General features: G+C 65.4%; 106 protein-coding genes, 1 pseudogene and 1 riboswitch (2 of these 108 running past the window's edge). Of the genes and pseudogenes, 62 read left to right on the plus strand and 45 right to left on the minus strand.

Annotation, left to right across the window (positions count from 1 at the left end):
• Positions 1-997: the 5' portion of a UPF0104 family protein gene (locus D4Q52_RS05410; RefSeq protein WP_119855528.1), read on the minus strand. The gene continues 77 nt to the left of window position 1, outside the view; the window shows 997 of its 1,074 coding nt (coding positions 1-997); its start codon is at positions 995-997; the stop codon falls past the left edge of the window.
• 397 nt (positions 998-1,394) lie between these two features.
• On the opposite strand from D4Q52_RS05410, the gene D4Q52_RS05415 reads away from it, so the two are divergent.
• The gene (locus tag D4Q52_RS05415; RefSeq protein WP_119855529.1) at positions 1,395-1,901 is read left to right on the plus strand and encodes a ferritin-like domain-containing protein; all 507 of its coding nucleotides are present in this window, start codon (positions 1,395-1,397) and stop codon (positions 1,899-1,901) included.
• A 115-nt stretch (positions 1,902-2,016) separates the two neighbouring features.
• Here D4Q52_RS05415 and D4Q52_RS05420 read toward each other — a convergent pair whose 3' ends face one another.
• Positions 2,017-2,457: a hypothetical protein gene (locus D4Q52_RS05420; protein WP_119855530.1), complete on the minus strand. Its 441-nt coding sequence runs from the start codon at positions 2,455-2,457 to the stop codon at positions 2,017-2,019.
• A gap of 293 nt (positions 2,458-2,750) precedes the next feature.
• Between D4Q52_RS05420 and D4Q52_RS05425 the strand changes: the two genes are divergently transcribed.
• The 5 genes from D4Q52_RS05425 (at position 2,751) to D4Q52_RS05450 (ending at position 7,315) form a co-directional block, all read left to right on the plus strand.
• Positions 2,751-3,320, plus strand: coding sequence for a hypothetical protein (locus D4Q52_RS05425; RefSeq protein ID WP_119855663.1), 570 nt, complete (start codon positions 2,751-2,753; stop codon positions 3,318-3,320).
• A gap of 699 nt (positions 3,321-4,019) precedes the next feature.
• On the plus strand, positions 4,020-4,571 hold the full coding sequence (locus D4Q52_RS05435) for an iron transporter (RefSeq protein WP_119855532.1): 552 nt from the start codon (positions 4,020-4,022) through the stop codon (positions 4,569-4,571).
• A 101-nt stretch (positions 4,572-4,672) separates the two neighbouring features.
• Complete coding sequence (locus tag D4Q52_RS05440) at positions 4,673-5,050, plus strand: cupredoxin domain-containing protein (protein WP_234831085.1); 378 nt, start codon at positions 4,673-4,675, stop codon at positions 5,048-5,050.
• Between the two features lie 13 nt (positions 5,051-5,063).
• Positions 5,064-5,903, plus strand: coding sequence for an FTR1 family iron permease (locus tag D4Q52_RS05445; RefSeq protein WP_119855534.1), 840 nt, complete (start codon positions 5,064-5,066; stop codon positions 5,901-5,903).
• Positions 5,900-7,315 (plus strand): 4Fe-4S binding protein, encoded by a 1,416-nt coding sequence (locus D4Q52_RS05450; RefSeq protein ID WP_119855535.1) that lies wholly within the window; start codon positions 5,900-5,902, stop codon positions 7,313-7,315. The genes D4Q52_RS05445 and D4Q52_RS05450 overlap by 4 nt, the downstream gene beginning before the upstream one ends.
• 51 nt (positions 7,316-7,366) lie before the next feature.
• On the opposite strand, the gene D4Q52_RS05455 is transcribed toward D4Q52_RS05450, so the two are convergent.
• The gene (locus D4Q52_RS05455) at positions 7,367-7,798 is read right to left on the minus strand and encodes a universal stress protein (protein WP_119855536.1); all 432 of its coding nucleotides are present in this window, start codon (positions 7,796-7,798) and stop codon (positions 7,367-7,369) included.
• A 201-nt stretch (positions 7,799-7,999) separates the two neighbouring features.
• On the minus strand, positions 8,000-8,527 hold the full coding sequence (locus D4Q52_RS05460) for a SixA phosphatase family protein (RefSeq protein ID WP_119855537.1): 528 nt from the start codon (positions 8,525-8,527) through the stop codon (positions 8,000-8,002).
• Between the two features lie 94 nt (positions 8,528-8,621).
• Here D4Q52_RS05460 and D4Q52_RS05465 point away from each other — a divergent pair, with 94 nt between their 5' ends.
• The 3 genes from D4Q52_RS05465 (at position 8,622) to D4Q52_RS05475 (ending at position 12,534) form a co-directional block, all read left to right on the plus strand.
• Positions 8,622-10,070 (plus strand): NAD(P)/FAD-dependent oxidoreductase, encoded by a 1,449-nt coding sequence (locus D4Q52_RS05465; protein WP_119855538.1) that lies wholly within the window; start codon positions 8,622-8,624, stop codon positions 10,068-10,070.
• A 293-nt stretch (positions 10,071-10,363) separates the two neighbouring features.
• Positions 10,364-10,861, plus strand: coding sequence for a peptide-methionine (R)-S-oxide reductase MsrB (msrB, locus tag D4Q52_RS05470; protein ID WP_119855539.1), 498 nt, complete (start codon positions 10,364-10,366; stop codon positions 10,859-10,861).
• Between the two features lie 179 nt (positions 10,862-11,040).
• The gene (locus D4Q52_RS05475) at positions 11,041-12,534 is read left to right on the plus strand and encodes a glycosyltransferase family 39 protein (protein ID WP_119855540.1); all 1,494 of its coding nucleotides are present in this window, start codon (positions 11,041-11,043) and stop codon (positions 12,532-12,534) included.
• A gap of 12 nt (positions 12,535-12,546) precedes the next feature.
• Here D4Q52_RS05475 and D4Q52_RS05480 read toward each other — a convergent pair whose 3' ends face one another.
• Together D4Q52_RS05480 and D4Q52_RS05485 are read right to left on the minus strand one after the other, a co-directional pair.
• Positions 12,547-12,819 (minus strand): hypothetical protein, encoded by a 273-nt coding sequence (locus tag D4Q52_RS05480; RefSeq protein WP_119855541.1) that lies wholly within the window; start codon positions 12,817-12,819, stop codon positions 12,547-12,549.
• Positions 12,820-12,912: 93 nt separating this feature from the next.
• On the minus strand, positions 12,913-17,190 hold the full coding sequence (locus D4Q52_RS05485) for an ATP-binding protein (protein ID WP_119855542.1): 4,278 nt from the start codon (positions 17,188-17,190) through the stop codon (positions 12,913-12,915).
• Between the two features lie 285 nt (positions 17,191-17,475).
• On the opposite strand from D4Q52_RS05485, the gene D4Q52_RS05490 reads away from it, so the two are divergent.
• Genes D4Q52_RS05490 through D4Q52_RS05500 form a run of 3 tightly spaced genes read left to right on the plus strand, consistent with a single transcriptional unit; the run spans position 17,476 to position 22,834 of the window.
• Positions 17,476-19,308, plus strand: a complete 1,833-nt coding sequence (locus tag D4Q52_RS05490; RefSeq protein WP_119855543.1) for a flagellar hook-basal body complex protein — start codon at positions 17,476-17,478, stop codon at positions 19,306-19,308.
• A 45-nt stretch (positions 19,309-19,353) separates the two neighbouring features.
• Positions 19,354-21,219, plus strand: a complete 1,866-nt coding sequence (gene flgK, locus D4Q52_RS05495; protein WP_119855544.1) for a flagellar hook-associated protein FlgK — start codon at positions 19,354-19,356, stop codon at positions 21,217-21,219.
• A gap of 7 nt (positions 21,220-21,226) precedes the next feature.
• The gene (locus D4Q52_RS05500) at positions 21,227-22,834 is read left to right on the plus strand and encodes a flagellar biosynthesis protein FlgL (protein WP_119855545.1); all 1,608 of its coding nucleotides are present in this window, start codon (positions 21,227-21,229) and stop codon (positions 22,832-22,834) included.
• A 66-nt stretch (positions 22,835-22,900) separates the two neighbouring features.
• On the opposite strand, the gene D4Q52_RS05505 is transcribed toward D4Q52_RS05500, so the two are convergent.
• On the minus strand, positions 22,901-23,818 hold the full coding sequence (locus D4Q52_RS05505) for a LysR substrate-binding domain-containing protein (protein ID WP_119855546.1): 918 nt from the start codon (positions 23,816-23,818) through the stop codon (positions 22,901-22,903).
• A 155-nt stretch (positions 23,819-23,973) separates the two neighbouring features.
• Here D4Q52_RS05505 and D4Q52_RS05510 point away from each other — a divergent pair, with 155 nt between their 5' ends.
• A complete protein-coding gene (locus D4Q52_RS05510; protein WP_182915237.1) occupies positions 23,974-25,173 on the plus strand; it encodes an MFS transporter in 1,200 nt (399 codons plus the stop codon).
• 38 nt (positions 25,174-25,211) lie between these two features.
• Here D4Q52_RS05510 and D4Q52_RS05515 read toward each other — a convergent pair whose 3' ends face one another.
• The gene (locus D4Q52_RS05515; protein WP_234831087.1) at positions 25,212-26,186 is read right to left on the minus strand and encodes a helix-turn-helix domain-containing protein; all 975 of its coding nucleotides are present in this window, start codon (positions 26,184-26,186) and stop codon (positions 25,212-25,214) included.
• Positions 26,187-26,385: 199 nt separating this feature from the next.
• On the opposite strand from D4Q52_RS05515, the gene D4Q52_RS26170 reads away from it, so the two are divergent.
• Positions 26,386-26,772, plus strand: coding sequence for a hypothetical protein (locus D4Q52_RS26170; RefSeq protein ID WP_147407755.1), 387 nt, complete (start codon positions 26,386-26,388; stop codon positions 26,770-26,772).
• Positions 26,773-26,798: 26 nt separating this feature from the next.
• On the plus strand, positions 26,799-29,024 hold the full coding sequence (locus D4Q52_RS05520; RefSeq protein ID WP_119855548.1) for a sensor domain-containing phosphodiesterase: 2,226 nt from the start codon (positions 26,799-26,801) through the stop codon (positions 29,022-29,024).
• A gap of 101 nt (positions 29,025-29,125) precedes the next feature.
• Here D4Q52_RS05520 and D4Q52_RS26175 read toward each other — a convergent pair whose 3' ends face one another.
• Complete coding sequence (locus D4Q52_RS26175; protein WP_147407757.1) at positions 29,126-29,323, minus strand: hypothetical protein; 198 nt, start codon at positions 29,321-29,323, stop codon at positions 29,126-29,128.
• 105 nt (positions 29,324-29,428) lie between these two features.
• Between D4Q52_RS26175 and D4Q52_RS05525 the strand changes: the two genes are divergently transcribed.
• The 4 genes from D4Q52_RS05525 to flaF all read left to right on the plus strand — a co-directional run bounded on the left by D4Q52_RS05525 (position 29,429) and on the right by flaF (position 35,702).
• Positions 29,429-31,675 (plus strand): DUF1522 domain-containing protein, encoded by a 2,247-nt coding sequence (locus D4Q52_RS05525; protein ID WP_119855549.1) that lies wholly within the window; start codon positions 29,429-29,431, stop codon positions 31,673-31,675.
• Between the two features lie 403 nt (positions 31,676-32,078).
• Positions 32,079-34,745, plus strand: coding sequence for a DUF1522 domain-containing protein (locus D4Q52_RS05530; protein WP_119855550.1), 2,667 nt, complete (start codon positions 32,079-32,081; stop codon positions 34,743-34,745).
• 205 nt (positions 34,746-34,950) lie between these two features.
• Positions 34,951-35,331 carry a flagellar biosynthesis repressor FlbT gene (flbT, locus tag D4Q52_RS05535; protein WP_119855551.1) on the plus strand — a complete coding sequence of 127 codons (381 nt, stop codon included), beginning with the start codon at positions 34,951-34,953 and terminating at the stop codon, positions 35,329-35,331.
• A 2-nt stretch (positions 35,332-35,333) separates the two neighbouring features.
• Complete coding sequence (gene flaF / locus D4Q52_RS05540; RefSeq protein ID WP_119855552.1) at positions 35,334-35,702, plus strand: flagellar biosynthesis regulator FlaF; 369 nt, start codon at positions 35,334-35,336, stop codon at positions 35,700-35,702.
• A gap of 89 nt (positions 35,703-35,791) precedes the next feature.
• On the opposite strand, the gene D4Q52_RS05545 is transcribed toward flaF, so the two are convergent.
• From D4Q52_RS05545 to D4Q52_RS05560, 4 genes are all read right to left on the minus strand, one after another.
• A complete protein-coding gene (locus D4Q52_RS05545) occupies positions 35,792-36,172 on the minus strand; it encodes a hypothetical protein (RefSeq protein ID WP_119855553.1) in 381 nt (126 codons plus the stop codon).
• Between the two features lie 290 nt (positions 36,173-36,462).
• The gene (locus D4Q52_RS05550) at positions 36,463-36,948 is read right to left on the minus strand and encodes a hypothetical protein (protein ID WP_119855554.1); all 486 of its coding nucleotides are present in this window, start codon (positions 36,946-36,948) and stop codon (positions 36,463-36,465) included.
• 32 nt (positions 36,949-36,980) lie between these two features.
• Positions 36,981-37,322 (minus strand): flagellar assembly peptidoglycan hydrolase FlgJ, encoded by a 342-nt coding sequence (flgJ, locus tag D4Q52_RS05555; protein ID WP_119855555.1) that lies wholly within the window; start codon positions 37,320-37,322, stop codon positions 36,981-36,983.
• Complete coding sequence (locus D4Q52_RS05560; protein ID WP_119855556.1) at positions 37,322-38,443, minus strand: flagellar basal body P-ring protein FlgI; 1,122 nt, start codon at positions 38,441-38,443, stop codon at positions 37,322-37,324. The genes flgJ and D4Q52_RS05560 overlap by 1 nt, the downstream gene beginning before the upstream one ends.
• Before the next feature lie 298 nt (positions 38,444-38,741).
• On the opposite strand from D4Q52_RS05560, the gene D4Q52_RS05565 reads away from it, so the two are divergent.
• From D4Q52_RS05565 to D4Q52_RS05575, 3 genes are all read left to right on the plus strand, one after another.
• The gene (locus D4Q52_RS05565; RefSeq protein WP_119855557.1) at positions 38,742-39,158 is read left to right on the plus strand and encodes a flagellar assembly protein FliX; all 417 of its coding nucleotides are present in this window, start codon (positions 38,742-38,744) and stop codon (positions 39,156-39,158) included.
• 194 nt (positions 39,159-39,352) lie between these two features.
• A complete protein-coding gene (gene dksA, locus D4Q52_RS05570) occupies positions 39,353-39,718 on the plus strand; it encodes an RNA polymerase-binding protein DksA (RefSeq protein ID WP_234831092.1) in 366 nt (121 codons plus the stop codon).
• 249 nt (positions 39,719-39,967) lie between these two features.
• Entirely contained in the window at positions 39,968-40,228 is a 261-nt protein-coding gene (locus tag D4Q52_RS05575; protein WP_119855559.1) for a hypothetical protein, read from the plus strand.
• 452 nt (positions 40,229-40,680) lie between these two features.
• Here D4Q52_RS05575 and D4Q52_RS05585 read toward each other — a convergent pair whose 3' ends face one another.
• The 5 genes from D4Q52_RS05585 to flgF all read right to left on the minus strand — a co-directional run bounded on the left by D4Q52_RS05585 (position 40,681) and on the right by flgF (position 44,708).
• On the minus strand, positions 40,681-40,950 hold the full coding sequence (locus D4Q52_RS05585) for a DUF3551 domain-containing protein (protein WP_119855561.1): 270 nt from the start codon (positions 40,948-40,950) through the stop codon (positions 40,681-40,683).
• A gap of 352 nt (positions 40,951-41,302) precedes the next feature.
• Positions 41,303-42,061 (minus strand): flagellar basal body L-ring protein FlgH, encoded by a 759-nt coding sequence (gene flgH / locus D4Q52_RS05590; RefSeq protein WP_119855562.1) that lies wholly within the window; start codon positions 42,059-42,061, stop codon positions 41,303-41,305.
• A gap of 5 nt (positions 42,062-42,066) precedes the next feature.
• A complete protein-coding gene (gene flgA / locus D4Q52_RS05595; protein WP_119855563.1) occupies positions 42,067-43,134 on the minus strand; it encodes a flagellar basal body P-ring formation chaperone FlgA in 1,068 nt (355 codons plus the stop codon).
• Between the two features lie 12 nt (positions 43,135-43,146).
• The gene (flgG, locus tag D4Q52_RS05600) at positions 43,147-43,935 is read right to left on the minus strand and encodes a flagellar basal-body rod protein FlgG (RefSeq protein ID WP_119855564.1); all 789 of its coding nucleotides are present in this window, start codon (positions 43,933-43,935) and stop codon (positions 43,147-43,149) included.
• An 11-nt stretch (positions 43,936-43,946) separates the two neighbouring features.
• Complete coding sequence (flgF, locus tag D4Q52_RS05605; RefSeq protein ID WP_119855565.1) at positions 43,947-44,708, minus strand: flagellar basal-body rod protein FlgF; 762 nt, start codon at positions 44,706-44,708, stop codon at positions 43,947-43,949.
• Positions 44,709-45,063: 355 nt separating this feature from the next.
• Here flgF and fliL point away from each other — a divergent pair, with 355 nt between their 5' ends.
• From fliL to D4Q52_RS05625, 4 genes are read left to right on the plus strand one after another with little or no spacing between them, the layout of a single operon-like run.
• Entirely contained in the window at positions 45,064-45,564 is a 501-nt protein-coding gene (gene fliL / locus D4Q52_RS05610; RefSeq protein ID WP_119855665.1) for a flagellar basal body-associated protein FliL, read from the plus strand.
• A 6-nt stretch (positions 45,565-45,570) separates the two neighbouring features.
• A complete protein-coding gene (fliM, locus tag D4Q52_RS05615; protein ID WP_119855566.1) occupies positions 45,571-46,773 on the plus strand; it encodes a flagellar motor switch protein FliM in 1,203 nt (400 codons plus the stop codon).
• Positions 46,770-47,204, plus strand: coding sequence for a DUF6468 domain-containing protein (locus D4Q52_RS05620; RefSeq protein WP_119855567.1), 435 nt, complete (start codon positions 46,770-46,772; stop codon positions 47,202-47,204). Before fliM ends, D4Q52_RS05620 begins: the two co-directional genes overlap by 4 nt.
• Complete coding sequence (locus tag D4Q52_RS05625; RefSeq protein WP_119855568.1) at positions 47,201-47,977, plus strand: MotE family protein; 777 nt, start codon at positions 47,201-47,203, stop codon at positions 47,975-47,977. Before D4Q52_RS05620 ends, D4Q52_RS05625 begins: the two co-directional genes overlap by 4 nt.
• 42 nt (positions 47,978-48,019) lie before the next feature.
• Here the strand turns inward: D4Q52_RS05625 and D4Q52_RS05630 are convergent, their stop codons facing one another.
• A complete protein-coding gene (locus D4Q52_RS05630) occupies positions 48,020-48,349 on the minus strand; it encodes a GrlR family regulatory protein (RefSeq protein ID WP_119855569.1) in 330 nt (109 codons plus the stop codon).
• Between the two features lie 348 nt (positions 48,350-48,697).
• On the opposite strand from D4Q52_RS05630, the gene D4Q52_RS26885 reads away from it, so the two are divergent.
• The 8 genes from D4Q52_RS26885 (at position 48,698) to D4Q52_RS05670 (ending at position 60,511) form a co-directional block, all read left to right on the plus strand.
• Positions 48,698-52,378 (plus strand): tetratricopeptide repeat protein, encoded by a 3,681-nt coding sequence (locus D4Q52_RS26885; RefSeq protein ID WP_119855570.1) that lies wholly within the window; start codon positions 48,698-48,700, stop codon positions 52,376-52,378.
• A 412-nt stretch (positions 52,379-52,790) separates the two neighbouring features.
• The gene (locus tag D4Q52_RS05640) at positions 52,791-53,267 is read left to right on the plus strand and encodes a MarR family winged helix-turn-helix transcriptional regulator (RefSeq protein ID WP_182915238.1); all 477 of its coding nucleotides are present in this window, start codon (positions 52,791-52,793) and stop codon (positions 53,265-53,267) included.
• A 141-nt stretch (positions 53,268-53,408) separates the two neighbouring features.
• Positions 53,409-54,806, plus strand: coding sequence for a UbiD family decarboxylase (locus tag D4Q52_RS05645; protein ID WP_147407762.1), 1,398 nt, complete (start codon positions 53,409-53,411; stop codon positions 54,804-54,806).
• A gap of 54 nt (positions 54,807-54,860) precedes the next feature.
• Complete coding sequence (locus D4Q52_RS05650; RefSeq protein ID WP_119855573.1) at positions 54,861-55,856, plus strand: TAXI family TRAP transporter solute-binding subunit; 996 nt, start codon at positions 54,861-54,863, stop codon at positions 55,854-55,856.
• A 45-nt stretch (positions 55,857-55,901) separates the two neighbouring features.
• Complete coding sequence (locus D4Q52_RS05655; protein WP_119855574.1) at positions 55,902-57,821, plus strand: TRAP transporter permease; 1,920 nt, start codon at positions 55,902-55,904, stop codon at positions 57,819-57,821.
• Positions 57,821-59,323 carry a chlorohydrolase family protein gene (locus tag D4Q52_RS05660; protein WP_119855575.1) on the plus strand — a complete coding sequence of 501 codons (1,503 nt, stop codon included), beginning with the start codon at positions 57,821-57,823 and terminating at the stop codon, positions 59,321-59,323. Before D4Q52_RS05655 ends, D4Q52_RS05660 begins: the two co-directional genes overlap by 1 nt.
• A 7-nt stretch (positions 59,324-59,330) precedes the next feature.
• Complete coding sequence (locus D4Q52_RS05665) at positions 59,331-59,942, plus strand: UbiX family flavin prenyltransferase (RefSeq protein WP_234831093.1); 612 nt, start codon at positions 59,331-59,333, stop codon at positions 59,940-59,942.
• A gap of 17 nt (positions 59,943-59,959) precedes the next feature.
• On the plus strand, positions 59,960-60,511 hold the full coding sequence (locus D4Q52_RS05670) for a TIGR02444 family protein (protein ID WP_182915239.1): 552 nt from the start codon (positions 59,960-59,962) through the stop codon (positions 60,509-60,511).
• On the opposite strand, the gene fliP is transcribed toward D4Q52_RS05670, so the two are convergent.
• Positions 60,493-61,260: a flagellar type III secretion system pore protein FliP gene (gene fliP / locus D4Q52_RS05675; protein WP_119855578.1), complete on the minus strand. Its 768-nt coding sequence runs from the start codon at positions 61,258-61,260 to the stop codon at positions 60,493-60,495. The genes D4Q52_RS05670 and fliP overlap by 19 nt on opposite strands.
• Positions 61,257-62,285, minus strand: coding sequence for a flagellar biosynthetic protein FliO (locus D4Q52_RS05680; RefSeq protein ID WP_119855579.1), 1,029 nt, complete (start codon positions 62,283-62,285; stop codon positions 61,257-61,259). The genes fliP and D4Q52_RS05680 overlap by 4 nt, the downstream gene beginning before the upstream one ends.
• Before the next feature lie 328 nt (positions 62,286-62,613).
• Here D4Q52_RS05680 and flgB point away from each other — a divergent pair, with 328 nt between their 5' ends.
• The 7 genes from flgB (at position 62,614) to cckA (ending at position 68,981) form a co-directional block, all read left to right on the plus strand.
• Complete coding sequence (flgB, locus tag D4Q52_RS05685; protein ID WP_119855580.1) at positions 62,614-63,024, plus strand: flagellar basal body rod protein FlgB; 411 nt, start codon at positions 62,614-62,616, stop codon at positions 63,022-63,024.
• 21 nt (positions 63,025-63,045) lie between these two features.
• Positions 63,046-63,471: a flagellar basal body rod protein FlgC gene (gene flgC / locus D4Q52_RS05690; RefSeq protein WP_119855581.1), complete on the plus strand. Its 426-nt coding sequence runs from the start codon at positions 63,046-63,048 to the stop codon at positions 63,469-63,471.
• Between the two features lie 34 nt (positions 63,472-63,505).
• The gene (gene fliE, locus D4Q52_RS05695; RefSeq protein ID WP_119855582.1) at positions 63,506-63,811 is read left to right on the plus strand and encodes a flagellar hook-basal body complex protein FliE; all 306 of its coding nucleotides are present in this window, start codon (positions 63,506-63,508) and stop codon (positions 63,809-63,811) included.
• A gap of 172 nt (positions 63,812-63,983) precedes the next feature.
• Positions 63,984-64,247: a flagellar biosynthesis protein FliQ gene (fliQ, locus tag D4Q52_RS05700; protein ID WP_119855583.1), complete on the plus strand. Its 264-nt coding sequence runs from the start codon at positions 63,984-63,986 to the stop codon at positions 64,245-64,247.
• Positions 64,248-64,356: 109 nt separating this feature from the next.
• Positions 64,357-65,124, plus strand: coding sequence for a flagellar biosynthetic protein FliR (gene fliR, locus D4Q52_RS05705; protein ID WP_119855584.1), 768 nt, complete (start codon positions 64,357-64,359; stop codon positions 65,122-65,124).
• 26 nt (positions 65,125-65,150) lie between these two features.
• Complete coding sequence (gene flhB, locus D4Q52_RS05710) at positions 65,151-66,227, plus strand: flagellar biosynthesis protein FlhB (protein ID WP_119855585.1); 1,077 nt, start codon at positions 65,151-65,153, stop codon at positions 66,225-66,227.
• Between the two features lie 204 nt (positions 66,228-66,431).
• Positions 66,432-68,981 (plus strand): cell cycle histidine kinase CckA, encoded by a 2,550-nt coding sequence (gene cckA, locus D4Q52_RS05715; protein ID WP_234831094.1) that lies wholly within the window; start codon positions 66,432-66,434, stop codon positions 68,979-68,981.
• A 203-nt stretch (positions 68,982-69,184) separates the two neighbouring features.
• Here cckA and D4Q52_RS05720 read toward each other — a convergent pair.
• Positions 69,185-70,080, minus strand: a pseudogene (locus D4Q52_RS05720) (LysR family transcriptional regulator).
• Between the two features lie 127 nt (positions 70,081-70,207).
• Between D4Q52_RS05720 and D4Q52_RS05725 the strand changes: the two are divergent.
• The 3 genes from D4Q52_RS05725 (at position 70,208) to D4Q52_RS05735 (ending at position 73,333) form a co-directional block, all read left to right on the plus strand.
• Entirely contained in the window at positions 70,208-71,191 is a 984-nt protein-coding gene (locus tag D4Q52_RS05725; protein WP_119855587.1) for an MBL fold metallo-hydrolase, read from the plus strand.
• Positions 71,192-71,434: 243 nt separating this feature from the next.
• Positions 71,435-72,439 carry a Tim44 domain-containing protein gene (locus tag D4Q52_RS05730; protein WP_119855588.1) on the plus strand — a complete coding sequence of 335 codons (1,005 nt, stop codon included), beginning with the start codon at positions 71,435-71,437 and terminating at the stop codon, positions 72,437-72,439.
• 177 nt (positions 72,440-72,616) lie between these two features.
• Positions 72,617-73,333, plus strand: coding sequence for a glutathione S-transferase family protein (locus tag D4Q52_RS05735; RefSeq protein ID WP_119855666.1), 717 nt, complete (start codon positions 72,617-72,619; stop codon positions 73,331-73,333).
• Between the two features lie 139 nt (positions 73,334-73,472).
• Here D4Q52_RS05735 and D4Q52_RS05740 read toward each other — a convergent pair whose 3' ends face one another.
• From D4Q52_RS05740 to D4Q52_RS05745, 3 genes are all read right to left on the minus strand, one after another.
• On the minus strand, positions 73,473-73,832 hold the full coding sequence (locus tag D4Q52_RS05740) for a GFA family protein (RefSeq protein WP_119855589.1): 360 nt from the start codon (positions 73,830-73,832) through the stop codon (positions 73,473-73,475).
• A gap of 143 nt (positions 73,833-73,975) precedes the next feature.
• Entirely contained in the window at positions 73,976-74,143 is a 168-nt protein-coding gene (locus D4Q52_RS26415) for a hypothetical protein (protein WP_182915240.1), read from the minus strand.
• Positions 74,144-74,323: 180 nt separating this feature from the next.
• Positions 74,324-74,818 (minus strand): hypothetical protein, encoded by a 495-nt coding sequence (locus D4Q52_RS05745; protein WP_119855590.1) that lies wholly within the window; start codon positions 74,816-74,818, stop codon positions 74,324-74,326.
• A gap of 166 nt (positions 74,819-74,984) precedes the next feature.
• Here D4Q52_RS05745 and D4Q52_RS05750 point away from each other — a divergent pair, with 166 nt between their 5' ends.
• From D4Q52_RS05750 to D4Q52_RS05765, 4 genes are all read left to right on the plus strand, one after another.
• On the plus strand, positions 74,985-75,200 hold the full coding sequence (locus D4Q52_RS05750) for a hypothetical protein (RefSeq protein ID WP_234831088.1): 216 nt from the start codon (positions 74,985-74,987) through the stop codon (positions 75,198-75,200).
• Positions 75,197-75,481, plus strand: a complete 285-nt coding sequence (locus tag D4Q52_RS05755; RefSeq protein ID WP_119855592.1) for a type II toxin-antitoxin system RelE/ParE family toxin — start codon at positions 75,197-75,199, stop codon at positions 75,479-75,481. Before D4Q52_RS05750 ends, D4Q52_RS05755 begins: the two co-directional genes overlap by 4 nt.
• Positions 75,481-75,726, plus strand: coding sequence for a hypothetical protein (locus D4Q52_RS05760; protein WP_119855593.1), 246 nt, complete (start codon positions 75,481-75,483; stop codon positions 75,724-75,726). The genes D4Q52_RS05755 and D4Q52_RS05760 overlap by 1 nt, the downstream gene beginning before the upstream one ends.
• A 101-nt stretch (positions 75,727-75,827) precedes the next feature.
• Positions 75,828-77,483: a fumarate hydratase gene (locus tag D4Q52_RS05765; protein WP_119855594.1), complete on the plus strand. Its 1,656-nt coding sequence runs from the start codon at positions 75,828-75,830 to the stop codon at positions 77,481-77,483.
• A gap of 494 nt (positions 77,484-77,977) precedes the next feature.
• Here the strand turns inward: D4Q52_RS05765 and D4Q52_RS05770 are convergent, their stop codons facing one another.
• Positions 77,978-79,024 (minus strand): DUF3616 domain-containing protein, encoded by a 1,047-nt coding sequence (locus D4Q52_RS05770; protein WP_182915241.1) that lies wholly within the window; start codon positions 79,022-79,024, stop codon positions 77,978-77,980.
• A gap of 129 nt (positions 79,025-79,153) precedes the next feature.
• Positions 79,154-79,450, minus strand: a complete 297-nt coding sequence (locus D4Q52_RS05775; RefSeq protein ID WP_119855596.1) for a hypothetical protein — start codon at positions 79,448-79,450, stop codon at positions 79,154-79,156.
• 338 nt (positions 79,451-79,788) lie between these two features.
• Between D4Q52_RS05775 and D4Q52_RS05780 the strand changes: the two genes are divergently transcribed.
• Positions 79,789-80,457, plus strand: coding sequence for an Ig-like domain-containing protein (locus D4Q52_RS05780; RefSeq protein ID WP_234831089.1), 669 nt, complete (start codon positions 79,789-79,791; stop codon positions 80,455-80,457).
• Between the two features lie 10 nt (positions 80,458-80,467).
• Here D4Q52_RS05780 and D4Q52_RS05785 read toward each other — a convergent pair whose 3' ends face one another.
• Positions 80,468-81,040, minus strand: a complete 573-nt coding sequence (locus tag D4Q52_RS05785; protein WP_119855598.1) for an inner membrane-spanning protein YciB — start codon at positions 81,038-81,040, stop codon at positions 80,468-80,470.
• Positions 81,041-81,191: 151 nt separating this feature from the next.
• Here D4Q52_RS05785 and D4Q52_RS05790 point away from each other — a divergent pair, with 151 nt between their 5' ends.
• Both D4Q52_RS05790 and D4Q52_RS05795 read left to right on the plus strand, forming a co-directional pair.
• The gene (locus tag D4Q52_RS05790; RefSeq protein WP_119855599.1) at positions 81,192-82,004 is read left to right on the plus strand and encodes a DUF6321 domain-containing protein; all 813 of its coding nucleotides are present in this window, start codon (positions 81,192-81,194) and stop codon (positions 82,002-82,004) included.
• Between the two features lie 138 nt (positions 82,005-82,142).
• Positions 82,143-82,808, plus strand: coding sequence for an SET domain-containing protein (locus D4Q52_RS05795; RefSeq protein WP_119855600.1), 666 nt, complete (start codon positions 82,143-82,145; stop codon positions 82,806-82,808).
• 202 nt (positions 82,809-83,010) lie between these two features.
• On the opposite strand, the gene D4Q52_RS05800 is transcribed toward D4Q52_RS05795, so the two are convergent.
• Positions 83,011-83,409 carry a hypothetical protein gene (locus tag D4Q52_RS05800; RefSeq protein WP_119855601.1) on the minus strand — a complete coding sequence of 133 codons (399 nt, stop codon included), beginning with the start codon at positions 83,407-83,409 and terminating at the stop codon, positions 83,011-83,013.
• A 113-nt stretch (positions 83,410-83,522) separates the two neighbouring features.
• On the opposite strand from D4Q52_RS05800, the gene D4Q52_RS05805 reads away from it, so the two are divergent.
• Both D4Q52_RS05805 and D4Q52_RS05810 read left to right on the plus strand, forming a co-directional pair.
• Positions 83,523-84,344, plus strand: coding sequence for a helix-turn-helix domain-containing protein (locus tag D4Q52_RS05805; RefSeq protein WP_119855602.1), 822 nt, complete (start codon positions 83,523-83,525; stop codon positions 84,342-84,344).
• A 72-nt stretch (positions 84,345-84,416) separates the two neighbouring features.
• On the plus strand, positions 84,417-85,082 hold the full coding sequence (locus D4Q52_RS05810) for a DsbA family oxidoreductase (RefSeq protein WP_119855603.1): 666 nt from the start codon (positions 84,417-84,419) through the stop codon (positions 85,080-85,082).
• A 3-nt stretch (positions 85,083-85,085) separates the two neighbouring features.
• Here the strand turns inward: D4Q52_RS05810 and D4Q52_RS05815 are convergent, their stop codons facing one another.
• Complete coding sequence (locus tag D4Q52_RS05815; protein ID WP_425328453.1) at positions 85,086-86,231, minus strand: GNAT family N-acetyltransferase; 1,146 nt, start codon at positions 86,229-86,231, stop codon at positions 85,086-85,088.
• 246 nt (positions 86,232-86,477) lie between these two features.
• On the opposite strand from D4Q52_RS05815, the gene D4Q52_RS05820 reads away from it, so the two are divergent.
• Positions 86,478-87,956: a caspase family protein gene (locus D4Q52_RS05820; RefSeq protein WP_425328451.1), complete on the plus strand. Its 1,479-nt coding sequence runs from the start codon at positions 86,478-86,480 to the stop codon at positions 87,954-87,956.
• 35 nt (positions 87,957-87,991) lie between these two features.
• On the opposite strand, the gene D4Q52_RS05825 is transcribed toward D4Q52_RS05820, so the two are convergent.
• Positions 87,992-88,231 carry a PilZ domain-containing protein gene (locus D4Q52_RS05825; protein WP_119855605.1) on the minus strand — a complete coding sequence of 80 codons (240 nt, stop codon included), beginning with the start codon at positions 88,229-88,231 and terminating at the stop codon, positions 87,992-87,994.
• Between the two features lie 196 nt (positions 88,232-88,427).
• Between D4Q52_RS05825 and D4Q52_RS05830 the strand changes: the two genes are divergently transcribed.
• Positions 88,428-88,721, plus strand: coding sequence for an HdeA/HdeB family chaperone (locus D4Q52_RS05830; RefSeq protein ID WP_119855606.1), 294 nt, complete (start codon positions 88,428-88,430; stop codon positions 88,719-88,721).
• A gap of 6 nt (positions 88,722-88,727) precedes the next feature.
• On the opposite strand, the gene D4Q52_RS05835 is transcribed toward D4Q52_RS05830, so the two are convergent.
• Positions 88,728-89,192, minus strand: a complete 465-nt coding sequence (locus tag D4Q52_RS05835; RefSeq protein ID WP_119855607.1) for a PaaI family thioesterase — start codon at positions 89,190-89,192, stop codon at positions 88,728-88,730.
• Positions 89,193-89,505: 313 nt separating this feature from the next.
• On the opposite strand from D4Q52_RS05835, the gene D4Q52_RS05845 reads away from it, so the two are divergent.
• Together D4Q52_RS05845 and D4Q52_RS05850 are read left to right on the plus strand one after the other, a co-directional pair.
• Positions 89,506-89,784 carry a hypothetical protein gene (locus D4Q52_RS05845; protein ID WP_119855609.1) on the plus strand — a complete coding sequence of 93 codons (279 nt, stop codon included), beginning with the start codon at positions 89,506-89,508 and terminating at the stop codon, positions 89,782-89,784.
• Between the two features lie 157 nt (positions 89,785-89,941).
• Positions 89,942-90,628 (plus strand): Crp/Fnr family transcriptional regulator, encoded by a 687-nt coding sequence (locus tag D4Q52_RS05850; RefSeq protein WP_119855610.1) that lies wholly within the window; start codon positions 89,942-89,944, stop codon positions 90,626-90,628.
• Positions 90,629-90,990: 362 nt separating this feature from the next.
• On the opposite strand, the gene D4Q52_RS26420 is transcribed toward D4Q52_RS05850, so the two are convergent.
• The 4 genes from D4Q52_RS26420 to D4Q52_RS05865 all read right to left on the minus strand — a co-directional run bounded on the left by D4Q52_RS26420 (position 90,991) and on the right by D4Q52_RS05865 (position 93,249).
• Positions 90,991-91,128 carry a hypothetical protein gene (locus tag D4Q52_RS26420; protein ID WP_182915247.1) on the minus strand — a complete coding sequence of 46 codons (138 nt, stop codon included), beginning with the start codon at positions 91,126-91,128 and terminating at the stop codon, positions 90,991-90,993.
• 250 nt (positions 91,129-91,378) lie between these two features.
• A complete protein-coding gene (locus tag D4Q52_RS05860) occupies positions 91,379-91,738 on the minus strand; it encodes a hypothetical protein (RefSeq protein WP_119855612.1) in 360 nt (119 codons plus the stop codon).
• Positions 91,739-92,520: 782 nt separating this feature from the next.
• Complete coding sequence (locus D4Q52_RS26425; RefSeq protein WP_182915242.1) at positions 92,521-92,664, minus strand: hypothetical protein; 144 nt, start codon at positions 92,662-92,664, stop codon at positions 92,521-92,523.
• A gap of 189 nt (positions 92,665-92,853) precedes the next feature.
• The gene (locus tag D4Q52_RS05865; protein ID WP_119855613.1) at positions 92,854-93,249 is read right to left on the minus strand and encodes a response regulator; all 396 of its coding nucleotides are present in this window, start codon (positions 93,247-93,249) and stop codon (positions 92,854-92,856) included.
• Between the two features lie 164 nt (positions 93,250-93,413).
• Between D4Q52_RS05865 and D4Q52_RS05870 the strand changes: the two genes are divergently transcribed.
• Positions 93,414-93,596 (plus strand): hypothetical protein, encoded by a 183-nt coding sequence (locus D4Q52_RS05870; protein WP_119855614.1) that lies wholly within the window; start codon positions 93,414-93,416, stop codon positions 93,594-93,596.
• Between the two features lie 25 nt (positions 93,597-93,621).
• Here the strand turns inward: D4Q52_RS05870 and D4Q52_RS05875 are convergent, their stop codons facing one another.
• Both D4Q52_RS05875 and D4Q52_RS05880 read right to left on the minus strand, forming a co-directional pair.
• A complete protein-coding gene (locus D4Q52_RS05875) occupies positions 93,622-93,879 on the minus strand; it encodes a hypothetical protein (RefSeq protein WP_119855668.1) in 258 nt (85 codons plus the stop codon).
• A 147-nt stretch (positions 93,880-94,026) separates the two neighbouring features.
• Positions 94,027-94,317 (minus strand): hypothetical protein, encoded by a 291-nt coding sequence (locus D4Q52_RS05880; protein ID WP_119855615.1) that lies wholly within the window; start codon positions 94,315-94,317, stop codon positions 94,027-94,029.
• Positions 94,318-94,534: 217 nt separating this feature from the next.
• On the opposite strand from D4Q52_RS05880, the gene recA reads away from it, so the two are divergent.
• Positions 94,535-95,629, plus strand: coding sequence for a recombinase RecA (gene recA / locus D4Q52_RS05885; RefSeq protein WP_119855616.1), 1,095 nt, complete (start codon positions 94,535-94,537; stop codon positions 95,627-95,629).
• Positions 95,630-95,911: 282 nt separating this feature from the next.
• Here recA and gcvP read toward each other — a convergent pair whose 3' ends face one another.
• From gcvP to gcvT, 3 genes are all read right to left on the minus strand, one after another.
• Positions 95,912-98,806, minus strand: coding sequence for an aminomethyl-transferring glycine dehydrogenase (gcvP, locus tag D4Q52_RS05890; RefSeq protein WP_119855617.1), 2,895 nt, complete (start codon positions 98,804-98,806; stop codon positions 95,912-95,914).
• Positions 98,807-98,942: 136 nt separating this feature from the next.
• Positions 98,943-99,308, minus strand: coding sequence for a glycine cleavage system protein GcvH (gcvH, locus tag D4Q52_RS05895; protein ID WP_119855618.1), 366 nt, complete (start codon positions 99,306-99,308; stop codon positions 98,943-98,945).
• Positions 99,309-99,317: 9 nt separating this feature from the next.
• A complete protein-coding gene (gcvT, locus tag D4Q52_RS05900) occupies positions 99,318-100,466 on the minus strand; it encodes a glycine cleavage system aminomethyltransferase GcvT (protein ID WP_119855619.1) in 1,149 nt (382 codons plus the stop codon).
• A gap of 132 nt (positions 100,467-100,598) precedes the next feature.
• Positions 100,599-100,703: riboswitch (glycine riboswitch) on the minus strand.
• A gap of 217 nt (positions 100,704-100,920) precedes the next feature.
• On the opposite strand from gcvT, the gene alaS reads away from it, so the two are divergent.
• Positions 100,921-103,584 (plus strand): alanine--tRNA ligase, encoded by a 2,664-nt coding sequence (gene alaS / locus D4Q52_RS05905; RefSeq protein WP_119855620.1) that lies wholly within the window; start codon positions 100,921-100,923, stop codon positions 103,582-103,584.
• 1 nt (position 103,585) lies between these two features.
• Positions 103,586-104,419, plus strand: a complete 834-nt coding sequence (locus tag D4Q52_RS05910; RefSeq protein WP_119855621.1) for a GNAT family N-acetyltransferase — start codon at positions 103,586-103,588, stop codon at positions 104,417-104,419.
• Between the two features lie 241 nt (positions 104,420-104,660).
• Here the strand turns inward: D4Q52_RS05910 and D4Q52_RS05915 are convergent, their stop codons facing one another.
• The 4 genes from D4Q52_RS05915 to D4Q52_RS05930 form a co-directional block, all read right to left on the minus strand.
• Positions 104,661-106,619 (minus strand): AI-2E family transporter, encoded by a 1,959-nt coding sequence (locus D4Q52_RS05915; RefSeq protein ID WP_119855622.1) that lies wholly within the window; start codon positions 106,617-106,619, stop codon positions 104,661-104,663.
• A 342-nt stretch (positions 106,620-106,961) separates the two neighbouring features.
• On the minus strand, positions 106,962-108,740 hold the full coding sequence (locus D4Q52_RS05920) for a cation:proton antiporter (protein WP_119855623.1): 1,779 nt from the start codon (positions 108,738-108,740) through the stop codon (positions 106,962-106,964).
• 111 nt (positions 108,741-108,851) lie between these two features.
• Positions 108,852-109,184, minus strand: coding sequence for a YnfA family protein (locus D4Q52_RS05925; protein WP_119855624.1), 333 nt, complete (start codon positions 109,182-109,184; stop codon positions 108,852-108,854).
• 361 nt (positions 109,185-109,545) lie between these two features.
• Positions 109,546-110,769: an NADP-dependent isocitrate dehydrogenase gene (locus tag D4Q52_RS05930; protein WP_119855625.1), complete on the minus strand. Its 1,224-nt coding sequence runs from the start codon at positions 110,767-110,769 to the stop codon at positions 109,546-109,548.
• 409 nt (positions 110,770-111,178) lie between these two features.
• Here D4Q52_RS05930 and D4Q52_RS05935 point away from each other — a divergent pair, with 409 nt between their 5' ends.
• On the plus strand, positions 111,179-111,941 hold the 5' portion of the coding sequence (locus D4Q52_RS05935) for a TrmJ/YjtD family RNA methyltransferase (protein WP_119855626.1). It continues 437 nt past the right edge of the window; 763 of the gene's 1,200 nt are visible here — the first part of the coding sequence; it begins with the start codon at positions 111,179-111,181; its stop codon lies off the right edge, out of view.

The raw sequence follows: 111,941 nt of genomic DNA on the forward strand, positions 1-111,941 counted from the left end.
CGGCGGCGCGCTTTTCCTGCCACGGCTTGACCACGCTGAGCCACAGCTCGCGGATGCCCATGATCGAGATCGCGATGCCGAAAGGCAGCAGGAAGTACAGCACGCGGTAGATCAGCAGCGTGGCGATGATGTCCTCGCGGGGGAACATCGGCAGCGCCACCAGCATCGCGGCATCGAACACGCCGAGCGAACCCGGCGCGTGGCTCGCAAAGCCGAGCAGGGTGGCGAGGATGAACACCACTGCCAGCGACACGTAGTCGATATACGGCTCGGACGGCATCAGCAGGTACATCGCCAGCGCGCAGAAGCCGAGATCGACGACGCCGATCAGCACCTGCACCAGCGTCAGCTTGGCGGACGGCAGCACCACTTTCCAGCCGTTCTGGCCGAGTTCGCGGCGCTTTTTGCCGGTCGCCAGCCAAACGAAATACGCCGCGATACCGGCGAGGCAGGCCAAGCCGATCAGCTGATTGACCTGGTCGGGCAGCAGATCCATGGCGCTGGCCGCGGCCGGATGCCAGATCATGCCGATGCCGAGCACGAACAGGTTGCCGAGCCAGAACGTCAGGCCGGAGATGAAGCAGATCTTGGCGACGTCGATCGCCGACAGGCCGTAGTCCGAATAGATCCGGAACCGGATCGCGCCGCCGGTGAACACGGTGGCGCCGAGGTTGTGGCCGATGACGTAGGAGGTGAACGACGACAGCGCCGCGATCCGGTACGGAACGTGCAGCTTGCCGATCGTACGCAGCGCGAAGAAATCGTAGAACGTCAGGGTGCAGAACGCGCCGATCACACACAGTGCCGCCAGCCCGATCTGGGCCGGGCTCTTGTCGGTCAGCGCGGTCAGGATAACGTTGTGATCGACCCCCTTCAGGGTACGGATCAGCGAGGTAATCGCAAAGCCGATAATCAGGATGCTGGCGACGATACCGAGCCGTTTCCAGCCGACATACGTCTTGAAGACACGCCCCAGCGCGCTCAGCAGTCGATGCATTCGTCCTCCCGGCGGGGCGGCAACGCGACGGGAGCCGGCTGCGGCACGGCCTGACACTCGGCACCCGACAAACTCATCCGCGAAAATCCTTAGGGCATAATCGGCCCGCGACGCAATCCGGCCGACACCACTGGATGCCCGATCCATGGAGCGGCGGTTCTCGCTGGCCCTTGACGTGGCGCAAAGGAGCTGGTCGGCCGCGGCATGGCGGCCCTCGAAGTCGGACAGCTCTCACCTGCCGGGCAGATATAGGGCGGCCGGGGCTGCTGCGCCATTGTCTCATGAGACCTCGTCCAAATCCCGGAACGGGTCTCTGCCTGTCTGGTTAACCCGGCAGCCGGAGCGAGCGGGCAGCCCTCGGCAAGCTCCGGACCTTCAACCCCAGAGAGGCCATGCAATGGGACTTTTTACCAAAGACATCAAGACCATGGACGATCTGTTCGTGCATCAGCTGCAGGACATTTATTACGCCGAGCAACAACTCGTGAAGGCGCTGCCGAAGATGGCCGACAAGGCCACTGATCCGATGCTGAAGCAGGGCTTCATGACCCATCTCGAGGAGACCCGCGGGCACGTCAAACGGCTCGAGCAGGTGTTCGAAATGCACGGCGCAAAGGTCAAGGCGGTCAACTGTCCGGCGATCGACGGCATCATTGAAGAGGCCGAGGAGACCGCCGGCGAGGTCGAGGACAAGACCGTGCTCGATGCCGCGCTGATCAACGCCGCGCAAGCGGCCGAACACTATGAGATCGTGCGATACGGCAGCCTCGTGGCCTGGGCGAAGCGACTGGGCCGCAACGATTGCGCGGCCGTGTTGCAGAAGACGCTCGACGAGGAAAAGGCCACCGATAAGAAGCTCACCACTCTGGCGGAGACCTCGATCAACATCCGGGCCGCGAGCTGATCCATAGCGTGCTGATACCATGAGGCTAAACGCCGCGCAGGTGACTGCGCGGCGTTTGTCATGCCGGTGTCACGCGAACTACACGGTCTCGACGACGCTCAGTTGCGCTGATCGGTTAGTTGCGCCGCAATGCGAAGTGCGCGCCGCAGAACGCCATCGCGGCGCCGAGCAGCAGGGCCGCAAGGCCGGTGACGACGCCCGGCGTTGTCGGCCCCGCCGAAGGGGCCGAGGCAGCCTGTCCGGCGGCAGCCAAGACCAGGACGCCGATCGCGATCAGGAACTGTCGCATCCGCGGCGGAATCTGGCCGGCGGCGGCGTGGTGCATCAGCGTCGCGGTGAAGTAGCCGCCGGCAAAGCCGGCCGTCGCCACCAGCCACCAAGCCAGCGCGGCACGCGCCGGCATGAACTCGCCGAGATCGCTCCGCCACAGCCCGCCGAGATCGAGCCCAAGCCGCTGCCCCAGCATATGCAGCGCCAACGCCAGCAGCACGCCGCTGACCAGCGCGCCGGCGAAGATCAGATGCCGAGGGAAATGGGTGAGGTCGGATTTGGACATGGCAGATGTCTAGGACGATGGGCGCCGGTTGGGAAGCGGCAGCGGACAGCCGCGCGCTCTCAGGTCTCGCTATAGCGAGTCCAGCGGCTTTTCGCCGCCTGCGCGAGGAGCCTGACCTGCCATCCGACCGGGGCCTGGTCGGATGCTTGAATTGCACATGAGAAACATCGTTGCGGGCTCCCGCCGCATTGCATCCCGGAGGCCGCTGCGGCAATGACGCAGCGAGCAGGAGGCCAGTGGTGGCAGGAGCGGATCGAGATGCAGGCGCAAAGTCGAAGGCCTCCGACGCGAATCTGGCGGCCGCGACGGACGCCTACGCGTTCAAGGCGTCGCTGATCGGCGCGGCACAGCAGTTCGAATTGACGGATGATGGCCTGGTCTGGCGCATCGGGCCAAAATCCGGGTTGTGGCCCTATGCAACGATCGCAAAGGTGCGGCTCAGCTTCCGGCCGGTATCAATGCAGTCGCAGCGCTTTCGCACCGACCTGGAGGACGATAGCGGCGCCCGACTGCGGATCTTGTCGACGACCTGGCAGACGGTGGCGCTGATGGCGCCGCAAAACGACGCCTATCGCGGCTTCGTTCTGGAGCTCCATCGCCGCATGCAGAGGGCCGGCAGCCGCGCCGAGCTGATCGGCGGGCTGCCTCCGGCTATCCACACCGCAGCACTGGTCGTCGTCGCGCTGGTGGCGGCGGCCATGACCGGGCTGCTCGCCCGCGCGGTGGCGACAGGCTCATGGCCGGGCGCGCTGTTCATCGCCGGCTTCGCCGCGCTGTTCGGCTGGCAGATCGGCGGCTTCATCCGCCGCAACCGCCCCCGGCGCTATGATTTTGCCAATGTGCCAAAGGATCTGCTGCCGTAGCTCACGCCAATCTGATTGCTACGGAACGGCGCTGTTGCTCGTCGACCTGCGCCGTCGCCTTCGACGTTGCGCAGTCGAACGAGGTGCTATCAGCCAAGTGGCGCCGGTAATATTTTCCGCATCGCCAACATTCTGGGAATACTTCGCACAATCGCTCTAAATGCGTATCAGGGTCAAAAGCGTTGTTGATCGGCCCTGCTATCGATCGGCAATCACAAGTTGGGTGCCGATGATGGTTGATGACCAGCAGATAGATCCGCGCGTGGGCCGCGCCCATCGCGATGCTGGCCTCTGGATTTTCCTGGGACGCTTCTGATGCCGCCGATGATTTGTTTCAGATCCACGACGTGAGCGATCATAGCGCGATCGCGCATAGGGGCGATCGCCGGCTTCCGCAAAAAGCGATCCCGTCGCGGCTGCTCACCGCCTGCAATCGCGGCGGCGGTGTGGGCGGATGTGGCGCTTAGTTCGAGCTCGCCGGCATGGTCAGTGCGTCTGGGGCGCAATCAAACAAGCCGCGAGCGATGAGTTGCGACTTGTCCGTCGGCTGACGAAGTACGCGGGTCCCAGTGCCGGAAAGATCGGTTCGATAGGTTCTAACTGATCGTTTGACCGGTGTGCTTGATGTTAGCTGGGGCGATGATCATTAGTTCCATTTTCAGCGCGCATGTTGCGCGCGGCGATGGTGCGAGAGGTAACATGCGAAGAATGATTTCGGCGGGGCTCGGGTTCGGGCTTGCTGTAGTGGCGACGGCAGCGATCGCAAAGGAATATCCGATCGGCAAGCCGCACAGATTGGATGCGGTCGGGCTGGATGTGGCCGCAGTGTATCTGCAGCCTATCGACATGGATCCGCCCGGGATGATGCGGCCCGCAAAGGATTCCGATGTTCACCTCGAAGCCGATATCAAGGCGTTGAAGTCCAACAGGAATGGATACGCCGAAGGCGACTGGGTCGGGTATCTCAAGGTGACCTACGAATTGATCAAGGACGGTGATCCGGACAGCATCAAGGGCGACGCCATGCCGATGGTCGCCAACGATGGTCCGCATTACGGCGACAACGTCAAGCTCAAGGGACCCGGCAAGTACAAGCTGAAATTCACGGTGTCACCGCCCGACGACGACAAGTATGCCGGTCATTTCGGTCGCCACGTCGACAAGGAAACCGGGGTGCAGCCTTGGTTCAAGACGTTCACGGTGGAGTACGACTTCACCTTCGCTGGCGTCGGCAAGAAAGGCGCTTACTGACAACGGCGCGGGGCGCGCCGCCTGGCGGTGCGCCCTCGGCTTGTCGGCGTGGCTGCCGATGGGCGGCATGTACGGATCACGGTAACAGGCCGGATGACGCGATGAAATTGTTTGGAATTGACGGCGGCGCGGCCGTAGCTGGGCGAGGTGTGGCGCGCGCGGTGCTGGCATCGGTGCTGCTGGCCTCGTCGATCACCGGCGCCGCTGCCGATGACGAGCCGACCTTCAGGATCGAGTTCAACGACGGCAAGGTCTCCCCGCAGCGGATCGATGTGCCGGCCCTGACGCGGTTCAAGCTCGAACTGCACAACCTTGGCCGCGAACCGGCGGAATTCGAAAGCAAGGAGCTGCGCAAGGAGAAGGTGCTGGCACCGGGGTCGAGCTCGACCCTGGTGATCAGGACACTCGATCCTGGCGAATATCCCTTCTTCGACGACTTCCACCTCGACGCGCCGCCTGCCGTGTTGATCGCCAAATAAAGCGGAGCCGGCGGTGAGTGCGCAATCCTGGAACGTGGCATTGGTGATCTGGCGCGAGAGCGTCGAAGCGCTGCTGATCGTCGGAATCCTCAACGCCTGGCTGACGCAGCAGCCGCGGGCCGATGCGGTTCGCGGCCGGATCTATCTGTGGTCGGGAGTCGCGGCCGGTCTGGTCGCGGCGGTGACGTTCGGTGCGCTGCTGATCGGCTTTGGCGAGTCTCTGTCCGATGAGCTGCTACAAGCCTATCAGACCGCCGCGGTCCTGATCGCGGCGGCGCTGATCGTGCAGATGGTGATCTGGATGCGGACGCACGCCCGATCGCTGAAGCGCGAACTCGAAGCCTCGCTGCAGCGCGCCGCGGACCGGGCGAACTGGTGGGGGGTGTTCGTCCTGGCCCTGATCGCGGTGGCGCGGGAAGGCAGCGAAACCGTGGTGTTTCTCTACGGAACGCTGGCGGGGGCCCGATCGGACCAAGCGATGACCTTGATCCCGGCGGCGCTGTTCGGCTTCGCGCTCGCGATTGTCACGTACTATGTGCTGCAGCTCGGCAGCCGCGTGGTGTCGTGGCGAGTCTTCTTTCGGCTCACCGAGATCATGCTGCTGTTTCTGGCGGCGTCGCTGCTGGTGACCGGCGTTGATAATCTGATCGGCCTCGGCGTGCTGCCGCCTTTATCGGGACGGCTGTGGGACTCCTCGGCGATCCTGTCCGACAGCGGTGGCGCCGGCGGAATCATCGGGGCTCTGACCGGGTATCGGGCGCGCCCCGACCTTGTTCATGTGCTGGTGTATGGATTGTATTGGGGGCTGATGTGGCTCATTCTCTTCTGGCCACGCCAAGGCAAGGCAGCTTGAGGTCGCTCACCTCGAAATGGAGCCGGGTCACGGGCAGCGACGTCGACCGCGCGCTCGCATTGCTGGGCGAGTGGGTCGGCCGCCATCGGCGTGTGATCGCCGCAATACAATGGACGGTGGTGCTGATCTATGTCGCGTTGCTGGTCATTCCGCCGCTGCTGCCGTTGCCGGAGCGGACCGCGCAGCTTTGGAACAACCTCACGCTGGCGGCACAATTCGCATTCTGGGGCATCTGGTGGCCATTCGTGCTCCTCAGCATGGTGCTGTTCGGCCGGATGTGGTGCGGTGTACTGTGTCCGGAAGGTTCACTCAGCGAGGCTGTCAGCGCTCATAGCCGCGGCTACGCCGTCCCCGGCTGGATCAAATGGAGAGGCTGGCCGTTCGTCGCATTCTCGCTGACGACGATCTACGGCCAGATGATCAGCGTCTATCAATATCCCCAGGCGGCTTTGCTGCTGCTCGGCGGATCCACGCTCGGCGCGATCGGCATCGGGGCGCTGTACGGCCGCAACAAGCGGGTGTGGTGCCGCTATCTCTGCCCGGTCTCGCGCGTGTTCGGGGTGTTGGCCAAGCTCGCGCCGCTGCACTATCAGGTGGATGCTCAGGCGTGGCGGTCCTGGGAGAAGCCGCGCGGGCTTGCGCCGGCGCGGGTCGATTGTGCGCCGCTGGTCGCGATCGGCACGATGAAGGGCAACTCCGCGTGCCATATGTGCGGGCGTTGTAGCGGCTTCCGCGGCGCCATCGCGCTGGCGCGCCGCTCGCCGAACCATGAGATTGTCCACGTGGCCGGGGCCGAACCCAGCCCGGTCGAAACCCTTGTCATTCTGGTCGGATTGCTCGGACTGGCGGCTGGCGCGTTCCATTGGGGATCGAGTTCGATCTTCATTGCGGCGAAGCAGGCGTCCGCCGAGTGGCTGGTCGATCACCACTTGATGTGGCCGCTGCAAGCAGCGGCACCGTGGTGGATCCTCACCAACTATCCAGATCAAAGTGACGTCATGACGTTGCTCGATGGCACTGTCCTGATCAGCTATCTGCTGCTGTTTGCCGTGGTGGTCGCCAGCGGCGTCGGTGGCAGCATTGCCCTTGCGACGCGGCTGCTCGGAGCATGGTCATCGGCGCGCTTTCACCACCTCGTGCAGAGCCTGATCCCGCTCGCGGGCTGCGGCGTGTTTCTGGGGCTGTCGATGACCACGGTGACGCTGCTTGGCCAGAACGGCATCTTTCTCGATTTCGTTTCGTGGCTGCGCGCCCTGATGCTGATCGCCGCTTCCGTCTGGTCGCTCTGGCTCGGCTGGCGGATCGCGGGCCTTTATGCAGGAGGGCGCCGCCGTATAGCCGCCATGCTGCCGCTGGCCGTCGCGGTCGGCGGTGCATCGGCGGTGTGGGCGTCGCTCTTCTGGAGCCTGTAGCGGCAAATTCGGCGCGGTGCCGAACAGCCGCGTTGGAGCCGTCCTGCCCTGCTACGCGGCGTCCCGCACCACCAGCACCGAGCAGGGCGCGTAGCGGACGACGTGGCCGGCGTTGCTGCCGAGGAAGTAGCTCCGCATAGCCGGGCGGTGCGAGCTCATCACGATCAGGTCGGCGCCGATTGCGGTCACTTCTTCGATGATCTCGTGATAGATGCCGCCCTGACGCACCGCCGTCGACAGCCGCGTCGGTTCGATGGCGCAGGCGGCGGCGACGTCGGCGAGCGCCGTCTCGGCATCGCTGCGCTGCTGATCGTCGAAATCGGCCGGCACATATTCGGCGAGCACCACCGGCGTCAGCGCGATCACGTGCAGCAGCCGCACCGTGCCGTCGTAGGTCTGCGCCAGCGTCGCGGCGGTCTCGATCGCTTTCTTGGCCAATGCGGTGTCGGCGAGATCGATCGGTACCAGGATTCTTTTGAACATCGGCAGCCTCCCGTGGTGCCACGGTGAGCGCGGAGTATGACGCACTGGCCGCGTTACGCCAATCGGCAAGAGGACGGGAGCCTAGCGAGAGTAGAGTGAGCCAGGCGCTTGGCGCCGCGCCTGCGCGTGTTCGGCAAGAACGTCCTGTCGTCAGGGATGCCGGGCACCCTCCGCCTTGCGGTCGCGACGCGCCAGCTCGGGTCAGCTCGCCTCGCGCAGAATCTTGGGGCTGACGAAGTGCTGCAGTTTGCCGGTGCCGAAGCGGACGTCGGCCCAGTCGGCGATCGGGAAATCGATTACGGCGATGGCGCTGGTCGGCATATTGCCGGAGAGCAGCTTACGGTCAGTCTCGTTGCAGCCGCAGGTCAGGCCGAGCGCGAGTTCCTGGAGGCCGGGATTGTGCCCGACCAGCATCAGCTGGTTGATGCCGGCGGAGACGTCGTGGACCGCGGCGAGCAGCTGCGCTGGGCTGGCGCTGTACAGTTCCGGAAGATGTTCGACCTGCGGCTCGGCATCCGGAAACAGCTCGGCGAGGATGTCCCAGGTCTGCCGGGTGCGTGTCGCGGTCGACACCAGCACCTGATCCGGCACCAGCCGCTGCTCCGCCAGCCATGCCGCCATCGCGGCGGCGTCCGCCCGGCCGCGCTCCTCGAGCCGGCGATCGTGGTCCTTGCCGGTGGGCGCATCCGATTCGGTCTTGGCGTGACGCAGCAGGATCAGTCGGCGCATGTGTCCCTTTCCGGCGGGGGCTTGCTTGCGGATTAATCGAGAAGCGCCGGGAGGACAAGGTGACAATCGCCCGGGCTGTCCGTAAGGAAACGTCATGACCCCGTCCGTCACAAGTGCGACCAATGGACCGGACCCGCTCCCGACCGAAGCGGCCGAGGATCTGCATGCGCGGCTGACCTTCGACCTCGACGTCGATCTGTGCGTGGTCGGGGCCGGCCTCGCCGGGCTGTCGGTGGCGCTGGAGGCGGCGCAACTCGGGCTCAGTGTCGCGGTGCTGGAAGGGCGTCGGGTCGGCTGGGCGGCCTCGAGCGCGACGCTCGGCAGCGTCCTGCCGGGCTACGGCGTGCCGATCGGCGAGCTGATCGAGCGGGTCGGGGTCGGACATGCCGGCGACCTTTGGGCGCTGTCGCGCGAGGGCATGGAAATCGTCCGCGCCCGGGCCACCGAAGAGGCGATGCCGGGCATCGCGCTGTCGTCGGGCGCGCTCGAAGTCTCCAATGTCGATCTCGGCGATCGGCTGGTCGAGCGGCTGCAGACGCTCGGCGTCGACTTCGGTTCGGAGGTCGAAGGCTGGCCCATCGACCGCGTCCGGGAGGTGCTGCGAACGCAGCGCTACTTCCACGCCATTCATTTTCCCGACGCGTTTCAGCTCGACGGCCGGCGCTATCTCCGCGGGCTCGAGGCCATGGCGCGGCGCGCCGGGGTGCGGATTTTCGAGGATACGCCGGCGCTCGGCATCGACTCATCGGGGATCCGCAAGCGGGTCGTCACGCCGCATGCGCGGCTGCGCGCGTCCGATATCGTGCTGGCCGGCAACGTGCATCTCGGCGCCGCGTCGCCGCGGCTGACGCGGACGCTGCTGCCGATGTGGCGCGTTGCGGCGTTGACCGCGCCGCTCGGCGAGCGGCTGGCCGAGGCGATCGCCTTCGCCGGCTCGATCGCTGATACCCATGGTGTCGACCATTATCGCATCGTCGGCGGCGACCAGCTGTTATGGACAGGGCCGGAGGCCACCTTCAACGTACCGCCGAAACGGCTGGAGGGACTGATCCGCCGCCGGATCGCGGCGCTCTATCCGCAACTCGGCAGCGTCGCGATCGAGCGCAGCTGGAGCGCGCCGATCGGCCAGACCGTGCACGGCATGCCGCAGATCGGCGAACTGCGGCGCGGGCTGTGGGTGGCGAGCGGGTTCGGACGGCAGGGATTGGCCACGACGGCGCTCGCCGGCAGCCTGATCGCGCAGGGCATCGTCCACGGCGATCGGCGCTGGCGGCTGTTCGATCCGTTCGAGCTCGTGTGGGCGGGCGGCAAGATCGGCCGCGTGGTCGGGCAGGGCGTTGCGATCGCGGAGCGCCGCACCGCGATCGCTGCCGGCATGCTGGCGCGCTACCGCGAGCGGGCCGCCGAGCGTAGCCGGCAAAGCGAGGAGCGGCGAGAGGCCGCCAATCGCAGCGTGCGGCGGTCGCCGCCGGGGCGAATATCAGTCACGCCGCCGGACGCCGAAGCTTCGCAACGCGGCCGTGGCAACGAGAGCGGCACGTAAATCTACCACGGCGCAAGCTGAATCAGAGACCGCCACCCTGATGAATGTGAGGTCAGCCCGCTGACAGCCGGCGGCTGGTCGAAAGCGTCGATAGTTGTCCAGACGTCGCAACATGAACGGTTTCTGAACGGACGGCCGGATTTGATATCAACGTAATTTGTACTCCGAACCCACGCGCGGGTTCGCGACATTGTGAGCCTACAACCGGCGATCTGTTGTAACTTCCTGCGCCGCGGTCACGTATCTCCGCCCGACGAACCGGGCGCTCACGCCCGCCCTGCACGGAGACTGTTATGATCGACCGCCGCATGCTTTTTTCTTCCGTCGCCATTGCCGTGTCGTATGGCGTCAGCTGGCTGCGGCCGATCGAGGCCCGCGCGGCCGAGAAATTCGAGATCGAGAAGACGCCCGAGGAATGGCGGGCGCAGCTGACGCCGATGCAGTATCACATCCTGCGCGAGGAGGGCACCGAGCGGCCGTTCACCAGCCCGTTGCTGAAGGAGCACCGCAAGGGCACGTTCGCTTGCGCGGGCTGTGACCTGCCGCTGTTCGCGTCCGACACCAAGTATGACAGCGGCACCGGCTGGCCGAGCTTCTGGCAGCCGCTGCCGAATGCGGTGGGCGAGCGCAAGGACTCGACGCTCGGCATGATCCGCACCGAGGTGCACTGCCGCCGCTGCGGCGGTCATCTCGGCCACGTGTTCGACGACGGTCCGAAGCCGACAGGCCTGCGCTACTGCATGGACGGCTACGCGCTGACCTTCAAGCCGGCGGCGGAGAACCGTAGCTAACTCACTCGGCAGGTCCCGCCTGATCAGAGCGGCGTCGGCTCGCGGAATTGTCAGTTGCGGTGTCGCTGCGTCGCAGCGTGAAGGTTTTCCGGAAGGAAAGTCGCGGCTGCGATTGACAAGGCCGCGCCGCGTCCCCCATCAAGCCGCCAACATTAACTTTTGGATATGTTGGCGGCGGAATGGATCGCACATTATCCCGATCGGGATTCTCCATCGGCCTGATCGGGCTGGTTGCATTCGCGCTGCTGCTACCTGTGGGGCTGGCGGCGCTGGTCTTTCCCACTCCGCTTTACGACACTCGCGAGCTGGTTGCGTGGGGGCGGCATTTCCCGCTGGTGACGCCGGTGCACCCGCCGATGATGGTGTGGGCCGGTGGCATCGTCGACCGGCTGTTCGGACCGTCCGGCACCGCGATCGTCGCCGCCAATCAGATCTGCCTGGCGATCGGTCTCGCGTATCTCTACGCAACTCTGCGGCTGCTGGTCGAACGCGGCATGGCGGCCTACATGGTGGCGCTGACCGCGGCCTCGTTCTACGTCGTGTTCGCGCCGCTGTCTTGGGCGCTCAACGCCGATATCCTGCAGCTGATGTCGTGGCCTGCGGTGCTGTATCACTTCCTGCGCGGTCGCAGCACCGATCGCTGGCTGCACTGGATCCTGTTCGGTGTCTGGACCGCGATCGCGGCGCTGACCAAGTACAATGCGGCGGTGCTGCTGATCGGCATCGCTGCCGGCGCGCTGGCCGTGCCGTCGTTCCGAGCCTGCCTGCGGCGGCCGGGCCTGTACGTCGCCGCACTGATCGGCGTGCTGCTGATCCTGCCGCACGTCCTTGCGGCGCTACAGGTCGGCACGACGATCCATTACGGCGAGCGGCATTTCAAAGGCTTCGGCTCGGCGGCGGACACTGCGCGCCGGCTCGGCTGGCTGATCGTCGGTTACTTGCCGATCCTGCTGCCGGGCGCCGTCATTCTGGCGATCTCGGTGACGCGGCGAATGATGCTGTGGCGCGTGCCGCGATTCGTAGCGGCAAGCGACGAGCTGAAGTTCGTCGTCATCGTCAACATCGCGATGGTCGCGGTGCTGCTGGTGCTGATCGTCGGCTTCGGCCTGGAATATATCGCGCGTTACGGCGCGCCGTTCGCGGAGCTGTCGGTGCTGGCACTGGCGCCGCTGTTTGTCTGGGCGGCCGATCGGCGCGACGCCGTGATGCACCAGACCGCGGCGGCGCTCGGCCTGGTGTATGGCGGATTGGCGATCGCGGTGTCGGTGATCTACCTGTTTTTTGCCTCGCACAGCGGGTTGCAGGAGGCGACCGCGCAGGCGGCGCGGATGGTGCTCGACGATTGGAACAGCAAGTACGCCTGCGGGCCGGGGTATTTCCTCGGCGATCGCCAGACGGTGTACGGGATTGGGATCGGCGCCGGTCCTGACGGCGACTCGATGGCGCTCGAGTTCGTTCCCAAGGCGCGCTGGTTCGACCGCAACAAGCTGACGACGAAGGGCGCCGTGCTGATCTACACGTTGCCGCAGGTGCCGGCGAATTTCGCGGCGGCATTTCCCGATCTGGCGATGTCCGAGGAAAAGCGCATCACCGTGCCGGTGCTGCGCACCCATACCGGCAAGACCAAGGACTACTTCTATCGGCTGGTGCCGCCGAAGGATTGCGGTCGCTGAAGCCGCGGCCGCTCAGCCGACCAGCATCCGCCACTTCTCGGCGGCCTCGATCGCAGCAGGGCGCAGGGCATCCGCCGGCATGCCGCGATGCAGCGCCTTGGCGTAATCGCAGACGGCCATGAAGGTCGACGCCCGCGCCTCGTCGACCTCGAACGAGTGCGGCGTGCCGTCGCCCTGCACCAGCCCGACCAGACCGTTGAGGATGCCGAGCGCCGCCTTCGGGTCGCTCAGCTCGGTCTGTTGCAGACATTGCAGCACATGCTGTGCCATTTCGCCTTCGCTCATACCCGTCTTGTCCACTGTTGGTTTCGCCGCCTGATATCACGACGGGGAGTGGATGTCCTGATCTGGCGCAAGCGCCGGAATCGTTGGTGGGACTCAGCCCAGCGTCCTGGCGGACGTCGCCAGCGCCCGCCGCAACACCTTGGACAGATCCTCCACCGAATAAGGCTTGTGCAGCAGTTCGAAACCGTGGTGGCCGTCGTCGGCGAGGACGTTGGCATAGCCCGAGTTGAGCACGACCGGCAGGTCCGGCCAGCGCTTGCGGATCTCACGGCCCAGCGCGACGCCGTCCATTCCGGGCATGACAACGTCGCTGAGCACGATGTTGAAGGATGCGGCGTCCTGCCCGAGCAGCTGCAACGCTTTTTCGGCGCTCGACGCCAACACGGTTTCGTAGCCGAGATCGTGCAGCAGCTGGGTCGAGAACTCGCCGACCTCCGCATTGTCTTCAACCACCAGGACGCGGTTGCGGTTCTGCAATTTGTCATTGTCGCTCGGTGCGGCGGGCTCGCGCAGATCGATCGGTTTGTCACTGCGCGGCAGCCGCAGCGTAATCGTGGTGCCCTTGCCGAGCTGGCTGTCGACGCTGACGTGGCCGCCGGATTGCTTGACGAAGCCGTAGACCTGCGAAAGCCCGAGCCCCGTGCCGCGGCCGACGTCCTTGGTGGTGAAGAACGGCTCGAAGATGCGGTCGATCTGATCGGGCGCGATACCCGAGCCGGTGTCGGTGATCGACACGGCGACCACTTCGGCGATGCCGGCGGCGTCTTCCTGGTAGGTCGGGCGAGCGCGGGTGACGCGGATCTCCAGTTCGCCCTGGCCGTCCATCGCGTCGCGAGCGTTGGCGACGAGGTTGACTAGCGCCGCATCGAACTGATTGGCGTCGGCCTCGACGGCGAGCGGCCGTTCGTCGATCGTCAACGTGAAGCCGGCGCGCGAGCCGAGCGCCGTGCGCAGCATCTCCGAGATCTGTTCGATCTGCGCGGTGACGTCGAACACCTGGCGGTTCTGCGCGTGGCGGCGGGCAAAGGTGAGAAGCTGACCGGTGAGCTTGGCGGCGCGGTCGGCGGTATCAGAGATTGCGTCGACGTAGCCCCGCATCCGATCGGGCGGCAGCTCGCGCCGACGCAGCAGATCGGCCGACGAACGGATCACGGTCAGCAGATTGTTGAAGTCGTGCGCGACTCCGCCGGTGAGCTGGCCGATCGCTTCCATCTTCTGGGCCTGCCTGAAGGCTTCCTCGGCCTTGCGTCGCTCGGTGATCTCGACGGCCTCGGGAACGATGGCGATGACCTGGCCTTGCGCGTCGTGCACCGGGCGCATCTGAAAGTCGAACCAGCGCCAGCCGCCGACCGGCAGATTGACGTGCAGCTCGCGCCGCACCGTTCTGCCCGCCGCAACGGCCGCAACGGCTTCCTTGATCATCTCGGCCATGCCATGCGTGCCGGCGAACCAGGGTGTCTCCCATAGCGGCTTGCCGACCACCTGTTCGAGCGCAACGCCGATGCCGGACAGCGACGTCAGGTTGGCGTCGATCAGCACCCCGTTCACGTCGAGCAGCGCCTGGTAGGTGTAGCTGGCGGCGAAGATGGTGCGCAGCCGCGCTTCCTTCTGCCGCAACTCGGCGGTGCGCGCGGCGACCTGCTCCTCGAGCTGTTCGTTGAGGTTTCGCATCGCCGTCTCGGCGCGCTTGCGCTCCGTGATGTCGCGGAAATACACCGATACGCTGCTGGAGTTGGTCGGGGTGACGCGGAAGTGAAACCAGCGTCCGCTCGGCGGATGCTCGATCTCGAACTCCGAGCCGGCACGGCCATCCATCGCGCGGCGCAACGTGGCCTCGATCCGGCTTCCCTTCAGCGCCGGATAGATATCCTGGCAGATTTTGCCGATCAGTTCCGACGCCGGCCGCCGCATCATCCGCTCGGCCGCGGCGTTGACGTATGTAAAGCGATACTCGCTGTCGATCGCGACGAAGCCGTCGCTGATACTGGCGAGGATGCTCTCGGCACGGTCGCGGGCCGCCTGTGCTTCCTGCCGCAGGGCGTGCTCGGTCCGCAGCGCCTCGCGCCGCACCTCGGCGGTGTCGAGATTGGAGCGGACCCGCGCCAGCAATTCGCGGGCGCTGAACGGTTTGCTGAGATAATCGTCGGCGCCGGCCTCGAGTCCTTCGACCTTGGCTTCTTCGCCGGCGCGGGCCGACAGGAAGATCACCGGCAGGTCGGCCAGCTTGGGATCGTTACGGAGCGCCTTGAGCAGGTTCAGGCCGTCGAGCCGCGGCATCATGATGTCGGACAGCACCAGATCCGGCCGTCGTTTCCAGGCCGCCTCCAGCGCCGCGACGCCGTCGCCGACGGCTTCGACCTCGTAGCTGTCGCCGAGCAGACGGACGACGTAGTCGCGCATGTCGGGATTATCGTCGGCGAGCAGGACGCGAGGCCGCGCCTCGTCGGTGCGAATGCTGCCGAGCCCGAGGTCCTCGGCGGTCGACGCATGCGGGCGATCAATGGCCGCGCCGCTATCGCCTTCCAGCCAGCCCATCGCCTCGTCGAGATAGGCCTGGGCGCGAACGTTGGTGGAGACTTGATGCGAGACAGGCTGCGGCCGGCCGGCCGGCACATGCGCGGTGCCGAACGGCAGGGTCACATGGAACGCGCTGCCACGGCCGAGTTCGCTCTCCACCCGGATGCTGCCGCTGTGCAGCTTGACCAACTCCTGCACCAGCGCAAGGCCGATGCCGCTGCCTTCGATCGAGCGGCCGCGCGCACCTTCGACGCGGCGGAAGCGCTCGAACAGATGCGGGATCTCGTCGGACGGGATGCCGGTGCCGGTGTCGCGCACCACGATCTCGGCCGACTTTCCGTCTGGCGATGTGCCGACCGATACGGCGATCTCGCCCTCGAAGGTGAACTTGAAAGCATTGGAGAGCAGGTTGAGCACCACCTTCTCCCACATGTCGCGATCGACATAGACCGGCTGCGGCAGCGGCAACGTCTCGATCACCAGCCGCAGGCCGGCCTTGTCCATCGCGGAGCGGAAGTTGGAGGCGAGCTCGGCCGTGAACGCCGCCAGATCGACCGGACGGAAATGCGCGGTGAGACGGCCGGCCTCGATCCGGGCGAAGTCGAGCAGGGTGTTGACCAGCTTCAGCAGCCGAAGGCCATTACGATGAGCGATGCCGAGCAAAGCGTGCTGGTCGTCCGACAATCCGGTCTGGGTGATCACTTCCTCGAGCGGGCTCAGCATCAGCGTCAGCGGCGTGCGGAATTCGTGGCTGACGTTGGAGAAGAATGCGGTCTTGGCGCGGTCGATCTCGGCCAGCGCCTCGGCGCGGCGGCGCTCTTCTTCATAGGCGTCGGCATTGGTGATCGCGGCGGCGATCTGGCCAGCCACCAGCGCAAGGAAGTCGCGATAGCCGGCATCGTACAGCCGGAACGGATTGAGCCCGGCGATCAGGAAGCCGGAAGGTCCGGCGTCGCCGCTCGACTGGATCGGCAGCACGATGGCGCGGGCGGGGGGGCTGCGCCAGCCGCCGGTCGGGAAATCGAAGCCGAATCGGCCCGGAAGGTCGTCGACCAGTTGCGGCGTGCCCGATTGCAGGGTGTCCGCGACCGGCCAGATTTCTGCGCCAAACGCCAGCGACAGCACAGGCTTGACGCCGGGATGGTTGGTGTCGATGCCGGCCGAGGTTGCGAGCCGCGCGGTCTCGCCGCCGGGCTCGACCAGATAGATGAGCGCGAATGGAAGATCGCGGGGATCGGTCGCCAGCGCAGCGGCGCTGCTCTCGCAGGCCTGCGCGACGTTGCGGGATTGCGCCGCGTTGCTCGCCACCTCTCGCAGCAGCGACAGCTGGCGCTCACTGATGACGCGCTGGGTATCATCGCTGTTGGCGCAGAAGATGCCGCCGGGCGAACCGTCTTCGGTCGGGATCGGACTGTACGAGAAGGTGTAATAGGTCTCTTCCGGGAAGCCGTTGCGCTCCATGATCAGGAGCTGGGCTTCGACGTAAGTACCCTCATGGCCGCTGGTGGCTTTGGCGAGCAGCGGCGCGATGTCGTCCCAGATTTCGTGCCAGACCTCGCGAGTCGGCAATCCCAGCGCCCACGGGTGCTTGCCGCCGATGATCGCCTTGTAGGCGTCGTTATAGAAGAAGATCAGCTCGCTGCCCCAGCCGATCCAGATCGGCTGTTGTGACGTCAGCATGATCCGGACGGCAGTCTTGAGCGCCTGCGGCCACTGCTCGGGCGGCCCCAATGGGGTGGACGTCCAATCGAACTCGCGAAACAGCGCCGTCAGTTCACCTCGACCGAGGAACAGATTGTCGAAACCGGTCGATCCGTCTCCGCGCGATACAACCGGAAATTTTAGGTCGGCCAACGCTGCCCCCGACACGAATTGAACGGTGCGAACGCCTGCGTGTTCAAAAAGTTCCGAGCCGACCATTCCGGCGCGGAACCTTTGCCCAGGGAGCGAATGCGGAGCCGGCAAATCTTGCCGGAGCCGGCAATTCCGCCACGGCGATGGCCGCGCTTCAAATCAGCAAAGGGCCTGAAACTATAGAGCTTTCGCTGATGGCACGGAGCTTGCGACGAGCGCGTGAGATCGTGTCGCACCTGACAGCACAGCCAGCCGCATGGCGGCTCGAATTGGGGGAAGTGAGTAATGGGTATTTTCGGCGCTCTCAACACGTCGGTCGCAGGCCTGCGCTCGAACTCCTACGCGCTGGAGAACATCTCGGGTAACATTGCCAACTCCCAGACCACCGCCTTCAAGCGGGTCGATACCTCGTTCCTCGATCTGGTCCCGCAGGGCGGCGGCACCAGCCAGCAGGTCGCGGGCTCGGTAACGGCTGAATCGCGGCTGACCAACACGCTCGCTGGTTCGGTCCAGTCGGCGCCAGTATCGACCTACATGGCGATCAACGGCGAAGGCTTCTTCGCCGTGCAGAAGCCGGGGGCGTTCACCGACAACAATCCGATCTTCACCGGCGTCAACAACTACACTCGTCGCGGCGATTTCTCGCTCGACAAGAACGGCTATCTGGTCAACGGCGCGGGCTATTACTTGCAGGGCGTGCCGATCGACCCAACCACTGGCAATCCGGCCGGCAGCACCCCGCAGGTGCTGAAGTTCCAGAACGATTTCCTGCCATCGCAGGCGACCACCAAGGTCAGCTATCGGGCGAATTTGGCGAGCTACCCGCTGACGACCAAACACGACACCTCGGTGCCAGGCTCGGAGTTGCTGCGCGCCGCCGATTTCGTGTCCAACCCGCAGGTTGCCGGCACTGCGCCGCCGCCGTTTGGTGACAACATCAAGGTCGGTTTGCCGATGAACAACAAAGCCGGCAGCCCGATCACCGGGGCGACGTTGCTCAAAGGCGCCTCAGGCGACGCTATTACCACCAACTTCACGGTCGCCGATACGGTCACGGTGGGGAAGGGCGCCGCGGCGAAGACGATCGCATTCTACGATTCCGGTGCCGGCGGGGCGGCGGGTTCGGATCCCAACACCAGCTATCTTGACCTTGCCAGCGCGACCGTCGCGGACCTGCTCGGGGCGATCGACACCGCGAACGGCAACACCGGTACGGCATCCTCGGTCACCGGCGGCTCGCTGACGCTGCACACCGGGACGGCGTCCGACTTGTCCATCACGTCCACAGCCGCAGGCTTTGGCACGCTCGGCCTGACCAGCCCCGTAACGGTGATGCGCACCGGCGGCGGCACGACGGGGACCGGGCAAGTGATCGGCAGCGACAACCAGACCTTCCTCGACGAATCGATTTCGGGCGGCGCCACGACTGCCTATGATGCCAGCGGCGCGCCGGTGAACGTGCAGTTCCGTTGGGCCAAGACCGATTCATCGACGCTCGGTGCCGGCCATACCGATACCTGGAACCTGTTCTATCAGGTCAATCCCAACGCCACCGGCAGCCAGGTGGCCTGGCAGAACGTCAACACCAACTTCACCTTCAACGCCACCGGCCAAATGAACCCGGTGATCGGCCAGCTGACGCTGTCCAATCTCACGGTTTCCGGTGTGTCGCTCGGCAACGTGACGATGTCGTTCGGCACCGGCGGCCTGACCCAGTTCGCCGACACCAACGGCAACGTGCAGGTCAATCAGCTGCAGCAGGATGGCTACGCCGCCGGGCAGCTGGTCAGCGTTTCGGTCAGTGACGAAGGCCGGGTGGTCGGCTCGTATTCCAACGGCCGAAACATCGACCTCGCCGAAGTGTCGGTCGCGACGTTCAACGGCGCCAACTTCCTGAAGCGGATCGATGGCGGCGCTTTCGAGGTCACCAACGAATCCGGCGAGCCGCTGTACGGCAGGGGCGGCAGTATCTCGGGCTCGTCGCTGGAATCGTCCAACACGGACATTGCGGACGAATTCACCAAGCTGATCGTCACGCAGCAAGCCTATTCGGCCAACACCAAAGTCATCACCACGGCCAACACCATGGTGCAGGACCTGCTCAACGTGATGCGCTGAGGCGCATCGCACGCATCGTTCGTCATGTTCAACGGGTAGGCGGCCATGAGTCTCGGAGACGCACTTTCGATCGCGATGGCCGGCCTGCGCGCGAACCAGGCGGCGATGTCGTTGGTGTCGTCGAACGTCGCCAACGCGGAAACGCCCGGCTACGTTCGCAAGACCGTCAATCAGGTCCAGACCTATTCCGGCCCGGCGGGCAGCGGTGTCTCGGTCGTGGGCGTCAACCGCGAACTCGACGCCTTCCTGCAAGCCCAGCTTCGCACCGAAACCTCCGGCGCGTCCTACGCTTCGCTGCGAGCCGACTTCCTCAACCAGGTGCAGGGATTGTTCGGCGATCCGAATTCGACCGGGACGCTGGAGAACTCCTTCAACGAATTGACCGCTGCGGTGCGGGCGCTCGCCACCAGCCCGGATAGCACCTCGGCACGGATCGGCGTGCTCAACGCCGCGCAGGTGATGTCAGGTGCACTCAACGCGATGTCGAACGGCATCCAGGCGCTGCGCAGCGGCGCCGAGACCGGGCTGTCGGACAGCACCACCACCGCCAACAACCTGCTGCAGCAGATCGCCTCGATCAACAACAACATCCGCAGCAATCCGGCCGGCGGTACCTCGACCGACGCGGCGACGGCGGCGATGCTCGACCAGCGCGACCAGGCCATCAGTCAGCTCGCCCAGCTGATGGACATCCGCGTCGTCACCGACGCCTCCAATCAGGTGACGGTCTTCACCGGCTCCGGGGTGCAACTCGCCGGCATGCAGGCCGCCAAACTATCGTTCGACGCGCAGGGCACGGTGACGCCGACGACGACCTGGAGCTCGAACCCGGCCAACAGCCAACTCGGGTCGGTCAAGGTCAGCTATGCGGACGGCAGCTCGATCGACCTGACGGGCTCGCTGAAGTCCGGCAAGATGGCCGCCTATATCGAGCTGCGGGACAAGTCGCTAGTGCAGGCGCAGACCCAGCTCGATCAGTTCGCGGCCTCGATGGCGAGCGCACTGTCGGACAAGACCACGGCCGGCACCCCTGTGACGTCCGGTACCCAAGCCGGCTTCGCGCTCGATCTGTCGAACATGAAGTCCGGCAACACCATCAATATCAGCTACACCGACACGGTCACCGGGACCCAGCGCACCGTCTCGGTGATGCGGGTGGACGATCCCTCGTCGCTGCCGCCGCCTCAGACCGCGACGCTCGACCCCAACGACTACGTGGTCGGCATCGATTTTTCCGGAGCCTCCGGATCAGTCACTGCGCAGCTCAATGCCGCGCTCAACGGCCGCAACCTGCAATTCACCGGCACCGCGCCGAACATCACGGTGCTGAACAACGTCAATTTTTCGACAGTCACTGCGGCGTCGGTGACCAGCACGGTGACGTCGCTTGCCGGCGGCAGCGCCGAACTGCCGCTGTTCACCGACGGCAGCTCCGCTTACAGCGGCGCGTTGACCGGCACAGGCTCGCAGATGACCGGTTTCGCGCAGCGCATCGCCGTCAATCCGGCGCTGGTCAATGATCCGGCCAAGCTGGTGGCCTATACGGCGTCGACGGCGGCCGGCGATACCACGCGTCCGGACTTCATCCTCAAGCAGCTCAGCACCAGCAAGTTTCTGTATTCGCCGTCGACCGGGGTCGGCTCGACAGGCACGCCCTACAACGGCACGCTGCAGAACTATCTGCAGCAATTCGTGTCGCTGCAGGGCTCCAACGCGCAAGCGGCGTCGCAGCTGTCCGACGGTCAGACCGTGGTGCTGAACACGCTGCAGCAGAAGTACTCGACGAGCTCCGGCGTCAACATGGACGAAGAAATGGCGCATCTGCTGGCGCTGCAGAATGCGTATTCGGCCAATGCGCGGGTGATGTCGACGGTGAACCAGATGTATCAGACGCTGATGCAGGCAATGTGAGGCAGCAATGGCGATCGATGGCGTAAGCGGGCGTACCTCCTATATCGGCACCGGCATCGTCAACATCCGGAGTCAGATCGAGAGCCTGACCGCACAGCTGGCGAACGGCCGGGTATCGACCACCTATGCGGGCGACGGCACCGGCCGCAGCCTGGCGATCGGCATGCGGGCGCAGGTGGCGAACATCGCCAGCTATTCCGACACGATGACCAACATCAACACGCGGATCAGCGTCGCCAATTTGTCGCTGCAGCGGCTGAACGCGATCGGCAGCGAGGTCAAGGGCGCGGCCGCGAGCGCCGGCGCGACGCTCGACAACACCGGTCAGTCGGCGGGCCAGAAGACGGCCGGTCTGGACTTCTTCGACGCCGTCGACATGCTCAACGCCCAGTCCAGCGGCCGCTATCTGTTTTCGGGACGCGCCACCGACACCGCGCCGGTGACCTCGGCCGACCAGATCATGAACGGCAACGGCGCGGCGATCGCCGGGCTGAAGCAAGTAATCAGCGAGCGCCATGACGCCGATGTCGGCACCAACGGCATGGGGCGGACCATCGTCTCGGCCGGCGCCACGCCGACCTCGGTGCAGATCGGCGAGGACTTCGCGGCCAATCCCTACGCGACACCGACCGCGATCGGGGCGTCGCCGTTCGGCCTGAAGATCGCGTCGATCTCGACGACGATCGCGGGCGCGACGACGACGCAGCCCACCGAGACGCCGCCGACCACGGCGCCGGCCGCGCCCAATCCGGTGGCGATGGGCATCGACCTCAACGGCAACCTGCCGAAGGAGGGCGACACCGTGTCGTTCACCTTCAATTTGCCGGACGGCACCCAGGAAACCATCAAGCTGACGGCGTCGTCGCAGACGCCGCTGCCGGCCAACAGCTTTGCGATCGACCCGGGCGATCCGCTGGCGGTGCCGGCGGTGCCGGCATCGCCGACGATCACTGCCGGCAATCTCAAGACCGCGCTGAGCAATGCGGTGCAGCAGCTGTCGGGCAGCGCGCTGGCGGCCGCCTCGGCGATCAAGGCCGGCGACGACTTCTTCAACAACACGCCGCCGCTGCGCGTCGCCGGCAGCGCGCCGTTCGGCGCGGCGACCGGGCAGGTCGCCGGCACCAAGGCCGACACCGTGTTCTGGTACAATGGCGAGCCGGACTCGCCGACCGATCCGGCGCGCGGCACGGCGATCGGCCGCGTCGACGACGCCATCACGGTGCAATACGGCATCCGCGCCGACGAGCAGGCGCTGCGCAAGCAGCTGCAGACCGTGGCGGTGTTCGCCGCGGTGACGACCTCGGCGAGCGATCCGAACGGCGCCAACAAACTCGCCGCGCTCAACCAGCGCGTGGCTGCGAACCTGGCGGTGGTGCCGGGCGAGCAGACGATCCAGAATATCCAGGCCGATCTCGCCGGCGCGCAGGCCTCGATGAAGGCCAGCGGCGATCGTCAGACCCAGACCAAGGCGCTGGCGCAGACCATGCTGGACTCGATCGAGGGGGTGAACAACGACGAGGTCGCGACCAAGATCCTGGCGCTGCAGACCAGCCTGCAGGCGTCCTATCAGTTGACGTCGCAGCTCTATCAGATGAGCCTGGTCAAGTTCCTCTGAGGCCCTTTGCGGCGCGCCGATCGATCCCTGCAGCTGCGCTCGGCGGCTGATCCGCGACCTGACACGTCACGCGCTGCCGGCGGATGGCCGGCCTTCGCGCTCCAGCCAATCGCAGAACACCGCGGTCGGCGAGTCGTGCTGGCTGCCATCGGCCACGTAGGCGAAGTAACTCCTGGCGGGAAGACTGATGTCCGGAAACGGCGCGACCAGGCGGCCGGCCGCGACGTCGTCGGCGACCAGCGCTGTGGGGCCCATCGCCACGCCCAGGCCGTCGAGCGCGGCCTGGATGGACAGAAAGAAGTGATCGAACGTCAACGTTTCGGTCGGGGTAATGCGGGGCTGTCCGGCCTGCACCAGCCAGTCGTGCCAAAGCCGCGGCATCGACGAAACGTTCAGCAAAGTATGCCGCGCCAGATCAGAGACGTCGTCGAGCGGCAATTTGGCGAGCAGGGCAGGGCTGCACACTGGTAAGCGGCGTTCCGAGAGAAACAGCCGCGATGCCATGCCGTGAAATGCATCCGGCCCGCCGCGAATGACGACGTCGAACGTCTCCGGCAGCGCGTCGATCGGTTCGTTCGAGGTCGTCAGCCGAACCTCGATGTCGGGACGTTCGGCGCGGAAACGTTTCAGCCGCGGCAGCAGCCACCGCATGCTGAACGTGGCCAGCGCATTGACGCGGAGCACGGCCGCCGGACCGTCACCCTGCGTCGCGTGATGGCGCTGCACAGCCTCGGCAATGCGATCCAGCGCCGGGCCGAACTCGTCGAGCAGCGCCTTGCCGGCGGACGTGAGCGTGACGCGCCGCGTCGAGCGCCGGAACAGCGGCGGATCTCCCAGCCGGTCTTCCAGCAGGCGCACCTGCTGGCTGATTGCGCCATGCGTGACGCCCAGTTCGATGGCGGCTTGCTTGAAGCTCTCGAGCCGCGCCGCCGCCTCGAACGCCCGTACCGCATTGAGCGGCGGCAAAGATCTGCGTGGAGCCATCGTTAGAAATCCTAACCCATCAGCCGATTATTACTGGTTTGTGACAGCTGCAGCAATCGCTCAAGGTTGTCAGACGAACTGTCGTGAGCCGAAAGACACGCCATGAATCAGATTTTCTTCTGCTGCGCTCGGGTGGACGCAGGGGGCGCGTGGAGATGACGGAGTTGGCGGAGGCTGCCGGAGCCCGTCCCGACCGTGATGCATCGGGGCTTTCGAAACCCGAAAAGTCGCGCAGCCTGCTGGCCGCATGTCTCGCCCATGCGCTTCATGACGGCTACACCGACGCGCTGTACGCCTTCCTGCCGGTCTGGCAGGCGCAGTTCGGCTTGTCGTATGCGATGCTGGCGGTCGTGCGGGCGTTGTATTTCGGCACGATGGGCGGTCTGCAGATCCCGGCCGACCGGGTGCTGCGCGGCTGGTCACCGCGGGCGGCGCTGATCCTGTCCACCACCGCGGCTGCGGCGGGCCTGTTGCTGATGGCGCTGCCGCTCGGATTTGCCGGCCTGTGCGTCGGCCTCGTTGTCGCCGGCATCGGATCGAGCATCCAGCATCCGCGCGGCTCGATGCTCGTCGTCGCCAGCTACGGCACCGCCGCACGGCAGCCGCTCGGCATCTACAATTTTTCCGGCGATCTCGGGAAGGCCGCCTTGCCGGCGGCGGTCGCGATGCTGTTGCCGATCCTCGCCTGGCAATCGGTGCTTTTGCTGCTGGCGGGGCTCGGAGCGGTGATCGTGGCCGCGCTGGCGACGCTGACGCCGGCTGCCACTCCCAGCGATGTCGTCAAAGACGCGGCGCCGGGCCGCGGCGGTGGCGGCTTTCGCATCCTCACCACGATCGGTGCGCTCGATACCGCAACTCGCATGGGGTACCTGTTGTTTCTGCCGTTTCTGATCCACGCACAGGGCGGCGGATTGCAGGCCGTCGGGGCCGCGCTCGCGCTATTGTTCATCGGTGGCGCTTTCGGCAAGGCGACATGCGCCTGGCTCGGCGAGCGGCTGGGCGTGGTCGGCACCGTCATCATCACCGAGACGGCGACCGCCTTGCTGATCGCGGCGACGTTGGTCACGCCGCTGCCGCTCACCCTTGTGCTGTTGCCGATGCTCGGCGTCGTGCTGAACGGCACGTCGTCTGTGCTGTACGGCACTGTCCCGGATCTATCTACGGGCGATACCGGGCGTGCCTTCGCAATCTTCTATACCAGCGTGATCTGTGCCGGCGGGCTGGCGCCGATCCTGTACGGCACGATTGCCGACCACAGCAGCCGCACCGTCGGCGTGCTGGCCTCGGCCGCCACCGCGGCGCTGATCGTCCCACTCGTTTTGGCGCTGCGGCCGCATCTGCACCGGCGCCGCTGAGCGCCTGGCCACGTGTCAGCGCAATGATCGTCTCGCCGTCAGGACCGATCAGCGCGCTGGGATTGAAGCGCTGTCTTCTGATACTCGCCGGGTGACATCCCGTAGGCCGCTTTGAATCGGCGGCCGAAATAGGTCATGTCCGAAAAGCCCCAGCCGTGGGCGATGTCGGAGACGGTGCGATGCGCCTGGCTGGGATCTTCAAGCGCGCGCCGGCAGTGCGACAGGCGTCGGGAGAGGATCAGGCGGTGCAGGGACGAATCCTGATCGGCGAGCAGTTCATTTGCATAGCGGACGCTTATTCCCACCGCATCGGCGACGAGCTGGCCGTCGAGCCGGCAATCCGTGAGCCGCGCTTCCACGACTGATCGGATCTGCCCCAGCAACAACGCTCTCGGACTCGAGACGCGTCCGACAACGTTCGCCATGGTTCTGGCGATGGATAGTCCGAGGAGATCGAGCACGTGATTGGCGACGAGATCTTCTGTCGTGCGAGTCGTTTTCCCGACCAGCGACGGCAGCTTCGCGGCGCTGGCCAGTGCCAGCTCGTCATCAAAACGCTCGGCAGTGATCCGATGCCCGATCAGTTCCCGGTTTCGACCGATCCGCGCGTGGATGGCGCGCCGCGGCGCCTTGATCAGCAGGGTTTTCGAATCCTGCGAGAACCGCGCATTGTAAGGCATCAGCGGCTCGATCAGCATCAGTGAGCCGGCTTTCAGATCGACCTCGCGGGCGTTCTGAACGACCTGAAGGCTGCCCGACAACTGCAGACAGACGAACATCGCATCGGGACTGGTGCGTTCGACATGGGCGGAGCTGTGAGAGACCAGCATCGACGAGTTGCTGAATTCGACGAGCTCCAGAGTTCCAAACGTCGCCGCTTTGATTTCGGCCTGAAACGCCAGGCGATCGTCAGGTACCGAGTCGTGACCGACGATGTTCTTGCAGGCGATACTGTGCCAATAGTCAAAACGGTCGCGCGGATGAACAGACGCGGTCGAGAAGATAGTATCCAAGTTTATCGTTTCCTAACCGTAATTTCACCCATAGATCGCGCCAACCAGGCCGATCCGGAGCCCAAAGCATCGACTATCAGGGTTGGTGAACGTTCGGCCGAACTCGCGTTGCGCGTAGGCACGGCGCGGAGTTGGCACGAATTGAACTAACTCACAAGCTCCGTGTGCTCACAAAGGGCCCGGGCGATGGGCACCTGCCATGCAAGACGACGCGTTGGCATTACAGGGCGGAAACCAATCCTCACGCGCGGTGGATAGTCCCATTCGCCGCGCCGTCGTGCTTCGTTCTGTCGACGAAACACCGGCGGCTGTCTGTCCGACTGTCAAACGACCTTTACAAAAACGCGTGTGGTTCGATCCGCCGCGTCCGGTGGTCTGCGCCCTTGATGAAGGTGCGACGGTCGAGTGTGTTGTTCTTGGTATCTGGAATAGCGGCGCCAGGATTCGTGCGCAGAGTCCTCGTCTGCTCACCGAGTTCAACTTGCTGTTTGCATCGGGGCCGGCGCCGGTGTGGCGACGCTGCAAGCGTTTAGTCGTGCGCGGGGACGTGGTCGATGTCGAGTTTCTGCCCAAGACACCGCGATAACGAGTTCTCAAGCAGGTCGGGTACAGATGAGCTTTCCGCTGCCTCCAGACGAAACCGAGCGATTGGCCGCTCTTCGAGCCTTGCAGATCCTGGACACAGCGCCGACCCGCGATTTCGATGGCATCGTGCGGCTGGCGCGCGATTTGATGGATGTTCCCATCGCCGCGATCTCGCTGCTCGACCAGCACCGGCAGTGGTTCAAGGCTGTCGAAGGGTTCGACTGCAGGCAGACTCCGCGAGATATCGCATTTTGCGCACATACGATCTGTTCGCCCGAGCCGCTGATCGTGCCCGACACCGCCGAGGACGGTCGATTTCGGGACAATCCGCTGGTCCAGGGCGCTCCGCACATCAGGTTCTACGCAGGAATTCCTCTGAAACTCGGAGATGGACCGAACCTCGGCAGTCTTTGCGTGATCGATACCAAGCCGCGCAGCATGACGGAGCAGGAACTCGTGCGGCTCGAGAACCTCAAGGAGATCGCCGTTGGTCTCCTCAGCAATCACGCCCGTTCGATGCAGACCAGTCAGCAGGAAAGAACCATCAAGGATCAGGAGCAGCTGCTTTGGAAGAACCATCGGCTGCTGGAATCCGCCTGTGAGCTGGGAAAACTGGGGGCCTGGGAGCACGACATCGCGACCGGGCAATTCAGGTGGACACGCGGCATGTTCAGCCTGCACGAGATGGCGTCAGACACCGAGTGCAACATCACGGCGCAGTTCAACCTCTACCCCGAGCCGGAACGGACGCGCCTCAGGACGCTGATCAGCGAAGCTGACCGCGCACGGCGGCCGTATCGCTTCGAGGGGCGGATGTACACCATCAAGGGAAATCTGAAGTGGGTCCGTCTGGTGTCCGAAGTCGAACTCGACGGCAGTCGTCTGGTTCGGCGCTACGGCTTGAAGCAGGACATCACCGAGGAAAAGCTGCTGCTGGAGCGCGTCAAGAACCTGGCCAGTTCCGACGAACTGACGGGGCTGGGCAACCGTCGCGCCACAAGATGGGCGCTCACCCGACTCGGCAAGTCCGGACTGACGCCGATTGCGCTGCTGACCCTCGACCTCGACGGATTCAAGGAGATCAATGACACGCACGGCCACGCGGCCGGCGACTCGTGTCTGCGTCGCATCGGTCAGCGGCTGAAGGCCGTCGCGGGACCTGAGGTCGTGGTCGCCCGTACGGGAGGGGATGAGTTTGCGTTGATCTGGGCCGGTGCCGACGAGGCTGGGCTCGAGCGCCTGATCGAAAGCGTGCTCAAGGCGATCCGCAAGCCGGTCGCCTGGCGCGGGCACAGCTGCTATCTGTCCTGCTCGATCGGCGTCGCTACCCGTGACGGCAACGGCTGCTTCGCTCCGGACGAGCTATTGCAGGAAGCCGATTTGGCTCTCTATGAAGCCAAGCGTGAGGGCAAGAACTGCTGGCGGCGGTTCCGCAGCGAACTTCAGGCGGCCACGATCGAGCGTAAGGCGATCCTCAAATCGGCCAGGAAAGGTTTGAGCCAGAGCCGATTCAAGTTGTTCTTCCAGCCCAAGGTGCTGCTGAGCAATGGAGCGCATTGCGGCTTCGAGGCATTGCTGCGCCTGGTCACCGAGGACGGCGCAATTCTCGCGCCCGGGGCGTTCTCGGCGGCTCTGGACGATCGGTCGCTTTCGAGGTCCCTGGGAGACTTCGTGATCGAAGCCGCCGTCAAACAAGCGCGGACGTGGCGCGACGCCGGCGTCACATTCGGCCATATCGCGATCAATCTGAGCGCGAGCCAATTAAGGTCGCCCGGCTTCGCGCAGCATCTTCTCGATCGGCTGGATGCGCATGGACTGCCTCACCGTCATATCTCGGTGGAGGTGACTGAAGGGATCTTCCTGTCGTCGCGGGCTGATGCGATCACCGCAAACTGTCGGGCGCTGCGGGAAGCCGACGTCAGTATCGCCTTTGACGACTTCGGGACCGGATATGCGTCGCTCACTCACCTGCGTGATTTTCCGGTCGACACGATCAAGATCGACCGCTCGTTCGTTGCGGGCCTGGGCAAAGGGAAATGCTCGCTGGCCATTGTCAACGCGATCATCGGGCTCGGAAACAATCTGGGGTTGGACGTAGTTGCCGAAGGTGTGGAGACGCAAGCGCAGCGCGAATATCTCGCCGCCGTCGGCTGTCATTTTGCTCAGGGCTTCCTGTTCGGAAGGCCGCTGCCGGCCGAAGACGCGGAACGAACGCTGGTCCGATCGCCGCGCGCTGTTTCTGACGCGGCCTGAGCCAGCCTGCTGATCCTCGCCGCCGGACCGCGGCGGTCCTGCCGCGTCGGTCCGCCCAAGTCCTCAGTCAGGCAAGGCCGGGCGCGCGCGTACGGAGCTGGTTAAAGATCCGTCAACGCACAGGCCGTCGCCGCGTCGATCGCGTAGCGGCTTTCGTTTGCGTGCGCGCGACCGCGCTCTGACGAAGCTGCACTAATTGCAGCATCTTTCCACACATCCAACTGATCACTGCGTTCGCGATCGCGCCAGTTACCTCGTAATTTCACGAGAAGAATGCGTGAATTGATGCCCGTTTCCATGCGCTAAAGGGAGCACCTTACCTTTACGCATTCTTAGAGTCTCGCCGTCATGGTTCCGCGGTCGATCAAGAAGATCGTATTTGCGCACCAGGAAGGTAGCATCACATGTCAGGAATCGTTCTCTCGAACGCCGTTCGCCAGAATCTCTCTTCGCTTCAGGCCACGGCAGACCTGCTCGCCACCACCCAAAGCCGCCTCTCGACCGGCAAGAAGGTGAACTCGGCACTCGACAATCCGACCAACTTCTTCACCGCTGCCTCGCTCGACAACCGCGCCAGCGACATCAACAACCTGCTCGATGGCATCGGCAATGGTGTGCAGATCTTGCAGGCTGCCAACACCGGCATCACGTCGCTGAGCAAGCTCGTGGACAGCGCCAAGTCGATCGCCAACCAGGCGCTGCAGACCACCGCTGGCTACACCACCAAGTCCAACGTCTCGACCACCATCAACGGCGCGACTTCGGACGACCTGCGTGGCACCACCAGCTACAGCTCGACCTCGGCGCTGAGCAACGTGCTGTACTCGGGCGCGGCTGGCGGCACCACGGCGGCGACTTCGGCCAAGACTCTCGGCGGCGTGGCCGGCTCGCTGGTCGGCACCGCGGTCAACGACACTGCGACGTCGCCCGCTGTGATCACTGCCGCGACCAAGCTCAACGACACCGGCGGCGCCAATCCGGCCCTTGGTACGGCGACCGTTGCCGACGGTGACTCGTTCACCGTGAACGGCAAGACCATCACCTTCAAGGCCGGCGCAGTGCCGACCACGGCTCCCTCCGGAACGTCGATCACCGGCAACGTCGTCGTCGACACCACGGGCAATTCGACCATCTATATCGGCGCCAGCACGACCTCCTCGACCGCAACGGTCGGCGACGTGCTGCATGCGATCGATCTCGCCAGCGGCGTTGCGTACAACAACGCCGGCACCGTGACGGCCAACGCCGGCCAGACGCTGTCCAGCATCACGGCCGGTGCCGTCACGCTGAAGAGCTCGACCGGTGCTGACCTGTCGGTCTCCGGCAAGGCCGACCTCCTCAAGTCGTTCGGTCTGACCAGCGCGGTCGGCGGTGGCACCACGACGGTGTCGGCGAACCGCACCACTGCGGCCTCGACCCTGGGCTCGCTGATCCAGGACAACTCGACGCTGACCGTCGATGGCAAGACCATCACCTTCAAGAATGCCCCGACCCCGGCGGCCTCCGCGACCCACACCGGCGTGTCCGGTGCGGTCGAGACCGACGGCAAGGGCAACTCGACGGTGTATCTGCAGGCCGCGACCGTCTCCGACGTGTTGAACGCGATCGACCTCGCCACCGGTGTGCAGACCGCGACGCTGGACGCGGGCGGCGCCACCTTCGCGGCGGCGACCGGCCAGACCAAGTCGTCGATCAATACCTCCGGCGCGCTGAACATCAGCACCGGCAGCAATGCCGATCTGTCGATCACCGCCGGTACCGGCAATGCGCTGTCGGCGCTCGGCCTCAGCGGCAACACCGGCACCGACCTGTCGTTCACGGCCGCCCGCACCACCAGCGCGGGTAATGTGTCGGGCAAGACCTTGACCTTCTCGTCGTTCAATGGCGGCTCGGCGGTCAACGTCACCTTCGGCGACGGCAGCAATGGCACCGTGAAGACCCTGGCGCAGCTCAACACTGCGCTGGCGGCCAACAACATGGTGGCGGCGATCGACAACTCGACGGGCAAGCTGACGATCTCGACCTCCAACGACTATGCCTCGCACACCATGGGCGGCACGGACGGCGGCGTGATCGGCGGCACGTTGAAGGATACATTGTCGTTCTCGTCGGCTGCGGCGCCGGTCGCGGACGTCAATGCCCAGACCACCCGTGCGGGCCTGGTCAAGCAGTTCAACGACATCCTGGACCAGATCACCACGACGGCTCAGGACGCTTCGTTCAACGGCGTCAACCTGCTCAACGGCGATACGCTGAAGCTGGTCTTCAACGAAACCGGCAAGTCGACGATTTCGATCCAGGGCGTCACCTTCAACCCGACCGGCCTCGGCCTGTCGAGCCTGACCTCCGGCACCGACTTCATCGACAACACGGCGACCAACGCCGTGCTGGCCAAGCTCGGCAACGCGACCACCGCGCTGCGCTCGCAGGCGTCGGCCTTCGGTTCGAACCTGTCGATCGTGCAGGCCCGTCAGGACTTCTCGAAGAACCTGATCAACGTGCTGCAGACCGGCTCGTCCAACCTCACGCTGGCCGACACCAACGAGGAGGCTGCCAACAGCCAGGCACTGTCGACCCGTCAGTCGATCGCGGTGTCCGCGCTGTCGCTGGCCAACCAGTCGCAGCAGAGCGTGCTGCAGCTGCTGCGCTGATCCGCGGCGATCGTCGCAGCAAACGTCATCGGACGGCGGGGGAAACCCCGCCGTCCTTTTTTTGATTCGCAGCGGCCGGATGGGGTGGGAGCGAGCCAGAAGCTCCGTTCGTCTCATATCGTCGGGCGGTTCGAGATGTTGATTTTTCGAGTGAATTTCCCGCGGACAGCGCCTTAAGGCGCTGTTAACCATATTTTAAAGTGCGCGCGCCATAGTACCGATGCTCAGGAAGAAGGTTGGCCGAGAACGGCCGCGTTGATCCGGACCGCATGCGAGTGCGACCGAGGTCCCTCTCCAGAACAGGCGTCTAAACACAACCGGCAAACGTCGCGGCAGAGCCGAGGCGCGAGCAGCAGCGCACGACCGAAGTCGTCGCCCAGCGCGGATCAGGAAGGTTTGCACCATGTCTGACGTGGTTCTCTCGGCATCAGTTCGCCAGAATCTGCTATCGTTGCAATCGACTGCAGAACTGCTGTCGACCACCCAGAACCGGCTGGCGAGCGGCAAGAAGGTCAACACCGCCCTCGACAATCCGACCAATTTCTTCACCGCGGCAGGGCTCGACAGCCGGGCCAGCGACATCAACAACCTGCTCGACGGCATCAGCAACGGTGTCCAGATCCTGCAGGCCGCCAACACCGGCATCACCTCGCTGAACAAGCTGATCGACACCGCCAAGTCGATCGCCAACCAGGCGCTGCAGTCGAACGTCGGCTATTCGACAAAGTCCAACGTGTCGGCGACCATCGCGGGCGCGACACCGGACGATCTGCGCGGCACCCAGACCTTCGCCAGCGCGACCGCGACCAGCAGCGTGGTCAATAACGGCAACGCTGGCGGCACCACGCCCGTCGCGCTCGGCAGCACGCTCGGCGGCGGCGTCGGCAGCGTCGTGGGCAGCGCGACGATTACCAAGGCGATTGCGGCCGACAACTCGGCCACGGGGACGGCGCTCCACGTCGGCACCGCCAGCGCGCTGGCCGATGGCAACACGCTGATCAGCGCCCTGACCAGCGGTCTGACGACCGCCGCGACCGGCCCGCAGGCCGGCGATGTGATCGTCGTCAACGGCAAGACCATCACCTTCACCACCACGGGCTCGCAGGCCAACGACGGCAATGGCAACTACACGCTCGGCATCAATCAGCCGATCAGTGCATTGCTGGCCACCATCGACTCGATCAATGGCAACACCAGCAATCCGTCGGTCGTCGACGCCAACGGCCGGCTCGAACTGCACACCGGCACCAACCGGGCGCTGTCGGTGACCGACACGACGGGCGGCCTCGTGATGGCAAAGCTGAATCTCAGCCCGACCGTCAACGTCGCGCTCAACACCGGAGCGACCAACCCGATCACCGCCACGACCAAGCTGTTCAACACGGTCGGCGGTCTGCAGACAGGCGCCATCGCCGACGGCACGACGCTGACGGTGAACGGCAAATCGATCGTGTTCAAGGCGAGCGATCCGCCGAACGCGGCAGGGTTGCTGGCCGGCTCGGGCGTGCTCGGCAACATCGTCACCGATACGTCGGGCAACTCGACGATCTACATGGGGACGAGCAGCGCCTACACTTCGGCCACGGTCGGCGATGTGCTCACCGCGATCGATCTGGCGAGCGGCGTCAAGACCGCCACGATCGCCGGCGGTGTCGCGACCTTCGCGACCAACGGGACGCCTTCACAGATTTCGGCCGGCGGCACCGTGACGTTGCAAACGTCCACGGGCGCCGATCTCAGCGTCACCGGCCCGGCAGACTTTCTCAACACGCTGAAATTGACCGGTTCGACCGGGCCGGGACCGGCAACGGTTACCGCTAATCGAACCACCAGCGCGGCCACCATCGGGACGCTGATCGAGGACGGCGCGACGTTGAACGTCAACGGCAAGACCGTCACCTTCAAGAACGCGCCGGTGCCTGCCGCATCCGCCACGCACCCCGGCGTGACCGGTCGTGTCGAGACCGACGGTCTCGGCAATTCCACCGTGTACCTGCAGGGCGGCACGATGGCCGATGTGCTGACCGCGATCGACCTTGCGACGGGCGTGCAGATCGCCAAGCTGAACCCGGGCGGCGCGACGCTGTCGACCCAGCCCAACGCCGCAAGCTCCTCGCTGGCGAGTGGTGCTTTGAAGATCTCGACCGGCAGCGCTTCGGACCTGACGATCAGCGGCACCGGCAACGCCCTGGTGGCGCTCGGCCTCGCCGGCAACACCGGCACCTCGACCGAGTTCAAGGCCTCCCGCGCCTCCGGCAGCGGTGGCGTCTCCGGCAAGAGCCTGACCTTCACGTCGTTCAAGGGCGGCACGCCGGTCAATGTCATCTTCGGAGACGGCACTGGCGGCACCGTGAAGACGCTGGCGCAGCTCAACAACAAGCTCGCGACCAACAACATGATCGCGCAGATCGACGCCAATGGCCTGCTGACCATCTCGTCGAACAATGACTACGCCTCGGCGACGCTGGGTTCGGTCGCGGACGGCGGCACCGTCGGCGGCACCATCACGGCAGCACTGACCTTCAGCACGCCGAACCCGCCGGTGGCGGATATCACCTCGCAGATGGCGCGCGCCAAGCTGGTCGAGCAATACAACAACGTCATTCAGCAGATCACCACCACGTCGCAGGACGCGTCGTTCAACGGCGTCAATCTGCTCAATGGCGACACGCTGAAGCTGGTGTTCAACGAAACCGGCAAGTCGACGCTGAACATCGTCGGCACCGCGCTCAGCCCCGCGGCGCTCGGCCTTCCGACACTGGTGTCCGGCGTCGACTTCATCGACAACGCCGCGACCAACAGGACGCTGACCGCGCTCAACACCGCGTCGACCACGCTGCGTTCGCAGGCGTCGTCGTACGGCTCGAACCTGTCGATCGTGCAGATCCGCCAGGACTTCGCCAAGAACCTGATCAACGTGCTGCAGACCGGCTCGTCGAACCTGACGCTCGCCGACACCAACGAAGAAGCCGCCAACAGCCAGGCGCTGTCGACGCGCCAGTCGATCGCGGTCTCGGCACTGTCGCTTGCCAACCAGTCGCAGCAGAGCGTGCTGCAGCTGCTGCGCTAAGCGCTCCAACAACGACGCGGGCGCGCCGCGGGGCGCCCCCGCATCGCGGCGATCCCGCCGGCAACGCCGGTGGTCTTCATCCTCCAACACGTGGCATTGGATCGAGGCGCGCAGCTGGCGCATAACAGCGGCGTCGTCCGGTTGATCGATTCGTCGGCGGGTCGCGGAGGCAGCGGTCGACGGATCGCAATCAGAGGAAAACACCATGCCATTGCGAGTCGAATTGAAGCCGTTCGAGCGGATCGTGATCGGGCAGAGCGTGATCACCAATTCCGACTCGCGCACCACCTTCCTGATCGACGGCGACGCGCCGATCATGCGCGAGAAGGACATCCTCACTGCCGAGAGCGCAAACACGCCGGTGAAGCGCGTCTATCTCTGCGTGCAGATGATGTATCTGCAGAACGATATCCCTGCTTATCAGGATTTGTATCTCGGCTTCATCAAAGAGCTGCTCGAAGCGGTGCCCAGCTTTCGCGAGCCGATCGAGTCGACGAGTAATCTAATTTTAAGCGGCCAGCTCTACAAAGCACTGCGGGAGTTGCGGCCTCTCATCAAGCGTGAAGAAGAATTGCTGCAGAGGTAGTCATGTCGAGTGCTGCTCAAGCGTATGCCCGGACCGCGCAACGGACGGCTTCTCCGCGAGAGATCGAAGCCCAAGCGCTGCTCAAGGCCGCCCGGCAGCTTCAGGACGTCGTCACCAACTGGAACGAGCGCGGTCCTATCGGCCTGAACGACGCGCTGATGTTCAATCGCAAGCTGTGGTCGCTGTTCGTCAGCGATGCGCTGCGTGACGACAGCCCGCAGACGCTGGAGATCAGGCAGAACATCGCCAACATCGGAGTGTTCGTTCTCAGCCAGTCGGCAGCGTTGCAGATGGCGCCGCAACTCGAGCCGCTCAGCGCGCTGATCGAGATCAACCGCAACATCGCCGCGGGTCTCAGCGGCCGCGCCTAGCCGGTCGCGCGAAACCGCGCGTCTCGAGCCATGACGCGAGGGCGGTGCCCAGCGGCAAGCGGGGGCCTCCTGCCGTCGGCAAATGCGGCTCAGGCCGTTCGATCCGTGGGCATCGGACCGGCGCGCTGCTGAAGTCTTGACTGATCCTGCTCGCGGAAATAGGCGCGTGCTTTGAGCTGCCAGGATTCCGGATACTGATTGATCACCTCGGCGGTCGATTCATCGACCGAAACGTAGACCATCGCGGCCGACGCCTGATCGAAGATGACCTGACGCATGACGATGTCGGCACCGACTTTGGCCGCGTTGCTGGCGACCGCATTGCCGGCAGCGCCGTTCGCCGCTGCGGAGACGCTCTGCGGCGCAGGCAATTCCGTGGGTATCGCGGATTGGACCGCTTCAGGTTGCGGCTTCACCACCGGTGGTATCACCAGTTGGCCCACCGGCTTCACGGTGAAGTCGAAACTCATGGCAGCCTCCTGGCTCCATCAAGGTCTGTTCCCCCCGCCCGGCAAAATGCTGCACAGAACTTCTAAAACAGTCGCTGATGTCGGCAGGCGGATTTGAGTCGAGTTGGAGCAATTCCGCGGAGGCCGCACCGGCATTGGCGGGCACGAGAACTATCTCAGCAAAGTTATCGAGCACAGATCCCGCCTCACTGCTGACGGGGTGCGCAGGCAACCAGTCCTCACGGCTTATCCTAAATGAAAATGGCCGGGACGAGCCCGGCCAATCAAGAATCTGCAGAGAGGGCGCTCGGCTACAGCGACCGACTGACGGCGATCGGCGTCAGGTTGCGCGGCCCGGGGGCGGCGCGGCGGCCGGCGGCGGTGTAGGTCTGCGGGATATTGCGCTTCTGCACCTCGGCGTTGACGCCGCGGACGATGCCCTCGGACACCGCGTGGGCGGTTGCCAGCACGGTCAAATTGACCTGCAGCATGGCGCGAAACACCTCGTGGTGGCGATGCAGGGCGCCGATCAGATCGGGAGTGGCCTTGGCCATATAGGGCTGGCTGGCGCGCACCAGCGTGATCGCGGCGATGTAGCGCTTGGTGAGGTCGCTCTTCTGCGGCTCCAGCTTGATCGCGTCCGGGATCTTGCCGGCGCGGACCAGTTCGGTCTCCCGCTCAATCAGCGCCAGCAGATCGTTCATGATCTCGGTCAGCGCGTTGGCGAGCTGGCGGGCGTCGATTGGGGAAGCGACGGATGGGGCCGGGGCGGGCGCCGGCTGGCGTTGCATCTGCATCTGGCGTCGTCCTTGCTGCTCAGGCCTTGTTCTCAAGCCTTGGCGTTGGCCTGCTGAAGAATGAGGGTGCGGAACACATCGCTGGCAATTCCGACGCCGCCAGCCTTCGCCACGGTCTGCGAATATTGTTCCGTCAACATCGATCGCCACACTCCGGTTCCCACCGTGTCGCCAAATGGCCCTTCGCCTTTCAGGCCGGTGGTCATCTGCGAGAACATCGAGTTGAGAAACATCGCTTCGAAATCGCGGGCGGAGTTGCGGGCCTTGGTCTGGGTCTCCGGCGAGACCTTGGCGAGCGCCGCGGTCAGATCGTAATCCGGCCGGCCGTTGCGGGTCGGGGCGGTGGTCGGGTAACTGACCGGCACGATCGACATCACATCACCTCGATGTCGGCTTCGATGGCGCCCGCAGCCTTGATGGCCTGCAGGATGCCGATCAGATCGCGCGGGCCGATGCCGAGGCCGTTAAGGCCGTCGACCAGCTGCTGCAGCGACACGCCGTCCTTGACCAGCGCCAGCTTCCTGCCGTCCTCAGTGACGCCGACCCGCGTGTTCGGTGTCACCACGGTGCGGCCGCGGGACAGCGGATTGGGCTGGCTGACCTGCGGGCTTTCGGAGATCGACACCGTCAGATTGCCCTGCGCCACCGCCACCGTGGCAACTCGGACGTCGCGGCCCATCACGATGATGCCGCTGCGCTCGTCGATGATGATTTTTGCGGCCTGATCGGGCTCGACCTGCAGCTGCTCGATCTCGGTGACGAAGGCGACCGCATTGCCCTTGAACTCGGCCGGAATCGACAGCTGCACGGTCGAGGGGTCGATCGGCTCGGCGCTCTTGGTGCCGAGGAAATCGTTGACCGCCGCGGCGATGCGCTTGGCGGTGGTGAAATCGGCATTGCGCAGCGCCAGCCGCACCATCGGCAGCCGGTTCAGGGCAAATTCGATCTCGCGCTCGATGATGGCGCCGTTGGCGATGCGGCCGACAGTGGGGACGCCGCGGGTGATCTTGGCGGCGTCGCCCTCGGCCTGAAAGCCGCCGATCGCCAGCGAGCCCTGCGCCACCGCGTAGACATTGCCGTCGGCACCGAGCAGCGGCGTGACCAGCAGGGTACCGCCCTGCAGGTTCTTGGCGTCGCCGAGCGCAGAGACGGTGACGTCCATCCGGGTGCCCTGGGTGGCGAAGGCGGGCAGGTTGCCGGTCACCATAACGGCGGCGACGTTACCGGTGCGGATGGTCGCGCCCCGGATATTGACGCCCATCCGCTCCAGCATCGCCTGCAGCGACTGCTTGGTGAACGGGATGTTGTTGAGGGTATCGCCCGTGCCGTTGAGGCCGACCACGAGGCCATAGCCGATCAGCTGGTTCTGCCGGACGCCCTCGACATTGGCCAGGTCCTTGATCCGCGACGTCGCGCCGGCGGTCACACCCGACAGCATCAGCGCCGACAGGACGACTGCGGCCAGCTTCAGGATCGAGGTCGAAACGCTCGGCATTCTCGGGCTCCCAGGCGGACACGCACAGGCGTGACATGGCCTCGGTAGCGTCTTTGCCAAACCCGTGCCACCGGCATCGGGAAGCTAACTAGCTATAATGTTTGGAGAAATCTGCGTGTCGGGGAGGCGGCGTGGCGCTGCTGCCACGGCAAAACCGGCCGGACCCGGCAAATCTTGCCCGTTATTTACCGAGTATTAACCATAAACCGTGAGTTTGGGTTCCCGGGCTCCCGGCGCCCTTGCCAACTCGGGTTCATACGGGCGTGGCGCCTGGCCAGTCAGTCCGGCGAGAAAAGACATGCGAATTTATGGCCCGAGCGGCGCCACCCCCTCGACATCCTCCAATCAGGTCCGGCGCAGCGGCTCGAGCACGTTCTCGTTGCCGACCGGCGGTGCGCAGCCCGAACCGGAAGCTCGCGCCGTGCATGCGCCGCTGGCGCCGACCGGCCTCGAGGCGCTGCTGGCGATGCAGGGCGTCGAGGACGCCACCGAACGGCGCAAGCGATCGGTCGCTCGTGGTCGTTCGGCACTCGACGTGCTCGATGATCTCAAGATCGGCCTGCTGGCCGGTAACTTCAATCCATCGACCGTGGCGCGGCTGCGCGCCGCTGCGGCGGAGCTGAAGGCGTCGTCGGGCGACCCCGGCCTCGACGCCGTGTTGTCGCAGATCGATCTGCGGGTCGAGGTCGAGCTCGCCAAAGCTGGCCAATACTGAACATTTCAGCACCAGTTCCTGCTCGGCGGTCGGGCCGCGACTCGCTTGGGGGCGGGATGGCGGACGATATTGTCTGTCATCGGCGCGCGCTATATAAGCTGCCGCGCAGGCGGGACTTTTTGCCGCCCAACGAGATCATGGATTGCCCCTTGGATAAGTTGAAAAGCTATCGACCCTCCGAGAAAGAGCCGTTCATGAATGAACGGCAACGTGAATACTTTCGTGCGAAGTTGCTGGCCTGGAAGGACGAGATTTTGCGCGAAGCAAAGCTCACGCTCCAGACCCTCCAAGAAGAGAACGTCAATCATCCTGACCTGGCTGACCGCGCCTCGTCGGAAACCGACCGCGCGATCGAGCTGCGCGCGCGCGATCGGCAGCGCAAGCTGATCTCCAAGATCGACGCTGCGTTGCAGCGCATCGAAGACAATACCTATGGCTATTGCGAGGAGACCGGCGAGCCGATTTCGCTGAAGCGGCTCGAAGCCCGTCCGATCGCGACGCTGTCGGTGGAAGCCCAGGAACGCCACGAGAAGCGCGAGAAGGTCTATCGCGACGAGTAGTTTGCGATACGTATCAGCGTATCTTTGCTTCGAAGCGGGCCGCTGTGCCCGCTTCTTTTTTTGCAGTGTCCTGTCGCAATCCGCGTGAAGACGTCGGCGCAGAAGTAGGCTCGGACGAAGCGACCGTCGGGGCCGCTCTTTATGTCGCGTTTATGTCCGGCGCTCGCGCTCCGTCTCGTTTCTTTATGCGGATGCTTGCATCGTCGATTTCAGCCGAGCCTTCGGGCCAAGCGGCTGTGAAAAAGACGAGTGCTGACGATGACCTATTGGCGACACGACGAGCTTTCCATATGGCCGGGCAGTCCCGACCGCGCCTTGCTGATCCACCACAACGACCGGCCGGCCGCCGTCTCCGCCGAGCTGCCCTGGCGGCGATGCCGCGCGCTGCTGCGCCGCGTCGCACGAGGGTTGGCGCAGGTCGTTGCGATGATGCACATCGCCATCACCGCGCATAAGGCACGGCGCGTGCGCGGCGCGCTGGCCCGGCTGGATGCCGCGAGGCCCCGATGAGCCGCGATCGGTCGGACGCGATCTTCGCCCGCATCGGCTCCTATGGGAGACTGATACCAGTCCTCATTCAGCAGTTGCGGAGCTGCCTCAGTGCTCCCGCCGGTTACCGGCGGGAGGCGCACTATATGCGCGGACCCGGACCGGCATGCCGGGAAAAACAAGCCGCACAAAACGCCGTGAAATCGGATCAGTAAGCGGCTCGCAAGTCCGCGCGACGCGCCAGCTGTGGCCTCCGTCATTGCGAGCGAAGCAATCCAGAAGCCATGGATCGGGCTTTTCCTGGATTGCTTCGTCGCTACACTCCTCGCGATGACGGCATCCAAGATCGCAATTCACAGATCAAGCTTTCGACCAGGCGCCGCCTGGAAGGACTGGTTGCAAGTGTCTTGGCCGCATCCTTCGAGGCGCGCTACGCGCGCTCCTCAGGAATGACGACTCAGTCCTGACAGCGTTCAGTAGCGGCGGGACCGCGGCGAGAGGCGCGGCCGGGATTGTTGCTGCTCCTGCTGCCGCCTGAATGCCTCCACGGGGTTGATGTCGCAGCCGGCGCGGGTGCCCGACGCCGTCGCCATGCATTGCTCGTAGGAATCGAACTGGCAATTGCCCGGATAGCCCCAATCGCCGCCTTGCAGGCAGTAAGGAAAATCCCGCGCGTGAGCCGGCGCTCCCGCGAAGCTGAAGATCGTCGCGGCGGCGATCAATACGGCGCCTGGTCTGGTCATTCTCGTCTCTCCATCGTGCCCATTCCTGCGGATGCAGGACAGATCGGGCCACGGCAGAAATAGGCAGGCGCCCGGCCGACACAACCGCGAACCGGCTATGCGCGCCGTGCCCCATACGTTGGTATCAACTGCCAGCGGATGGCCCTTCGTCCGCGCGATCGCTCCTGCGTGAACAGCGCAGGCCGCCCGCACGCCGCGGTCACAGCCACGCGATCCCTGATAGTGCGCGGACAACAAAGCCTTGAAAAGGCCGCGGCCTCCGTCCGGAGGGAGAGCCGGAGGAGGCCGCGCTGGAGACACCTGACCGCGCCTAGGTTCGCGGTCGGGTGTGGGAGCTCTGCGAAAGAGTGGGTCAGAACGGCAGCAGCACATCCATCACTTGCGAGCCGTAGCGCGGCTGCTGCACGTCGGTGATCTGGCCGCGGCCGCCATAGGCGATGCGGGCCTGGGCGATCTTGCTGCTGTCGATGGTGTTGTCGCTTTGGATGTCCTCCGGCCGCACGATGCCGGCGACGATCAGTTCGCGGACTTCGAAGTTGACGCGGATTTCCTGCTTGCCTTCGACCACCAGATTGCCGTTCGGCAGCACCTGCGTCACCACCGCGGCGACGCTGGTCTGCAGCGCTTCCTGGCGCTGCACCGAGCCCTTGCCGTCGCTCGTCGAGGTCGAGTCGGTAGTCAGGATACGGCCGGGCAGCACCGCGGTGGCGGGGTTGGTGATGGTCTTGCTGCCGATGAAGTCGGTGATGCCGGAGTCTTCGGTGTTCTTACGGCTGCGCTGGGTCTCGTTGGCGATGTTCGCCTTGTCGGTGAAGTTGACCGTCACCGTCATGATGTCGCCGACCTTGGCGGCGCGCTGATCCCGGAAGAACGCGCGCGAGCCGTTCCGCCACAGCGAGTTGGCATTGTAGGAGGCGACCTCCGGCTTCGGCATCGGCATCTGCACCGGCTTGTAGCCGGGTTGCGTCGTCGGATTTTCGATCGCGCTCAGCGCCGGCCGTTCGCCGATCGCGGCGAGCCGGTCGATCGAGGAGCAGCCGCCGGCGAAGCCGCCCGTTGTCAGCAGCGCGGCGGTCAGAACGAGACGGTTGGTCGGGATCAACTTGAACATTGTACTCACTCGGGCTTCGCGGCGGCGGTGCGGGCGACAGCGGGCTCAGGAGCCGGCGCGGCGGTGCCGGCACTGGCGAGGATCCGCGGCGTGGCGATCGTCACCACGACCTGGCCGCGGCCCACCACGGTCGCGGGCACGGTGCGCTTGGACTGCAGGTTCAGCACGTTGACGACGTCGCCTTCGGTGCCGGTCTCGAGGGCCTTGCCGCGCGAGGTCAGATAGATGCCGGCGGCTTCGTAGATCAGCGTCACGCTCTGGTCGCGGGTGACGAGATCCGGCTTGGCCAGATCGGTGCTGCGCAGCATCTGGCCGCCGCGCAGCGAGCGCCGCGTCTGCATGCCGATCGCCGCCTCGCGCCCGACGATGTCGGCGGTGACCTCGGCCTTCGGGCGGCGCTCGATCGCAACATCCGAGACCTTGACGACTTCGCCGCGCTCGACCGGACGGGTCAGCACCGTCACCGGTGCCGTCTCGACGGCCGTTCCGGTGACGCGCAGCCGCACCGGCGCACTGTCGGCGCCGCCGGCGATCTCGAAGCTGAAGTCGAACCGGCCGTTGCGGCGGTCGAACCGGTCGGCGATCAGCGCCGGCGCGGCGCTGTAGTTCGCCGGCAAGGTGCGCGCCTCGATCTCGCGGTCGAAGGTCAGCGCCAGATCCTCGGCGTCGCCGAGACCGTGGCGGCGCTGCAGCGTCACGATCACCTGCTGCTCGATCTCCTTGGCGGGCAGGCTGCGAGCCAGCCGGGTGACGGTCACTTCGCCGATGTCGCGTGTATCGACGCCGATCACCTGATGGGCGCGCAGCGTGGCGATCACCGCATTGGTCGGCAGCGCACCGGTGGTACCGAGATCGGGCGCGCGATACACCGGGATTTGTGCGGCGACGCCGGCATTGTCGATCAGGTCGCCGATCCGCACCAGTTCGTCCGCGACTTCGATATGGGCGCGCAGCACCGGCGTGCGCAGGACTTCTTCCACCTGCGGCGACAGCCGAGAGGTGGGCGCGGTTTCGGCGGCGATCGCAGCGATCGGTGTCGCGACGAGCAGGGCGGCGAGGAGTGAACGGATCATCGGTCAGCTCCCTCAGCGGAACATGTTGGAGGTGGATTGCAGCATCTGGTCGGCGGCGCTGACCACCTTGGCGTTCATCTCGTAGGCGCGCTGCGCGGCGATCAGGTCGGAGATCTCGTTGACGACTTCGACATTGGCCTGTTCCAGCGTTTTCTGCAGCATGTCGCCGAGGCCATCGACGGTGGCGATGCCGTCCTGCGGCGGGCCCGACGCCTGGGTCTCGAGGAACAGATTGTCGCCCTCGGGCTGCAGGCCGGTCTTGTTGATGAAGCGGGTCAGGCCGATCTGGCCGATCACCGTCGGCGTCGTCGAGCCCGACACCGTCACCGAGACCTGGCCGTTGGTGGCGACCGTGATGCCGTAGGCACCGTTCGGAATGGTGATTGTCGGCTGCACCGGATTGCCGGCGGCGGTGACGACGCGGCCGGTGTTGTCGGTGGTAAACGAGCCGTCGCGGGTGTAGCGATAGGTGCCGTCCGGCATTTGGATCTTGAAGAAGCCTTCGCCGCGGACGGCGAGGTCGAGGTCGTTGCCGGTGGTCGACAGCGTGCCCTGGGTCATCAGCCGCGGCGTGCCGACGGTCTTGACGCCGCCGCCGATGTCGACGCCGACCGGAATGATCGTGCCCTGATCCGAGGCCTGGGTGCCGACGCGGCGAACGTGGTCGTAGATCAGATCCTGGAATTGCGCCGTCTGCTTTTTGAACCCGGTGGTTCGCATATTGGCGATATTGTTGGAGATCACCTGAACGTTGAGCTCCTGAGCGGCCATGCCGGTCGCAGCGGTGTAGAGTGCGCGCATCTCAGGTCTCCTTACGCCGGCACGTCAGCGAGCCGCTCGATCGCGGTCTTCTGCAGGTCGCCTTCCTGCTGCAGCAGGGAGGAAACGGACTGGTAGGAGCGGCTGACGGCGATCATCCGCGACATCTCGGCGACCGAATTGACGTTCGATTTCTCGACGTAGCCCTGCCGCAGCTGGGACTTGGTGTCGGGGGCGCCGGGATCGCTGGTGGCGGCGTAGAGATTGTCGCCCTGCTTCTCGAGGCTTTGCGGGCGGGCGAACGACACCATCCGCAGCTTGCCGCGCAGCGAGTCGATCACCGCAGTGCCTTCGATCACGCTGACATTGCCGTCCGCGGCGATGTTGATCGCCTTGTCGGTCGGCTGAAACACGATCGGGCCGGCGTTGCCGAGCACCGGGAAGCCGGAGGCATTGACCAGCTGGCCCTGCGGATTGATCGAGAGCTTGCCGTCGCGGGTGTAGCGCTCGCCGGCCGGGGTCTGCACCACCAGGAAGGCGGAGCCGTCGATGGCGACGTCGAGCGGGTTCTTGGTCTCGTCCAGCGGACCGGAGGAGAAGTCGTGATAGGCGGCACGGTCCAGCACGAAGCTGACGCGGCGGTCCTGCGACTGGAAATTGTCTTCATGCGCCCCGGTATTCAGGAATTCCTGAAACATCGAGCGCTGGGCCTTGAAGCCATTGGTGTTGACGTTCGCCAGGTTGTTGGCGACGACATCCATCTGCCGTTCGAGCACGACCTGCCGCGACAAGCCGACCAGAAGCGTATTCTGCATCGGTATTCTCCCTTTGACGATCCGCCGCCGGCCCTCCCAGACCCTCGGCGGATGCGGTGAACCGAAGCTCTCCCAAGCCGCGGTTCGCCCAGATGTCTTGCGAGCAGCGTGCCAACCCACAAACTCTTGGAATTTCAACTCTTTGATGATTTTTGAGGGTGTTGCGAGGTCGGCAATAAGGAGTTGTTGACCATGTTGCCCGGCAAAATCTTCCTAGCTGGGCGCCCTCTGGAAAGGTTCCGTTAACCATTGCGACATTAGCGTCGCGCAATCAGGGCCCGTGGCGCTGGCGGCTTAGTTTCGCGTTAACGGTTCGCCTGAACGGCACGGCTCTTCTTGCAGGCGGATGCGGCCGATGGCGGATTCAGAAAAACCCGAGGACGGCGCAGATGGCGCCGAAGGCGCTGCGTCGAAGAGCAAGAAGAAGCTGATCATCATCATCGCGGCAGCCGCGCTGGTGCTGGTCGGCGGCGGCGGAGGTGCGTGGTTCTTCATGTCCAAAGGGCACGACAAGGACAAGCAGCACGCCGAGGCCGAGAAGGTGAAGCCGCCGAATTTCGTCGACGTGCCGGAGATCATGGTCAACCTCGCCGGCTCGCCGGGCGAGCGGGTGCAGTACCTCAAGGCCAAGATCGTGCTCGAAGTAAAAGACGACAAGCTCGCCGAGCAGATCAAGCCGACGATGCCGCGCATCACCGACCTGTTTCAGACCTATCTGCGCGAACTGCGCTCGAACGATCTCAATGGCTCGGTCGGGATGTTTCGCATGAAGGAAGAACTGACCCGCCGGGTCAACGTCGCGATTGCACCTGCGCAGGTGAACGCGGTGCTGTTCAAGGAAGTGCTGGTGCAGTGATCTGACATGGCTGGCCAGGACCAACTCGACCAAGACGCAATCGCCGCCCAGTGGGAAGCGTCGATGGCCTCGGAAGATCCCGAGGCCGCCGCCAAGGCTGCACAGGAAAACGAACTCACCGGGACCATGGCGGAGCAATGGGCCGCCATGGTCGACGATGGCGGCCGCGATCTCGGCGGCGGCAAGAACGGCGGTGAGCGCGTGCTGTCGCAGGAGGAGATCGACAATCTCCTCGGCTTCAGCGTCGGTGAGGTACATCTCGACGAGAATTCCGGCATTCGCGCCATCATCGACTCGGCGATGGTGTCCTACGAGCGTCTGCCGATGCTCGAAATCGTGTTCGACCGCCTGGTGCGGCTGATGACGACGAGCCTGCGCAATTTCACCTCCGACAACGTCGAGGTCTCGCTCGACCGCATCACCTCGGTGCGGTTCGGCGACTATATGAATTCGATCCCGCTGCCTGCGGTGCTGTGCGTGTTCAAGGCCGAGGAGTGGCAGAATTTCGGGCTCGCCACCGTCGACTCCAGCCTGATCTATTCGATGATCGACGTGCTGCTCGGCGGCCGCCGCGGCCAGGCGTCGCTGCGCATCGAAGGGCGCCCCTACACCACGATCGAGACCAATCTGGTGAAGCGGCTGCTCGAAGTCGTGCTCGCCGACGCCGAACAGGCGTTCCGCCCGCTGTCGCCGGTAACGTTCTCGATCGACCGGCTGGAAACCAATCCGCGCTTCGCCGCCATCAGCCGGCCCGCCAACGCCGCCATCCTGGTCCGCCTGCATATCGACATGGAAGACCGCGGCGGCAATATCGAACTGCTGCTGCCCTACGCCACGATCGAGCCGATCCGCGGCGTGCTGATGCAGATGTTCATGGGCGAGAAGTTCGGCCGTGACCCCGTCTGGGAAGGCCACCTCGCTACCGAAATCGGTCAGGCCGAGATCTCGATCGACGCGGTTTTGTACGAATCGGAAGTGCCGCTGAGACAGCTGATGGCGTTGCAGGTCGGCGATACCTTGCCGCTCGAACTACGCGCGGACGCGCTGGTCGCGGTTCGCTGTGGCAACGTCACGCTGACTGAAGGCCGGATGGGCCGCGTCGGTGACCGCGTCGCGATCCGCGTCACCAAACCACTCCGCAAGCCGGTCACGACCTACGCGATGTTCGAACGGACCGACGAGCAAAGCAAAATGATGGAGGCACAATGAGCCATACCCTGGGACTCGTCATCGAAAGCCTCGTCGCCGTGCTGTTGCTGCTGACGATCGGCTACTGCTGGCTGCTCAACAAGCGGCTGCTGCGGCTGAAGGCCGACGAGCAGTCGCTGAAGGCGACGATCGGCGAACTGATCACCGTCACCGAGATCGCCGAACGCGCGATCGGCGGGCTGAAGCTCACGGTGCGCGAGGTCAACGACAACCTCGGCCGCGACATCGCCGCGGCGAGCGCGATGTCCGAGAATCTCAAGAAGCAACTCGCCGAAGGCGACAACGTGCTGCGCCGGCTGTCCAAGATCGTGGCGGCGGCGCGGCCGTCCTCGGAGCAGCAGGACGCGCCGACGCTGTCGGCGGCGCGGGCCAACGCAGCTGCGGCTGAAGCCTTCGCCGAGCGGCGACGACACACTGGCCTGGCTGCATGAGCGCGCTCCGGGATATCCGCATCCTGCCGGTGGTGCTGGTCGCGATCCTCGGCCTCGCTGTGCTGAAGATCGCTGGCCTGTTGCTCGATGGCGGCTACGTGTTCGACTACGACCCGAACGCGACCAAGCCGTCCTGGGCGCAGGCCAACCTGAACTACCCGGGTGGCGCCGCCAAGGCTGCAAATCCCGACCTGGCTTCCGATATTACCGGTTCGGTACAAGCGCCGGCCAAAACAGAACAACCGAAGCCGGCCGTTGCGGCGCCGGAGGACGTCAAGCCGCCCGAGCCGCCGATGGAGCACCCGGCCGGCATCTCGCCGTCCGAGCGCGCGATCCTCGAGCGGCTGCAAGCGCGCCGCCAGGAGCTCGACGCCCGCGCCCGCGAAGTCGAAATTCGCGAGAGTCTGCTGAAGGCGGCCGAGAAGCGGATTGAATCCCGCGTCGAGGAGATGAAGGCGACCGAGGGCCAGATCGGCAAGGCCGCCGAGCAGAAGAGCGAAGCCGACGCTGCGCGTTTCAAGGGCATCATCACGATGTACGAGTCGATGAAGCCGAAGGACGCCGCCAAGATCTTCGATCGCCTGGAGATGCCAGTGCTGATCGAGATCGCGTCGCAAATCGCGCCGCGCAAGATGTCCGACATTCTCGGGCTGATGACGCCGGAAGCCGCCGAAAAAGTCACGGTCGAGTTGGCGCGCCGCGCCAGTGGAAAGACCTCGGCGACCGCAGCCGCGTTGCCTAAAATCGAAGGTCGTCCTGTCCCGGCAAGGTAACTGATTGCTGATTGCGTATGGCCTGGATCGCCCAAGACTTAGTCAGTCGGAGATCCGCGTCAGCACTGCCTTGAAACCGAGCGTGGGCGCTTCCGCCGCGGTGCCTTCGACTTGGGCAAAATCGCCAATCGACGAACCGTGGAAATCGACTCGTACTTCGTCGACGCCGAACACCGATGCCACGTTCGGATCGTTGGTGTGCCGACGGCTCATGATCTTGCCGCGGATCTGGCCACCATCTTGCTCGTAACTGCCGACATAGGCGAATGCCGAACTGCCGCCGCGGAGCTTTCCATCGTCGGCAAATACCACGCCGGTGGCTCTTCGACGCGCCGTCTCAAATTCGACTTTGTACAATCCCTTCAACAGCATGACTAGACCGGTCCCCAATTGAACGGCTGATGAGAAGTCTCGCGTGTATCGGTGCAGAAATGTGATGGTGCGTCCCGCCGCAGGTCTTACTACAGAAATCTGGATTAGCCGACCTAATTAAAACGGATGGTTGCATCGTGACCGGCGCAACCATTGTGGTGGTATCGGCTGTGGCGCGTCTGCGTGAGCGCGGGCGGGTGATGGTTAAACCAACGTTAACGGCTTCCGTGGTGTAGTGGCGAGGGAATGCCTGCACGGGGAACCGCGCGGGCGGCGGTGCATCGGATAACGCAACAGGGGCGGATTCGGTTCGCCCGCCACAACAGGGTCGTTGACCGGAAGACACCGATGGCGCGGATGGCTGCCGTTGCAGACTGGTCGGGAGCGTTCTGCTGGCGCCTCGTGAAAGTCTGCCTCGCATTTGGGCTGGCTCTGGCCGTCGCCCTCTCGGCGCAGCCGGCGGCGGCACAACCCGTGCGCGGCGAGGCGAGCTTCGACGCCAGCGGCGGCTACGGCCGGCTGCTGTTCACGCTCGCCGAGGATGTCGAATCCGATGTCGTCATGGCCGGCCTGATCGTGGTGATCCGGTTCAAGCGGCCGGTCGATATTCCGATCGACCGGCTGACGGAGTCCGGACGCGATTACATCGGCTCGGCGCGGCTCGATCCGGATGGCTCCGCTGTGCGGTTGGCCCTGCTGCGCAAGTTCACCGTCAACCCCATGGCCGCCGGCGAACGGCTGTATGTTGACCTGCTACCGGAGAATTGGGCAGGCGCGCCGCCGAGCGTGCCGCAGGAGGTGGTGAAGGCGCTGGCCGAGCGAGCTCGCGCTGCGGAACGGGCGCTACGCGCGCAACAGGCGAGGGCCGACGTCAAGAAGCGTCCGCCGATCCGCGTGCGCGCGTCGATGCAGCCGACTTTCGTGCGCTACGTGTTCGAAGTGCCGCCGGGTGTCGAGGTATCGTCGACGCTGAGTGAGAAGAAGTTGACGGTGCGGTTCAATACCGGCCTCAATTTCGATCTCGCCGACGCGCAGCTCGCGGGCGCATCGAATGTCGGGGCGATCAGCCAGAAGGCCGACGGCAACGGCTCCAGCGTCGACTTCGCGCTGATCGGCGGCGCCGACGTGCGCTCGTTCCGCGAAGACAAGAGTTTTGTTGTCGACGTCAGCTTCCAGCCGCGGGAAGGCGAGTCGAACAAGAAGAGCGACGCCGCCCTGGTGCTGCCGGAGATCGGCAAGCTGGAAGCGGCGGCGAAGCCCGAGACTGGAAAGCCTGAAGCTGCCAGACCCGAAGCAGCCAAACCTGAAGCTGCGAAGCCTGTCGCCAAGCCTGAAGACAAATCGGAGATCAAACCGCTTACAAGGACCGAGCCAGCGGTGGTCGCTGCGCAGGCGACGATCCCTCCGTCGCCTGCGGGGCCTCCCGTGCGTGTCAGCGATACGCCCGCTGCGCCGGCGGCCACGCCCGTCGCTGTGGTGGCAGCCGCCGGGTCCGAGCCCGTCACGGTGCCTGTCACGACTCCTGCCGCGCCGCCTCCGGCAGCGCCGGAATCTGCACCCGCGATGCCCAAGCCGGCTGCGACCGCGGCGCGTCCAGTTGAGGCGCGGCGTACCACGGACGGGCTGCAGTTCGATCTCTCCTTCGCCGCGCCGATGCCGGTGGCGCTGTTCCGCCGCGGCGAGATGCTGTGGCTGGTCCTCGACAGCACCACGCCGTTCGATCTCGCCGCGATCCGGCGCGAAGGCGGCGGCATCGTCGGCGACGTCAGCCGCGTCGGGCTGCCGAACGGGCAGGCGATCCGCATCCGGCTGATTCGCCCACAACTCGCGACGCTGAGCGATGACGACGGCTCGGGGCGATCCTGGTCGATCACGCTGGCCGATTCCGGCCGCGCGGCGCCGCGGCCGCTCAGCACCGTGCGCAACATCGCCGACCCCAGTCGCGCCACCGTCAGCATCGCGCTCAGCGGGGTCGGCCGACTGCATCGCCTGATCGATCCTGAAGCCGGCGATGTGCTCTCGGTGGTAACCGCGCTGCCGCCGCCCCGCGGCTTCATCAAGCGGCAGAGCTTCGTCGAGTTCAATCTGCTGGAATCGCTGCACGGCGTGGTGATCGAACTCAAATCCGACGAAGTGACAGTTGAGACCGCGGCCGAAGCGGTGGTGGTATCGCGGCCGGGCGGGCTGACGCTGTCGTCGGCCGAGCCCACCGGGCAGGCCGGCTCGGCCACCGAACGGCCGTTCTTCGATGTGACGCAATGGTCGAAGGATCAGGAAGGCCGATACCTGCCGGCGCTCGATGCGCGGATCAATGCGCTGTCGCGCGCGACCGGTGACGATCGCTTGCCGGCGCGGCTCGATTTGGCGCGGTTCTACATGGCCCGCGGCATGTATCAGGAGGCGAAGGGCGCGCTCGATCTGGCGCTGCTCGGCGCCAATCCCGGCCAGGAAGACGCCGCCACGATGATCGGTCATGCCGCTGCGGCCGCGCTGATGGATCGGCCGGAGCAGACGCTGAAGGACGTCGCCAACCCGGCGATCGCCTCGACCTACGAGGCGCAGATGTGGAAGGGCGTCGCGCTGGCGCGCCAGGGCAAATGGGCCGAAGCGCGCGAGAAGCTGAAGTCGGTGCAACTCGCCGTGACGGCGCTGCCACTCGACCTGCAACGTGAGGTGCTGAAGTCGGCGATGCGCGCCTCGCTCGAAGTGCGCGATTACTCCGGCGCCGCCAAGATCAGCAGCGATTTCGATCTGGTCGGCGTGCCGCCGGCGATGGCGCCGCAACTGGCGATGATGCGCGGCCGGCTCGACGAGGCGCTCGGCCGCGATCAGGAGGCGCTGCGGCGCTACAAGGAAGCGATGGCCTCGCCCGATCGGCAGGCCGAAAGCGAAGCCAAGTTCCGCGACATTGTGCTGCGCTCAAGGCGCGGCGAGCTATCGCCGGAGGAGGCGCTGCCGGAGCTTGAGCGGCTGTCGATGACCTGGCGCGGCGACGATCTCGAAGTGCGTACCCAGCAACTGCTGTCGAAGCTGTACGCCAGTGCCGGCCGCTATCGCGACTCGTTGATGGCAGCGCGGATCGCGACGCAGCTCGCGCCGAACTCCGACGCCGCACGGCAGGGGCAGGACGACAGCCGCGCACTGTTCACGCAGATGTATATCGGCAACAAGGGCGACGACATCCCGCCGATCGAGGCGCTGGCGACCTTCTACGAATTCCGCGAACTGACGCCGATCGGCCGCCGCGGCGACGAGATGATCCGAAGACTGTCCGATCGGCTGGTCGCGGTCGATCTGCTCGACCAGGCCAGCGAACTGCTGCAGTACCAGGTCGACAAGCGGCTCGACGGCGCGGCGCGGGCGCAGGTCGCCGCGCGTCTGGCGATGGTGTATCTGATGAACCGCAAGCCCGACCGCGCCATCGCGGCGCTGCATTCGTCGCGGATCGCCGACCTGGCCGGCGAATTGCGCCAGCAGCGGCTGCTGATCGAGGCGCGGGCGCAGAGCGACATCGGCCGGCACGACCTCGCGCTCGACATCATCAGCAATATCGGCGGCCGCGAGGCGATCCGGCTGCGCTCGGATATCTATTGGGCGGCGCGGCGCTGGCGAGAATCCTCCGAGCAGATCGAACTGTATCTCGGCGATCGCTGGAAGGATTTTACACCGCTGTCGCCCGCCGAGAAGAGCGACGTCATCCGTGCCGTGATCGGCTACGCGCTGGCCGAAGACGCGCTCGGCCTTGGCCGCTTCCGCGAGAAGTTTGCGCCGCTGATGACCGACCCGGCGGATCTAACCGCCTTCGACATCGCGAGCAAACCGTCCTCCGGCGACAGCGCCGCCTTCGCGGCGATCGCCAAGATGGCGGCGAGCGTCGATACGCTGGAAGGCTTCCTGCGCGAGATGAAGCAGCGCTTCCCGGACGCCAGCGCGCGTGCCACCCCGCCGGGTGCGGATATGACGTCGACGGGTTCGGTGCCGGCTGCAGCGCCGGCCGAGAAGGTGCGCGTCATCAAGATGGCGCGGTAACCCCAACGCGGTCATTCCGGGGCACGCGCAACGCGCGCGAACCCGGACTCCAGAAGTTGTTATGCGCGGTTGAGATTCCGGGTTCGCTCCGCTGCGCTACGCGCCCTGGAATGACCCGGGGAGGGGCTAGGCGCAGGCCGATAGGCGGAACCGATAAGCGCGGTGCCATCCGCCATCGCCGTTCAATCTTTACACAGCCTCTCGTTCGTCATTCCGGGGCGCGCGCAACGCGCGCGAACCCGGAATATCGAAGTTGTTTTGCGCGGTTGAGATTCCGGCTTCGCTCCGCTGCACTACGCGCCCCGGAGTGACTCGGGGAGAGGCTGAGCCATTCTTGTCAGGCGCCATGCCCCTTGGATTTTTCGCGATTCTCGGCAAATCAGGATGGTTGAGAGTCTCAAGGAGCGATCGCGTGGCGAAGAAAGTGAAACAGAAGGCCAAAAACCTGTTTCGGCGGCCGGGCTTTCTGGTGCGTCGGCTGCACCAGATCTACGTCGCGATCTATCTCAAGGAGTGCGAGCGCTTCGGGACAACGCCGGTGCAGACCAGCATCATGCAGGTGCTGCTCGACAAGCCTGGGCTCGATCAGGTGGCGCTTGCTGCCGAAATCGGCATGGATCGAACGACCACCTCAAACGTGCTGACCCGTCTCGAGAAGCGGGGGATCATCCGGCGCGAAGAAGCTGAAAAGGATCGACGTGTCAGGCTGGCTTTTCTCACCGAGGAAGGCAGCGCAATGCTCTCCGATATGCAGGGGGCTTTAGACAAAGCTCACAGCCGTCTGATCGCCCCGCTGCCGGAGAGCGAGCGAGAGACCTTCATCGAGCACCTTGCCCTGCTGGTTGAATCCAACAACGACGCAGGGCGCACCGTGCTGCGCAATCTATGAGCGCCTGCTGGTGAATGTTTGACGTTGTACGTCCGAAATCCATCAGCATACTGATGAGAGAGTGGCTCGGAGAGCTTGAGACTGCCCGCGGTTCACGCCGCGGACAGATCGTCAGTATACTGATAATATGGAGGCTTGCGCTTGGACGAAACGACGTCAGTTCAAAGCTTGCGCGGCTTTCTCGACATGGTCCGCACGCGCTTCCCTGAAGAGTATCTGCAGATCCGCGATCGCGTGAATCCCCGCCTCGTGTCCACCGCCATGGTCCTCGAACTCGATCGCGCGGGTCGTAGTCCCGTCGTGATGTTCGACAAGCTCGGCGATTCAGGCATGGCCTGCGTCACTAACATCGCCGCCAACCGCAAGCTGCTTGGCGCCTGCCTTGGCGTGGGAGCTTGCGAGTTGCCCACGGTGTTTCGCGAGCGCAGCCAGCGGCCGATCCCATGCGAGCTCGTCCAACGCGGCGAATGGGACGATGTCGTGATCGAGGGGGATGAGGTCGATCTCACCAAGCTGCCGATCCCGCATCAGTTCACCGTCGACGCCGCGCCTTACATCACCGCCGGCCAGGTCACGGCGCGCGACCCGGTCACCGGTATCGACACCACCGGCTTCCATCGCCTGATGCTCGCCGGCAGGAACCGGCTGGGGATCTCGCTGCATTCGCGTCGCCGGATGTACGAGTATCACCGCCGCGCCGAACAGCGCGGCCACTCGCTTCCCGCCGCGATCACCATCGGCGTACATCCGCTGCACTACATGGGTTCGATGACCTACGCGTACGGCGCCGACGTCCGCAAATACGAGATTATCGGGGCGCTGTTCGGACAGCCGTATCGGCTCGCCAGATGCGGCGTCGGCGATCTCGAGGCGCCGGCCGGCGCCGAGATGGTGATCGAGGGAGAGATCCTCGCTGGCGTCCACGAACCGGAGGGGCCGTTCGGTGAGTTCACAGGCTACGCCTCCTATCGCAGCACCCAGAATGTGTTCGTGGCTCATCGCATCCGGATGCGTCGTGACGCCTTCTTCCACAGCATCACGGCGGGGATGTCGAAGGATCACATCCTGATCTCCTCCGTGACGCGCGAGGGCGAAATTCTCAACGCGCTGCGCCGAAACCTGCCGAACGTCACAGCGGTGCATGTCCCGCACTCGACCTGCGGCGCGTTCCTGGCCGTAGTGGCGATGAAGAAGACCGCGGCCGGCGAGCCCCAGATGGCCGTCATGGCGACGTTGGGGACCGAACTCTACACCAAATACGTGATCGTCGTGGACGACGACGTCGACATTTTCGATCTCAACGATGTGTTCTGGGCGATCGCGACCCGGGTTCAGGCGGAGAAGGACATCTTCTTCATCCCTGGCGCGAAGGGCGCGGTCATCGATCCGAGTTCGGATCCGCAGAGCTTCACCGTCACCAAGATGGGCATCGACGCGACCCGCCCCAGCGGCCGGGAATTTGCAGAGCGATTGGTCGTGCCCGACGAGGCGCGCGACCGCGCACGGGCCATCCTCAGCGCTGCGGGCATTACCTTGTAAAGGCCCCGCGCTGTGCGCAACCAACGACGTAGTGGTAGCAAAGGAGACGAGCCGATGAATCGATTGACCGCTTTCTGCTTCAGCGTGGCGCTTTCAACCTTGACCGGCCTGTCAGCAGCCTCGGCACAGCAGCCCGTCAAGCTCCGCTTCGCCACGGTGGGCGTCGGCTCGGCCTGGTACAACTATGGCGCGGGCTTCGCCGATCTCGTGACCAAGCAGCTTCCCAAAGGGTCGAGCATCGATGTCCTCCCGATTGCTGGCGGCGTCGGCAACATCAAGCTGATCCAGAGCGGCGAGGCCGAACTCGGGATCAGCTTCGCCGTGACGTCGGCCGAGGGCTGCGGCGGTTTCGGCGCGTTCTCGCAAAAGCAGGACAAGGTGATGGGCCTGATCGGCGGGCTCGATACTTATTACTTCGGCACCTTTGTCACCAAAGCGTCCGGGGTCACGTCCTGGAACGACATCGTCGCCGGCAAGAATAAGTTTCATCTGCTGACCACCCAGGCCGGCGGCACCGGCGAGCAGGGCGTGCGTCAGGTTCTCCAGCTGCTGGGATCGAGCAAGGAGAGCGTCGCACAGAAAGGCGGGATGATCGAACCGTCGACCCGTTCGGGAACGGCCGAGATCATCAAGGACGGCAATGCCGGCGGCTGGGCGCATGTGGTGACGAAGGGCCATCCCGCGGCCACGCAGATCACCACCGTCAACGACATGATCATGCTGCCGCTGCCCGACGACGTGATCAAGGGAATGACGGAAAAGTTCGGCTGGGCTGAAGTCACCGTTCCGGCCAACACTTTCAAAGGCCAGACTGAGCCGGTGAAGACGGTTCGCGCCGCGTCCAACATCCTGATCGCGTCGAGCGTCTCCGACGACGCGGCCTACACGATCGCCAAGACGCTGGTCGAGAGCGCCGCGGCGATGCCGCGGATCCACGCAGCGTTGGCCGATTTCGATCCCAAGCTCGCCGCGGATCCCGCCCTCAACGGCAACTGTCCGATCCATCCGGGCGCGGCGAAATACTATCGTGAAGCCGGGCTGATGAAGTAACCGCCGTCACTTCCTCCAACCTGATCGACAGTCGAGAGCGCGAAGATGACGCTGTCTGCACGCCATGCACGGCTTCTGTTGGGTCTGATCGCGATTGCGCTCGCGATCGTGCAGTTCATCCCGGTGTTCGCCAGCCGGGCGATGTACGAATTGTCGCTGCTCGCGGCTCACGTCGGCGCAACGACGTCCATCGCCTATCTGATGGTCGGCGTTCGCGGCCGACGCAAGGAAGGGGACGACGTCCCGCTGATCGACGTGTTGTGCGCCGTCCTCGCGCTCGCCTCAGCGAGCTATTTCTACATGCAGGGCGCGCGCGTGGCCGAGCGGATCGAGGGCGTCGATCCGGTCTACGCGGCGGACTACGTGTTCGGCATCGTGCTGATCCTGCTGCTGCTCGAAGCGGCGCGGCGAATTGCGGGCACCGTGCTGATGTCGCTCGCGGTGCTGTTCATCCTCTACGTGTTTCTGGGACCCTATCTGCCCGCTCCGTTCGACAACAGGGGCATGTCGCTGAAGCGCTTTATCGATCTTCAGCTGCTGTCCGGGCAGGGAATCTTCGGTACGCCGATCTCGGCCTCGGCCAATATGGTGTTCTACTTCGTCATCGTCGGTGCGTTCCTGGAGCGCTCCGGCGCCGGCCGCCTGTTCGTCGATCTCGCCTATTGCGCGACCGGCCGCGCCTGGGGCGGAGCCGCCAAGGCGAGTATCGTGTCGTCGGGCTTGTTCGGCACGGTGTCTGGCAGCGCCGTCGCCAACGTGCTGATGACCGGCGTGGTCACTATTCCGTTGATGCGCCGCACCGGCTTCAGCCGCAATTTTGCCGGTGCGACGGAAGCGACCGCCTCGACGGGAGGCCAGCTCGCACCGCCGGTGATGGGCGCGGCCGCGTTCATCCTGGCGGATATCGTCGGCGTCACCTATGGGACGGTCGCCTATGCGGCCATCGTGCCGGCGGTGCTGTTCTATCTGTCGCTCTACGTTCTGGTCGATGCCTATTCGCGGCGCCACGGCCTGGTGCCGACCCGTGATCTTCCGCTTGCGGAATCCTGGCGGGGCTTGAAGGAGCGCTGGCATGTCCTGCTGCCGCTCGCGCTGATGGTGTATTTGCTGACGTCGCAATATTCGCTGATGCGTGTCGGTGCGATCACCGCGGTCGCGATCGTCATCGTCAGTTGGCTTCGCTCGACGACGCGGCTCAAGCCGGCCGATATCTACGCCGCTTTGGCGGCCGGAGGGCGCAGCGCCGCCGAGGTGGCGATCCCGTCCGCCGTCGCCGGGATCATCGTCGGGGTCCTGGTGCACACCGGGATGGCGTTGCATCTGGAGCGCTGGCTGCTGGAGATCGCGGGCAATTCGCTGTTCGTCTCGCTGATCGGCGCGATGCTGCTGACTTTGGTGTTCGGCATGGGTATGCCCACCGCCGCCGCCTATCTGGTCGCCGCCATCCTGGTCGGCCCTGCATTGCAGAATCTCGGCGTACCGGCGCTCGAGGCTCACCTGTTCATCTTCTACTTCGCGGTTCTGTCGATGGTGACGCCGCCCGTGGCGCTGGCCGCCTATGCGGCCGCGGGGGTGAGCGGTGGATCGCTGTGGACCACGGGGCTGATCGCGTTCGGTCTCGCCGTCCCGGGCTTCATCATTCCGTTCGCCTTCGTGGCGGATCCTTCGCTGCTGCTGCAAGGCACTGCGCTGGATAATTTCCGCACCGTCGGCACCGCCGTGATCGGAGTTTGTGCGACCGCGGCGGCCTCGGGCGGGTTCGCGCTGGGACGGCTTTCGCTGGCGATGCGGGGCATCCTCTTCGCCGGCGGCGTGCTGCTGATCGTGCCCAACGTGACGGCCGAGATTATCGGCTTCGTCCTGCTGGCGCTGGTCGGGCTCTGGCAGATGAGACCGGCCGTCCGCTCGCGCTCGGCGGCGCCGCCGGCAACGCCGTCGCAACCTTCCGAAGGAACGGTGATCTGATGCGTACGAAGATCGAGGCCGGTTGGATCGTCGGGCACGACAAGGGGCGGCATACGCTGTTGCGCGACGCCGTGCTGGTGTTCGAGGGCAATCGTATCGTCTATGTGGGAAAAGCCTTCGAGGGGCATGTCGACAGCACCATCGATGCGAAGGGCAAGCTGGTGACGCCCGGCTTCATCGATACCCACGTGCATTCCGGTCATCGCGCCTCGCACCGGCTGATTTCCGACACCGGCCGGCCGATGTATTACGGCCAGCCGTTTCTCGAAATCAGCGTGCCCAAGGAAGGCAAGACGGTCAGCGGCGATCCCCGCTATCTGAAGCACGGCGATCCGGGTGCCGAAGCGGCGTTCGCGCTCAACGCCACCTTCACGGTGGCCGAATTGCTGCGCAACGGCGTCACCACCTTCGTGGAGTTCGGCAGTCAGTTGAAAGTGCAGGATGCGCTGCTGGCGGAAGTGACGCGGCTCGGCACCCGCGCCTATCTGGCCCCCGGCTATGATTGCGGTCGCTGGGTCGGCGACGAGCAGGGCCGCCTCAAGCGCATCCGCGACGATCAGCTCGGCATCGACGGCCTCGATGTCGCAGTCGACTGGATCGCCCGCAACGACGGTGCCGCCGAAGGGCGCGTCCGAGGGATCCTGGTGCCGCGCGAAGTCGAGACTGCGAGCCTCGAACTTTTGCGACGGACCCGCGAGCTCGCCGACGAACTCAATCTGCCGATGGCTACCCACGCCGCCTATAGCGTGATCGAATTCCACGAGACCGTGCGTGAATACATGATGACGCCGATCGAGCTGCTCGACAGCCTCGGCATGCTGCGGCCGACGCTGAACATCGGCCACGGCAACTTCATCTCGGACAACGCCAACCTCAACTTCGCCCGCAAGAACGATCTGCGCCTGATGGGCGACGCCGGCGTCAGCATCTCGCATTGCCCGATCAACATCGTGCGGCGCTCGCGCACGCTGGATAGTTGGCAGCGCTATCGCGACGCCGGCGTGAACATCTCGATCGGCTCGGATACGTATCCGCGCGACATGATCATGAACATGCGGACGGCGTCCTATCTGGGCAAGATCATGAGCGAGACCTACCTCGCCGCGACTGCCGGCGAAGCGCTCGAGGCCGCAACGTTGGGCGGCGCCATGTCGGTTGGCCGCGACGATCTCGGACGGCTGGCGCCGGGAGCGCTCGCCGATATCGTGATCATCGATCTGTCCGGCCGCAATTCGCTGCGCTACGGCCCGGTACGCGACCCGGTCAAGAGTCTCGTCGAGTGCGGCGTGGGTGACGATGTCGACACGGTGATTGTTGACGGCGTGGTGCGGATGGAAAACGGCATCATTCCTGGAATCAATTTCGCCGAGCTGAACCAGCGCGCCCAAGCGGCGGGGGAGGCCGTGTGGGACAGCCTGCCGCAGTGGGATCCGCTGGGCCGCACCGCGGAGCAGGCCTGTCCCTGGTGCTATCCATCCACGTTCGAATGCGAACCTCTCTGAGGCGTTGATGGCAACTGCATCAATGCCCATTGTCGTCGGTATCAGCGGCGCGTCGGGCATCGTTCTCGGGATCCGGTTACTTGACGTTCTCGCAACGCTAGGGATCGAGAGCCATCTGGTGATGACGCGCTCGGCGCAGGTGACGCTCGCTCATGAAACTGATCTGAAGGTGTCCGACGTTCGTGCGAGGGCCAGCGTTGTGCATCAGGTCGACGACATCGGTGCGTCAATCTCGAGCGGCTCGTTCCCCACGGCGGGAATGATCATCGCCCCGTGTTCAATCCGCTCGATGTCGGAGATCGCCAGCGGCGTGACGTCCTCGCTGCTGACGCGGGCGGCGGACGTGGTGCTGAAGGAGCGGCGTCGTCTGGTCCTTCTGGTCCGGGAAACGCCGTTGCACCTCGGTCACCTGCGCACCATGACTGCGCTGACCGAGATGGGGGCTATCGTGATGCCGCCGGTGCCGGCGTTCTACATCAGGCCGCAGAGCATCGACGAGATCGTCGACCATACGCTGAGCCGGACACTCGATCTGTTTGGAATCGATGCCGGTCTCTCCCGGCGCTGGAGCGGAGCGAAGATGGACGTCGTCGCCAAACCAGCCGACTCCGCCGAATGAGCTCGGGGGCATTGCCGGTGACCGAGCCGACGGACCTCGACGGGCCGCATTGGACCTTCGCGCTCGACATCTACGGCCGCGCCGGGGTGCAGCCGGCCTGTCTGCGGCTGCAGGACGAGTTTGGTGTCGACGTCAATGTGCTGCTGATCTGCCTGTATGGCGGATCGAAACTTGGCATCGGCATCGGTGAGCGTGAGGTGGCATTGCTCGACGAGACCGTCGCCGCGTGGCGCAGCGAGATCGTGCAGCCGATGCGGGCCATCCGGCGGCAGTTGAAAACCGTGTCGTCGCCGTGCCTTCCGGGAGATCTCCGCGACACGGTCAAGCACGCGGAGCTTCGTGCCGAACAGGTCGAACTGGCAATGCTGGCAGAGTCGATCAGAAAATTGCCTACGGCTTCGGCTCCTGACCTACGAGCAGCCTTGCACGCCGTGACGGCCTACTACGCCGCCCAACTGTCCCAGCCTGGCGACCACGCAACCGCTGAGGCGGCAATCGAGACGCTTCTCGGCGCGTGCTCAACGATGTCGTCGCCGACCGATGCCGTCGACTACCCGCTGCCCGAATAGCTCTGCACCAAACTGCCCGCCACCAGCGACCAGCCGTCGACCAGGACGAAAAAGATCAGCTTGAACGGCAGCGACACCACGACCGGCGGCAGCATCATCATGCCCATGGACATCAGGACCGAGGCGACGACCAGGTCGATGATCAGGAATGGTAGAAACAGCAGAAAGCCGATCTCGAATGCGCGCTTCAATTCCGAGATCATGAAGGCCGGCATCAGGATGCGCAGCGACAGGTCCTCGGGCGTCGCCGGCGGAGCCTCGCCGGAGAGGTCGAGGAACAGCTTGAGATCCTTCTCGCGCACGTTCTTCTGCATGAAGACCCGGAGCGGCCCCGACGCGCGGACCAGCGCGTCCTCGACGGTCATCTCGTTGGCGATCAGCGGCTTGATGCCATCGTCGTAAGATTTCTGCAGCGTCGGTCCCATCACGAAGGCAGTGAGGAACAGCGCCAGCGCGATGATCACGGCGTTGGGCGGCGCGGTCGCGGTGCCGAGGGCGGTGCGCAGCAGCGACAGCACGACGACGATTCGCGTGAACGACGTCATCATGATCAGGATCGACGGCGCGATCGACAGCACCGTCAGCAGCGCGATCAGCTGGATGGCGCGCTCGGTGACGCCGGTGCCGCCGCCGGCGCCGAAATTGATGCTGACATCCTGCGCAAACGCCGGCGTCGCCAGCGCGACGATGCTGGCGATCAGGACGGCGAGGACATGGAAAACTCTACGCGGGTGGGCCGGCCAGCTCACGTAGGCGTCTTCGGACGGCCCAGCAGCGACGCCATCTCGTCTTCGAGGCTTTCGAAGCCGGACTTGGTCGGCGCCGCGGCGGCTGGCGGCTCGGGATGCGGCTCAGGCCGTGGCGGCTCGGGCGCGCGCGCCGCCAGGCGGGCCGGAGGCTCGGGGGCCGTTGGCGCAGCGGCCGGCGCGTCCGCCGGACGGCGCAGCGCGGCTTCGAGCCGGTTGGCCATTTCGGCCAGATTCTGATCGGCCGAAACCGCTGCGGATGACGGCTGCGGCTGGGACGGGGCGGCCGGTTGCGGCGAAGCGGCCGGAGTCGGCGCGGCCGGGGGCGCCGGCGGAGCGGGCGGTATTGGGCGCTCGGCACGGAGCGGCGCCTTCGGCAGTTCGGGCCGCGGCGGACGCGGCATCAGCGGGTCGGGACGTGGTCGCGGCGCCGGCTCGAGGCGGGGCTCACGAGTCTCGGCCCGCGGCTCGGGGCGAATCTCTGCCCTCGGCTCCGACCGGCCGGCCGCGTCGGGGCGCACCGTCGGCTCCGGCGCCAGACCGGCAAACGGATCCGGGGCCGGGAATTCGCTGGCGCGGCGCGCCGGCATAGCGGGCGGGCCCGGGCGTCGGGGTTCGTCGGCGAACGAAGGCCGGGTGGGGCGCGGCGGCAGTTCGGGCAGCGATGGCTCTTGGGCCTCGGCGCCGGCATCGGCGTCCCAATCCGGCGTGGTAAGCCTCGGTTCGACTCCAAGACCGGGGCGCCCAGCGTCGCGCGCCGGAGCGGCGCGTACGATGTTGCTCTCGACCACGATGTCGCTCGGACCGCCGATCATCAGCAGATGCTCGATATTGTCGCGGCGGACCAGCACCAGCCGGCGCCGGCCGTCGACCGCCGCGGCGTCGATCACCGCCAGACGCGGCATCCGTCCGCTTTTGGTGCTTGCGCCGAGTCGGTTGCCGGCGAACCGACGAACCAGCCACGCGGCGGCGCCGATCATCGCCAGGACGGCCAGAAACGCAAAAAAGAACATCAATGGCTGCGGCATGCTCGATCCCCGGAGTAACGCGTCGGCGGTGCCGTCTCGGCAGCGGCCCAAAACGGGACAACGCCGACGACGAGCGGCGCGCTTCTTAATCCTTCTTAATAAGCAGCGGCAGGAACTGCTATCCCGTTTTTCTCATCGTCCACGACTCATGGGACCGAAATCGTCCATTTCGCTGCATACCGCCGCCGAGCTGCCACGCCGTCGACGTCATGGTAACGGACCGGCAAGGCTTTCGTAACCAATCTTAACCGGCCGTTAACCATGTGCCCGGCAAATTCTGCCTACTCCCGGCGGAGTCGTACCGCGGGCGACCGGGAGGGGGGCGGCGATGGCGATCAACGATCTTCCTATGCTGGCGGCGCTGCGCACCAAGATGCAATGGCATCAGGAGCGGCAAAAGGTGCTGGCCGAAAACGTTTCGAACTCCGACACGCCCAACTTCCAGCCGCGCGATCTGGTGGCGCCGAAGTTCGACGGCGGCGGTCACCTGACCGGTCCCGCCGCCAGCGGATCGCTGCCGATGATGACGACCAGCGCGTCGCATCTGAAACCGCCAGGCGGCACCACCTCCTTCGCCGATGATCGACGGGTCGGATTCCAGACGAGGCCCGCCGGCAATGCCGTCAATCTCGAGGACCAGATGATGAAGGTGTCGGCCAACCAGATGGACTACGCCGCCGCCACCTCGCTTTACAGCCGCAGTCTCGGTCTGCTCAAGACCGCGATCGGCAAGCGCTGACCGCTCAGAGGAGCCTGAACCATGGCCGACGACGCCGGCGATTTCGCCAGGACTATGGGCATCGCCACCTCCGGGCTGCGCGCGCAGTCCGGGCGGATGCGGGTGATTTCGGAGAACATCGCCAACGTCGATTCCACCGCGCAGACGGCGGGCGGCGATCCGTATCGCCGCAAGGTCCCGACCTTCACCTCGACGCTCGACCGCACGCTCGATGCGCGCACCGTCGCGCTCGGCCGGATCAAGCCGGACACCTCGTCGTTCCTGGTCAAATACGAGCCGACCAATCCGGCGGCGGACGCGACCGGCCACGTCAAATATCCGAACGTTAATTCGGTGATCGAAATGGCCGACATGCGCAATGCGCAGCGGTCCTACGAAGCCAACCTCAACGTCATCAGCGCGACGCGCCGGATGATCCAGCGCACCCTCGACATCCTCAAGGCCTGAACGGGTTCTGAGCCCGTTTCGTTAGGAGACCCCGATGGCATCCCCGATTTCCGCAGCCAACGCCTATGCGAGCCTCGCCCGGCTCGCCAATCCGGCCGGCGCCGGCAAGCCGACCGACAACGGCCCGTCATTCGCCGCGCTGGTGAAGGACGCGATGGGCAGCGTGCTCGACGCCGGCCGCAAGTCGGACGCGCAGACCGTCGCGATGGCCAACGGCAAGTCGAACATCATGGACGTGGTGACCGCGGTCGCCGAAACCGACGTCGCGGTCTCGACCCTGGTGTCGGTGCGCGACCGCGTGATCCAGTCCTACGAAGAAATCCTGCGGATGCCGATCTGAGGCTTTGCCGTCTTTGATCCAATTGCAAACTCTCGTCATTGCGAGCACCCGGATCGGCGCTTTGCGCCGTCCGGGCACAGGCTCCGCGAAGCAATCCAGACGCGGTGCACTGAGCTGGATTGCTTCGTCGCTACGCTCCTCGCAATGACGCAGCATCAGAGAAAGACAACTTATGACCGGTCCCGAAACCCTCGATGTCGCGCGTGACGCGATCTGGACGATCGTCATCGTCTCGGCGCCGCTGATGGTGGTCGGCCTGGTGGTCGGCGTCGCGGTGTCGCTGGTGCAGGCGCTGACGCAGATCCAGGAACAGACTCTCGTGTTTGTGCCGAAGATCATCGCCATCTTCATCACGCTGGTGCTGACGCTGCCGTTCATGGCTGACCAGTTGCACGCCGAAATGCTGCGGATCTCGTCGCGAATCACCGGCGGTTGACGCATGATCGGGGCCCGCGCCTGCCGCCGGTACGCAGCGTCCGCGGCGGCTCACGCCGCGCGGCCTGACGTCGCCGGCGGCGCCTCCAGTCCCGACACAGAATCCCGCCATGCGCATCGACATCTCGTTCCTGCCTGCGCTCGGCGCCGCCTTCATGCTGGTGTTCGCGCGCGTCGGCGCGATGGTGATGCTGCTGCCGACGCTGGGCGAGACCAACATCCCGACCCGCATCAAGCTGTCGATCGCGCTGGCGCTGACGCTGATCATCCTGCCGCTGCACCGCGCCGCCTATCAGGTGGACATGTCGTCGCTGACGCCCCTGCTGGTGCTGATGGTGCAGGAGATCATCATCGGCATCGTGCTCGGCGCCACCGCACGTGTGACGCTTTCGGCGCTCCAGGTCGCCGGCTCGGTGATCGCCCAGCAACTCGGACTCGGCTTCGTCACCGCGATCGATCCCACCCAGGGTCAGCAGGGGATGCTGATCGGCAATTTCCTGACCATTCTCGGCGTCACCATGCTGTTCGCCACGGATTCGCATTATCTGGTCATTCAGGCCCTGAGCGACAGCTACAAGATCTTCGCGCCCGGCGAACTGCTGAGCAGCGGCGATGTCGCTGCGCTGGCGACGCGTGCGTTCGCGGCGTCGTTCAAGATCGGTATGCAGCTCGCCGCGCCGTTTCTGGTGTTCGGCCTGGTGTTCAACATCGGGCTCGGCATTCTGGCCCGGCTGATGCCGCAGATGCAGGTGTATTTCGTCGGCGTGCCGCTCTCGATCATGATCGGCTTCATCATTCTCGGCGCGGTGATCACCACGCTGATGGGCGTCTTTGTCGGCTATTTCGGCGGGGTGATGCGCGAGCTGACGCCGAACTGAGCCTTTCGGATCGGGCGGGCTGAGCGATGGCCGACGATAACGACGAAGAGAAACAACAAGAACCGACACAAAAGAAGCTCGACGATGCGCTGCAACGCGGCGACGTCGCCAAGAGCCAGGAGGTTAATACCTGGTTCGTGATCGCCGGCGCGACGCTGCTGGTGTCGTCGTTCTCCGGCTCGATCGGCACCGGCGTCGCCGGGCCGATGAAGGCCTTGATCGAGAAATCGTGGATGCTCAAGGTCGATGGCGCCGGCCTGATGGCGCTGACCAAGAGCCTGCTGTACATGATGATCTCGGTGCTCGGCGTGCCGCTGTTGCTGCTGGCGCTGGTGGCGATCGGCAGCAACCTGATCCAGCATCGCCTGGTGTTCTCGACCGAGGGGCTGAAGCCGAAATTCAGCAAGCTGTCGCCGCTGGAAGGCGCCAAACGGTTGTTCGGCAAGCAGGCGATCGCCAACTTCCTCAAGGGGCTGTTCAAGGTCATCGCGCTCGGCGTGATCATGGTGGCGGTGCTGTATCCGGAGCGCGACCGGCTTGACGCGCTGCTGCAGATGGACGTCACCGCGCTGCTCGCCGTCACCGTTTCGCTGACACTGAAGCTGATGGGTGCGGTCGCCGGCGCGCTCGCCTTCGTGGCGGCGGGCGATTACTTCTTCCAGTATCGCACCTGGCACGAGCGGCAGAAGATGTCGCTGCAGGAGGTCAAGGAAGAGTTCAAGCAGTCGGAAGGCGACCCGCACATCAAGGGCCGCATCCGGCAGATCCGTTATCAGCGGATGAAGAAGCGCATGATGGCGGCGGTGCCCGGCGCCTCGGTGGTGATCACCAACCCGACGCATTTTTCGGTGGCGCTGAAATACGAGCGCGGGATGCAGGCGCCGATCTGCGTCGCCAAGGGCGTCGACGCGGTGGCGTTCAAGATTCGCGAAGTCGCCAAGGCCAACAATGTGCCGATCGTCGAGAACGTGCCGCTGGCCCGCGCGCTTTACGCCACCGTCGAGATCGACGCGGAGATCCCGGTCGAGCACTATCAGGCGGTCGCCGAGGTGATCGGCTATGTGATGAACCTGAAACGCAACCTGTTCGCGCGGCGAGGCTGAGCCAATGATCGGGCGGTGCGGCGCGGCGGCGCGTGGCGCATTCCGGAACCCGATCGCGGGGCCGGGGTGTGGCCGAGGGCGGCTCCGGCAAAGCCGCCAATCCAGCGGCTTTGTGCCAGGTTGTACTTGCGCGGGCGGCTCCGATTCAGGCAGGTGGGGGCTGGCCGCCGCTGCGCCGGCAGGCAAGGGATCGGTTCGGTGACCATGACCATCAACGACCAGCAGGCTTCGTCCACGGAGCCGGCGCGCCGCAGCGGCAGCATCGCGCTGGTGCTGCTGGTGGCCGGCGCCATCGTCGCCGCCGCGGTGGCCTTCATGACGCTCGGCCGGGCCGAGGCGCAGCCATATATTTTAGGCCTGCTGGCGCTGCTGGCGATGGTCGGGCTGTTCATGCTGTTCGCCTTTGCGGCCGGCATCGTCGGCTTCGCCGATCGCGCCGCCGCCGATCCGGTGCTGCGCGCGGTCTCGGAAGGCTCCACCGACGGCATCGCGGTCACTGATCCGCGCGGCCACGTCGTCTATGCCAATCCGGCCTATCTGACGCTGACCGGCGCCGGCTCGATGCAGGATGTGCGTCCGGTCGAGCGGGTGTTTATCGGCAATCCGGATGTGTCCGAAGCGGTGTTCCGTCTTTTGAAGGCGGCGCGCGAGGGCAAGCGGCTGCAGGAAGAGGTGCGGGTCGCCGGCGCCGGCGGCGCGGCCGGGCGCTGGATGCGGCTGCGGGTGCGGCCGCTCGGCTCGGGCAAGCGCGAGGCGAAGCAGACGGTGTGGTCGATCGCCGACATCACGCGCGACCGCGAGCACCAGGAAGACGTGTTTCAGGAACTGCAGCACGCCATCGAATATCTCGACCACGCTCCCTGCGGCTTCTTCTCGGTCGATGCCGGCGGTAACCTGGTCTACGTCAATGCCACGCTGGCGAACTGGCTCGACCACGACCTCGCCGAAATCGGCTCCGGCGGGCTGAAGCTCGGCGACATCGTGTCCGGCGACGGCTCGGCGCTGCTGACCTCGATCGTGCCCGAGCCGGGCGAGGTCAAGACCGAAGTCTTCGACATCGACCTGAAGATGCGCAGCGGCAAGACCATGCCGGTGCGGCTGTATCACAAGCTCGCCTTTGGCGCCGACGGCACGCCAGGCGCGTCGCGCACGCTGGTGATCAGCCGGGCCCGCGACGAGCGGCTCGATCCGCAGCGCGCTGCCGAGATCCGCTTCATGCGGTTCTTCGATCACACCCCGATGGCGATCGCCACCGTCGACAAGGCCGGCGCGGTGGTGCGGGCCAATGCCCGCTTCGCCAAGCTGGCGCAGAGCCTCGATCCGTCGGGCGGCGCGGCGAAATCGGTGCTCACCGCGGTCTCGACCCGCGACCGCGCCACGCTCGGCGCCGCGATTGATCAGGCCGCGCAGGGCCAGGCGGACATCGCGCCGGTCGAGGTGATGCTCGACGGCGCCAAGGAGCGCTGGGGCCAGTTCTTCGTCACCGCGGTCGCCGACGACGGCGATGCCGAGGCGGCGATCGTCTATCTGCTCGAAACCACCGAGCGCCGCGCGCTGGAGAACCAGGTCAACCAGGCGCAGAAGATGGACACCATCGGCCAGCTCGCCGGCGGCATCGCGCACGACTTCAACAACGTGCTGTCCGCCATCATGATGGCCAACGATTTCCTGCTGAACGCCCACAAGCCGACCGATCCGTCGTTCCAGGACATCATGCAGATCAAGCAGAACGCCACCCGCGCCGCGACGCTGGTGCGGCAGCTGCTGGCGTTCTCGCGCAAACAAACCTTGCGGCCGCAGGTGCTCGATCTCGGCGAGGCGCTGACCGATATCGACCGGCTGCTGAAGCGGCTGATCGGCGAGAAGATCACGCTGGAGATGCAGCACGGCCGCGATTTGTGGCGCACCAAGGCCGACGTCTCGCAATTCGAGCAGGTGATCGTCAATCTCGCCGTCAACGCCCGCGACGCGATGCCCCATGGCGGCAGGCTGACGATCCGAACCTCGAATATCGCCGCCGCCGACGTCGCGCAGATCGCCCACAAAGGCATGCCGGCCGCCGACTACGTCCGCATCGAAGTCAGCGATTCCGGCACCGGCATTCCGGCCGACATCGTCGACAAGATCTTCGAGCCGTTCTTCTCGACCAAGGAAGTCGGCAAGGGCACCGGCCTCGGCCTGTCGACCGTGTACGGCATCATCAAGCAGACCGGCGGCTTCGTCTACGTCGACAGCGAGCTCGGCAAGGGCACCACCTTCCAGATCTTCCTGCCGCGCCACGAAGCGGCCGCCGAGCCGCAGCCGGAAGTGCCGGCGGTCAGCGGCTCCACGGCCGAAGCCGCCGCACCGGCCGCCGCAGCCAAGCCGCGCGGCGATATGACCGGGCAGGGCACCATCCTGCTGGTCGAGGACGAAGAGGGCCTGCGCTCGCTCAACGCCCGCGGCCTGCGCTCGCGCGGCTACGAGGTGATCGAAGCCTCCAACGGCATCGAGGCGCTGGAAGAGTTCGACGCCAATGGCGGCGCCGTCGACCTCGTCGTGTCCGACGTGGTGATGCCCGAGATGGACGGCCCGACGCTGCTGAAAGCGATGCGCGGCAGGAATCCGGATCTCAAGATCATCTTCGTCTCAGGCTACGCCGAAGACGCGTTCGAAAAGAGCCTGCCGGAAAACGAACAGTTCGCCTTCCTGGCCAAACCGTTTGCGCTCAGCGCGTTGGTCGCGAAGGTGAAAGAGACGATGGCGCCGAACTAAGCCGTGCGGGCACTTCTGGACCGATCCAGCATCCGCCCTCTGGATCAGCCACGCACGTTTCCACGCGTCATGCCCGGCCTTGTGCCGGGCATCCACGCCTGACTGCCGGAAATGCAGAAAAGGCGTGGATGGCCGGGACAAGCCCGGCCATGACGGAATTTGTGGCGAGCTACGCAATCCGAATAGCTGCGGAAGCGATCGCGCTACGCCGCCAGACGCGTGCGCAGGCGGGGGGCGGTCCAGTCGAGGAAGCTGCGGACTTTCAGCGGCAGCGGCATGGCCGGCGCATGGATCAAGTTCACTGGCAGCGGCTCCGGTGCGAACTCGGGAAGAAGTTCCTGTAGCTGTCCGGAGCTCAGCTGCTCGGAGACCTGATAGGACAGCACACGGATGATGCCGACGCCTGCGAGCGCTGCCTGGATCGCGGCCTCGGTGGTGTTGACGGCAAGCTTGGGGCGCGGATCGACCGCGAAGGCGGCGCTGTCTCGCCGATAGCGCCATTCCGGCGCGGTCGCAAAGCCCTGGAAGCTGATGCCGTCATGGGCTGCGAGATCGTCCGGCTGACGCGGCACGCCGCGCTCGGCCAGATAGTCCGGGCTCGCGCACAACACCCGCCGCACGCTGCCGACGCGTATCGCGATCAGGGCACTGTCCGCCAGATGGCCGATCCCCAACGCAACGTCGACCTGCTCGTCGACAAGACTGACCCGCCTGTCGGCGAGGGTCAGGCGCAGATTGATCTCCGGCTGTTGCTTCAGAAAGTCCAATGCGATCGGCAACAGGTGCCGCTCGCCGAACGCGACCGGCGCGGTGACGTGCAGCCGCCGCGTAGCGCGCCATAGTCGCCGGCGGCCTGCCGCTCCGCCGTGTCCAAATCCTCGAGGATGCGGCGTGAGGCGGTGACGAAGGCACGCCCTTCCTCCGTCAAAGTGAGGCCGCGGCTGGTGCGTAGTACCAGGCGGACGCCAAGGTGCTTTTCAAGTTCGCCGATCTTGCGGCTGACCGTCGCGAGCGGCGCGTGCAGCCGCCGCGCGCCGGCCGAGAGACTACCGGCATCGACAACGGCGAGCAGCACCGACATTGCGTCGAATCGATCCATCGCATCCTTCCGAAAATCGGGAGGCTGACTCTCAAAACGGCAAGATACTCTGCCATTTTTGGTTGTCCTAGCATCCCCATGAGGGATGCCGGCCGGCTCCCGCGATGTCAAAAACAAGAGAGCGCCAATGCCTCACCTGTCGCGCCGTAGCTTCGCCAGTGGTCTTCTCGGAGGCAGCCTTGTGGGAGGCGGCCTGATCGGCGGCGGTCTGCCGCCCGTGCTCGCCGCCACGCCGGGCACGTCGTCCGCGAAGCCGGTCAGCGTTACGCCGCTGGCGCAGATCAAGATCGGCCGCTTCACCGTGACGGCGCTGACCAACGGCTATGCGGACATGCCCTACACCTTCTTCCCGGGCCGCTCGCCCGAGCAGGTCGAACAGGCCGCGGCGGCGCAGCACACCGCCCGGCCGAGCGGCGTGCGGTTTCTGTTCAACCAGTATTTGGTCGAAGATGGCGAGCGCCGCATCCTGATCGATGCCGGACCGGCCGGATCGATCGGCCAGACCGGCTCGCTGCCGCAGGCACTCGGCGCCCTTGGTCTGCAGCGCGACCAGATCGACGCGGTGATCGTCACGCACATGGATAAGGACCACATGGGCGGACTGATCGTCGACGGAAAGAACAACTATCCGAAGGCAGAACTCTACGTTGACCGGCGCGACGTCAGGCATTGGAGCGATCCCGCGAACGCCAATGGTGCGCCGGACTTTCTTCAGCCCAGCTTTCGCATGGCGCAAGACGTCGTGCGGCTTTATCCGAAGCTCCAGGCGATCGACGGCGAACGTGAGATCGTGCGCGGCGTCTCGATCGTCGATCTCACCGGACACACGCCGGGCCATATCGGCGTGCGGATCGAGGACGGCGGCCAGAGCCTGATCATGGTGTCCGACATGGTGTTTCCGGTGGTGCATCCGGGTGCGACTGACGTGGCCTTCCTGTTCGAGCAGGATCGCGCGGCGGCGCAGGCGATGCGCGACCGCTTCTTCCCGCGCGCCGCGTCGGAGGGCGCGCTGATCGCCGCCACGCATATGCCGTTCCCGGGGCTCGGCCGGATCGTGTCCGACCGCGGGCAATTGCGCTGGCAGGTGGCAGACTGGGCGTTGCAGCTCTGAGGCCTGCGGGCGGGCTTTATCGACAGGATAACGAGCGCCGGTCCCGCCCAGGTCGGCGCTTTCTTCTCGCTTCGACGACCGGCCGACGTCGCTTTGCCGCCTGGCCGAGCGGGCGTGTCTTGTGTCCCGCGACCGAGGGCCGCAGGTTGCGACGGCCCCTGCGGCGTTGCGCATCCTTCACTTTTTCCCGCCGCTGCCCATTTTGAGGGGGCTTTCCCCATGCCGGGGAATCGAGGGAAACCAATGAACTTTTTGCATCGCACGCGTGGCGCCGTCGCCGCTTTGGCCGTGACCCTGTCATTGGCCATGCCGCTGGCGCTCGCGCTGTCGTCGGCGGCAGAAGCTCGCATCGGCGGCGGCGGTAATTCCGGATCGCGCGGTTCGCGCACGTTTTCGGCCCCGAAGGCGACGCCGACGGCGCCGGGTGCCGCTCAGCCGTTCAACCGCACCATGACGCAGCCGGGCAGCCCCGGCATGGGCGCGCCGGCAGCCGGCGCGGCCGCCAAGGGCGGCTTCTTCAACCGGCCCGGCATGGGCATGCTCGGCGGCCTCGCCGCCGGCTTCCTCGGCGCCGGCCTGCTCGGCATGCTGTTCGGCGGCGGCTTCATGTCCGGCCTCGGCGGCTTCGCCTCGATCATCGGCTTGCTGCTGCAGGTCATCCTGGTCGTCGTCGTCGCGCGGCTGGCGTGGTCGTGGTGGCAGCGGCGGAACAACCCGCAGCCGGCGCCGGCCTATGCCAACACTGGCGCGGGCACCGGCCCGACCGTGGGCCCGGGCGCCGAGGCGGCTCCTGCCTATCGGTCCGGCTTCGGCTTCGGTGGCGGCAGCGCGCCGAACCAGCCGCCGCTCGAGATCAAGCCGGAGGACTATGAGGCGTTCGAACGCCTGCTCGGCGACATCCAGGCGGCTTGGTCGAACGAAGACCAGGAGCGGCTGAACCAGCTCGCGACGCCGGAGATGGCTTCGTACTTCGCCAAGGATTTGGCGGAGAACAAGGCCAACAACGACATCAACAAGGTGTCGGACGTCAAGCTGCTGCAGGGCGATCTCGCCGAGGCGTGGCGCGAGGGCGATACCGACTACGCCACGGTGGCGATGCGGTTCTCGCTGGTCGACAAGACGCTGGAGCGCGGCACCAACCGCCTCGTGGCCGGCAGCGAGACGCCGATCGAAGCCACCGAAGTCTGGACCTTTGCGCGTCGGCCGGGCGCTGACTGGGAGCTGTCGGCGATCCAGCAGACTACCTGAGCCTCGTCTCCCGCATGAGGCTTGCAGCGCCGCGGAGTTTTCCGCGGCGCTTTTTTGTGGGCGGTGGTGATAGCGTGGCCGCTGCGCCGGATTGTGAACCGGACCGGCATAGCCGCATTGACTCCCCGGACGCTCGGCGGCGAAGACTGTCGCCGACCCAGACGAGGGATGATGCCGATGCCGACGCGCTACGAGCTGTACTACTGGCCGACCATCCAGGGGCGCGGCGAGTTCGTTCGCCTGGCGCTAGAAGAAGCCGGCGCCAGCTATGTGGACGTCGCACGCCAAAGCAAGGCCGGCGTCTCCACCATGATGAAGATGATGCAGGCCGAGACCGGCACGCCGCCCTTCGCGCCGCCGTTCCTCAAAGCCGGCGCGCTGGTGATCGGTCAGACCGCCAACATCCTGATGTATCTCGGCGATCGCCACGGCCTCGCGCCGAAAACCGAATCCGGCCGGCTGTGGGTGCACCAGCTGCAACTCACCATTGCCGATTTGGTGCAGGAGGTGCACGACACTCATCACCCGATCGGCACCTCGCTGTACTACGAAGACCAGAAGAGCGCGGCAAAACTGCGCGCGGCTGAATTCCGGAAGGAACGCGTCCCTAAATACTGCGGCTATTTCGAGCGGCTGATGGTCGGCAGCGGCGGCCCGTTCGTCACCGGTCGCAAATTGACCTATGCCGACCTCTCGCTGTTTCAGATCATCGAAGGCCTGCGCTACGCGTTTCCGAAACATATGAAGAAGTTCGAGCGCAAGATCCCGGCATTGGTCGGCCTGCACGACCGCGTCGCCGCGCGCCCGAACATCGCCGCTTACCTCGCCAGCGACCGCCGCATCCCGTTCAACGAAGACGGCATCTTCCGCCACTACAAGGCGCTGGATAAGTAACAGGATTGCCGCGATGGACGGGGCAGTTACAGCCCATGGGCTCCTCGGTTTGTCCGCCCCACCACGCCCACACCCATGAGAGTGTGATTCTCGGTAGCGCACAACCTCTCGGAACGGGAGGTGGTAACTCGCATCGTCGCTACCGGCTCTTCCCATCCACCGGCGTCATCTTCAGCGAAGCCAGATCGATGCCGTCGATGCAAGCGACGTTGAGGGCGATGACCTCGCTGCCGTCGGGCCGCGTGCCGCGCGCGAAGACTTCGACGCCGCATTCGCCGCATTGCTGGTGGCTGATCGCCCGCTGGTTGAACAGATATTCCTTCAGGCTGTCCTGACCGGCCCGGAGCTGAAAGCTCTGCGGCGGCAGGAAGGTGAGATGCAGGCCCTTCTTGGTGCAGATCGAGCAATTGCAGGCCGTGACCATTGCGAAGTCGGTGGTGCATTCGAAGCGCACCTGGCCGCAATGGCAGCCGCCGGTGCAGACTTTCAGTCCGGTCATGATGTCCGCCTGTCGATGGTTCGTCGCTTGAGCCTAACAGAGCGGCGGCCCGCCGCGATAGCGGCTGAAGCGGGACATCGCCGGCAGACGTGAGAAGCCCCGCGCGCGGCGGGGCTGGTCACCGAGCGTCCGGCGGCAGGGCGTCATGCGATCTGGTCGATCCGGGTACCCTGACCGGGCGGCAGCGCCGCTTTGACCGGCTGCGCCGCCGCATCGTGGGAGTCCCTCGGCGGGGGCGGCGGAGGCGGAGGGCTCGCCTCGGCGGCCGGCTTCGAGACCGGCGTCGACGACACGCTCGAAATGCTGCTCATCATTCAACCCCGCAGGTTGCGAATATCACCAGCAACGGCCGCGATCACCTTGTGAAGGCAGGTTCGCGCCCAAGACCGGGTGCTGCGAGCATCGCGCCGCCCGGTGAACATTGCGCGTCCGTCGGCGGTCGAATTTGCCTCAAATGCAGCTCACGGGGCCGGGCGTCGTGCGGGCCGGCGCTACTCGCTCTTGTCGCGCGACACCGAGATCGAGGAATCCGTCTTGCCGCGGATGCAGCGCATGTCGAGCCGGCGAAACCGCGACTTGACGTCGTTGCCGCGCAGCAGCCCGACCCGGCCGAAGCAGCGCTTCACGCCGCGCAGGGTGTCGGCCTTGGGAATGGTGAACACGATCGCCGACGCGCGCGCGATCAGGTCCTGGAATTCCGCCGACGGTTTGCGCGACGGCGCGATCCCGAATACCTCGTTCTTCACTGTCCGGCTCGGACACCCCAGCCGCAACGACTTCGCCGCTGGATGCGACAGATAGATCAAATTGGCGACGGTCTTGCCGATGCTGACCCCGTCGATCTGCGACTTGAGCTGCTGCGCAAGGTCGTCGCAGCGATCGGCGCGGGCGGGGGAGGCGAGGAGGACAGCGGCGACCGCGATCGCGGTGATCCAGGCCGCGCGCCGCGATCCGTATCGAGGCAAGCTGGCTGAAACCCTCTTCATCGCATCCTCCCCAGTTAAGCCTCTTCGACTTCATAGCGAAGCCGGCGTGGAATGCAAAATCGGACGACCATCTCTCTTCGAGCCCCGGAATTACCGGCGGCGGGTGATTCTTCCGGCTAAACAAATAGGTGGAAAATGCTATGGTGACGTCATGAACAGAGAGCGGATGAAGGACATTTTGGATCGCGTCTTGAGCTGGCCCGCGGAGCGTCAGGAAGACGCCGCGGACATTTTGATAGCGATGGAAGCGTCAGACTCGAGTGAGATCGGACTCTCCGACGCGCAGGCCGATGAGGTTCGTCGGCGGCTCGCTGATGTCGATGCTGAAACGATTTCGCTGGAGGAGTTCACTGCACACTTCAAGCGGCGTCTCAACCCGTGAAAGTGGTTGTCCGGGAGGCTGCCCGGCGCGACCTCGACGATATTTTCAATTGGATCTCCAAGGATAGTCCGCGTGCAGCAAATATCGTCGTCGAGCGGATCGTGTTACGCGTCAACCGTCTGGCAACGCCGGGGCTCGCCAGCATAGGGCGCCCGGGTCTGGTCGAAGGGACGCGCGAACTGATCGAGCCGCCGTATATCATCGTCTATCGCATAGACATTGCTGCCAACGAACTCATCGTGCTCAATATCGTCCATGGGGCAAGAAAGCGGGACGGCTGATGAATAAATCGACCGTCAAGTACAGCAAGTCGATCGGCCGGGTGCGGATCGTCGATGACTTTCTACCATCGCCCGACCAACTCGTGCTGCGCGAGGACAACGTCAAGGTCACCCTCAGCCTGTCGCAACGCTCAGTCGATTTCTTCAAACGCGCCGCTGCGAAGCAGAAGGTGCCGTATCAGCGGATGATCAGGGCCCTGGTCGATGCCTATGCGGAGAAACAGGGCCCTAAGCGAGGAGGGTGAGCACGCCCCGGGCGCGGGGGGATCCAGCATTTTGAACCCTTCAAAAGCTCGCCAAAACCCCCTACACAGGGCCCCGAATTTCCCCATTCGAGGCCTTGCCCATGAACGCTCCGACCGCCATCCCGTCCACCGCCACCCCGGTTCCGCCGTACAAGCACACGCCGCTGTTTCCGCTTGGGACCGACACCACGCCGTATCGCAAGATCAGCGGCGACGGCGTGCGGGTCGAGAAGGTGCTGGGCCGGGACATGCTGGTGGTCGAGCGGGAGGCGCTGCGGGCGCTGGCGGAGGCGGCGTTCGTCGACATCAACCAGTTCCTGCGTCCCGGCCATCTGGCGCAGCTGCGCAAGATCCTCGACGACAGCGAGGCCAGCCCGAACGACAAGTTCGTGGCGCTCGACCTCTTGAAGAACGCCAACATCGCCGCCGGCGGTGTGCTGCCGATGTGCCAGGACACCGGCACGGCGATCATCATGGGCAAGAAGGGCTGCAACGTCATCACCGCCGGTGACGACGAGGCGGCGCTGAGCGAGGGCGCGCGCGACGCCTATCTGCGCCGCAATCTGCGCTACTCGCAGGTCGCGCCGCTGACCATGTACGAGGAGAAGAACACCGCCAACAACATGCCGGCGCAGTGCGAGATCTATGCTGAAGGCGATGACGCCTACAAGTTCATGTTCATGGCCAAGGGCGGCGGCTCGGCCAACAAGAGCTTCCTGTTCCAGGCGACGCCGTCGCTGTTGACCAAGGATCGGCTGCTGGCGTTCCTGAAGGAGAAGATCCTGACGCTCGGCACCGCAGCGTGCCCGCCTTATCACCTCGCGATCGTCATCGGCGGCACCTCGGCCGAGCTGTGCATGAAGACCGTGAAGCTGGCTTCGGCGCGCTATCTCGATGCGCTGCCGACGCACGGTTCGGCGGACGGCAACGCCTTCCGCGATCTCGAGATGGAGCAGGAAATTCAGAAGATGACGCAGTCGCTCGGCGTCGGCGCGCAGTTCGGCGGCAAGTACTTCTGCCACGACGTCCGTGTCATCCGGTTGCCGCGCCACGGCGCGTCGCTGCCGATCGGGCTCGGCGTGTCGTGCTCGGCCGACCGCCAGGTGCTCGGCAAGATCACCAAGGACGGTGTCTATCTCGAGGAGCTCGAGCACAATCCGGCGCAGTATCTGCCGGAGGTCGAGCAGGCGCTGGGCGGTGAGGTGGTGCAGATCGACCTCAACCAGCCGATGCAGGACATCCTGGCGACCCTGACCAAGTACCCGACCAAAACCCGGCTGTCGCTGACCGGCACCATGATCGTGGCGCGCGACGCCGCTCACGCCAAGCTGCGCGAACGGCTCGATCGCGGCGAGCCGCTGCCGGACTATTTCAAGAACCACCCGGTGTACTACGCCGGTCCGGCCAAGACCCCGGCGGGCTACGCCTCAGGCGCCTTCGGCCCGACCACTGCGGGACGGATGGATTCGTTCGTCGATCAGTTCCAGGCCGCCGGCGGCTCGATGGTGATGGTCGCCAAGGGCAACCGCGCCCCGGCGGTGCGCGAGGCCTGCAAGAAGTACGGCGGCTTCTATCTCGGCTCGATCGGCGGCGCCGCGGCGAACCTCGCCGAGCACTGCATCAAGAAGGTCGAGGTGCTGGAATATCCCGAGCTCGGCATGGAGGCGATCTGGAAGATCGATGTCGTCGACTTCCCAGCCTTTATCATTGTCGACGACAAGGGCAATGACTTCTTCAAGGAACTGAATCTCGGCTGAGGCTCCACGGGACCTCGCCACGGACCGGCCACGCACTCCGTCATTCGGGGTCCTCACGAAGTGAGCGAACCCGGAATCTCGAGAGTGTAGTGGACGGGTGCTGACAATTGCGAGGTTCCGGGTTCGCTCGCTGACGCGAGCGCCCCGGAACGACTGCCTGGGGCGGGGCAGGACGGCTTGGGGCAGGCACCCAGCCCCGCGCGCGTCCTCGTGCGACGTCTCCACGCACCGGCCACACTCCGTCATTCCGGGGCGCTCACGAAGTGAGCGAACCCGGAATCTCGAGATTGGAGTGGACGGGTGCTAACACCTGCAAGGTTCCGGGTTCGCTCGCTGCGCGAGCGCCCCGGAACGACTGCCTGGGGCGGGCGGGTCGGCTTGCACAGGACTGCGTGGCAGACGCATCGGGAAAGCGTAGAGGGCTCCGGTGGATCACTTCCGTCCGGCGTTGCCGCGCAGCACGTCGTGATCGCATGCAATCCGATCAGCGCCGCCTAGCGCTTCAACGTGTATTCCAGCGGGTGGCCGTTTTCCGGTCCGTCGAACATCACCAGCACCCGCAGGGGACCGCTGTCGTCGTCCTGCAGCACCAGCAGGGTCTCGGCCTTCGCGCCCTTGCCGGCTTCCGCGATGTCGAGCTCGGCGAGCTTCTGCAACTCGCCGTCATCGTCCCACAGAAAGATTGCCGGCCTGACCGCCTGGTCGTTGACCGGGCCGGACAGCACCAGCAGCCCGTTGCGGACCTTGGCCAGGTCGCGGATGCCGGTGTGTTTGCCGAGTTTGAGAGCGTGCGACCTGGCCTGCAGCGGTCTGTCGTCGGTGAAGATCGCGTCGCGGTCCACCGAAATGAGGAAAGCGTGCCGGTCGATCGACGGGCCGCGCAGGCCGACATAAACCCGGCCCTTGCGCACCGCGAGGCCTTCGATGTTGATGCCGCCGTCGCCCAGCGGCTTGTCGTATTTGTCGGCGGTCGGCGGCAAGGTCTCCAATACGCCGCGCAGCCGCGTGGTCGCCTCCAGCCCCTTCACGTCCTGATCGGACACGAAGTCAGGTTGCAACGTCTGCCTGTTCATCGGAAACCGGAATAGCGTGTAGCTCGGCGGATTCCCGGTGTCGGGATGATGACGCGGCCGGCCGTGCGAGCCGGCGACGTAGAAGTAGCCGTCATCATAGGCCGCGGCTTCGGCATCCGGATCGCCCTCGACGTCGTCCGGCATCAATCGCACCACGCGCGCAGGCCGCAGTGTGGCGCCCTCGATGCTGAAAGTCTGGGCGTATTTCTTGTCGTCATTGACGATAAGGCAGGACATGAAGGGCGGCGAGGTCGGGGCGCAGGCGGCGCCGCTGAGATTGCTACGGGCCTTCTTGCTGTCGGCGAAGTCGGTGCCGACCGTCCACTTCGGTTCGGGCTGCAGCAGCTCGCGCGCACCAGCTGTCTGCACTAGGCCGCCAAAAGCCATGGCCGCCAGGCCGAGACGGACCATCGCGGTCGAGCGTGGGAGGGGCCTTGCAAACAATCCGAGCGAAGTAAGCAGGTCCATCGCTGCCTCCCAGCAGGCTACGCGGTCGATCGATCCGTGAGGCGCGCCCATCTCTGTCAATGAAAACCACGCGAACGCGTCGGGCGCATCCGCGTGGTCGAGATTGTATACCGCGGTGCTGAAGCGTGCTTACGCGCGGGTCCCGGTGAAGGGGAACGAGCCCATCGGGCCGATGCCCATTTCGCCGGAGATGCTGTCGCCGCTCACCTTGCCGGTGTAGGTCAGCGTCAGCGGCATCGGGTTGGTGATGTCGAGCTTCCAGGCGACGTCGTCGCCGCTCACGGTGCCGTCGAAGATCTCGCCCGAGTCACCGTCGGCGGATTGCGTGCCGGTGAGCGTGCCGCCGTCGGCCTTCAGCGTCAGGTCGGCCTGCCGCTCGCCCATCGGCGTGCTCATGGTGATCTTCCAGTTTCCGTCGACTGCCATCTGTTTCTCCCTTGAGCCAGCCTTGGGACAAGACCGGCGACACTGCTTTAAAGCGTTTTCGCGCGAAGTGGAATTCGGCCCGACCGAACAATGCGCGCAAGGCGTGAAAAGCGTCCACGCGGCCGCAGGATAGTTGAGAACCGGGCCGCCGCCAGTGGGCAGGATGGCGCAGGATCGTTCGCCGCCCTGAACCCTCCGCACTCTTACGGATACAGATACCAGTGGTGCGGTGTCGATCAGCTGATACGATGCTGCTCGGAGGACGCCCCGAGGTTCACCGCAAATGGTGGAGACTCGAGATGCGGATATCATTCTGGCGAGCCCTGCTTGGGGCAATTATGCTGCTCGTGTTCGCACGACCGGGTGTCGCGCTCGCCCAATACGAAGTGCTCACCGACCGGACCACGATCACCTTGGCGGTGGTGGCCGACCCGGACGTGCCGGGCCGTGTCAATCTGCGCGCCGAGGTCGTCTCCGCGTTCGGCACCGGCATGCCCGACGGGCGCATCACCTTCCACGACATGGCCACGCAGCGGGTGCTCGGCTGGACCAGCGTTGCGCAGCCGCAGATCACCGTCGAAGGCCTTGCACCCGGGCGGCACATGCTGCGCGCTGATTTCAGCGGTAGCACCGGCTACATGCCGCTGATCACGCTGCCAAGTCAGTCGGCCGAAATGCCGCTCGATATCCTGGTTCGGCCGGTGCTGACACTGTCTTCGTCGGACGAGGTGATCGCGCCGGGCGGTCTCGTCACCTTCAACGTCGCCGTCGCCGGCACGGCCGGCGTGCCCGGCGGCGCCGTGACGCTGCGTGACGGTGACGAGGTAGTCATCGCGCATCTGCGACTCGATCAGGCCGGCATGGCGGCCTTCACGACCTCGGCGCTGCTATCCGGGACACGCAGCATCAGTGCCAGCTATGAGGGCGACGGCCGTTACGCGGCGGCGGCCACGCAAATCCAGCAGCAGGTGACGTCGCCACTCGCCGCGGTCACGCCGCGTCGGTAAACGCGCGCCGCTATTCGGCCATCGACACGGCCGCGGCGGTCTCGGCGCGGCGGCGACTGCGGATCGCCAGCCGGAACACCAGATACTGCGCCGCCACCGCCGCAACCTTGGCGGCGGGTGCGATCACCATCACATAGAAGGTCCAGACCTTGATGTCGCCGGTCAACGCCGCCGCGATGACGCCGGCGCCGAGCAGGATCATCAGCACCGCCCAGAGATAGCCCGACACCCGCACATAGTCCGGAATCGTGGTGGCGACGATCGGCGGCACGTAGCGCAGCATCCAGTCGCGCCGCAGCATGATGGCGCCGACCGCGATGTGGCCGATGCTCGGCTTGATCAGCACGAAGCGCGGATCATTGGTCAGCAGCGTCGCGCCGCCGAGCACCACCACCATCACGACGCTGGCATAGGCCATGACGTCGAGCCGGAAGCCCTTGACGCGGGCATAGACGAACTGGCCGACGGCGCCGATCACCGCCACGATGGTGGCCAGCGCGACATTGCCGGTCGAGAAGTACAGCACCACGAAGATGATGGTGGAGAAGAAGTCGTTGCCGAGCTTGGCGAACACGGCTTTCATTGCGATTTCCTCCCGGCGGCGGTTGTGCGGCGACGCGGATCGGCCCGGCCGATACTGCGCGGCGCGGACCGCGAAGTAAACCGCACAGCGGCATATGATGCGCGCCTCACATCGGCGTGAAACTGAGTCGGCGTTGTGGCGTTGGTGCGGCATGGCAAAATCGACGCGCAAATCAGCACCGAAGTCCTCCAAGACAAAGAGCGCCAAGAAGGCGTCCAAGAAGGCACCCTGGTCGCGTAGCAATCCCCGCAAGCGCGCCGGCAAGGCGTCCAAGCATTTGTCGCCGGCCAAGAAATCCGCCGCCAAGGCGCGAGCCAAGAGCGCCGGGCGGCCCTATCCGAATCTGGTGGACAACATGGCCGTGAGCTCGAAATCGAAATCATCCAACTCCTCGACCTCCAAGGCGTCCAAGGCGAAGGCCAAAACCGCCAAGAAATCTTCCGCCAAGAAGAAGTCCCCCGCCAAGAAGAAGACTGCCAAGAAGAAAGCCTCGGCCAAGAAAAAGTCGTCCGGGCGGGCGGGCTCCTCGGCCAGGAAAGCCTCCGCCAACAAGAAAAGCACCGGATCAGCCTCGCGCAAGGCAGCGGCGGCCAGAACCTCTCCAGTCCAGAAGTCTTCCAGACAGACTGCGGAGAAGGACCCGCACGGCGGCCTCACCGCTGCGGGGCGTAAGGCCTTCGCCGACCGCGATGGATCGCATCTCAAGCCCGGCGTGATGAAGAAAGCGTCGGAGATGTCGCCGGCCGAGATGCGCCGCAAGGGCAGCTGGGCGGTGCGGTTCTATGGAAGGGCCAATCTGCCGGCGCTGCAGGACAAGCACGGCGAGCCGACCCGCTTCGCGCTGTCGGCGCACGCCTGGGGCGAGCCGGTGCCGAAGACCGAGGCGGCGGCGCGGTGGATCGCCGCGAAGGGGGAGCGTCTGCTCGAGCGCTATCGACGGCTGAAGCAAAAGGGCGCGGCCTGAGCGCCCGCAGCTCATCGCAGAGCTCTGCATCTGGTTGGGGACGACGCGCAGCGGCACGCCGGAAACCCCTGCCATTTGCGGCGGAATCGATCTAGAAGGGCGGTTTCGTCCCTTCAGCGTTCGCGACGTACAAAGCCCATGCCGGATCTGTCCAAGAAGCCCTACCGTGTCGGCCGCTCCAAGACCGGCCTCGGCCTGTTCGCCACCCAGCCGATCAAGAAGGGCAGCAAGATCATCCGCTATTTCGGCCCGATGCTCGACTGCAACAAGAAGAAGGACGACGCGGTCGAGAACAAGTACCTGTTCCAGATCAGCAAGCGCTGGACGGTCGATGGCTCGGTGCGCAAGAACATCGCGCGCTACATCAACCACTCCTGCAAGCCGAACGCGGAGTCGGACGTCAGCGTCAAGAAGCGCAAGATCATGATCCGCGCCATCAAGGACATCGCGCCCGGCGAAGAGATCAACTACGACTACGGCACCGAGTACTTCAAAGAATATTTGAAGCCAATCGGCTGCAAATGCGACGCCTGCGAGAAGAAACGCCAGAAGAAAGCCGCCGAAGCCCGCGCCGCGAAGCCTAAGGCGAACGGCAAGGCGAAGTCAGCGAAGACCGCCGACAACGCCGGGCGCAAAACGAAAGCTGCGCCCAAGGCCGACAAGGCCAAATCTGTTAAGGCGAAGACAGCCAAGTCCAAGACCGCCAAGGCGAAGACGTCCAAAACAACGACGACCAAAGCAAAGTCAGGCAAGGCGCGATCTGTGAAAGCGAAGTCTTCGACGACGGCGTCAGCTGCGGCTTAGCTTGCTGGTCCCTCCGCCGTCATGCCCGGGCTTGTCCCGGGCATCCACGCCTTCGCCCGAGACGACCACAACGTAACCGGCTCGCACAGCCTCTCCCCATCATTGCGAGGAGCGAAGCGACGAAGCAATCCAGCGCGGAGCTTGACGCATGGATTGCTTCGCTTCGCTCGCAATGACGGAGCGGCTCGGCCTGCGATGACGATTACGTCATCACCGCCGCCTGGCTCCGCCGCAGCCCCATATACTGCAGCTCCGCGAACACGCCGACGGCGATTGCCTGCAGCAGCACGAACGCGATCCCGAGCCCATTCGGCGCGACCGCGCTGCTGAGCAGCAGGGCGACGCTGGCGAGCGTCCACAGCGCGTTGCCGATGACCACCAGCAGCACCAGCGGACGTTGCAGCGTGGTGCGGCTGCCGAGCCAGCCGACGAAGGCTGCGTAGGCGATCAGGAACAGGCCGGTCTCCAAGAGCAGCGGCTGCGGCAGCGCCATCAGCGGCGCCAGCGCGCCGGCGGTGGTGACGAGTAGCAGCGCCATGGCGCCGCTGACCAGCGCGTCGGCCTGCAGGGCGCGGCGGAGCAGCGAGGACGGGTGGATCATGGTCGTCTCCTTCGGTCGGGTGGGTGATGGCCGCAGGGTGAACGCGCTCGCTGCCGAAATCGATTACCTGGCAGGTCATGGAAGCCGCGCCAGCCGCGTGTTAGCTTTCGGGCATGAACACGACGATCTCTTCAGCCCAGGCGTCCGCCGGCGCGCAGCCGGTTCGGATCGGCGATTACTTGCGGCAATGGCGGCAACGCCGCCGGCTCAGCCAGCTCGATCTCGCTCTCGACGCGGAGATTTCGGCGCGGCATCTGTCGTTTGTGGAGACCGGCCGCGCCGCGCCGTCACGCGACATGGTGATGCGGCTCGCCGAGCGGCTCGACGTGCCGCTGCGCGAGCGCAATGTGCTGCTGGTCGCGGCCGGCTTTGCGCCGGCGTTTCCGCAGCGCACGCTGGACGACCCGGCGCTGGCGGCGGCGCGCGTCGCGGTCGATCAGGTGCTGAAAGCCCACGAGCCCAATCCGGCGCTGGCGGTCGATCGGCACTGGAACCTGGTCGCCGCCAATCGCATGGTGATGCCGCTGCTGGAGGGCACCCCCCCATCGCTGCTGGCGCCGCCGCTCAACGTGCTGAGGCTGTCGTTCCATCCTGAAGGACTCGCTTCGCGCACCGCCAATCTCGGCGAATGGTGCGCGCATCTTTTGGAGCGGCTGCATCGGCAATGCGAGGCGACCGCCGATCCCAAGCTGATCGAGCTGTATCAGGAGCTGAAGACCTATCCGGTGCCGGCGCGCCTGGCGCCGGTGGCGCATGATGCGGTCGCGGTGCCGTTCCGGCTGCGGCGCGGCGACGACACGCTGAGCTTCATTTCAACCACCATGGTGTTCGGCACGCCGGTCGACGTCACGCTGGCGGAGATCGCGATCGAGACGTTTTTCCCGGCCGATGAGGCGACCGCCGCCAAGCTGCGCAGCATCGCTGCAGCCCTGTAGTGCCTTGCGGCTGCTTGCTGGACGCCCATCTGTATGGGATCGTCGCGCAGGGAACAACGCAAGGAGGCGCCGATGACCGCGCTCAAGCCGCTGAAGATCGATGTCGTCTCCGATGTCGTGTGCCCGTGGTGCTATATCGGCAAGAAGCGGATCGAGCAGGCGCTGGCGCTGGCGCCCGATGTGCCGGTCGAGCTCACCTTCCGGCCGTTCTTTCTGAACCCGTCGGTGCCGCGCGAAGGCATCGAGCGCGACGAATATCTCACGCAGAAATTCGGCTCGCCGCAGCGCTACAAAGAGCTCGCCAGCCGCGTCGTCGACGCCGCCGCGCAAGAGGGGCTCGAGTATCATCCCGACCTCGTCAAGCGGCAGCCGAACACGATCGACTGCCATCGCCTGATCCATTGGGCCGACGCGATCGGCAAGGGCCCGGCGATGAAGCAGCGGCTGATGGAATTGTACTTCCGCGACGGCGGCGACCTCACCGACAGCAACGTGCTGGTGCAGGCCGCCAGCGAGATCGGGCTCGATGCCGATGAGATCCGCGCCAAGCTCGCGACCGATGTCGATGTCGACCTGATCGCCGGTCAGGCTAACGAGGCGGCCGAGAAGGGCATTTCCGGCGTGCCGACCTTCGTGTTCGCGCAGAAATACGCGGTGTCGGGCGCGCAGGATCCGGCGCAGCTCGCCAAGGCGATCCGACACATCTCGGCGGAGATCAACGCCCAGGCGGCGGAGTAAGCCTCAGCGTTTGAGCAGCCGCTTGGCGGTCTGGCGCAGCGCTTCTCGCGTGTGCAATGCGAGCGTGATCGGGCCAAACAACGGATCGCCGGCGCGCAGCGGGATCAGCACGTCGCCGATCGCGAACCGGCCGCGCCAGATCGGGTCGATCATCGGGTGATCGGGCGCTGCGGTGGAGTCGACCAGCTTGATCGCCGGGTCGGCACACAGATGCCGCGTCAGCTCTAGCGTCAGCAGCACGCCGGGCGAAAAGCGCGCGTGCTGTTCGGCAATGCCGAGCTTGAAGAAGTAAGCGCGGTCGCCGTGCCGCAGCACGATGCCGGCCGCGATCGCCTCATTGCCCGCGTGCAGCTGTCCGATCTCGCAGGCGCCGCGCGCGGCGAGCGCGATGGCGGCGTCGCGCAGACGCGCCGCCAGCTCCTGCTGGTGCAGCAGCGCCGTGCCGCGGCGGCCCTTCCAGCCGCTGGCCTCCAACGCCAGAAATACATCATAGGCTTGCGCTACGGCATCCGGCGTCTGCGCCACGTCGAAGCGGACGTCGCCGTGATCGCCGAGACGGCGCATCTGCCGGCGATATTCCTTGAGGCGCTTGCCGCCGAGCGCGTTGCGCAGCAGTTCTTCGCTGTCCTGCGTCGCGTCGAGGCAGGCACGCGACCAGCCGCGCAGCAGCACGGGCTCGAGCCGTTCGGCCTGCGCCGCCCGCGTCAGCAGCCGCACCGCGTCGCCCTCGCGTGCGACGTCGCGCAGCAGAAGCGCGCGGGCGCCGGTGGCGCGCGCCTGCGCCAGCATCGACGTCGCGGCGTGCAGCCCATCTGCGTGGTCGAGCAGCGGCGTGTCCAGCGAGCGGAACGGATCGGCGGAAACCAGCACCGGCAGTGGCAGCCGGAACGCATGCCAGCACGACAGCACCGGCAGCAGGCCGATCAGGCGGCCGCCGGCATCGTGCGCGGTCAGCGCCCGGGTGACGCTGCGGGCGCGGGCGTCGCCATTGGCGGCCAGCGTCCATTCCGGCAGATAGTAAGCATTGGGCTCGGTGACGCGGCCGGCGAGACCGCGCCAGGCCTGTGCATCGAGCGCGGCGAGAGATGGCAAGGCGCTGGACGCCGCGTCCTGCGAAGCGCCCCGGGTCACAGCCGTTGCCTGCGAAATCTGCACCACCTGTCCGTCCTGGATTCCTGCGGTCGCGTCGGTCGCGCGCCGTGGACGGAAGGTAGTGGCCGCAGTGTTCGAAACCGTAAGCCGCGTCTCGGATTTGCCGGGTAATGTTAACCCCTTCTTACCCGCTCGCTGATTTCGCCACCGCCATCGCAGCCCGTTCGGCGTCGGATTGCCGCGGTAGTGAACCGCGATGCCGCGGAAGCCGACCAACGACGGGGATTGATCCGGAGGATGTCGATGCGGGCGATGTGGCGGAATGCGGCGATAGCTGCGGCGCTGATGCTGGGGACCGGGCAGGCCTGGGCCGAGAGCCGCGTCGCGCTGGTGGTCGGGCAATCGGCGTACCGGGCGGTGCCGGCGCTGCCCAACCCGGCCAACGACGCCAAGGCGGTCGAGCAGCTGCTCGGCGAGGCCGGGTTCGAGGTCACCGCTGCCAATGACCTGACCCAGACCGAGCTGCGCCAGATGGTCGGCGATTTCGCCGCCAAGATCGCCGCCAAAGGCCCCGACACGGTGGCGCTGATGTTCTATGCCGGCCACGGCATTCAGGTCGACGGCGAGAACTACCTGATCCCGATCGACATCGATCCCAAGCGTGAGACCGATATCCCGCTGCAGGCGGTGCGGCTCGACGACGTGCTCAACACCCTGACCTCGGTGCCGACCCGCAGCCGCATCATCATGCTTGATGCCTGCCGCAACAATCCATTTCCCGAGATTCGCAAGACCACGGGGCAGGGCCTGGCGCTGGTCGATACCAAGACCGGCTCGCCCGGCACCTTCGTGTCGTTTTCGACCTCGCCGGGCGCCGAAGCCGAAGATGGCGGCGGCGCCAACAGCCCGTACACCACGGCCTTGCTGGAGGCCGGCCGCAAAAGCGGGCTGCAGATCGAGGACACCTTCAAGCGCGTCCGGCTCGCCGTGAACAAAGCCACCGAAGGCCGGCAGACGCCGTGGGACTCGTCCTCCCTGGTCGACGACTTCCGCTTCTTCGGCGTCGCCGAGGAAGCCGCGCAGCCGGCAGCGCCGGAGAAGAAGCGCACGGTCGAGGAATGGCGCAGCCTGCTGAAGGGCAAGAAGGTCGAAGAGGCCAACGAGCTGATCGTGTCCGATGGTTCGGTCGACGCATATGAAGCGTTCGTGTCGCTGTTCGCCGAGCCGCCCTTCGGCACCCGCGCGAAGCGCTGGCTCGATCGCCATCGCCGGATGCTGGCTTGGAACAAGGCGGTGCTGGCCAACACGGCGTCGGCCTACAAGGAATTTCTCGATCAGTATCCCGACAGCGATCTGACCGTCACGGCCAGGAAGCTCGAACTGCGGCTGCGCAACAAGCCGGAACTAGCGGTCGCGGTCCCGGTCGCCACGTCGCTTGGTCCGACGCCTGTCGCGGCGCTGACGCCGGCGACCGGCGCGACCTGTCCGTGCAGTACACCCCCGGTGCTCGAGAAGAAGGCCGACAAGAAGCCCGAAAAGGCCAAGCCGAAGCGCGCCGCGCGTGAGGAGTCGCCGAAACGGTCCGCGTCGAAGCCGCCGCGCGAACGGGTGTACTACGACGACGATGCCGACGACGTCGTGGTGGTGCGCCGCCCGCCGCCGACCTATTACGATGTCCCGCGCGGTCCCTCGATCTCGATCGGCGGCGGCTATCGCGGCGGCGGCATCGGCCCACGCGGGCCGATCGGCGGCAACGTCGGCGGATATGGCGGGCGCTATTGATCGGCGGCGAGCGGCTGATGCAGGCGAGCGATCGACTACTCGAAAACCACGCCGACGCGCTGAGCGCTGTTCCACACCGGGCGGCAGCGGTGCATGACCTTGTCGCTTTCGATGACCAGTATGAAGTGCTCGGGTAGCCGCGCCGGTTCTTCGAGGTCGATCCGCGCACCGCTGGCCGACAGGTTGCGGATCGTGCAGTCGAAGCCGGCGCCGCTGAACGCGACGGTACCGCGCTTGTAGACCCGCTGGCGGCGAGCACCTCGTCTGTCGATCATCGTCTCGGTCCGCTTGGATTGCGATGGTAAACCTTCGCACAGGGAAATTACGGAGACTTTGATGCGATTGCCCTGGAAATAGGCGCGCGCCCAAGGTTTCGTTTACCAAACTGCCCGCAATGCGTCGCAGCGGCGTCCGCTTGCGTACACATCCAAATCTTGTTCGACTGGGCTTCGAAACGGGGGAGGAGCAACCATGAGGATCGGGTACGCAGCATTCTGCGTTGCTGGGCTGATGATGTCCCAGGTCGCGGCGAAGGCCGAAGTTCTCGATCTGGCGACGATGTCGTGCAAACAGTTCGTCGAGTCCGAGCCAGACGAGATCAAGATGATCCTGACCTGGCTGGACGGATGGTACAAAGGTGATTCCGACGAGGCGATCATCGACACCGAGGTGTTCGTCGCCAACGCCAAGAAGTTCGGCGCCTATTGCGGCACCAATCCCAGCGTCAGTATCGTCACGGCGGCCGAGAAGATTCTCGGCAAATAGCCGCCGTCACAGCATCGCGAACGCGCTCGATACCATCGCGACCGGCTTACCGTCGCTGGTGCCGAGAAGGGTGACGCGGCCGAAGCTCATGGTGCGTCCGAGCCGCACCACACGGGCTTCGGCGAGTACGTCCGACGAACTGACCGCCTTGAGGAAGTGGGTGGTCTGATCGACGGTGGTCATTGGCCGGAAGCCGCGATTGGCGGCGACGATGGCGAACACCATCGCGGTATCGGCCAGCGCCATCAGGGCCTGGCCGCAGACAATGCCGCCGCTGCGGCAGAGCCGCTCCGAAAACGCCATCCGCAGCGTCGCGCCGGGCTGCCAATCCGCCGCAGCGCCGGACGGTGGGGCGGTCTCGATCGATTGGACCGACAGCCCGAGGTCCAGCACCCAGGGCGCAAACATGTCGCCCAGCATCCTTCGAGCGTCCTCGAGCTCGAATTCTGCCGCCTGCGGGCTATCCGCCATATCGTTTCTCCCTTCATCGCGTTGCATGTTGCCGGCCGCCCGCCGCTGCGGAGGGCATGCCGTTTGATTGCATCGGACCCGATTCTGCACGGCTTGAAAACGCCACGGTCGATCCCTTAAGGTCCGGCGTTCAGTGGGGTGGCGTATGGTAAAGCGTTCGGTCGTGGTGCTCGGCGTGGTTGCTGCGGCAGTTCTTCTCAATGGCTGCACACGCTGCGGTCCAATCTGGGACGATTGGCTCGAACAGCCGAAATCGTGCCGGTCCGATCGCCCGTAATGCAAACGCGGCCGCAGCGCCGCGGAGGAGTATCCAATGAAGTTGTTGCGCGGCGCGGTGGTGAGCATCCTGTTGGTCGGCCCGGCCTATGCCCAAATGCCGAACGTGAATCTGATGCCCGAGATTCAGCATAAATCTCCCGAGGAGAAGGCTCAGGACGCGGTCCGAGACAGGGCTTATCGCGAGTCGCTGCGAAAGATTCCCGACGCCAAGGCGCCGAACGATCCGTGGGGTGACGTGCGTAGTAACGAGTCTACACCCAAGCCGAAGACCGCGACTACGAAGTCGAAAAAGTCCGGGCAAGCCGCCAACTAATTTTGGCCGATAAGTTCGACCCGCCGAGATCGCGTGGTCAAAACGGCACAGATTTTTTTCTGGAATTGATGTTGATGTTCCGCCGCGGCGATTGTTCGCCGCGCGGCTGCTGGCGTTTGACGGCAGTTTTGGCGTCGAGGCGATTGCAGGGTAGCACGTGACTTCTTTCGAGGCGGCATTCGACCCGATGGCGTTCCTGGGCAGTGCGGGGCCGGGCCGAGCCATCCAGCAATTCCGCAAGAACCAGCACATCTTCGCACAGGGCGACCGAGCCGACAGCGTGTTGTACTTGCAGCACGGGCGTATCAAGCTCGTGGTGATGTCCGAGCAAGGCAAGGAAGGCGTCGTCGCCATTCTCGAATCCGGACAATTCTTCGGCGAAAGCGCGCTGATCGGTCGCCGCCGCGTCTCCACGGCTGTCGCCCTCGAAGACTGCGCCGTTACCACGCTGGCCGGGCCGACATTGATCGAGACGCTGCAGCGAGAGCCCGGCATGTGCGAGTACTTCATGACGCATCTGCTGAAGCGCAACTGCAGGGTCGAAGAAGACCTGATCGATCAGCTGTTCAATTCGAGCGAGAAGCGTCTGGCCCGGCTGTTACTTCTGCTCGCCGATCTCGGCGAGCACGACACGGTCAAATCGCTGCCGGTGGATATCAGCCAGGAGACGCTGGCGGAGATGATCGGCACGACGCGTTCGCGCGTCAGCCACTTCATGAACAAATTCCGAAAGCTGGGCTTCATCAATTACAACGGCCACATCGAAGTCTACCCGGCGCTGCGCAGCACCGTGCTGCCCGACAAAGCGCGGCTGCCCGAAAACGAGGCCCGTCGCTCCGACTAGAGCAGTTCGGCTGTCGTTAGAAACAGAGCCGGCAGAGGTGACGTCGCCTCTCCCACAACCGCATGGTGAGGAGACGCGCAGCGCCGCCTCGAACCATGGGCACCGGTGGACCGGTGCGGCGTAGCTACATTCTTCGAGACGCTCGACTTCTCAGAGCCTGGCCTTGGCCGAAAATTTGCCCTTGAGAGTTTGGGACCTGCGTCTCCGCGCGTCATGTCCGTCCTCGTGCCGGGCATCCACGCCTTGCTGCCGGAGATGCAGAAAGGCGTGGTCATGACGGAGATTGTCGGCAAATCAAGAGAATGGGGAAGTGGCCGTAAATTGGGCCCGGGTTTTCAGCCAGCCTGAGGATGAGGGCTGGGTCAGCTCTTGTCGCCGAGCAGCTTGCCGTCAGTGCGATTGACGAAGTGGACCTGGGTGCAGGCCTGGCAGCGGACCAGTTCGAATGTCGTTGCGGTCGACGGCGTGACTTCCTCGGCCACCCAGGCCTGAACCTTCATGGCCGTCCGGGGGCATTTGTAGATCACATGAGGCATGCGCGGGCCGGAGCTTCCGGAAGGTTTCAGGACCATTGCCGGCCCAAACTCTCGGCCATTTGATCTGAATCAATAGTAGTATCATTACACCTAAAAAGACATGCAGAATCTGTCGACGCCGATGGCCTGCACCTCAACATGGCGTCAGGTGCAGGTCGGTGTTCGTTCCGGAAAGGGAACTTGGTTCGGCCTCGTCGGTCGGCCCGGGGGCCTCCTATTGGCGGGCGCAGCTGAGGACGATGCTGGCCGCGGTTGGGCCGCAGCGCGCCGTCAGCACGCCGCGCTCGACCGCGATGCTGTCGCTGAAGCGGGCTGAGGAACTGCCGACGCACAGCGCCGACACCAGCGTCTCCCCACTGTCGCAGGCCGTCGGGCAGCCATTGGATGAACACGTCGTCGAGGTGACGGTGCGGATGCTGCTCGACGAAGCGCCGTCCTTGCCGGGAGGGCCGGGAGGACCAGCGGGCCCCGCAGGGCCCTGCTCGCCCTGAGGGCCAGGCGTGCCCTGACCGAGGTCGCAGCCGGCCAGCGCCAGCGCTGCCGTCAACATCAAGATCGAACTGCCAAGACGCATTCCACACTCCCTGAAGCTTCGGCCCGCTCCGCGGGCCTGCTGCGCTGCCGCCTGGAGGCATCGGCGGTGTCGATCGACGCCCTTTGTCCCGGCGGGATGTTCAGCCGATCCAGACTGCATGCCCCATCACACCTATCGCGCCCGCCGCTCGCCGATATTGCGATGGCGCAAGAATTGGCCATGGCCGGGCGGGACTTGGCCTGGCGGTGGCCTGACTTGGACGTGGAGCGACCTGGACTCGTTGTGCGTCCTTTCAGCACCAGCGGGCGCGTGTGGTGGGCGCGCGCGCCCGAGCCGCCTCGCCCGCCCCAGGCAGTCGTTCCGGGGCGCTCGCGCCAGCGGGCGAATCCTGAACCTCGCAGTTATTAGCACCCGTCCGCCACAATCGCCGGATTCCGGGTTCGCTCACTTCGCGAGCGCCCCGGAATGCCGGAGCGCGTGGATCGCGCGCGGAGAGGGGGCCGGCACGGGCCTGGCGCGGAAGCAGGCGGACCGGAATCAAAGAGCCCCGAACGAGGCCATGTTCGGGGCTCCCGTCAGCGTCGGAACTCCCCACCTCTAGAAAGTTCGGCAATGACGGCGCGCAGGCTATCCAGAGAGGCCGGACCGGCATTGCGTAAGATCAAATACCTTTTCCCGCGACTGCGGGAGCGGTGGATCGCCTGTCGGGTGGTGAGGGATTATGTCTGGAAACGCCATCAGGCTGGTCCGCGCATCGGCTCAATCAAAGCCAAGCAAAGGCGGAACGCAAAGGCGCAGGGTGCGTGAGCCTGACGGCGCGCTCAGGTGTCGCGGTGACCGTTATGGTGACGGTCGTCCAGGCTGGCGATCAGCTGCAGCAGCACACGGCGGCGCTCTTCGTCGCGGGTTTCCGACAGCAGCCGTCGGTATAGCTTGAGATTTTCCTCGCGAACAAACTTGTCCAATGATGTCCCTGTTCGTTTCAGCCGTCGATGCAGCCGCTGCAGGCCGACCGACGCAACAGCTGCGATGCTCGAATGGTGGAAAAATACAGCGCTTGCCGCCGGCTGTCGACCGCGGACTGGTTCTATCGATGCACGGCAGACGACGGAGGCTGTCGGGAAAATACCTGACAACAGTCCCGGCCCGCGGCCTCAAGCCCCGGGAGCACCCGGCGCGGGGTTGTTGAGCAGCTGGGCGACAGCCGCCACGACCTGGGTGGGGGCGAAGGGCTTGGTGATCAGCAGGCTGTTCGGGACGCCCCGCGCCGCCCATTCGGCGGCACTGTCGCCGGTCATGTAGATCACCGGCAAAGAGGGGTCGGTTTCGCGAGCAAGGCGGCCGATGTCCCAGCCATCCATGCGATCGCGGCCGAGATTGACGTCCGTGATCACGGCGCGAAAACGGTCCGGATCCGCCAACAGCTTCGCCGCGTCCTCGCCGGAAGACACCGCCTCGACCTGAAACCCGCCGTCTTCGAGGGCCTCCTGCACGAGGCTCTGGATCATCGGTTCGTCTTCGACGACCAGCACCACGATCGAATTTTCCAAGACGAACCCCTGCCACAGGCATCGACTTCCAGGACCGACAAGTCCCGGACGATTAAGAAGTTCCGATTTGCACGGAACGAACACGCGAGATGCGTCCATGGGCGGATGGTACGGTTGCATCGGAGCGCGCTAAAGCTGCAGGCGAACAGCGCCGGAGTTGCCGTATGACGTGGTATGTGGACGCTATCCTGGTGGGAATCATCCTGCCCTGGATCATCGTGACCTACCGGCTGATTGCCGCGTTCCGCAGCGGCGTGGTGCCCGGGCTGACGGCCTGGGCGAAATGGGCGCTGCTCTGCGTGCCGGCCATGCTGCTGGTGATGTGGGGATTGCAGAGCCTGCGTTGACTCGAAGCCAGCCGCGATTAATCGGTCAGCGGGAGTACTCGCTATCGCCGCGATTGATCGACAGCATCATGCCGTTTTTGATGCGGCGAACCTCGGTGAACGCACGCTGCACGGTTGGATCGGCCGAGTCGGTGGAGAAGGTGATCAGCTTGGTGCAGTTCGGGCACTGCACCTGAAATCCCTCCCGCACGTTCTTGATCTTCTCGCGAAACGGAACGCGGCACTTGCCGCAGAGGATTTTGACTTTGTCCGGCGGCTTGGTGGGAGCGAACTGCATGGTCATGCAGCAGTTCTGCGCGGTGACGATTGACAAACCGTGAAGGCGCCGAGTTCGATTTGAGCGGCCGGGGCTGCGGCGACTGCCATGCCCGCCCGACGATGTGAGGACGCAGACGGACCCTCAAATTCCGCGCGCGGGACAGCCGCGTTTTCAGCGGTCGGCGCGGTGACCTGCCTGCGGCCCCTCCGTCTGCCAGTCCATGCCGAAAGCGATCGACCTTAGGGATGGTCGCCAATGCGTCGGCCGTCGCGGCACGCTTTCGTGGGTCTCGCAATGCACCCAGCCGCCGATCACGCGTCGGCACGGTTGCAGGCTCCACTCGACCCGGCCGTCGACGATCACGGCCAGCTCGAGCCCAACGTCGTAACTCTCTGTGCCGATCGGCTGCCACATACGACTAAAGGAGCATAGCCCGGCCGACTTGGCATTGTCGGCGATCAACTTACGAGGCGGCTCCCACAACTTTCGGAGCGGCCATCCGACAGGAGTTTCAAGGGAATCTGGCTTTAGGGGCATTTGGTTGGGATAGGAGGCCACATCGGAACGGCTCGGCAAAGAACATATTGCGAACTTAGAACAAACAGTGTACGTTGGGCTATCAGGTCTCGGCCACCCGCGGTTTGTCCCACCGGCGAATCCCGTTCATAAGGAGCATCACATGGCTTCCGCCCCAACTGCCCTGCGTATCGTCGAAGGTTCTTCCATGGACAAATCCAAGGCGCTGTCCGCCGCGCTGTCACAGATCGAGCGCCAGTTCGGCAAGGGCTCGGTGATGAAGCTCGGCAAGAACGATCGCTCGATGGATATCGAGACGATTTCGTCCGGTTCGCTCGGGCTGGACATCGCGCTCGGCGTCGGCGGCCTGCCAAAGGGGCGCATCGTCGAGATCTACGGGCCGGAATCCTCCGGCAAGACCACGCTGGCGCTGCATTGCGTCGCCGAAGCGCAGAAGAAGGGCGGCATCTGCGCGTTCATCGACGCCGAGCACGCGCTCGATCCGGTCTATGCCCGCAAGCTCGGCGTCAATGTCGACGAACTCCTGATTTCGCAGCCGGACCACGGCGAGCAGGCGCTCGAGATCGCCGACACGCTGGTGCGCTCCGGCGCCATCGACGTGCTGATCATCGACTCGGTGGCGGCGCTGGTGCCGCGCGCCGAATTGGAAGGCGACATGGGCGACGCGCTGCCCGGCCTGCAGGCGCGCCTGATGAGCCAGGCGCTGCGCAAGCTCACCGCTTCGATCAACAAGTCGAACACCATGGTGATCTTCATCAATCAGATCCGCATGAAGATCGGTGTGATGTACGGCTCGCCCGAGACCACCACCGGCGGCAACGCGCTGAAGTTCTACGCCTCGGTCCGCCTCGACATCCGTCGCATCGGCCAGATCAAGGAGCGCGACGAGGTCGTCGGCAACCAGACCCGCGTCAAGGTGGTGAAGAACAAGCTGGCGCCGCCATTCAAGCAGGTCGAGTTCGACATCATGTATGGCGAGGGCGTCTCCAAGATGGGCGAGATCCTCGATCTCGGCGTCAAGGCTGGCGTCGTCGAGAAGTCCGGTGCCTGGTTCTCCTATGACAGCCAGCGGCTCGGTCAGGGCCGCGAGAACTCCAAGGCGTTCCTGCGCGCCAATCCGGACATGACCGCGAAAATTGAAGCGGCGATCCGCCAGAACTCCGGCCTGATCGCCGAACAGATCCTCGCCGGCTCGCCGGAAAGCGATGCCGAAGGCGAGGAGCCGGTTGACGAATAGGACGACCGCGGCCGAGTGATATCGGTCGCAAGGGCCGGTGCTGTCCGGTCCATCTCTGCATACGAGCTTAAGACGGCGAGTGTTGCGACCCCCTGTTGCCGGGGATCCCGCGGCGCTCGCCGCATTCGTTTCTGGCCGTTACCTTCACCTCGTCATTGCGAGCGAAGCGAAGCAATCCAGCTCAGTGCACCGAGCTGGATTGCTTCGTCGCTTCGCTCCTCGCAATGACGACAAGAGGTGCTGAGGCCGCGCCCCCTCTGCGGCGCGCCCGCCGTCCGCCGCTTACTCCGCCGCCCGCGCGTAGTCCGAGGCCAGCGCGTAGTCCTCGATCGGCGGGCACGAGCAGATCAAATTGCGGTCGCCGTAGACGTTGTCGACCCGGCCGACCGGGCACCAGTATTTGTCGGTGCGCGAATGCGGGGCCGGGAAGCAGCCTTCCGTGCGCGGATACGGACGGGTCCATTCCGCCGAGGTGACGTCGTGCACCGTGTGCGGCGCATGGCGCAGCGGCGACTGCTCGATCTTGAAGCGACCTTCCTCGACCTGCGCGATCTCGCGGCGGATCGCGATCATCGCGTCACAGAACCGGTCGATCTCGGCCTTGGATTCCGACTCGGTCGGCTCGATCATCAGCGTGCCCGGCACCGGGAAGCTCATGGTCGGGGCGTGGAAGCCGTAGTCGATCAGCCGCTTGGCGATGTCGTCGACGGTGACGCCGCTAGTGCTCTTGAGCGGCCGCGGATCGACGATGCATTCGTGCGCGACCCGGCCGCGCAGGTTGCGATACAGCACCGGGAAGTGCGGCTGCAGCCTGTCGGCGATGTAGTTGGCGTTGAGGATCGCGATCTCGGTGGCGCGCTGCAGTCCGGCGCCGCCCATCATCAGGATGTAGATGTACGAAATGGTCAGGATCGACGCCGAGCCGTACGGCGCGGCCGAGACCGTGCCGCCGCCGTGCAGCACGCCGCTCGTCGGCTCGCCTTCCGCCGGATGGCCGGGCAGGAACGGCGCCAGATGCGCCTTGACGCCGATCGGCCCCATGCCCGGGCCGCCGCCGCCATGCGGAATGCAGAACGTCTTGTGCAGATTGAGGTGGCTGACGTCGGCGCCGTATGCGCCGGGGCGGGCGAGGCCGACCTGGGCGTTGAGGTTGGCGCCGTCGAGATACACCTGGCCGCCATGCGCGTGGACGATATCGCAGATGTCGCGGATGTGCTCTTCGAACACGCCGTGGGTCGACGGGTAGGTGATCATCACCGCGGCGAGATTGGCCGAATGCGCCTCGGCCTTGGCACGCAGATCATCGACATCGACGTCGCCATGGCTGTTGCAGGCCACCACCACGACATCCATGCCGACCATCGCGGCCGAGGCCGGATTGGTGCCGTGCGCCGAAGACGGGATCAGGCAGATCTTGCGGTGCGGTTCATTGCGCGACAGGTGATAGCCGCGGATCGCCAGCAGGCCGGCATATTCGCCCTGCGCGCCGGAGTTCGGCTGCAGCGACACCGCGTCGTAGCCGGTGATCTCGGCGAGCCAGGCTTCGAGCGTCGCGAACATCGCCTGATAGCCCTGCGCCTGCGCGCGCGGCACGAACGGATGCAGGCTGCCGAAGGCCGGCCAGGTCAGCGGCATCATCTCGGTGGTGGCGTTGAGCTTCATGGTGCAGGAGCCGAGCGGGATCATCGCGCGGTCGAGCGCGAGGTCGCGATCGCTCAGCTTGCGCATGTAGCGCAGCAGCTCGGTCTCCGAGCGATAGTCCTGGAACGCAGCCTGCGTCATGAAATCGCTGGTGCGCTTCAGGCCGTCCGGCAGCGTGTCGGATGCATCGCGCTCGACGCTCGCATAATTGAGCGAGCCGCCGAACGCGCGCCACAAAGCTTCGACCGTCGCCGGCGTCGTGGTTTCGTCGAGCGCGATGCCGAGCGAGGTTGGATTGATGCGCAGATTGATGGTCTCGGCCTCGGCGCGCGCCACGATGGCGTCGCGCTTGTCGCCGACTTCGATGGTCAGCGTGTCGAAATACGTATCATTCACCGGCGCGAAGCCGAGCTGTTTCAGCCCGGTGGCGAGCGTCGCAGTGCGGCGATGGACGCGGCGGGCGATCGCGGCGAGGCCATCGGGGCCGTGATACACGCCGTACATCGAGGCGATCACCGCCAGCAGCACCTGCGCGGTGCAGATGTTCGAGGTCGCCTTTTCGCGGCGGATGTGCTGTTCGCGGGTCTGCAGCGCCAGGCGATAAGCGGGCTGGCCGTGGCTGTCGATCGACAGGCCCACGATGCGGCCGGGCAGGCTGCGCTTCAAGCTGTCGCGCACCGCCATGTAGCCGGCATGCGGCCCGCCATAGCCCATCGGCACGCCGAAACGCTGCGCCGAACCGATCGCGATGTCGGCGCCGAGTTCGCCCGGCGGCGTGATCAGGGTCACCGCGAGCAGATCGGCGGCCATCACCGCCAGCGCGCCCTTGTTGTGCAGCTTGGCGATCACCGCGCGCGGATCGCGCAGTACGCCGGACGAGCCGGGATATTGCAGCAGCGCGCCGAACACTTCCGCGCCGTCGAGCTCGGTGTCGGGGTCGCCGACCAGAATGCTCCAGCCGAGCGGCTCGGCACGGGTGCGCAGCACCGCCAGCGTCTGCGGATGGGTGTCGCGGTCGACGAAGAACGTCTTCGACTTGGCCGACGCGGCGCGCTCTGCCAGCGCCATCGCTTCGGCCGCGGCGGTGGCCTCATCCAGCAGCGAGGCGTTGGCGACGTCGAGCCCGGTGAGGTCACAGATCATGGTCTGGAAGTTGAACAGCGCTTCCAGCCGGCCCTGGCTGATCTCGGGTTGATACGGCGTATAGGCCGTGTACCAGGCGGGATTTTCCAGGATATTGCGCTGGATCACGGTCGGCAGCACCGTGCCCGAATAGCCTTGGCCGATCAGCGAGGTGAACACTTGGTTCTGCGCCGCCAGCTCGGTCATATGCGCCAGCGCTTCGGTCTCCGACAGCGGCGCGCCGAGCGCCAGCGGCTCCTTGTTGCGGATCGCAAACGGCAGCGTCTCGGCCATCAGCTGTTCGAGGCTGCCGGCCCCGACGGTGGACAGCATCTCGCCGATGTCCTGCGGCGAGGGCCCGATATGCCGGCGCACGAAGTCGTTGGCGGCGTCGATCGGTCGGCGATGCGGCATGCTGTGGTCCTCGTTTCGAGAAATGCTCAGTTCTCGTCATTGCGAGGAGCGAAGCGACGAAGCAATCCAGCGAAGTGCACCGGGCCTCTGGATTGCTTCGCTTCGCTCGCAATGACGAGGAATTGTCAGCAACAACTCAGGCCGTGTGGGCCTTGTAGGCGGCTTCGTCCATCAGGCCGTCGAGTTCACTCTTGTCGGCGATTCTGAGCTTGAAGAACCAGGCGGCGCCGTCTGCGTCGGAATTCACCAGCGCCGGCTCGGTGCCGAGCGTCTCGTTGACCTCGAGCACTTCGCCGGTGATCGGCGCGTAGACATCCGAGGCGGCCTTGACCGACTCGACCACCGCCGCGGCTTCCGCCTTCTTGACGTTGCGGCCGACCTTCGGCAGTTCGACGAACACCACGTCGCCGAGCTGTTCCTGCGCGTAGTTGGTGATGCCGATGGTGGCGACGTCGCCTTCGATCTTCAGCCATTCGTGATCGGAGGTGTAGAGCGTGGTCATGCGGGGTCCTCAGCGCTTATAGGTGTTCGGAACGAACGGCATCGACGCGACGCGCAGCGGCAGCCGCTGACCGCGCACCTCGGCAAAAACCTGGGTGTCGAGCGCGGCGTGCGACGGCGGCAGATAGCCCATCGCCATCGGCGCATTCAGGCACGGGCCGAAGCCGCCCGAGGTGACGGCGCCGATCGGCTCGGCCGCGTCGGCGCTCGCGAACAACTGCGCGCCCTCGCGCACCGGCGCGCGGCCTTCGGGACGCAGGCCAGCGCGGCTGCGCGTGGTGCCGTCATCGAGTTGTTTCAGGATGGTCGTATCGCCGAGAAAGCCGCCGGGCCGGGCGCCGCCGCTGCGCCGGCTCTTCTGGATCGACCAGATGAGCGCGCCTTCGATCGGCGAGGTGGTGGTGTCGAGGTCGTGGCCGTAAAGGCAGAGCCCGGCTTCCAGCCGCAGGCTGTCGCGGGCGCCAAGCCCGATCGGCAGCACGTCCGGATCGGCCAGCAGCTTTTCGGCGAAGCCCTCCGCGCCGTCGGCCGGCACCGACATCTCGAATCCGTCCTCGCCGGTGTAGCCGGAGCGCGACACGATGCAGGGCAAGCCGGCCAATGTCAGCTCCGCGACGTCCATGAAGCGCAGCTTGGTGACGTCTGCACAGAATTTCGCCAGCACGCCTTCGGCCTTCGGCCCCTGCAGCGCCAGCAGCGCGCGCTCGGGAAGGGCGGTGATGTCACAGGCGTCCGACAGATGGGCCCGCAGATGTGCCTCGTCCTCGGTCTTACAAGCGGCGTTCACCACCAGAAACAGCCGGTCGCTGAGATTGGTGACCATCAGATCGTCGAGAATGCCGCCGGTCTCGTTAGTGAACTGCGCGTAGCGCTGGCGGCCGGGCGCGAGCGCCGCGATGTCCTGGGGGACGAGCTTTTCCAGCGCCTGCGCCGCGTCTTCCAGCTTGCCCGACTTCGCCCGCAGCTCGATCTGGCCCATATGCGAGACATCGAACAGGCCGGCGGCGGCGCGGGTGTGAAGGTGCTCTTTCAACACCCCGGGCGCGTATTGCACCGGCATGTCGTAGCCGGCGAACGGCACCATCTTTCCGCCGCGCGCCAGATGCAGCGCATGCAGCGGGGTTTGTTTCAAAGGCTGTGAATCGTCACGCGCCAGCATTCACAAGGCTCCCCCGGTTCCCGAGACCGTTTTCTCGTCACCATTCGAGCCCCATCTGTCGCTGTGCCTGAGAGCATTATCCCGTCGGCGGAGCCGCGCCGGGGTCGCCGGCCGCTCTCTTTCCAGATGTCAACAAGTCGCGCGGTCCGTTTGCCTGAGAGTTTCCGGGGCGGTTGCTCCTTCGGCGCCGGCCCACTCCTCTAAAGAATTGGGCCGATCTCTCCCGACGCGACTTAGTCTTAGGTAGGTATGACACAAACACGGCTGGAGCAAGGCTGTCAACGCACCGCAGCGAGCTATCAACGGCTGTTCGCAGCGATCGGGGGGAGGTGGCAAACAACTGAATCAATGCCCACTTTCTGGACAGCTGCCGCCCCCCCGTCTAAAAGGCAGGACTCCGGAAAGTGGGGTCCGGCGGGCGTTTCGCGGGCATTCCGGGACTGAATGGACGAACATGAGCGGCGTTAACGAAATCAGGTCTGCGTTTCTGAACTACTTCGCCAAGAACGGTCACGAGGTCGTCTCGTCGTCGCCGCTGGTGCCGCGCAACGATCCGACATTGATGTTCACCAATGCGGGCATGGTGCAGTTCAAGAACGTCTTCACCGGGCTGGAGAAGCGCCCCTATCAGCGCGCCACCACGTCGCAGAAATGCGTCCGCGCCGGCGGCAAGCACAACGACCTCGACAATGTCGGCTACACCGCCCGGCATCTCACCTTCTTCGAGATGCTCGGCAACTTCTCGTTCGGCGATTACTTCAAGGAACGCGCGATCGAGCTCGCCTGGAATCTGATCACCAAGGATTTCGGCCTGAAGAAGGACAAGCTGCTCGTCACCGTGTACCACACCGACGACGAGGCGGCCGGTTACTGGAAGAAGATCGCCGGCTTCTCCGACGACCGCATCATCCGCATCCCGACCAGCGACAACTTCTGGGCGATGGGCGACACCGGCCCGTGCGGTCCGTGCTCGGAGATCTTCATCGATCGCGGCGAGCACATTTTCGGCGGCCCGCCCGGCTCGCCCGACGAGGACGGCGACCGCTTCCTCGAATTCTGGAACCTGGTATTTATGCAATACGACCAGGTGACGAAAGACGAGCGCGTGCCGCTGCCGCGTCCGTCGATCGACACCGGCATGGGCCTCGAGCGGATGGCGTCAATCCTGCAGGGCGTCGACAGCGTGTTCGAGACGGACCTGTTCCGCAGCCTGATCGATGCGACGTCGTCGGCGCTCGGCCGCGGCCCGAGCGGCGACGACGCGGCGTCGTTCCGGGTCATCGCCGATCATCTGCGCTCGTCCTCCTTCCTGATCGCCGACGGCGTGCTGCCGTCGAACGAAGGCCGCGGCTACGTGCTGCGCCGGATCATGCGCCGCGCGATGCGCCACGCCCAGCTGCTCGGCGCCAAGGAGCCGCTGATGTGGCGGCTGGTGTGGGCGCTGGTCCGCGAGATGGGCCAGGCCTATCCGGAACTGGTGCGCGCCGAGGCGATGATCGAAGAGACGATGCGGCTCGAAGAGACGCGCTTCCGCAAGACGCTGGAGCGCGGCCTGTCGATCCTCGACGAAAAGAGCGCGACCCTCAAGAAGGGCGACATGTTCGACGGCGAGACCGCGTTTACGCTGTACGACACCTATGGCTTCCCGCTCGACCTGACGCAGGACGCGCTGCGCAACCGCGGCATCAACGTCGATATCGCCTCGTTCACCGACGCGATGGACCGCCAGCGCGCCAAGGCGCGCGCGTCGTGGGCGGGCTCCGGCGAGGCGGCGACCGAGGCGGTGTGGTTCGGGCTGCGCGACAAGCACGGCGCCACCGAGTTTCTCGGCTACGACACCGAGACCGCCGAAGCCGTCGTCACCGCGCTGGTCAAAGACGGCACTGAGGTCGACGCGCTGAAGGCCGGCGATCAGGGCGCGATCGTGTTCAACCAGACGCCGTTCTACGCCGAGTCCGGCGGCCAGGTCGGCGACACCGGCGTGCTCACCGCCGACGGCGTGCGCTTCGTGGTCACCGACACGCTGAAGAAAGCCGGCGATCTGTTCGTGCATTTCGGCACGTTGGAGCAGGGCAAGATCTCGCTCGGCGATGCGCTCGCGTTGGAAGTGGATCACGGCCGCCGCTCGGCGATCCGCGCCAATCACTCGGCGACGCATCTGCTGCACGAGGCGCTTCGGCAGGTCCTCGGCGATCACATCGCCCAGAAGGGATCGATGGTCGCGCCGGACAGGCTGCGTTTCGACTTTGTGCATCAGAAGCCAATTACGGCCGACGAACTGCGCCAGGTCGAAGATATCGCCAATGACATCGTGCTGGAGAACGACGAGGTCGTGACCCGGCTGATGGCCGTCGACGACGCCCGCGAGGCCGGCGCGCGTGCGCTGTTCGGCGAGAAATACGGCGACGAAGTCCGCGTCGTGTCGATGGGCAAGGCCGCGCGTGACCACGGCAGCAACGTGTTCGGCTGGTCGGTCGAACTCTGCGGCGGCACCCACGTCAAGCGCACCGGCGACATCGGCCTTGTGTCGATCACCGGCGAGAGCGCGGTCGCCTCCGGCGTGCGCCGCATCGAGGCGCTGACCGGCAGGCAGGCGCGGCAGGCGCTGAACAATCTGCGCAACGACCTGCGCGTCGTGTCGGCGGAGCTCAACGCCTCGCTCGGCGACGTCACCTCGCGCGCCAGCGCCATCGTGCAGGAGCGCAAGAAGCTTGAGCGCGAACTCGCCGAGGCGCGCAAGAAGCTGGCGATGGGCGGCAGCGCGGCCGGCGGCAGCGGCGACGTGCGCGACATCGGCGGCGTCAAGCTGATGGCGCGCTCGGTCGAAGGCATCGAGATCAAGGATCTCAAGAGCCTGGTCGATCAGGGCAAGAAGCAGATCGGCTCCGGCGTGATCGCGCTGATCGCCAGGAGCGAGGACGGCAAGGGCTCGGTCGTGGTCGGCGTCACGCCGGACCTGGTGGCGCGGTTCTCCGCGGTCGATCTGGTGCGCAAGGCGTCCGAAGTGCTCGGCGGCAAGGGCGGCGGCGGCAAGCCCGACATGGCGCAGGCCGGCGGCCCCGACGGCAGCAAGGCCGACGCCGCGTTGGAAGCGATCGCGGCCGCGATCGGCGCGTAGTATGAGCGAGACGCTGGCGTGGCGGGTCGAGCAGGCCTGCCTCGACGCGTGGCCGGCGCTGCGCAGCGCGATGCGGGGCGACTGGTTGCTGCGGTTCGGCGAGGGCGTGTCGCGCCGCGCCAACTCGGTCAATCCGCTGCACGACCGGGCGACGTCGATTGCTGCATATCTCGACGATTTCGCGGCGCTGTATCGTCACCACGGCCAACCGCTGATCGTCCGCGTGCCGACGCTTCTCGCCGGCGCCGCGCAGATCAACCGCGAGCTCGATCAGCATGGTTTTGGCAGCGAAGGCGAGACCTGCACGCTGTTGCGGGATTTCGGCGGCGAGCGGTTAGTTCGGGACGCGTCCGCTACGGCTTCGCCGGCTGTTGATGCATCTGCTCCAGATACGTTTGCCGCTGCCAATGCGTCCGCCGCCTCGGGCATCTCCATTAAGCCGCGCCCCGATGCCGATTGGCTCGCCGCCATCGCCCGACTGCAAGCGCAGTCGCCGTCGCATGCGGCGATCTACGCTCGTGTCATCGACGCTATCGCGCTGCCGGCCGGCTTCGCCGCGCTTCGCCACGACGGCCGCATCGCCGCCACCGCCTACGGCGTGCTGCACGGCGACTTGTTAGTCGTCGAGTCAGTCGTGGTCGACGCAGCGCTGCGCGGCCGGGGCCTCGGCCGCCGCCTGATGCACGCCGTGTTCGCCTGGGCCATCAGCCACGGCGCCAAAGCCGCCTGCCTGCAAGTCGTCGCCGACAACATGGCCGGCCACGCCCTCTACGCCAGCCTCGGCTTCGATCACGAACTCTACCGCTATCACTACCGCCGCCCAGCTACAAACTAACAACCTCTCCCCGCGTCAACCGGGTGAGCTTCTCGCCGCTGCCTCTCCACGAGTCATTCCGGGGCACGCGGCGAAGCCGCGTGAACCCGGAATCCCGACGTTGTGAGGAAGGCCGTGCCCAAATGCTGCGAGATTCCGGGTTCGCGTCCTTGTGCCGGCCGAGGCCGGCCCGAGGACGCGCCCCGGAATGACGGTGCTTTGGGTTCAGCGACGTGATGCAAAGCGTCGGGGGCGTGCCGCCTCACACCGCCACGCTCGACAGCGGCTGCTCCGCAGTCTGTGGCGGCGGGGCGGGGGTGGCTTCGTCGAGGCAATAGGCGACCGCGTCGCGCAGGCTGGCGACGATGGTGTCGGCCTGGACCGAGCCTTGGCCGTCAGGCGCGGTCGCGCCGGTCGCCGACAGCAGCGCCACCATGATCTTCGCCTGCGGCGCCTTGCGGCGGAGACGGCGGACGGCGTAGCGTATGTGCGTGCTGTTGGGGATCTCCAGATAGGTCAGGCACACCAGCGCGACATCCGAAGTGTCGAGGGCGAAGATGTGCTTGGTCGCCAGCGCGCTGGCAGGCTCGGCGCGGGCGCCGAGGCCGTGCACGCGGCTCAGATGCGCCAGCATCAGCGCCGCCGCCTCGTCGAGCTCGCTGCGCCCGCCGATACACAGCACCGGCGCCGTGCCCTGCCAGTTCGGCGCAAGCTCAGCCGGCTTCAGCGTCGGCAGACCGTCATGGGCATGCGCCGGGGGCGTTTCGTCGACAGCCGCAGCCGCCTCGGCGTCGTCGGTGGTGTCTTCGCCGTCCGCCTCCTGCTCGACCTCGTCGGTGAGGTCCTCGGTGAATTCCAGCACCGTGTCCTTGATGCGCTCCAGCCGCACCGCGTCCAGGGCGCCGCGCTCGAGATCGGACTGCGCCAGCTGCAGGCCCTTCATCGCGACGTCGTCGTAATAGGACGACAGGGAGCGCTCTTTGAGAAACTGCTCGGCCTTCTCGGCGGCCTCGGTCGGGTCGCCGGCCAGCATCCGCTGATAGAAGATCTCCGGCGGCGACAGCGCTGGGCGGTCGCCGAACATCACATCGAGAAACGCCAGCCGCTCGACGTGCCGCCCGAGCACGACCAGGCAGACCGTCAGCGGCGTCGCCAGCACCAGGCCGATCGGTCCCCACAGCGCGGTCCAGAATGTCGCCGACACCACAACGGCGACCGGCGACAGGCCGGTGGTGCGGCCGTACATCAGCGGCTCGACCACGTGGGCGATCGCCGGCTCGATGATGAAAAACAGCGCCGCCGTCCAGATCAGCATCGACCAGCCGGGATCGACGGCAACCGCCAGTGTCAGCGGAAACGCCGCCGCGATGATCGAGCCGATGTAGGGCACGAAGCGCAGCACCGCGGCCAGGATGCCCCACAGCGCCGGGCTCGGCACGCCGATGATCCACAGCCCGGTGCCGATCAGCACGCCGAAGGCGGAATTGAGCAGCAGCTGATTGAGGAACAGCCGGCTGAGCCGGCCGGCCGCATCGTCCAGCGCCGCGGTGGTGCGCTGAAGATCGTGCGTACCGGCGAGGCGGATCAGCCGGTTTCGCAGATCTTCCTTCTGCAGCAGAATGAAGATCACAAAGATCACGATGATACCGGTCATCGCCAATGGCGAGATCAGCGGCGCGATCAGCGAGCGCAGATTGGCCAGCGTGCCCGGGTCGGGCTGCAACACCTCCACCGGCACAGGGGCGACGGGGCGCCCGGATGTGGTCGTCGGCGATGAGTTGCTCAGCGACGGGGTCGCCTTGGGCTTGTTGAGCTCCTTGCTGAGGTCCTGCAGCATGCCTTCGGCGCGCTCCAGCGTCGAGGAGCCGCCCGTCACGCCGCGCAGCGAAGTGATCTTGTCCTGGATGGTCGATTGATACTGCGGCAGATCGCCGGCGAGGCGCGACAACTGCGTAGCGATCAGACTGCCGAGCGCGAAGATCACCACGAAGGCCAGCAGCACCGAGACGATCGCCGCCACCGCGCGCGGCACCCGTATCGCCTGCAGCAGATTGACCGGCCGCGCCAGCACGAAGCTGAGCAGGATCGCCAGTGCGACCGGCACGAACACCTCGCGGCCGACATACAGCGCCGCAATGATGATCACCGCCAGGATGGTCACCGCGCAGGCACCGACCAGGCCGGCGACGTCTTCCAGGCTTTGCGCTTTCCCCAGCTTCATCCGTTCGACGCTCTCGATGCCGTTGCGATCGGACGAAGCGCCGACCTCCCACGACCAGCCGCCTCGAACGAGACAGCAGCCGCACCGATCGATAAGTAAGCTCGTGAAACTCCGTTCCGCTCGCATAGCGGAACAGGCGGGCGCTCTGTAATGCACTACCGCTCCGCGAGTCATTCCGGGGCACGCAGCGAAGCTGCGTGAACCCGGAATCTCGACGTTGTTACGACGACCGTGCTTCCACAACTGCGAGATTCCGGGTTCGCGCCATCAGGCCGGCTCAAGGCCGGCCAGATAGCGCGCCCCGGAATGACGGCGTCGGGGTGGCTGCGCCGCCAGCGCCCGCTAATCCACCGCCGCGACGCCTTCGCGGACCTGCTTCTTCCGTGTGTCCCGTTCGTCGTGGATGATGGCGATGACCTTGCCGACCGGGGTGCCGAGCGTTTGCAGCACCGTCGAGGCGATTTCGAAGCTGGCTTCGAGGACTTCGCGGACGACGTCGGTGGCCCCCAGCGCAAACAGCCGGCGGGCGTGGTCGGCGTCGCGGGCGCGGACGATCACCGGCAGGTCGGGGCGCTCGGCGCGGGCGGCGGCGACGACGTGCTCGGCCGCGGCGGCATCGTGCATCGTCACCACCAGTGCCGGCGCTTCGGCGAGGCCGCATTTGCGCAGGAAGGCGCGCTGGGTGGCGTCGCCGTAAACCAGATTGCGCCCGGCGCGGCGTGCCCGCCCCACCGTCTCGGGATCGATCTCGATGCCGATGAACGGCTTGTCCTGCTTCGTCAGGATGTCGCCGAGGATGCGGCCGACGCGGCCATAGCCGACAATGATGATGCGGCCCTCCTCGGCGGGGCCCGGATCGGTGTGGCCGTCCGCCAGCGCGGCGGCTTTGCGCACCCGCGTGCTCGCCTTGCGCGACAGCCGCGCCAGATACGGCGTCAGCATCATCGTGCCCGACGACACCAGCAGCATGAACTGCTCGACCTCATGCGTGACGAGGCCGCTCGAGCTGGCGAGTCCGAGCACCAGAAAGGCGAATTCACCGCCGCCGGCGAGCAGCAGGCTGGCTTCGGCCACCACCGGCCAGGACAGCCCGAACGCCCGTGTCAGGCCGGCGACCAGCACGGCCTTCAGCGCCACCATGCCGACTACCGAGGCCGCGACCATTGCCGGATAGCGAGCGACTTCGGCGAGGTCGATCCGCATTCCCACTGAGATGAAGAACAGACCGAGCAGCATGCCCTTGAACGGCTCGATGTCGACTTCGACCTGGCGGCGAAACTCCGTCTCGGCCAGCACCAGCCCGGCCAGAAAGGCGCCGAGCGCCATCGACAGGCCTGCCACATGGGTCAGCAGCGAGGTGCCGACCACCACGAACAGGATGGTGGCCATGAACAGTTCGCGGTTGCGGGTGTGCGCCACCAGCCGAAACAGCCGGCGCAGCACCAGCCGGCCGAAGCCGACGATCAGCAGGATCGCCGCGACCGCCTGGATCAGCGCCATGCCCAGCCCGAGCCACACCGAGCTTGTTGAACTTGCGCTTTGCGCGCCGTCGCCATTGGCCTGGCCCAGCACCACGATCAGAAACAGGATCGGCACCACCGCGAGATCCTGCGCCAGCAGCACGGCGAAGATGCTACGGCCGGCGAGCGTCGCCAGCCGTTTCTGCTCGGCGAGCAGCTGCAGCACGATCGCGGTCGACGATAGCGCCAGGCAGGCGCCGATCACCAGGCTGGCCTCGACCGTGTTGCCGAAGCTGATGGCGATGCCGGCGATCGCCGCGGTGGTCAGCACCACCTGCAGCATGCCGAGTCCGAACACCAGCCGGCGCATCGTCCACAGCCGGTCAAACGACAGTTCGAGCCCGATGGTGAACAGCAGGAAGGCGACACCGAGTTCGGCGAGCCGGTCGACCGCGGCCTGCGACGTGATGGTGATGGCCTGCAGCCAGGGTGCGCCATCGCCGATGCGGCCAAGGCTGTAGGGGCCGAGCACGAGGCCTGCGACCAAAAAGCCGAGCACCGGGCTGATGCGCAGCCGCGCCATCAGTGGAATCACCACGCCGGCGGTCCCGAGAAACACCAGGGCTTCGCGGTAGACGCCGATATCGCTTGCAGTTGTCATCTTGATTCCAGATCACGCAGCGGGCAGGCGCGCGCGGGGCTCGATCAAATCGGGGCGTGGCTGCGTCAATACATCGCAACAGCCGCGACGAGAAGCGACATCGCCGCCCGATCAGGCGGGCAGCGAGCGCGGCGCGAACAGGATCACGCTCATGCCGACCAGGCAGATCGCGGCGCCGATCATGTCCCAGCTATCAGGCCGATGTCCCTCCATCGCCCAGCCCCACAGCAGCGCGCTGGCGATGTAGATCCCGCCATAGGCCGCGTAGGCGCGCCCGGCCAGCGGACTGTCGGCCAGCGTCAGCAGATAAGCGAACAGCGCCAGCGCCATCACGCCGGGGATCAGCCACAGCGCCGACCGGTCCAGCCGCAGCCACGCCCAGAACGTAAAACACCCGGCGATCTCCATCACCGCGGCGGCACAGAAGGTGAGGAGCGAGGTCATGAGGATGAGCTTTCGCGAGCAGGTCAGCGCTGGAGCGAGTGTCTTGACGGAAACGAAGATGGCAAGCCGACACCGCCGTAATCCTATGAGCCTGCCCGAGAACATAGCTTCTGAAATCAGGCACCACCGTCATGGCCGGGCTCGTCCCGCCTGCGGGGCCGAAGCCCCTCCGGCGCGGCGAAGGCCCGGCCATCCACGCCTTTCCAGCATCTCAGTCAGCAAGGCGTGGATGCCCGGCAAAATGCCGGGCATGACGCGTGGAAACGAAAGTGCCTGATATTGAAGGTCGCATCGGGTCAGGCGCCAATAAAAAAGGCGCGGACAGCGTCCGCGCCTTTTCGACTTCGCAGAAGCGCCCCGATCAGGCGGCCTTTTCGCTCATCGCCTTGTTGAGGTTCTGCGCGACCTTGTCGAGGAAGCCTTCGGTCGACAGCCAGCGCTGGTCGGCGCCGACCAGCAGCGCAAGGTCCTTGGTCATCGCGCCGGCTTCCACCGTCTCGACGCAGACCCGCTCCAGCGTTTCGGCGAAACGCGCGAGCTCTTCGTTGCTGTCGAGCTTGGCGCGATGCGCCAGGCCACGGGTCCAGGCGAAGATCGAGGCGATCGAGTTGGTCGAGGTCGCCTTGCCCTTCTGGTGTTCGCGATAGTGGCGGGTGACGGTGCCGTGCGCGGCTTCGGCTTCGACCGTCTTGCCGTCCGGCGTCATCAGCACCGAGGTCATCAGGCCGAGCGAACCGTAGCCCTGCGCCACGGTGTCGGACTGCACGTCGCCGTCGTAGTTCTTACAGGCCCAGACGTAGCCGCCCGACCATTTCAGCGCCGAGGCGACCATGTCGTCGATCAGGCGGTGCTCGTAGGTCAGGCCCCTGGCGTCGTATTCGGCCTTGAACTCGGCGTCGAAGATCTCCTGGAAGATGTCCTTGAAGCGACCATCATAGACTTTCATGATGGTGTTCTTGGTCGAGAGATACACCGGATAGTTGCGCATCAGGCCGTAGTTCAGCGAGGCGCGGGCGAAGTCCTTGATCGACTCGTCGAGGTTGTACATTGACATCGCGACGCCGGCGCCGGGCGCCTTGAATACTTCGCGTTCGATCACCTGGCCGTCCTCGCCGACGAACTTCATCGTCAGCGTGCCGGGGCCGGGGAACTTGATGTCGGTCGCGCGATACTGGTCGCCGTAAGCGTGGCGGCCGATCACGATCGGCTTGGTCCAGCCCGGCACCAGCCGCGGCACGTTCTTGCAGATGATCGGCTCGCGGAAGATCACGCCGCCGAGGATGTTGCGGATCGTGCCGTTCGGCGACTTCCACATGTTCTTGAGGCCGAATTCCTTCACCCGCGCTTCGTCCGGGGTGATGGTGGCGCACTTCACGCCGACGCCGACCTGCTTGATGGCGTTGGCCGCGTCGATCGTGACCTGGTCGTCGGTCTTGTCGCGATATTCCATCCCAAGGTCGAAATACATCAGTTCCACGTCGAGGAACGGCAGGATCAATTTGTCCTTGATCATCTGCCAAATGATGCGGGTCATCTCGTCGCCGTCGAGTTCGACGACGGGATTTTTTACCTTGATTTTCGCCATGCGGGATCGGGCCTTTATGAGACAGCGCTTCGTTCTGGGCGGGATTGGGCTTGAGCCGCGCCCGCTATAGCACCGGGCCGGCTGCGCCGAAAGGTGAATGGACGGGCAATTGTGCAGCTTTTGCAGCGTTCCGGCGCATGCCGGCGTGGCGTTTGCGCAGGGCGGCGCGCGAGCGCGGCCGCAGCTTCAACCTGATGTGCAGCATGAGCCGCGCCTCAGGTTCTGAATGAACCGTCAAAACTCTTGGTAAACGATTTATTTCGCTTGAGAAATGCCGCCAGCCTTGGCAACCCGTAAGCGCCGAAAGCGAGGCTGTCAGCCGTCCCGCTCAAGCTCCGCTATAATCTCACCGCGCGCCCGCCCGGCAGCTCAGCCGGGACATCAAGACGCTCACCCGAAAGCTCAAGCGATGGCCGGCTCCGGCACCGATAAATCCAAGCCCGCGGCGGACCTCGAAGGTCCCGTTGTCATCCTGGTTGAGCCGCAGCTCGGCGAGAACATCGGGATGTGCGCGCGCGCCATGGGTAATTTCGGCCTGAAGCGTTTACGTCTGGTAAAGCCGCGCGACGGCTGGCCGAATATCGCCGCGACCCGCGCGTCGGCGGGCGCCGATCACATCCTGAACGCGGTCGAGCTGTTCGACAGCGTCGAGGCTGCGGTGGCCGATTGCGCGCTGCTGTTCGCCACCACCGCGCGGGCCCACGACCAGGCCAAGCCGGTGGTCGGGCCGGAAGCCGCCGCGCGTGAGATCGTCGCCTCGACCGCGGCCGGCGTCACCGCCGGCATCCTGTTCGGGCGCGAGCGCCACGGCCTCGAGAACGACGAGGTCGCGCTCGCCAACCGCATCGTCACCTTCCCGGTCAACCCGGCGTTCGCCTCGCTGAACCTGGCGCAGGCGGTGCTGCTGATGGGCTACGAATGGTTCAAGCACGCCACGGAGGGCGCGCTGCCGTTCACGATGCCGGAGCGCTCCGAGCCGGCGTCGCAGCACCAGATGCAGGCGTTCTTCGACAATCTGGTCGCCGAGCTCGACCGGGTCGAATTCCTCCGCCCGCCGGAGAAGCGCGACACCATGCTGGTCAACTTGCGCAACATCTTCACCCGGATGGACCCGACCAAGCAGGACATCCACACGCTGCACGGCGCCATCCTGGCGATCGCCGAGGGCCGCA

The sequence above is a fragment of the Rhodopseudomonas palustris genome, assembly GCF_003591005.1.
Lineage (GTDB): Bacteria > Pseudomonadota > Alphaproteobacteria > Rhizobiales > Xanthobacteraceae > Rhodopseudomonas > Rhodopseudomonas palustris_K.

Excerpts from the sequence above, each read along its gene's own strand:
- D4Q52_RS05415 (WP_119855529.1), top strand. The coding sequence starts at position 1,395 with ATGGGACTTTTTACCAAAGACATCAAGACCATGGACGATCTGTTCGTG.
- D4Q52_RS05420 (WP_119855530.1), bottom strand. The coding sequence starts at position 2,457 with ATGTCCAAATCCGACCTCACCCATTTCCCTCGGCATCTGATCTTCGCC.
- D4Q52_RS05435 (WP_119855532.1), top strand. The coding sequence starts at position 4,020 with ATGCGAAGAATGATTTCGGCGGGGCTCGGGTTCGGGCTTGCTGTAGTG.
- D4Q52_RS05440 (WP_234831085.1), top strand. The coding sequence starts at position 4,673 with ATGAAATTGTTTGGAATTGACGGCGGCGCGGCCGTAGCTGGGCGAGGT.
- D4Q52_RS05455 (WP_119855536.1), bottom strand. The coding sequence starts at position 7,798 with ATGTTCAAAAGAATCCTGGTACCGATCGATCTCGCCGACACCGCATTG.
- D4Q52_RS05460 (WP_119855537.1), bottom strand. The coding sequence starts at position 8,527 with ATGCGCCGACTGATCCTGCTGCGTCACGCCAAGACCGAATCGGATGCG.
- D4Q52_RS05465 (WP_119855538.1), top strand. The coding sequence starts at position 8,622 with ATGACCCCGTCCGTCACAAGTGCGACCAATGGACCGGACCCGCTCCCG.
- msrB (WP_119855539.1), top strand. The coding sequence starts at position 10,364 with ATGATCGACCGCCGCATGCTTTTTTCTTCCGTCGCCATTGCCGTGTCG.
- D4Q52_RS05475 (WP_119855540.1), top strand. The coding sequence starts at position 11,041 with ATGGATCGCACATTATCCCGATCGGGATTCTCCATCGGCCTGATCGGG.
- D4Q52_RS05480 (WP_119855541.1), bottom strand. The coding sequence starts at position 12,819 with ATGAGCGAAGGCGAAATGGCACAGCATGTGCTGCAATGTCTGCAACAG.
- D4Q52_RS05490 (WP_119855543.1), top strand. The coding sequence starts at position 17,476 with ATGGGTATTTTCGGCGCTCTCAACACGTCGGTCGCAGGCCTGCGCTCG.
- flgK (WP_119855544.1), top strand. The coding sequence starts at position 19,354 with ATGAGTCTCGGAGACGCACTTTCGATCGCGATGGCCGGCCTGCGCGCG.
- D4Q52_RS05500 (WP_119855545.1), top strand. The coding sequence starts at position 21,227 with ATGGCGATCGATGGCGTAAGCGGGCGTACCTCCTATATCGGCACCGGC.
- D4Q52_RS05505 (WP_119855546.1), bottom strand. The coding sequence starts at position 23,818 with ATGGCTCCACGCAGATCTTTGCCGCCGCTCAATGCGGTACGGGCGTTC.
- D4Q52_RS05510 (WP_182915237.1), top strand. The coding sequence starts at position 23,974 with ATGACGGAGTTGGCGGAGGCTGCCGGAGCCCGTCCCGACCGTGATGCA.
- D4Q52_RS26170 (WP_147407755.1), top strand. The coding sequence starts at position 26,386 with ATGCAAGACGACGCGTTGGCATTACAGGGCGGAAACCAATCCTCACGC.
- D4Q52_RS05520 (WP_119855548.1), top strand. The coding sequence starts at position 26,799 with ATGAGCTTTCCGCTGCCTCCAGACGAAACCGAGCGATTGGCCGCTCTT.
- D4Q52_RS26175 (WP_147407757.1), bottom strand. The coding sequence starts at position 29,323 with ATGGAAACGGGCATCAATTCACGCATTCTTCTCGTGAAATTACGAGGT.
- D4Q52_RS05525 (WP_119855549.1), top strand. The coding sequence starts at position 29,429 with ATGTCAGGAATCGTTCTCTCGAACGCCGTTCGCCAGAATCTCTCTTCG.
- D4Q52_RS05530 (WP_119855550.1), top strand. The coding sequence starts at position 32,079 with ATGTCTGACGTGGTTCTCTCGGCATCAGTTCGCCAGAATCTGCTATCG.
- flbT (WP_119855551.1), top strand. The coding sequence starts at position 34,951 with ATGCCATTGCGAGTCGAATTGAAGCCGTTCGAGCGGATCGTGATCGGG.
- flaF (WP_119855552.1), top strand. The coding sequence starts at position 35,334 with ATGTCGAGTGCTGCTCAAGCGTATGCCCGGACCGCGCAACGGACGGCT.
- D4Q52_RS05545 (WP_119855553.1), bottom strand. The coding sequence starts at position 36,172 with ATGAGTTTCGACTTCACCGTGAAGCCGGTGGGCCAACTGGTGATACCA.
- D4Q52_RS05550 (WP_119855554.1), bottom strand. The coding sequence starts at position 36,948 with ATGCAGATGCAACGCCAGCCGGCGCCCGCCCCGGCCCCATCCGTCGCT.
- flgJ (WP_119855555.1), bottom strand. The coding sequence starts at position 37,322 with ATGTCGATCGTGCCGGTCAGTTACCCGACCACCGCCCCGACCCGCAAC.
- D4Q52_RS05560 (WP_119855556.1), bottom strand. The coding sequence starts at position 38,443 with ATGCCGAGCGTTTCGACCTCGATCCTGAAGCTGGCCGCAGTCGTCCTG.
- D4Q52_RS05565 (WP_119855557.1), top strand. The coding sequence starts at position 38,742 with ATGCGAATTTATGGCCCGAGCGGCGCCACCCCCTCGACATCCTCCAAT.
- dksA (WP_234831092.1), top strand. The coding sequence starts at position 39,353 with ATGAATGAACGGCAACGTGAATACTTTCGTGCGAAGTTGCTGGCCTGG.
- D4Q52_RS05585 (WP_119855561.1), bottom strand. The coding sequence starts at position 40,950 with ATGACCAGACCAGGCGCCGTATTGATCGCCGCCGCGACGATCTTCAGC.
- flgH (WP_119855562.1), bottom strand. The coding sequence starts at position 42,061 with ATGTTCAAGTTGATCCCGACCAACCGTCTCGTTCTGACCGCCGCGCTG.
- flgA (WP_119855563.1), bottom strand. The coding sequence starts at position 43,134 with ATGATCCGTTCACTCCTCGCCGCCCTGCTCGTCGCGACACCGATCGCT.
- flgG (WP_119855564.1), bottom strand. The coding sequence starts at position 43,935 with ATGCGCGCACTCTACACCGCTGCGACCGGCATGGCCGCTCAGGAGCTC.
- flgF (WP_119855565.1), bottom strand. The coding sequence starts at position 44,708 with ATGCAGAATACGCTTCTGGTCGGCTTGTCGCGGCAGGTCGTGCTCGAA.
- fliL (WP_119855665.1), top strand. The coding sequence starts at position 45,064 with ATGGCGGATTCAGAAAAACCCGAGGACGGCGCAGATGGCGCCGAAGGC.
- fliM (WP_119855566.1), top strand. The coding sequence starts at position 45,571 with ATGGCTGGCCAGGACCAACTCGACCAAGACGCAATCGCCGCCCAGTGG.
- D4Q52_RS05620 (WP_119855567.1), top strand. The coding sequence starts at position 46,770 with ATGAGCCATACCCTGGGACTCGTCATCGAAAGCCTCGTCGCCGTGCTG.
- D4Q52_RS05625 (WP_119855568.1), top strand. The coding sequence starts at position 47,201 with ATGAGCGCGCTCCGGGATATCCGCATCCTGCCGGTGGTGCTGGTCGCG.
- D4Q52_RS05630 (WP_119855569.1), bottom strand. The coding sequence starts at position 48,349 with ATGCTGTTGAAGGGATTGTACAAAGTCGAATTTGAGACGGCGCGTCGA.
- D4Q52_RS26885 (WP_119855570.1), top strand. The coding sequence starts at position 48,698 with ATGGCGCGGATGGCTGCCGTTGCAGACTGGTCGGGAGCGTTCTGCTGG.
- D4Q52_RS05650 (WP_119855573.1), top strand. The coding sequence starts at position 54,861 with ATGAATCGATTGACCGCTTTCTGCTTCAGCGTGGCGCTTTCAACCTTG.
- D4Q52_RS05655 (WP_119855574.1), top strand. The coding sequence starts at position 55,902 with ATGACGCTGTCTGCACGCCATGCACGGCTTCTGTTGGGTCTGATCGCG.
- D4Q52_RS05660 (WP_119855575.1), top strand. The coding sequence starts at position 57,821 with ATGCGTACGAAGATCGAGGCCGGTTGGATCGTCGGGCACGACAAGGGG.
- D4Q52_RS05665 (WP_234831093.1), top strand. The coding sequence starts at position 59,331 with ATGGCAACTGCATCAATGCCCATTGTCGTCGGTATCAGCGGCGCGTCG.
- D4Q52_RS05680 (WP_119855579.1), bottom strand. The coding sequence starts at position 62,285 with ATGCCGCAGCCATTGATGTTCTTTTTTGCGTTTCTGGCCGTCCTGGCG.
- flgB (WP_119855580.1), top strand. The coding sequence starts at position 62,614 with ATGGCGATCAACGATCTTCCTATGCTGGCGGCGCTGCGCACCAAGATG.
- flgC (WP_119855581.1), top strand. The coding sequence starts at position 63,046 with ATGGCCGACGACGCCGGCGATTTCGCCAGGACTATGGGCATCGCCACC.
- fliE (WP_119855582.1), top strand. The coding sequence starts at position 63,506 with ATGGCATCCCCGATTTCCGCAGCCAACGCCTATGCGAGCCTCGCCCGG.
- fliQ (WP_119855583.1), top strand. The coding sequence starts at position 63,984 with ATGACCGGTCCCGAAACCCTCGATGTCGCGCGTGACGCGATCTGGACG.
- fliR (WP_119855584.1), top strand. The coding sequence starts at position 64,357 with ATGCGCATCGACATCTCGTTCCTGCCTGCGCTCGGCGCCGCCTTCATG.
- flhB (WP_119855585.1), top strand. The coding sequence starts at position 65,151 with ATGGCCGACGATAACGACGAAGAGAAACAACAAGAACCGACACAAAAG.
- cckA (WP_234831094.1), top strand. The coding sequence starts at position 66,432 with ATGACCATCAACGACCAGCAGGCTTCGTCCACGGAGCCGGCGCGCCGC.
- D4Q52_RS05725 (WP_119855587.1), top strand. The coding sequence starts at position 70,208 with ATGCCTCACCTGTCGCGCCGTAGCTTCGCCAGTGGTCTTCTCGGAGGC.
- D4Q52_RS05730 (WP_119855588.1), top strand. The coding sequence starts at position 71,435 with ATGAACTTTTTGCATCGCACGCGTGGCGCCGTCGCCGCTTTGGCCGTG.
- D4Q52_RS05735 (WP_119855666.1), top strand. The coding sequence starts at position 72,617 with ATGCCGACGCGCTACGAGCTGTACTACTGGCCGACCATCCAGGGGCGC.
- D4Q52_RS05740 (WP_119855589.1), bottom strand. The coding sequence starts at position 73,832 with ATGACCGGACTGAAAGTCTGCACCGGCGGCTGCCATTGCGGCCAGGTG.
- D4Q52_RS26415 (WP_182915240.1), bottom strand. The coding sequence starts at position 74,143 with ATGAGCAGCATTTCGAGCGTGTCGTCGACGCCGGTCTCGAAGCCGGCC.
- D4Q52_RS05745 (WP_119855590.1), bottom strand. The coding sequence starts at position 74,818 with ATGAAGAGGGTTTCAGCCAGCTTGCCTCGATACGGATCGCGGCGCGCG.
- D4Q52_RS05750 (WP_234831088.1), top strand. The coding sequence starts at position 74,985 with ATGAAGGACATTTTGGATCGCGTCTTGAGCTGGCCCGCGGAGCGTCAG.
- D4Q52_RS05760 (WP_119855593.1), top strand. The coding sequence starts at position 75,481 with ATGAATAAATCGACCGTCAAGTACAGCAAGTCGATCGGCCGGGTGCGG.
- D4Q52_RS05765 (WP_119855594.1), top strand. The coding sequence starts at position 75,828 with ATGAACGCTCCGACCGCCATCCCGTCCACCGCCACCCCGGTTCCGCCG.
- D4Q52_RS05770 (WP_182915241.1), bottom strand. The coding sequence starts at position 79,024 with ATGGACCTGCTTACTTCGCTCGGATTGTTTGCAAGGCCCCTCCCACGC.
- D4Q52_RS05775 (WP_119855596.1), bottom strand. The coding sequence starts at position 79,450 with ATGGCAGTCGACGGAAACTGGAAGATCACCATGAGCACGCCGATGGGC.
- D4Q52_RS05780 (WP_234831089.1), top strand. The coding sequence starts at position 79,789 with ATGCTGCTCGTGTTCGCACGACCGGGTGTCGCGCTCGCCCAATACGAA.
- D4Q52_RS05785 (WP_119855598.1), bottom strand. The coding sequence starts at position 81,040 with ATGAAAGCCGTGTTCGCCAAGCTCGGCAACGACTTCTTCTCCACCATC.
- D4Q52_RS05790 (WP_119855599.1), top strand. The coding sequence starts at position 81,192 with ATGGCAAAATCGACGCGCAAATCAGCACCGAAGTCCTCCAAGACAAAG.
- D4Q52_RS05795 (WP_119855600.1), top strand. The coding sequence starts at position 82,143 with ATGCCGGATCTGTCCAAGAAGCCCTACCGTGTCGGCCGCTCCAAGACC.
- D4Q52_RS05800 (WP_119855601.1), bottom strand. The coding sequence starts at position 83,409 with ATGATCCACCCGTCCTCGCTGCTCCGCCGCGCCCTGCAGGCCGACGCG.
- D4Q52_RS05805 (WP_119855602.1), top strand. The coding sequence starts at position 83,523 with ATGAACACGACGATCTCTTCAGCCCAGGCGTCCGCCGGCGCGCAGCCG.
- D4Q52_RS05810 (WP_119855603.1), top strand. The coding sequence starts at position 84,417 with ATGACCGCGCTCAAGCCGCTGAAGATCGATGTCGTCTCCGATGTCGTG.
- D4Q52_RS05820 (WP_425328451.1), top strand. The coding sequence starts at position 86,478 with ATGCGGGCGATGTGGCGGAATGCGGCGATAGCTGCGGCGCTGATGCTG.
- D4Q52_RS05825 (WP_119855605.1), bottom strand. The coding sequence starts at position 88,231 with ATGATCGACAGACGAGGTGCTCGCCGCCAGCGGGTCTACAAGCGCGGT.
- D4Q52_RS05830 (WP_119855606.1), top strand. The coding sequence starts at position 88,428 with ATGAGGATCGGGTACGCAGCATTCTGCGTTGCTGGGCTGATGATGTCC.
- D4Q52_RS05835 (WP_119855607.1), bottom strand. The coding sequence starts at position 89,192 with ATGGCGGATAGCCCGCAGGCGGCAGAATTCGAGCTCGAGGACGCTCGA.
- D4Q52_RS05845 (WP_119855609.1), top strand. The coding sequence starts at position 89,506 with ATGAAGTTGTTGCGCGGCGCGGTGGTGAGCATCCTGTTGGTCGGCCCG.
- D4Q52_RS26420 (WP_182915247.1), bottom strand. The coding sequence starts at position 91,128 with ATGAAGGTTCAGGCCTGGGTGGCCGAGGAAGTCACGCCGTCGACCGCA.
- D4Q52_RS05860 (WP_119855612.1), bottom strand. The coding sequence starts at position 91,738 with ATGCGTCTTGGCAGTTCGATCTTGATGTTGACGGCAGCGCTGGCGCTG.
- D4Q52_RS05870 (WP_119855614.1), top strand. The coding sequence starts at position 93,414 with ATGACGTGGTATGTGGACGCTATCCTGGTGGGAATCATCCTGCCCTGG.
- D4Q52_RS05875 (WP_119855668.1), bottom strand. The coding sequence starts at position 93,879 with ATGACCATGCAGTTCGCTCCCACCAAGCCGCCGGACAAAGTCAAAATC.
- recA (WP_119855616.1), top strand. The coding sequence starts at position 94,535 with ATGGCTTCCGCCCCAACTGCCCTGCGTATCGTCGAAGGTTCTTCCATG.
- gcvP (WP_119855617.1), bottom strand. The coding sequence starts at position 98,806 with ATGCCGCATCGCCGACCGATCGACGCCGCCAACGACTTCGTGCGCCGG.
- gcvH (WP_119855618.1), bottom strand. The coding sequence starts at position 99,308 with ATGACCACGCTCTACACCTCCGATCACGAATGGCTGAAGATCGAAGGC.
- gcvT (WP_119855619.1), bottom strand. The coding sequence starts at position 100,466 with ATGCTGGCGCGTGACGATTCACAGCCTTTGAAACAAACCCCGCTGCAT.
- alaS (WP_119855620.1), top strand. The coding sequence starts at position 100,921 with ATGAGCGGCGTTAACGAAATCAGGTCTGCGTTTCTGAACTACTTCGCC.
- D4Q52_RS05910 (WP_119855621.1), top strand. The coding sequence starts at position 103,586 with ATGAGCGAGACGCTGGCGTGGCGGGTCGAGCAGGCCTGCCTCGACGCG.
- D4Q52_RS05915 (WP_119855622.1), bottom strand. The coding sequence starts at position 106,619 with ATGAAGCTGGGGAAAGCGCAAAGCCTGGAAGACGTCGCCGGCCTGGTC.
- D4Q52_RS05920 (WP_119855623.1), bottom strand. The coding sequence starts at position 108,740 with ATGACAACTGCAAGCGATATCGGCGTCTACCGCGAAGCCCTGGTGTTT.
- D4Q52_RS05925 (WP_119855624.1), bottom strand. The coding sequence starts at position 109,184 with ATGACCTCGCTCCTCACCTTCTGTGCCGCCGCGGTGATGGAGATCGCC.
- D4Q52_RS05930 (WP_119855625.1), bottom strand. The coding sequence starts at position 110,769 with ATGGCGAAAATCAAGGTAAAAAATCCCGTCGTCGAACTCGACGGCGAC.